This is a genomic window from Amycolatopsis sp. lyj-346 (assembly GCF_046548975.1).
Lineage (GTDB): Bacteria > Actinomycetota > Actinomycetes > Mycobacteriales > Pseudonocardiaceae > Amycolatopsis.
Genome location: NZ_JAJPWT010000014.1, coordinates 1 through 115,343 on the forward strand (window position 1 = coordinate 1; position 115,343 = coordinate 115,343).

General features: G+C 73.3%; 72 protein-coding genes and 1 pseudogene (1 of these 73 running past the window's edge). 31 read left to right on the forward strand and 42 right to left on the reverse strand.

Annotated features, from left to right (window positions below; genetic code table 11):
• The first annotated feature begins 187 nt into the window (after positions 1-187).
• Positions 188-1,423, forward strand: a complete 1,236-nt coding sequence (locus tag ACLJQE_RS32685) for a DUF222 domain-containing protein (RefSeq protein ID WP_410643384.1) — start codon at positions 188-190, stop codon at positions 1,421-1,423.
• 200 nt (positions 1,424-1,623) lie between these two features.
• Positions 1,624-2,115, forward strand: a pseudogene (locus ACLJQE_RS32690) (transposase); the annotation flags it as partial.
• Between the two features lie 137 nt (positions 2,116-2,252).
• On the opposite strand, the gene ACLJQE_RS32695 reads toward ACLJQE_RS32690, so the two are convergent.
• From ACLJQE_RS32695 to ACLJQE_RS32725, 7 genes are all read right to left on the reverse strand, one after another.
• Positions 2,253-3,962, reverse strand: a complete 1,710-nt coding sequence (locus ACLJQE_RS32695; protein WP_410643385.1) for an ABC transporter ATP-binding protein — start codon at positions 3,960-3,962, stop codon at positions 2,253-2,255.
• Complete coding sequence (locus ACLJQE_RS32700; protein WP_410643386.1) at positions 3,959-5,638, reverse strand: ABC transporter substrate-binding protein; 1,680 nt, start codon at positions 5,636-5,638, stop codon at positions 3,959-3,961. The genes ACLJQE_RS32695 and ACLJQE_RS32700 overlap by 4 nt, the downstream gene beginning before the upstream one ends.
• Positions 5,639-5,648: 10 nt before the next feature.
• Positions 5,649-6,644 (reverse strand): ABC transporter permease, encoded by a 996-nt coding sequence (locus ACLJQE_RS32705; RefSeq protein WP_410643387.1) that lies wholly within the window; start codon positions 6,642-6,644, stop codon positions 5,649-5,651.
• Positions 6,644-7,567, reverse strand: coding sequence for an ABC transporter permease (locus tag ACLJQE_RS32710; protein WP_410643388.1), 924 nt, complete (start codon positions 7,565-7,567; stop codon positions 6,644-6,646). Before ACLJQE_RS32710 ends, ACLJQE_RS32705 begins: the two co-directional genes overlap by 1 nt.
• 139 nt (positions 7,568-7,706) lie before the next feature.
• The gene (locus ACLJQE_RS32715; RefSeq protein WP_410643389.1) at positions 7,707-8,630 is read right to left on the reverse strand and encodes a TIGR03564 family F420-dependent LLM class oxidoreductase; all 924 of its coding nucleotides are present in this window, start codon (positions 8,628-8,630) and stop codon (positions 7,707-7,709) included.
• 224 nt (positions 8,631-8,854) lie between these two features.
• Positions 8,855-11,377 carry a BTAD domain-containing putative transcriptional regulator gene (locus tag ACLJQE_RS32720; RefSeq protein ID WP_410643390.1) on the reverse strand — a complete coding sequence of 841 codons (2,523 nt, stop codon included), beginning with the start codon at positions 11,375-11,377 and terminating at the stop codon, positions 8,855-8,857.
• 15 nt (positions 11,378-11,392) lie between these two features.
• Positions 11,393-12,622 (reverse strand): pyridoxal-dependent decarboxylase, exosortase A system-associated, encoded by a 1,230-nt coding sequence (locus tag ACLJQE_RS32725; protein ID WP_410643391.1) that lies wholly within the window; start codon positions 12,620-12,622, stop codon positions 11,393-11,395.
• A gap of 482 nt (positions 12,623-13,104) precedes the next feature.
• Between ACLJQE_RS32725 and ACLJQE_RS32730 the strand changes: the two genes are divergently transcribed.
• From ACLJQE_RS32730 to ACLJQE_RS32765, 8 genes are read left to right on the forward strand one after another with little or no spacing between them, the layout of a single operon-like run.
• Positions 13,105-20,991 (forward strand): SDR family NAD(P)-dependent oxidoreductase, encoded by a 7,887-nt coding sequence (locus ACLJQE_RS32730; RefSeq protein WP_410643392.1) that lies wholly within the window; start codon positions 13,105-13,107, stop codon positions 20,989-20,991.
• Positions 20,992-21,019: 28 nt separating this feature from the next.
• A complete protein-coding gene (locus ACLJQE_RS32735; protein ID WP_410643393.1) occupies positions 21,020-25,636 on the forward strand; it encodes an SDR family NAD(P)-dependent oxidoreductase in 4,617 nt (1,538 codons plus the stop codon).
• 7 nt (positions 25,637-25,643) lie between these two features.
• Positions 25,644-34,580 carry an SDR family NAD(P)-dependent oxidoreductase gene (locus tag ACLJQE_RS32740; RefSeq protein ID WP_410643394.1) on the forward strand — a complete coding sequence of 2,979 codons (8,937 nt, stop codon included), beginning with the start codon at positions 25,644-25,646 and terminating at the stop codon, positions 34,578-34,580.
• A gap of 32 nt (positions 34,581-34,612) precedes the next feature.
• Positions 34,613-35,458: a 3-hydroxyacyl-CoA dehydrogenase family protein gene (locus ACLJQE_RS32745; RefSeq protein WP_410643395.1), complete on the forward strand. Its 846-nt coding sequence runs from the start codon at positions 34,613-34,615 to the stop codon at positions 35,456-35,458.
• A gap of 32 nt (positions 35,459-35,490) precedes the next feature.
• Positions 35,491-35,742 carry an acyl carrier protein gene (locus ACLJQE_RS32750; protein ID WP_410643396.1) on the forward strand — a complete coding sequence of 84 codons (252 nt, stop codon included), beginning with the start codon at positions 35,491-35,493 and terminating at the stop codon, positions 35,740-35,742.
• 3 nt (positions 35,743-35,745) lie between these two features.
• Positions 35,746-36,885 carry an acyl-CoA dehydrogenase family protein gene (locus tag ACLJQE_RS32755; protein WP_410643397.1) on the forward strand — a complete coding sequence of 380 codons (1,140 nt, stop codon included), beginning with the start codon at positions 35,746-35,748 and terminating at the stop codon, positions 36,883-36,885.
• On the forward strand, positions 36,882-37,958 hold the full coding sequence (locus tag ACLJQE_RS32760; protein WP_410643398.1) for an HAD-IIIC family phosphatase: 1,077 nt from the start codon (positions 36,882-36,884) through the stop codon (positions 37,956-37,958). The genes ACLJQE_RS32755 and ACLJQE_RS32760 overlap by 4 nt, the downstream gene beginning before the upstream one ends.
• Positions 37,955-38,704, forward strand: coding sequence for a thioesterase II family protein (locus tag ACLJQE_RS32765; RefSeq protein WP_410643399.1), 750 nt, complete (start codon positions 37,955-37,957; stop codon positions 38,702-38,704). The genes ACLJQE_RS32760 and ACLJQE_RS32765 overlap by 4 nt, the downstream gene beginning before the upstream one ends.
• A gap of 207 nt (positions 38,705-38,911) precedes the next feature.
• Here the strand turns inward: ACLJQE_RS32765 and ACLJQE_RS32770 are convergent, their stop codons facing one another.
• The 5 genes from ACLJQE_RS32770 to ACLJQE_RS32790 all read right to left on the reverse strand — a co-directional run bounded on the left by ACLJQE_RS32770 (position 38,912) and on the right by ACLJQE_RS32790 (position 45,539).
• Positions 38,912-42,031 carry a beta-ketoacyl synthase N-terminal-like domain-containing protein gene (locus ACLJQE_RS32770; RefSeq protein ID WP_410643400.1) on the reverse strand — a complete coding sequence of 1,040 codons (3,120 nt, stop codon included), beginning with the start codon at positions 42,029-42,031 and terminating at the stop codon, positions 38,912-38,914.
• Positions 42,032-42,063: 32 nt separating this feature from the next.
• Positions 42,064-42,825, reverse strand: a complete 762-nt coding sequence (locus ACLJQE_RS32775) for an ABC transporter permease (protein WP_410643401.1) — start codon at positions 42,823-42,825, stop codon at positions 42,064-42,066.
• Complete coding sequence (locus ACLJQE_RS32780) at positions 42,809-43,648, reverse strand: ABC transporter ATP-binding protein (RefSeq protein ID WP_410643402.1); 840 nt, start codon at positions 43,646-43,648, stop codon at positions 42,809-42,811. The genes ACLJQE_RS32775 and ACLJQE_RS32780 overlap by 17 nt, the downstream gene beginning before the upstream one ends.
• An 87-nt stretch (positions 43,649-43,735) precedes the next feature.
• A complete protein-coding gene (locus ACLJQE_RS32785) occupies positions 43,736-45,274 on the reverse strand; it encodes an acyl-CoA ligase (AMP-forming), exosortase A system-associated (protein WP_410643403.1) in 1,539 nt (512 codons plus the stop codon).
• The gene (locus ACLJQE_RS32790; RefSeq protein ID WP_410643404.1) at positions 45,267-45,539 is read right to left on the reverse strand and encodes a phosphopantetheine-binding protein; all 273 of its coding nucleotides are present in this window, start codon (positions 45,537-45,539) and stop codon (positions 45,267-45,269) included. Before ACLJQE_RS32790 ends, ACLJQE_RS32785 begins: the two co-directional genes overlap by 8 nt.
• A gap of 188 nt (positions 45,540-45,727) precedes the next feature.
• Here ACLJQE_RS32790 and ACLJQE_RS32795 point away from each other — a divergent pair, with 188 nt between their 5' ends.
• On the forward strand, positions 45,728-46,723 hold the full coding sequence (locus ACLJQE_RS32795; protein WP_410643405.1) for a LuxR C-terminal-related transcriptional regulator: 996 nt from the start codon (positions 45,728-45,730) through the stop codon (positions 46,721-46,723).
• Between the two features lie 210 nt (positions 46,724-46,933).
• Here the strand turns inward: ACLJQE_RS32795 and acpS are convergent, their stop codons facing one another.
• The 11 genes from acpS to ACLJQE_RS32850 form a co-directional block, all read right to left on the reverse strand.
• A complete protein-coding gene (gene acpS, locus ACLJQE_RS32800; protein ID WP_410643406.1) occupies positions 46,934-47,593 on the reverse strand; it encodes a holo-ACP synthase in 660 nt (219 codons plus the stop codon).
• The gene (locus ACLJQE_RS32805; RefSeq protein WP_410643407.1) at positions 47,590-48,342 is read right to left on the reverse strand and encodes a hypothetical protein; all 753 of its coding nucleotides are present in this window, start codon (positions 48,340-48,342) and stop codon (positions 47,590-47,592) included. Before ACLJQE_RS32805 ends, acpS begins: the two co-directional genes overlap by 4 nt.
• Positions 48,335-49,474, reverse strand: coding sequence for an acyl-CoA dehydrogenase family protein (locus ACLJQE_RS32810; protein WP_410643408.1), 1,140 nt, complete (start codon positions 49,472-49,474; stop codon positions 48,335-48,337). The genes ACLJQE_RS32805 and ACLJQE_RS32810 overlap by 8 nt, the downstream gene beginning before the upstream one ends.
• Positions 49,471-50,079 carry an acyl-CoA dehydrogenase family protein gene (locus ACLJQE_RS32815; protein ID WP_410643409.1) on the reverse strand — a complete coding sequence of 203 codons (609 nt, stop codon included), beginning with the start codon at positions 50,077-50,079 and terminating at the stop codon, positions 49,471-49,473. Before ACLJQE_RS32815 ends, ACLJQE_RS32810 begins: the two co-directional genes overlap by 4 nt.
• Positions 50,076-51,023 (reverse strand): 3-oxoacyl-[acyl-carrier-protein] synthase III C-terminal domain-containing protein, encoded by a 948-nt coding sequence (locus ACLJQE_RS32820; protein WP_410643410.1) that lies wholly within the window; start codon positions 51,021-51,023, stop codon positions 50,076-50,078. The genes ACLJQE_RS32815 and ACLJQE_RS32820 overlap by 4 nt, the downstream gene beginning before the upstream one ends.
• Entirely contained in the window at positions 51,023-51,883 is an 861-nt protein-coding gene (locus ACLJQE_RS32825; protein ID WP_410643411.1) for a hypothetical protein, read from the reverse strand. Before ACLJQE_RS32825 ends, ACLJQE_RS32820 begins: the two co-directional genes overlap by 1 nt.
• A 66-nt stretch (positions 51,884-51,949) precedes the next feature.
• The gene (locus ACLJQE_RS32830; protein WP_086848245.1) at positions 51,950-52,216 is read right to left on the reverse strand and encodes an acyl carrier protein; all 267 of its coding nucleotides are present in this window, start codon (positions 52,214-52,216) and stop codon (positions 51,950-51,952) included.
• Positions 52,213-53,514: a type III PLP-dependent enzyme gene (locus ACLJQE_RS32835; protein WP_410643412.1), complete on the reverse strand. Its 1,302-nt coding sequence runs from the start codon at positions 53,512-53,514 to the stop codon at positions 52,213-52,215. Before ACLJQE_RS32835 ends, ACLJQE_RS32830 begins: the two co-directional genes overlap by 4 nt.
• A complete protein-coding gene (locus tag ACLJQE_RS32840; protein ID WP_410643413.1) occupies positions 53,511-54,854 on the reverse strand; it encodes an ATP-grasp domain-containing protein in 1,344 nt (447 codons plus the stop codon). The genes ACLJQE_RS32835 and ACLJQE_RS32840 overlap by 4 nt, the downstream gene beginning before the upstream one ends.
• Complete coding sequence (locus ACLJQE_RS32845; protein WP_410643414.1) at positions 54,851-55,810, reverse strand: ketoacyl-ACP synthase III family protein; 960 nt, start codon at positions 55,808-55,810, stop codon at positions 54,851-54,853. The genes ACLJQE_RS32840 and ACLJQE_RS32845 overlap by 4 nt, the downstream gene beginning before the upstream one ends.
• A gap of 26 nt (positions 55,811-55,836) precedes the next feature.
• Complete coding sequence (locus tag ACLJQE_RS32850) at positions 55,837-57,456, reverse strand: condensation domain-containing protein (protein WP_410643415.1); 1,620 nt, start codon at positions 57,454-57,456, stop codon at positions 55,837-55,839.
• A gap of 505 nt (positions 57,457-57,961) precedes the next feature.
• On the opposite strand from ACLJQE_RS32850, the gene ACLJQE_RS32855 reads away from it, so the two are divergent.
• From ACLJQE_RS32855 to ACLJQE_RS32895, 9 genes are all read left to right on the forward strand, one after another.
• The gene (locus ACLJQE_RS32855) at positions 57,962-58,483 is read left to right on the forward strand and encodes a hypothetical protein (protein WP_410643416.1); all 522 of its coding nucleotides are present in this window, start codon (positions 57,962-57,964) and stop codon (positions 58,481-58,483) included.
• Positions 58,480-58,935 (forward strand): GNAT family N-acetyltransferase, encoded by a 456-nt coding sequence (locus tag ACLJQE_RS32860; protein ID WP_410643417.1) that lies wholly within the window; start codon positions 58,480-58,482, stop codon positions 58,933-58,935. The genes ACLJQE_RS32855 and ACLJQE_RS32860 overlap by 4 nt, the downstream gene beginning before the upstream one ends.
• Complete coding sequence (locus tag ACLJQE_RS32865; protein WP_410643418.1) at positions 58,928-59,374, forward strand: hypothetical protein; 447 nt, start codon at positions 58,928-58,930, stop codon at positions 59,372-59,374. The genes ACLJQE_RS32860 and ACLJQE_RS32865 overlap by 8 nt, the downstream gene beginning before the upstream one ends.
• On the forward strand, positions 59,362-59,943 hold the full coding sequence (locus ACLJQE_RS32870; protein WP_410643419.1) for a GNAT family N-acetyltransferase: 582 nt from the start codon (positions 59,362-59,364) through the stop codon (positions 59,941-59,943). Before ACLJQE_RS32865 ends, ACLJQE_RS32870 begins: the two co-directional genes overlap by 13 nt.
• The gene (locus ACLJQE_RS32875) at positions 59,940-63,110 is read left to right on the forward strand and encodes a S41 family peptidase (RefSeq protein WP_410643420.1); all 3,171 of its coding nucleotides are present in this window, start codon (positions 59,940-59,942) and stop codon (positions 63,108-63,110) included. Before ACLJQE_RS32870 ends, ACLJQE_RS32875 begins: the two co-directional genes overlap by 4 nt.
• A complete protein-coding gene (locus ACLJQE_RS32880; RefSeq protein ID WP_410643421.1) occupies positions 63,107-64,255 on the forward strand; it encodes a 4'-phosphopantetheinyl transferase superfamily protein in 1,149 nt (382 codons plus the stop codon). Before ACLJQE_RS32875 ends, ACLJQE_RS32880 begins: the two co-directional genes overlap by 4 nt.
• A 299-nt stretch (positions 64,256-64,554) precedes the next feature.
• The gene (locus ACLJQE_RS32885; RefSeq protein WP_410643422.1) at positions 64,555-67,413 is read left to right on the forward strand and encodes a type 2 lanthipeptide synthetase LanM family protein; all 2,859 of its coding nucleotides are present in this window, start codon (positions 64,555-64,557) and stop codon (positions 67,411-67,413) included.
• Positions 67,414-67,444: 31 nt separating this feature from the next.
• The gene (locus tag ACLJQE_RS32890) at positions 67,445-67,651 is read left to right on the forward strand and encodes a hypothetical protein (protein ID WP_410643423.1); all 207 of its coding nucleotides are present in this window, start codon (positions 67,445-67,447) and stop codon (positions 67,649-67,651) included.
• Between the two features lie 111 nt (positions 67,652-67,762).
• Entirely contained in the window at positions 67,763-70,699 is a 2,937-nt protein-coding gene (locus tag ACLJQE_RS32895; RefSeq protein WP_410643424.1) for an AAA family ATPase, read from the forward strand.
• A gap of 64 nt (positions 70,700-70,763) precedes the next feature.
• Here the strand turns inward: ACLJQE_RS32895 and ACLJQE_RS32900 are convergent, their stop codons facing one another.
• From ACLJQE_RS32900 to ACLJQE_RS32950, 11 genes are all read right to left on the reverse strand, one after another.
• A complete protein-coding gene (locus tag ACLJQE_RS32900; RefSeq protein ID WP_410643425.1) occupies positions 70,764-72,707 on the reverse strand; it encodes an OmpL47-type beta-barrel domain-containing protein in 1,944 nt (647 codons plus the stop codon).
• A gap of 59 nt (positions 72,708-72,766) precedes the next feature.
• On the reverse strand, positions 72,767-76,636 hold the full coding sequence (locus tag ACLJQE_RS32905; RefSeq protein WP_410643575.1) for a ThuA domain-containing protein: 3,870 nt from the start codon (positions 76,634-76,636) through the stop codon (positions 72,767-72,769).
• Positions 76,637-76,710: 74 nt separating this feature from the next.
• Complete coding sequence (locus tag ACLJQE_RS32910; RefSeq protein WP_410643426.1) at positions 76,711-77,700, reverse strand: multicopper oxidase domain-containing protein; 990 nt, start codon at positions 77,698-77,700, stop codon at positions 76,711-76,713.
• Between the two features lie 18 nt (positions 77,701-77,718).
• The gene (locus tag ACLJQE_RS32915; RefSeq protein WP_410643427.1) at positions 77,719-78,561 is read right to left on the reverse strand and encodes a sugar phosphate isomerase/epimerase family protein; all 843 of its coding nucleotides are present in this window, start codon (positions 78,559-78,561) and stop codon (positions 77,719-77,721) included.
• Positions 78,562-78,570: 9 nt separating this feature from the next.
• A complete protein-coding gene (locus tag ACLJQE_RS32920) occupies positions 78,571-79,575 on the reverse strand; it encodes a sugar phosphate isomerase/epimerase family protein (protein WP_410643428.1) in 1,005 nt (334 codons plus the stop codon).
• A 73-nt stretch (positions 79,576-79,648) separates the two neighbouring features.
• Complete coding sequence (locus ACLJQE_RS32925) at positions 79,649-80,797, reverse strand: Gfo/Idh/MocA family protein (RefSeq protein ID WP_410643429.1); 1,149 nt, start codon at positions 80,795-80,797, stop codon at positions 79,649-79,651.
• A 29-nt stretch (positions 80,798-80,826) separates the two neighbouring features.
• Positions 80,827-81,882 carry a substrate-binding domain-containing protein gene (locus ACLJQE_RS32930; protein WP_410643430.1) on the reverse strand — a complete coding sequence of 352 codons (1,056 nt, stop codon included), beginning with the start codon at positions 81,880-81,882 and terminating at the stop codon, positions 80,827-80,829.
• A gap of 22 nt (positions 81,883-81,904) precedes the next feature.
• Positions 81,905-82,906 (reverse strand): ABC transporter permease, encoded by a 1,002-nt coding sequence (locus ACLJQE_RS32935; RefSeq protein WP_410643431.1) that lies wholly within the window; start codon positions 82,904-82,906, stop codon positions 81,905-81,907.
• Entirely contained in the window at positions 82,903-84,399 is a 1,497-nt protein-coding gene (locus ACLJQE_RS32940; protein ID WP_410643432.1) for a sugar ABC transporter ATP-binding protein, read from the reverse strand. Before ACLJQE_RS32940 ends, ACLJQE_RS32935 begins: the two co-directional genes overlap by 4 nt.
• 73 nt (positions 84,400-84,472) lie before the next feature.
• Positions 84,473-85,663 (reverse strand): ROK family protein, encoded by a 1,191-nt coding sequence (locus tag ACLJQE_RS32945; RefSeq protein ID WP_410643433.1) that lies wholly within the window; start codon positions 85,661-85,663, stop codon positions 84,473-84,475.
• A gap of 223 nt (positions 85,664-85,886) precedes the next feature.
• Positions 85,887-87,059, reverse strand: a complete 1,173-nt coding sequence (locus ACLJQE_RS32950; RefSeq protein ID WP_410643576.1) for an ROK family protein — start codon at positions 87,057-87,059, stop codon at positions 85,887-85,889.
• 201 nt (positions 87,060-87,260) lie between these two features.
• Between ACLJQE_RS32950 and ACLJQE_RS32955 the strand changes: the two genes are divergently transcribed.
• The gene (locus ACLJQE_RS32955; protein WP_410643434.1) at positions 87,261-87,458 is read left to right on the forward strand and encodes a hypothetical protein; all 198 of its coding nucleotides are present in this window, start codon (positions 87,261-87,263) and stop codon (positions 87,456-87,458) included.
• A 344-nt stretch (positions 87,459-87,802) separates the two neighbouring features.
• Positions 87,803-88,291 carry a hypothetical protein gene (locus ACLJQE_RS32960; protein WP_410643435.1) on the forward strand — a complete coding sequence of 163 codons (489 nt, stop codon included), beginning with the start codon at positions 87,803-87,805 and terminating at the stop codon, positions 88,289-88,291.
• A gap of 162 nt (positions 88,292-88,453) precedes the next feature.
• On the opposite strand, the gene ACLJQE_RS32965 is transcribed toward ACLJQE_RS32960, so the two are convergent.
• The 8 genes from ACLJQE_RS32965 to ACLJQE_RS33000 all read right to left on the reverse strand — a co-directional run bounded on the left by ACLJQE_RS32965 (position 88,454) and on the right by ACLJQE_RS33000 (position 96,760).
• Positions 88,454-89,323, reverse strand: coding sequence for an expansin EXLX1 family cellulose-binding protein (locus ACLJQE_RS32965; RefSeq protein WP_410643436.1), 870 nt, complete (start codon positions 89,321-89,323; stop codon positions 88,454-88,456).
• Between the two features lie 101 nt (positions 89,324-89,424).
• Entirely contained in the window at positions 89,425-90,900 is a 1,476-nt protein-coding gene (locus tag ACLJQE_RS32970; RefSeq protein ID WP_410643437.1) for an RICIN domain-containing protein, read from the reverse strand.
• Between the two features lie 241 nt (positions 90,901-91,141).
• Positions 91,142-92,935, reverse strand: a complete 1,794-nt coding sequence (locus tag ACLJQE_RS32975) for an ABC transporter ATP-binding protein (protein WP_410643438.1) — start codon at positions 92,933-92,935, stop codon at positions 91,142-91,144.
• Positions 92,932-93,681: a class I SAM-dependent methyltransferase gene (locus tag ACLJQE_RS32980; protein ID WP_410643439.1), complete on the reverse strand. Its 750-nt coding sequence runs from the start codon at positions 93,679-93,681 to the stop codon at positions 92,932-92,934. Before ACLJQE_RS32980 ends, ACLJQE_RS32975 begins: the two co-directional genes overlap by 4 nt.
• On the reverse strand, positions 93,678-94,217 hold the full coding sequence (locus ACLJQE_RS32985) for a lasso peptide biosynthesis protein (RefSeq protein ID WP_410643440.1): 540 nt from the start codon (positions 94,215-94,217) through the stop codon (positions 93,678-93,680). Before ACLJQE_RS32985 ends, ACLJQE_RS32980 begins: the two co-directional genes overlap by 4 nt.
• A complete protein-coding gene (locus ACLJQE_RS32990; RefSeq protein WP_410643441.1) occupies positions 94,214-94,495 on the reverse strand; it encodes a PqqD family protein in 282 nt (93 codons plus the stop codon). Before ACLJQE_RS32990 ends, ACLJQE_RS32985 begins: the two co-directional genes overlap by 4 nt.
• Positions 94,473-96,074, reverse strand: coding sequence for an asparagine synthase-related protein (locus ACLJQE_RS32995; RefSeq protein WP_410643442.1), 1,602 nt, complete (start codon positions 96,072-96,074; stop codon positions 94,473-94,475). The genes ACLJQE_RS32990 and ACLJQE_RS32995 overlap by 23 nt, the downstream gene beginning before the upstream one ends.
• A gap of 560 nt (positions 96,075-96,634) precedes the next feature.
• Positions 96,635-96,760, reverse strand: a complete 126-nt coding sequence (locus tag ACLJQE_RS33000) for a hypothetical protein (RefSeq protein ID WP_410643443.1) — start codon at positions 96,758-96,760, stop codon at positions 96,635-96,637.
• A gap of 400 nt (positions 96,761-97,160) precedes the next feature.
• Here ACLJQE_RS33000 and ACLJQE_RS33005 point away from each other — a divergent pair, with 400 nt between their 5' ends.
• From ACLJQE_RS33005 to ACLJQE_RS33045, 9 genes are all read left to right on the forward strand, one after another.
• A complete protein-coding gene (locus tag ACLJQE_RS33005) occupies positions 97,161-98,393 on the forward strand; it encodes a sensor histidine kinase (protein ID WP_410643444.1) in 1,233 nt (410 codons plus the stop codon).
• On the forward strand, positions 98,390-98,806 hold the full coding sequence (locus ACLJQE_RS33010; protein ID WP_410643445.1) for a roadblock/LC7 domain-containing protein: 417 nt from the start codon (positions 98,390-98,392) through the stop codon (positions 98,804-98,806). The genes ACLJQE_RS33005 and ACLJQE_RS33010 overlap by 4 nt, the downstream gene beginning before the upstream one ends.
• Before the next feature lies 1 nt (position 98,807).
• Complete coding sequence (locus tag ACLJQE_RS33015; protein ID WP_410643446.1) at positions 98,808-99,167, forward strand: DUF742 domain-containing protein; 360 nt, start codon at positions 98,808-98,810, stop codon at positions 99,165-99,167.
• Positions 99,168-99,219: 52 nt separating this feature from the next.
• Positions 99,220-99,753, forward strand: a complete 534-nt coding sequence (locus ACLJQE_RS33020; RefSeq protein ID WP_410643577.1) for a GTP-binding protein — start codon at positions 99,220-99,222, stop codon at positions 99,751-99,753.
• Positions 99,750-100,958: a cytochrome P450 gene (locus tag ACLJQE_RS33025; RefSeq protein ID WP_410643447.1), complete on the forward strand. Its 1,209-nt coding sequence runs from the start codon at positions 99,750-99,752 to the stop codon at positions 100,956-100,958. The genes ACLJQE_RS33020 and ACLJQE_RS33025 overlap by 4 nt, the downstream gene beginning before the upstream one ends.
• Positions 100,959-101,031: 73 nt before the next feature.
• Entirely contained in the window at positions 101,032-101,937 is a 906-nt protein-coding gene (locus tag ACLJQE_RS33030; RefSeq protein WP_410643448.1) for a sulfotransferase domain-containing protein, read from the forward strand.
• Positions 101,938-102,139: 202 nt separating this feature from the next.
• The gene (locus tag ACLJQE_RS33035; RefSeq protein ID WP_410643449.1) at positions 102,140-106,018 is read left to right on the forward strand and encodes a non-ribosomal peptide synthetase; all 3,879 of its coding nucleotides are present in this window, start codon (positions 102,140-102,142) and stop codon (positions 106,016-106,018) included.
• Positions 106,015-114,471, forward strand: coding sequence for an amino acid adenylation domain-containing protein (locus tag ACLJQE_RS33040; protein ID WP_410643450.1), 8,457 nt, complete (start codon positions 106,015-106,017; stop codon positions 114,469-114,471). The genes ACLJQE_RS33035 and ACLJQE_RS33040 overlap by 4 nt, the downstream gene beginning before the upstream one ends.
• Positions 114,472-114,493: 22 nt before the next feature.
• Positions 114,494-115,343: the 5' portion of a TauD/TfdA dioxygenase family protein gene (locus ACLJQE_RS33045; RefSeq protein ID WP_410643451.1), read on the forward strand. 23 nt of this gene lie beyond the right edge of the window; only the first 850 of its 873 coding nucleotides appear in the window; its start codon is at positions 114,494-114,496; its stop codon lies off the right edge, out of view.

The following is a 115,343-nucleotide window of genomic DNA, read 5'->3' on the forward strand; positions in this document are numbered from 1 at the left end:
GCTACGAGCGCAAGGCTGCCCACTTCCTGGGCTTCACCCAGCTGGCCTGCGCAATGATCTGCTACCGCCGGGCGATCAAGCTGGATCTTCTAGCCCACAACAACCCCAAATGAGATGTGGTCTAAGCAGCTACAGCTGCACCCTTTCGTGTGATGAACGCGTGTTCGATGACCGGTAGTTTGGAGGTATGACCAGCAGCGCAGTGCTCTCCTCCTCTTCTGATGCGGTGGCTTTGGCCGATCGCATCGGTGAGTTGGTGGCGTGTATGCGGTCTGCCGAAGCCGAACTCGGGGCTGTGCTGGTGGAGATTGAGCAGCGTGGGGTGATGGAGCTGTTCGGCTACCGCTCCGCGGCCCGGTTGCTGGAGCAGCTGGCCGATATCCCCAAGTCCGCCGCTGAACGGATCGTAAAACGGGCCCGCCTGGTGAACCCGGGCCGCACCCTCGACGGCAGCCCGATTCCCGCCTTGGCACCCGCCACCGGCATGGCTGCTTTGGCTGGGCGGTTGAGCAACCCGATGATCGATGTCATCACCGATGTCCTCACCCAGGTTCCGCCCGAGCACCACGAGAGCGCCGAGGCCGATCTGTTGACTTTCGCCGCCGGGGCCGGGCACAAGCAGGTCGCCGCGCTCGGGGCTCGCATCCTCGCCCACCTCAACCCGGACGGCGCCGAACCCGCCGTCGCCGACCCGGTTATCCCGCCGCGGGAGCTGTTCCTGCGGCGCCGACGGTCCGGCACTTGGGAGTTGAACGCCAGATTCGATGACGAGACCGGCACCCGCGCCAGCGCCCTCCTGGATGCCCTGGCCGAACGCCGCACCAGCGACGACGACCCCGACCACCGCACCCACCCCCAGCGCTACGGCGACGCCTTCTCCGACGCCATCGACCTCGCCCTCAACTCCCCAGAGCTGCCAATGCAGGCCGGAGAACGAGCCCACGTCATGGTCGCGGTGTCTCTCGAGGACCTGAAGTCAGGTGTGGGTGCGGCAACTCTTGGGGATACTGGGGAGATGTCGGCCGCCGAAGCTCGCGTGCACGCCTGCGACGCGATGGTCATCCCGGCCGTCTTGGGTGAGAAGAGCGAACCTCTCAACCTGGGTCGGCTCCGGCGGTTGATTTCCGCTGGGCTCCGCCGGGCCCTGTTCTTGCGGGACCGTGGCTGTGCGTTCCCTGGCTGCCATCGGCCACCCCGGCACTGCCAAGGCCACCACATCCGCCACTGGGCCGACGGCGGCCCCACCGATCTCGGCAATCTGGTGCTGATGTGTGCTCACCACCACCGGTTGCTGCACCGATCGGGATGGGAAGTCCGGATCGCCGCCGACGGCTTGCCCGAGTTCCTTCCACCGGTGTTTATCGACAGGCGCCGAAAACCCAGACGCAACAACCTCCACCAACCACTCCCCTTCGCAGCCTGAACACGGGAAAGGCCCGCAGCCACACGGCTACGGGCCCACACCCACGCGCTTAGAAGTCAGTTCAGATGAGTCGGCGTGCCGTCTTTGCCTGGACTGCAGGGTTTACACAATCCTGGTATGGGTTAGGAGGTTCTGACCGATCCGCTGTGGGAGCGGCTCGAGCCGCTGCTTCCGATGCATCCACGGCGTTTCCGCTACCCGGGTCGCTGGACCTGTCGGCCGTGCTGGTCGACTCGACACACCTGCGTGCCCTCAAAGGGAGACCACACCGGGCCCCGCCCGGTCGACCGCCGCAAACCCGGCTCCAAGCATCACCTGATCACCGACGCCCACGGCACCCCACTCGCCGTCACGCTGACCGGCGGCCATCGCAACGACGTCACCCAGCTGATCCCGCTGATCGACGCCATCCCGCCGATCCGCGGTGTGGTCGGCAAGCCGCGCCGCCGACCTCACCGGCTCTACGCCGACCGTGGCTACGACCACGACAAGTACCGCCGCCTGGTCCGCGCCCGCGGCATCACCCCGCTCGCCGCGGTGTCGAGCACGCTTCGGGCCTCGGAACGATCCGCTGGCCCGTGGAACGCACCTTCGCCTGGCTCAAAACCTTCCGTCTGCGCATCCGCACCGAACGGCGAGCCGACGTGCATGGCACGAGACCGGCGTCTGGCAGCAACTGCACGAGCCCTTGAGGCCACACCGGCGCGCCGAGGGTGCGGCCGGGGGTGGCTGACCGCAGCAGCCGGCCCGCACACCTGGGCCGGTGGTGCGGGCGATCGTGGGGCAGCGGCTGGCTCGGTCCGGACCGCAGCCGGCTCGGGCTGCCGGCCTAACGCAACTGCCGCCAGGCTTCGCGGCGACGGCGCTGGGCCTGCGGGTCGGCGACCGGCGCCGCCGACAGGAGCCGTTGCGTGTACGGGTGGGCCGGGGCGGTCAGGACTTCCTTGGCCGGGCCCTGCTCGACCACGTGGCCGCGGTGCATCACCGCGACGCGGTCGGCGAGCTGCTCGATCACCGCCAGGTCGTGGCTGATGAACAGGCACGCGAAGCCGAACTCGTGCCGCAGGTCGCGCAGCAGGTCGAGGATCCGGGCCTGGATCGTCACGTCCAGCGCGCTCGTCGGCTCGTCGGCCACCAGCAGGTCCGGGCGCAGGGCCAGGGCCCGGGCGATGCACGCCCGCTGGCGCTGGCCGCCCGAGAGCTCGTGCGGGTAGCGCGCGGCCAGCGACGGCGACAGCTGGACGGCTTCGAGCAGGCCCGCGACCCGGGTGTCCACTTCGGACCCGCGAGCCGCCCGGTGCAGCCGTAGCGGGGTCGCGACGCTCTCCCCCACCGTCGTGCGTGGGTTCAGCGAGGACAGCGGGTCCTGGAACACCACGCCGACCCGGCGCCTCAGCGCCTTCGCCGCCCGGCCGCGCACCCGCGTGATGTCCGCGTCCCCGACGTGCACGGATCCCGCCGTGGGCGCGATCAGGCCGGTGACCGCCCGCGCCACCGTGCTCTTGCCCGAACCGGACTCCCCGACCAGGCCGAGGACCTCCCCCGGCGCCACGTGCAGGCTCACCCCCGACGCGGCGTGCACGGCCAGCGCGCGGAACCGGCCGCGGTAGGTGACCGACAGGTCCGTCACCTGCAGCAGCGGTGCTTCGGCGGGGACGTCCGGGACCGACGCCACCGCCGGGTGCTCCCCCGCGGCGACGTGGCCGGGTCCGACCGGGACGTCCGCGGTCAGCGCGCGCTCGAGCCCGGTCGTCGCCGCGCTGCTGAGCGAGACGACCGAGCCGAGCAGCTGCCGCGTGTACTCCTCCGCCGGCGCGGTGAAGATCGTCTCGACCGCACCCTGCTCGACCACGCGGCCGTCGTGCATCACGACCACGCGATCGGCGAGGTCGGCGACCACGCCCATGTCGTGCGTGATCAGCAGGATCGCCGTGCCCAGCCGCGCACGGAGGTCCCGCAGCAGCTCGAGGATCTCCGCCTGCACGGTGACGTCGAGCGCGGTGGTCGGCTCGTCGGCGATGAGCAGCTTCGGCTCGTTCGCCACCGCCATCGCGATGACGACCCGCTGCAGCTGCCCGCCGGACAGCTCGTGCGGGTAGGCCCGGAACCGCTCGCGCGGGTCCGGCAGCCCGACCAGGCCGAACAGCTCGATCGCCCGCTCCCGCGCCGCGGCCGCGGTCAGGTCCCGGTGCGTCCGGATCGCCTCGACGAGCTGGTCGCCGATGGTGAACACCGGGTTCAGCGCGCTCATCGGCTCCTGGAACACCATGCCGACCTCGCCGCCACGCACCGCGCGCAGCTCGGCCGGGGTCATCGCGTAGAGGTCCCGCCCGGCCAGCTCCGCGCGGCCCGTCACGCGGGCCGTGGGCGGGAGCAGGCCGAGCAGGGACATCGCGGTGACCGTCTTGCCCGAGCCGGACTCCCCGACCACGGCGACGACCTCGCCCGCGCGGACTTCGTAGCCGACCCCCCGGACGGCTTCGACGTCCCCGAACGAGACCGCGACGTCGTGCAGCCGCAGGAGCCCGGCCGGCGTCACTGCAGGATCCCGAACTTGCGGTAGTCGACGTAGGCCGGGAAGCGCCCGATCTGCACGTCACCGACCTGCGACCCGTGCAGGAACGAGTTGCGGGTGTAGATCAGCGGTACCACCGGCGAGTCGGCGAGGATCTTCTTGTCCAGCGCCGCCCACTTCCTGCCGGCCTCGGCCGGGTCCACGGTGGCCTGCGCCTCGGTGATGAGCTTGTCGACCTCGGGGTTGCTGTAGCGGGACTCGTTGACACCGCCGTTGCCGATCTCGGTGGACTGGAACAGCGGCTGGATGTTCGCGTTGGCCGACGGGATGTCCGGCTGCCACGAGGTCAGCGTCAGGTCGTAGTCCGAGAGGCCCTTGGTGTCCACTTCGGACGTGTAGGTGTCCTCGTCGAGCGGCTTGATCGTGACCTTGATGTCCGCCCTGGCCAGCGAAGCCTGGATCGCCGCGGCCTTCTCCGGGTAGCCGTTCTCGTTGTGGGTGGCCAGCACGAGACCGTCGAGCCCGTTCGGGAAGCCCGCCTCGGCCAGCAGCTGCTTGGCCTTCGCCACGTCGCCGGACGGCGGCGCCGGGTACAGGTCGTACTGCTCGCGGCCCTGCAGGCCCGGGGTGATCAGCGTGGTGGCGACGTCGCCGGCCAGCTGGGCGCTGCCCGCGCTGGCGACCTGGTAGGCGGCCTTGTCGACGGCGTACTGGAAAGCCTGGCGCACCTTCGGGTTGGTCAGGTTCCCGCGCTGGGTGTTCAGCGAAAGGTAGGCCAGCGCCCCGGATTCGGACGTCACCAGCCGGGACTTCGCCGACGCGCTGCCCTGGATCTGGGCCAGCTGCGCGGGCGAGGCGAACGACGTGCCGAAGGCGTTGCGGTCGGTGCCGGTGTCGTCGATCAGGCGTTTGGAGATGACGCTGGTGTCCTGGCCGAGCTGGAACTCGACGGTGTCCGGGTTGGCCAGCCGCGTCTTGTCCTCGTCGCGGCTCCAGTTCGGGTTGCGCACCAGCTTCGCCGACTTGCCGCGCTCGTAGCTCTGCAGCTGGTACGGGCCGGACGCGACCGGGTGGTCACCGTAGTTGGCCTCGGCGCCCTTGCCCTTCGGCACCGGCGAGAACGCCGGGGTGCTGGCGACCCAGTTGAAGTCGCCGTAGGCGCGGGCGAGGTGGAAGACGATGGTCTTCGCGTCCGGCGTCTGGATCGTGTCGAGTTCCTTGCCCTCGAACGGGCCCTTGTACGCCAGGCCCGGCGAGAGCAGGTCCTTGTGGTAGGCCAGGCCACCGGAGAACGCGGGGGCGAACGACCGCTCGAGGCCCCACTTGACGTCTTCGCTCCTGATCGGCGTGCCGTCGGCGTACTTCAGGCCGTCCTTCAGGGTGAACGTCCACGTCTTGCCGCCGTCGCCGGGCCGCCCGGTGTCGGTGGCCAGATCGGGCACGATCGTGGTGTCCTTGCCCGGCGCGACGTCCCACGACGTCAGCCGCCGGTGGATCAGCCCGAGCGTGGTGACGACCAGGCTCGAGCTCTTCGCCGGGTCCCACGTGATCGAGGGCGCGTCGTTGAGCAGGACGAGGTTCCCGCCCGGCTTGACGGTGCCGCCCTGCCCGGCCGGTGTGTCGTTGGCGCCGCACGCCGTCAGCAGCGTGACGGCGGCCGTCACCCCGGCGGCGAATCGCAGCCAGTGTCCCCGTTTCATCGTGTCCCCTTCAGACAAGGCGGGCTCGCGGATCGAGCACGCCGTAGCAGAGATCGACCAGGAAGTTCAGGACCGTGACCAGCAGGGCCGAGAACAACGTCACGCCGAGCAGCACCGGCAGGTTGAGCGACGCGATGGCGTCGACGAGCAGGCGCCCGACCCCGGCCATGCCGAAGATCCGCTCGGTGATCACGGTCCCGGCCAGCAGGCCGCCGAGGTCGACGCCGAACACCGTCACCACCGGCAGCAGGACGTTGCGCAGCGCGTGCCGTCCCACGACCTTGCGCTCGGTCAGGCCCTTGGCGCGCGCGGTGCGGATGTAGTCCTCGCCGAGGGTTTCCAGCATCTGGCCGCGGGTCAGCCGCGCGTAGATCGCCGCGTGCAGGAAGGCCAGGACGAACCACGGCAGCACGAGGTGCCAGGCCCACTGCGCGGGGTCTTCGGTCAGCGGCACGTACCCGGACTTCGGCACGACGTCGAGGGCGAAGGCGAAGATCGTGATGCCGATCATCCCGGCCAGGTAGGCGGGCATGGACACGCCGGCCATGGCGGCGGCCATGGTGATCCGGTCCACGGCGGTCCCGCGGCGCAGCGCGGACAGCACGCCGAGCCCGACCCCGAGGACGATCCAGATCACCGCGGCGCCCAGCGCGACGGAGAAGCTGACCTCGATCCGGCCGCCGATCTCGGTGAGCACGTCGACGTTGTTCTGGAAGTCGTAGCCGAAGCAGGGGGCGGCGCAGTGGATGGCCGCGGCGCCCGTGCCGAACGTGCGGCCGCCGACGATCCCGCCGAGGAAGTCGAAGAACTGCCGGTACCAGGGGACGTCGTAGCCCATGAACTCCCGCGCCACCTGGAGACCTTCGGGGGTGCACGGGCGGCCGCAGGCCATCCGGGCCGGGTCGGCGGGCAGGACGTAGAACACGACGAACGTCACGAAGGCGACGACGAACAGGACCAGGAGCATCCCGGCGAACCGGGTGGCGACGAAGCGGGCGGTGCGCATCAGGCCGCACCTGCCGAACGCGGGTCGAGCGCGTCGCGGATCGCGTCGCCGACGACGTTGAAGGCCAGCGTGACCAGGAACAGCAGGAGCCCGGGGAAGACCAGGTACATCGGGTCGGTTTCGAAGAAGTCGATGGCGGTGCTGATCGTGCGTCCCCAGCTCGGCGTCGGCGGCAGGACCCCGACCCCGAGGAACGACAGCGCGGCTTCGCTGCCGATCATCGACGGGATGGACAGGCTGGCGACGACGATGATCGGCGCCCACAGGTTGGGCAGCAGCTCCTTGGTGAAGACGTGCCACGGGCCACCGCCGACGACCTTGGCCGCGGCGACGAAGTCGCGCTTGGCGAGCGTCAGGGCCTGCGCCCGGACGATCCGGGCCACGCGCGGCCAGCCGAAGAGCCCGAGGACGACGATCAGCGTGACCTGCCGCGGGAAGTCGACCGGCAGGACGGCGCCGAGGGCGATCATGAAGATCAGGTAGGGGAAGCCGAGGATGACGTCGGCGGTCCAGGTCACCAGGCGGTCCCACCAGCCGCCGAGGTAGCCGGCGCTGACGCCGATCACGACCCCGAGCGCGGTGGCGAGCACGGTGGCCCCGAGCCCGACGAGCAGCGAGGTCCGCGCTCCCTGGGCGACGAGCGCGAAGAGGTCGACGCCGGTGAGCGGCTCGACCCCGAACCAGTGCGCGCCGCTCACCCCGCCCAGCGTCCCGGCCGGGAGCCCGGTCGGGCCGAGCGTGGCGATGTCCGGGACGAGGCTTTGCCCTTCGACGAGGACGAAGAGATCGGCCCCGGCGGCGAGCAGCACGATGAGGACGATCAGGACGGCGCAGACGAACGTCCACCGCCCGGACCGGACGGCACGCCAGACCGCGGCGGGCAGGGAGCGCGCCGCAAGCGGCGGCAGGGCAGGGGCGGACACAGCACCTCAAGGGTCAGCCGATCGAGTGACGATCAGGGACCTTATGCAGTGGACCCGGTGATCGATCCACCGTCTCACGATGTGGAACGATACTTCCCGGCGGTGTCCGTTTGGTGGAATTCCGCTCCGTGGACTTTTGCTACAGCGACCCGGCCAGCTGCCAGGTGCGCACCCGGTCCCGCGCCGAGCGCATGCCGGACTGGATCAGGACGACCTCCGTCGCGCCCGCGTCGAAGTACCGGCGCAAGCCCGCCTCGACCGTGCGCTCGTCGCCGATCAGCGCGAGATCGGCCGCGTGGGTCGCGCCCTCCGCGTCGAGGATGCGGCGGTAGGACGGGATGTCGCCGTAGTAGCCCAGGTGGACCGCGGCGATCTGCCGGACCGCGTCCGCGTCGTCGGTCACCACCGCCGGGACGGCCGCGATCACCCGCGGTCCGGGACGCCCCGCGTCGGCCGCGGCCTTGGCGAGCGTGGGCACGACGTGCTCGGCGAGCGCGCGCGGGCCCGCCAGGAACGGGAGGGTGCCGTCGGCGAGTTCGCCGGCCAGCCGCAGGGCCTGCTTGCCCATCGCGGCGACGACGATCGGGACGTCGCCACCCCCGGGCACCGCCGTGGGCAGCGGCGGGCAGGCGGTGAGGGTCTCGCCGTCGAACACCGGGCGGCGGCCGTCGAAGACGTCGCGCAGCACGGTCAGTGATTCGCGCAGGGACGTGATGGGCGGCGGGTATTCGAAGCCGAACGCCGGTTCCAGCAGGCTTTGCACGCCGAAGCCCAGCCCCAGGGTGAACCGCCCGCCGGTGGCGGCCTGCGCGGTCTGCGCCTGGGCGGCGAGGTGGAGCGGGTGCCGCGGGTAGAGCGGCACGACGGCGGTCCCGACGGCGATTTCGGGCACCTCGCGCCCGGCGAGCGCGGCGAGCGTGAGGGCGTCGTGGTCGAAGAGCTGCGAGAACCAGACCGACCGCAGGCCGGCGGCCGCGGCCTCGCGGGTCTGGTCGAGCATTGCCTCGACGCTGTTGGCGACCCCGGACAGGTCCCCGGCGGGCAGAGCGGCACCGATGGTCATGACGTTCCTCCGGTTGGTGACGAATCGAGCTTCCTTCGGGCCAGGCCGGCACCGGCCCCGCCGGTCCCGAAGCCGGAACTCGCGTGATCAGAGCCGGAACTCACGTGATCCGGCCCGGAACTCGCGTGATCAGAGCCGGTACGGCTGCAATCACGCGAGTTCCGGCCTCAATCACGCGAGTTCCGGGGAACCGGCCCGGTCGGCGGGTGAAGCCGAAGCCGGAATCAGGCTTCTTCCGGGTACTCCGACTCGCGCCGCCACGAGATCGGCCTCGGGCGGGGCAAGCGGCGGTGGCCCGCGCGGCCGGTCGAGCGGGGTGTGGCGTCGGGCTGGGCGCGGTCGGCCGCCAGGTCGAACTGGTTGCGGCCCACCGCGATCCGCGGTGACGCCGTGCGGTTGCCGGTCTCCGGCAGCCGGGACACCGGGGTGAGCGGGACCGGCCGGCCGGCCACGGCCGTCCGGGCGCGGTCGACCCCGGCGAGGACCTGGCGGACCAGTTCGTCCCAGCTCACCCCGCCGGCCTGCTCGCCCGCCGTGAGCGCGCGGGTGATGCGGCCGGCCGCGTCGGCGAACCGGCTTTCGCGGACCGCGAGCTCGCCCAGTGACCGTTCGAGCGCCGCCTCGGCCCGGCGGTCGCCCGCCGCCACCACCGCGCGCAACGCCGTTTCGCCGCTTTGCCGCCAGTCCGCGTACCGGCCGCGTGCGCCCGCCAGCTCGGCCACCGCCAGCGCGAGTTCCGCGCAGTACCCCGGCTCCCCCGCGTCCGCGGCGTGGCGTACCGCGGCGAGCAGGCCGGCGGACTCGCGGTCGTACCACGTACCCGGGTCGCCGAGGTCGGCTGCCACCGACGTCCGCGGCACGCCGCCGGCCGCGGCATCCCGGACTTGGTCCGTCAGGTGCAGCCACGCGCCGAAGAGCCGCCGGGACGCCGCCGCACGCGCCGGGAGTGGTTGCGCCGCCAGGAGTTCGAGCGCGAGCAGCCGGGTCAGCGACGGCAGCCGGTAGCGGGTGCCGGCAACGTCGACGAGCCGGGCGTCGACCAGCGACTCCAGCGCGTCGGCGGCTTCGGCCGGGCCGAGGTCCGCCAGCGCCGTCGCCGCCCAGCCCGCCCAGCTGCCCGCGGGGAGCAAGGCCAGCCGCGCGAACAGATCCCGGGCCGGAGCGGACAGGTCCGCCAGGCCCCGCCCGACCGCCGCCCGGACGCCCGCGCCGAGCCTGCCGATCCGGTCGCCCCCGGCCCGCAGCCGCGCCACCTCCTGGGCCAGCGTGCGGCCCGGGCGCGCCGCGACGTGCGTGGCGGCCGCCGTCACGGCCAGCGGCAGGCCGCCGCACAGCTCGACCAGCTCGACCGCGTCGGACAGCTCGGCGGTCACCCGGTCCTCGCCGACGAGCGCGGACAGCAGCTCTACCCCCTCCGCGCCGTCCAGCACGTCGAGCTCGGCCACCGCCACGCCGGGCAGCGACGGCACGCGAGCGTGGGTGGTGACGAGCAGCCGGCAGCCGCGGGCGTCCGAGACGAACGGCGTGACGCGCGCCAGGCTCGTGGCGTCCTCCAGCACGGTCAGGACCCGGCGCCCGGCGAGCACGCTGCGGTACAGCGCGGCACGGCCGTCCAGGTCCTCGGGGACCTCCGCCGCGGACACGCCGAGTGCGTGCAGGAACCGCGCCAGTACTTCGGCGGCGTCCTCCTCGCCGAGCCGTGCGTAGAGCACTCCGCCGGGGAACGACGGCGCGGCGCGGTGGGCGGCTTCCGCGGCCACGGCGGACTTGCCCGCCCCGCCACGTCCGGTGAGGACGGTGACCACCGCGGCGCCGGGACCGTCGTCGGTGAGGCCGCGCCGCAGTCCCGCCAGCAGCCGCTCGTGCCCGGTGAAGTACGGCAGGCGCGCGGGCAGCATCCGCGGGACCGCGCGGCCGCTCGCGGGTGCCTCGCTCGAACCGGCGAGGATGTCCTGGTGCAGTTCGCGCAGCGCGGCGCCGGGCTCCAGGCCCAGTTCGTCGACGAAGCGGCGGCGCACGGCCCGGTAGGCGGCGAGGGCCTCGACCCGGCGGCCGCACCGGTGCAGCGCGGTCATCAGCTGCAGCACGAACCGCTCGCGCAGCGGGTGCTCCTCGGTCAGCACCGCGATCTCGCCGACGACCTCGCGGTGCAGCCCCAGCTCGAGCTCGGCGTCGAGGCAGTCCTCGAGCACCTCCACCCGCCGCTGCGCGATGCGGACCTGGTGGGCCCGCACGACGCCGCTGTCGATCCCGGTCAGCGGCTCGCCGCGCCACAGCGCCAGCGCCCCGCGGAACGCGGCACGCGCCTCCTCCGGCCGCCGCGCGGCCCGCCCGCGCGCCACCAGCGACTCGAACTCGTGCAGGTCCAGCTCCCCGGGCGCGAGGTCGAGGCAGTAGCCGCTGCCCCGGGCCCGGATCCGTTCCCCCAGCCCGGCTTTCGCCAGCGCCCGGCGCAGGGCCGACACGCAGGTCTGGACCTGTGCCCGGGCCGTCGCGGGCGGTTCGGCGCCCCACAGCGCGTCGAGCAGCACCTCCAGCGGCACCACGCGGTTGCCGTTGAGCAGCAGCAGCGAAAGCACGACCTGCTGGCGGCGGGCGGTCACCACGACCGGCTCGAGGCCGCGGACCTGCAACAGGCCGAGCACGCGGAAACCGGGGCCGGGCATCGGATCGGGCACGGGATCGGACAAGGGATCGGGAACGGCTCGGAGCACGGCGGCTCCGGGTGTCGGCACGGTGGTCTGCACGGTGTTCCTCCGGGGTCAGACGAGGACTTCGGGCGGCGCCGGGTGCCCGAGGAAGGCGGTGGGGCTGGCGGTCAGGCCGTACGCGCCGGCCTGAAAGATCGCGATCAGGTCGCCGATCGCCGCACCGGGCAGGGAAACCCGGTCGCCGAGGAGGTCGAGCGGGGTGCACAGGCAGCCGACCACCGTCACCGTCTCCTCCGGACCGCCGGGTGCGGACGCCAGCGCCAGCGGGTAGTTGCGGCGGATGGCCTGGCCGAAGTTGCCGGACGCGGCCAGCTGGTGGTGCAGGCCGCCGTCGACGACCAGGAACGTCGTGCCGCGCGAGACCTTCCGGTCGACCACGCGGGTGAGGTACACCCCGGCCTCCCCGACGAGGTAGCGGCCGAGCTCGATCACCACGCGCGCCTCGGGCAGCGCGGGCCGCAGCGAGACGTCCAGGAGCTTCGCCAGGTTCTCGCCGACTTCGTCGAGGTCCAGTGCCGTGTCGCGGGCGGTGTAGGGGATGCCGAAGCCGCCGCCCAGGTTCACCGACCGCACCGGGCCGGGCGCCGCCTCCGCGAGCTGCAGCACCAGGTCGACCGTGGCCCGCTGCGCCTCGCACAGGCTTTCCGCGCGCAGGTTCTGGGAGCCGGCGAAGACGTGGAAGCCCTGGAAGTCGAGTCCCGCGGCGCCGACCTCGGCCAGCACGGCGGGCACGCGCTCGGCGTCGATGCCGAACTGCTGCGGGCCACCGCCCAGGCGCATGCCGGACCCGCGCACGGCGAAGTCCGGGTTCACCCGCAACGCCACGCGCGGGGTGAGGCCGAGGCGGTCGCCGGCCTCCCGCACGCGGGTCAGCTCGGTGGTGGACTCCAGCTCGACCGTGACACCGGCGGCGACCGCGCGGGCCAGCTCGGCCGCGGTCTTGCCCGGCCCGGCGAAGCTGATCCGCTCCGGCGGCACCGTCGTGTCGAGCGCCTGCCGCAGTTCGCCGGCGGAGGCGACGTCGAGCCCGTCGACCAGGCCGCCGAGGTGGTGCAGCAGCGCGGGCATGGGGTTGGCCTTGACCGCGTAGCTCAGCTCTACGTCGCCGGGCAGCGCGGCCCGCACCCGTTCGACGCGGGCGGTGACGAGCGAGCGGTCGTAGGCGAAGAAGGGGGTGGTGCCGACCCGCGCCGCGAGCCGGTCCACGGGCACGCCGCCCACGGTGAGCACACCGCCGGCCCGGCCGAACGGCGCCGCCGCGGCTTCCGTCGTGTTCGCCATCGCGTTCCTTTTCTTCGAGCACGGGAATGAATACCGGAAACGACGCCGCGAACAGTTCCGCGGCGGCACGGGACCACTGAAGCAAGCACCCACCCACCCGGACATGGGTAGTCCTCACCCAGATTCGGGGGCAAGGTGGGGACCGCGGCACCCAGGTGTACCTGCTGTGTCCGCGCGGTCACTCCGGTGGCACCATCCACACTGGACTGGACAGTCATTTCCGCAGGTCAGGGCAATTGACCACACCGTTCGGCGCAGTCACCCACCCCCACTGCTCCAGGCGGGTGGCACGCTCCGGTGGCAGCTTCCTGCCGTCGTCTGCCTGCCACCGGCGGCACCGGAAACACCCCTTGACGAACGGGGTGCGCACCACGCACGATCGGAATCCACCGGCGCCACCCGGAAATTCCCGGGAACCGGTGCAATTCGGACAGCACCACGCATTCCCCGATTTCCGGATCCCTTCCGACGATGGGTGAACTATGTCTTCCCTGCCTGCTCCCGGTGAGCCGATCGCGGTGGTCGGCATGTCCTGCCGGCTGCCCGGCGCCCCGTCTCCGGCGCGGCTGCGCCGGCTGCTGGCCGAGGGCCGCGAGGCCGTCGGCGCGGTCCCGCCGGGCCGGTGGACGGACGGCGACAGCTCGGGGCGCGGCGGCTTCGTGTCCGATGTGGACGGATTCGACGCGCCCTTCTTCGGCGTCTCCCCGCGCGAGGCCGCGGCGATGGACCCGCAGCAGCGGCTGGCGCTGGAGCTGGCGTGGGAAGCGTGCGAAGACGCCCGGATCGCGCCCGGCACGCTGCGCGGCAGCGGCACCGCCGTCGTGGTCGGCGCGATCGCGGGCGACTACGCGCTGCTGCACGACCGCCTCGGCGCCGGACCGCACACGCTCACCGGCACCCACCGCAGCCTCATCGCCAACCGCGTCTCCTACGTGCTCGGGCTGCGGGGCCCGAGCCTGACCGTCGATTCGGGCCAGTCGTCGTCGCTGGTGGCGGTGCACCTGGCGGCCGAGCAGCTGCGCCGCGGCACCGCGGCCGTCGCACTCGCCGGCGGCGTGAACCTCAACCTGCTCGCCGCGGGTACCGAGATCGTGGACCGCTTCGGCGCGCTGTCCCCGCAGGGGCGCTGCCACACCTTCGACAGCCGCGCCGACGGGTACGTCCGCGGCGAAGGCGGCGGTCTCGTGGTCCTCAAGCCGCTGAGCGCCGCGCTCACCGACCGCGACCGCGTCCACGCGGTCCTGCTGGGCGGGGCGGTGAACAACGACGGCGGCGGCGCGGGCCTCACCGTGCCGCGGGCGGAAGCCCAGACCGAGGTGATCCGGCTGGCGTGCGCCGACGCGGGCGTCACGCCGGCCGACGTCCAGTACGTCGAGCTGCACGGCACCGGCACGCCGGTCGGCGACCCGATCGAGGCCGAAGCTCTCGGGGCCGCCTTCGCCGGGGACCGCCCGGAGCCGCTGCCGGTCGGTTCGGTGAAGACCGTCGTCGGCCACCTCGAAGGCGCCGCCGGGATCGCCGGGCTGCTGAAGGTGCTGGTGTGCCTGAAGGACCGCCGCCTCACCCCGAGCCTCAACTTCGCGACGCCGAACCCGGCCATCCCGTTCGGGACGCTCAACCTCGAAGTGGTCGGTGCGGCCCGGGACTGGCCGCGTCCGCAGGACCGGCTGGTCGCCGGCGTCAGCTCGTTCGGCGTCGGCGGCACCAACTGCCACCTCGTCGTGGCCGAGGCCCCGGTGACCGCGGCGCCCGAGGACGTCATCGTCGAGGGCGCGCCACTGGTGCTGTCCGCCCGTTCGGCCGCCGCGCTCCGCGGTCAGGCCCGCGCGCTCGCCGGCCACCTCGCCGGCCACCCGGAGCTCGCCCACCGTGACGTCGCCCGGTCGCTGCTGCGCACCCGGGACGTCTTCGAGCACCGCGCGGTCGTGTTCGACGACCTCGCGTCGCTGGCCGGCGGCACTCCCTCGGAGCACGTCGTGACCGGGCGAACCGTCGACGGTGCCGACGTGCTCGTGTTCCCCGGCCAGGGTTCGCAGTGGCCGGCGATGGCCCGCGCGCTGCTGCGCGACTCCCCCGTGTTCGCCCGCCGGCTGGCGGACTGCTCGGCCGCGCTCGCGGAATTCCTGGGCTGCGACCTCATCGACGACCTGCGCGCCGGGACCGCCGACCTCGACCGCGTCGACGTGGTCCAGCCCGCGCTCTGGGCCGTCATGGTGTCGCTGGCGGAAGTCTGGCGAGAGGCCGGGCTCACGCCGTCGATCGTGGCCGGGCACTCGCAGGGCGAGATCGCCGCCGCCACCGCGATCGGCGCGCTGTCGCTGTCCGACGGGGCCCGCGTGGTCGCCTTGCGGAGCCGCGCGATCGCCGGGATGCCGCGCGGCGGCGGGATGATGTCGGTCGGCGCGCCCGAAGACACCGTCCGGCCGCTGCTGCCCGCCGGGGTCTCGGTCGCCGCGGTGAACGGTACCCGGTCCGTGGTGCTGTCCGGGCCGTCCGAAGCACTGACGCGGCTGCACACCACCCTCACCGGCGACGGCTGCCGCGCGAAGATCCTGCCGGTCGGCTACGCGTCGCACTCGGCGGCGGTCGACCCGCTGCGGGAGGAGATCCTGCGGCTCCTCGAGCCGGTACGGCCACTGTCTGCTCCGGTCACTTTCGTCTCCGCGCTGACCGGCGAGCCGTTCGACACCGCGGGCCTCGACGCCGGGTACTGGTTCGAGAGCCTGCGGCGCCCGGTCCGGTTCGCCGACGCGACCGCCGGGGCGCTGGCCGCCGGCGGCGCACGGTTCGTCGAGTGCAGCCCGCACCCGGTGCTGCTCGGCAGCATCGAGGAGACCGCCGAAGCACACGACCGGACCGTGGCCACCGTCGGCACGCTCCGGCGTGACGACGGCGGCGGCGACCGGCTGCGGCGCAGCTTCGCCGAAGCGTTCGTCGCGGGCGCGGCGGTGCGGTGGGAGGTGCCGGGCGAGCGCCTGGTCGACCTGCCGACGTACGCCTTCCAACGGACCCGGCACTGGCTCGGCGAAGAGGCCGCCGCCGCACCGGTCGCCGTCGACCCCACGCAGGTGGCCGACCTGGTGCTCGCCACCGCCGCGGCCGTCCTGGGCCACGCCGACGCGAACGGCATCGACCCCGCGTGCACCTTCAAGGACCTGGGCTTCGACTCGGTGAGCGTGGTGGAGCTGCGCACCCGGCTGCAGGCCGCCACCGGGCGCAAACTGCCGACCACGCTGCTGTTCGACTTCCCGACACCCGGCCACCTCGTCGCGCACCTGCGCACCGGCGACGCCGTCGAGACCGCGGAGATCGAGCGGCCGCGGCACGACGACCCGATCGCGATCGTCGCCATGGGCTGCCGCTTCCCCGGCGGCATCACCTCCCCCGCCGAGCTGTGGGACCTGGTCGACGCCGGCGGCGAGGCCGTCACCGAGCTCCCCGCGAACCGCGGCTGGGACCTCGACACGCTCCTCGGCGACGCGGCCGGGCCCGGCTCGTGCGCCACCCGCTTCGGCGGCTTCCTCCACGACGCCGACCGGTTCGACCCCGCGTTCTTCGGCCTCAGCCCCCGCGAGGCCCTGGCCATGGACCCGCAGCAGCGGGTGCTCCTGGAAATCAGCCACGAGGCGATCGAGCGCGCCGGGCTCGAGCCGGACACACTGGCCGGGACCGACACCGGCGTGTTCGTCGGCGCGATGGCCATGGACTACGGCCCGCGGCTGCACGAGCCGACCGGGCTCGTCGACGGCCACCGCCTCACCGGCACCTCGCCGAGCGTCGCGTCGGGCCGGATCGCCTACACCTACGGGCTGCGCGGGCCCGCGCTCACCGTCGACACGGCGTGCTCGTCGTCGCTGGTGGCGATCCAGCTGGCCGCCGACGCGCTGCACCGCGGCGACTGCTCGCTCGCCCTCGCCGGCGGCGTCACCGTGATGGCCGCCCCCGGCAACCTCGTCGACTTCACCCGCCAGAACGGCCTTTCCGCCGACGGTCGCGCGAAGGCGTTCTCCGCGGACGCCGACGGCACCGCCTTCGCCGAAGGCGCGGGCATGCTCGTGCTGGAACGCCTGTCCGACGCCCGGCGGAACGGTCACCCGGTGCTGGCACTGCTGCGTGGCGGCGCAACCGGGTCCGACGGCGCCAGCAACGGCCTCACGGCTCCCAACGGCCAGGCCCAGCAGCAGGTCATCCGCCGCGCGCTCGGGGCCGCGGGACTGTCTGCACGGGACGTCGACGTGGTCGAGGCCCACGGCACCGGCACCGCGCTGGGCGACCCGATCGAGGCGCACGCCCTGCTGGCCACCTACGGGCAGGACCGCGAAACGCCGCTGTGGCTCGGCTCCCTCAAGTCCAACATCGGGCACACCCAGGCCGCGGCCGGGGTCGCCGGCGTGATCAAGATGGTCGAGGCACTGCGGCACGACACGATCCCGCGCACCCTGCACGCCGACGAGCCGAGCCCGCACGTGGACTGGGCGAGCGGCCGGGTCGAGGTGCTGTCGGCGGCCCGGCCGTGGCCCGGCCTCGGCCGTCCCCGCCGCGCCGCCGTGTCGAGCTTCGGCATCAGCGGGACCAACGCGCACGTGGTGCTGGAAGCCGTACCCGCCGAAAAGCCGGCACCGGCGACCGCCGGGCCGCTGGTGTGGGCCCTGCACGCCCACTCCGGCGCCGCCCTGCGCAGCCAGGCCGCTCGGCTGCGGGCCTACGCCGAAACCGCGGCCGACGACGATTTCGCCGCCACCGCCGCGGTGCTCGCCCGCCGCCGTCCCGGGACCTGCCGCGCGGTCGTCGTCGCCGACGACCGGGCCGAGCTGGTGGCGGCCCTCGCCGCCCTCGCCGAGGACGCCCCGCACCCCGCGCTCGTGACCGGCACGGCGGCCGGCGAGGCCACGCCGGTGTTCGTCTTCCCCGGCCAGGGCGCGCAGTGGCCGGGGATGGCCGCCGAGCTGCTCGCCGCGGACGCGGGCTTCGCGCGGCTGCTCACCGACGCCGCCGAGGCACTGCGCCCGCACACGGGCTGGTCGGTGCTCGACGTGCTCACCGGCGCCGAAGGCGCGCCGGACCTGGAGGGGACCGAGGTCGTGCAGCCGGTGCTGTTCGCCGTCATGGTCGCCCTCGCCGGACTGTGGCAGGCCGCCGGGGTCACCCCGGCCGCGGTGGTCGGCCACTCCCAGGGCGAGCTGGCCGCGGCCGTCGTGGCCGGGGCGCTCCCGCTCGCCGACGCCGCCCGGATCATCGCCGTGCGCAGCAGGCTCCTCACCGCCGAACTGGACGGCACCGGCGGCATCCTCGCCGTCGGCCTGCCCGTGGCGCAGGTCCGGGAGCGCCTGGAACCGTGGGCCGGTCGCCTGTGGCCCGCCGTGGACAACGGCCCGGCCGGCACCGTGGTCGGCGGCGAGCTGGCCGCGATCGAGGAGTTCGCGGCCGCCTGCGCGGACGTCCAGATCCGGCGCACCCCGGTGGCGTACGCGGCGCACACCCCGCACGTCGAGGCGGTCCGCGACGCGCTGCTCGCCGCGATCGGCGAGCCGGCGCCCGCCGACACCGCGACCACGATCTGCTCCTCCTGCACCGGCGGCTTCCTGCCGGGCTCGGAGCTGACCGCGGGCTACTGGTACCGCAACCTGGCCGAGCCGGTCCGCTTCGACGCCGCCGTGCGTGCCTTCGCCGGCTACCGGCGGCCGCTGTTCGTCGAGGTCAGCCCGCACCCCATCCTCGCGGGGGCGGTGCAGGAGATCCTGGCCGACGCGGGCATCGACGGCACCGCGGTGGGCACGCTGCGCCGCGGGGAAGGCGGACACCGGCGGTTCCTGCTTTCGCTCGCCGCCGCGCACGTGCGGGGCGCCGCCGTGGACTGGCCGCGGCTGCTCGGCCCGGTCACCCGCCACCCGGACGTGCCGACCTCCGCGTTCGACCGGCAGCGCTATTGGCTCACCGACGGCTCCGCCGGCCTGCTCGGCACCCCCACGCCGGTCGCCGACGGCGACGGCCTGGTGGCCACCGGACGGCTCTCGCTCACCTCGCTGCCGTGGCTGGCCGGGCACGCCGTCCGCGGCACGGTCCTGTTCCCGGGCACCGGGTTCGCCGAGCTGGCCCTGGAAGCGGCGGCCGCCGCCGGGTGCCCGGGCGTCGAGGACCTGACGCTCGAAGCGCCGCTGGCCCTGCCCACCTCGGGTTCCGTCGAGGTCCAGGCCGGCCTCGGCGCCGCGGACGAGACCGGGCGCCGCCCGTTGACCGTCCACACGCGACTCGGCGCCGGGCCGTGGACCCGGCACGCGACCGGCACGGTGAGCCCGGAGCACCTGCCCGCCACTCCCCTGCCGGTCTGGCCGCCCGTCGGGGCGGAGCCCGTCGACCTCGAAGGCGCCTACGCGCGGCTCGCCGAACGCGGCTACGAATACGGGCCGTCGTTCCAGGGGCTCACCGCGTTGTGGCGCGACGGCGACGACCGGTACGTCGAGGTGGACCTGCCCGTCGAGGGCGAGTACACCGCCCATCCCGCGGTGCTCGACGCGGTGCTGCACGCGCTCGTCCTCGAGGGCACCGAGCTGCTGCTCCCGTTCTCCTTCGGCGGCCTGCGGGTCACCTCGCCGCTGCCGGGTTCGGTGCGGGCCCGGCTGTCCGGCTCGGCGGCCACCGGCGTCGAAGTCACCCTCTACGACACCGCCGGCACCCCGCTCGGCGGGGTGGAGTCGCTGCTGCTGCGGCCCGCCGCCCGGACGACCGCGGCCGCCGAGCTGTACCGCGTGGAATGGCCGCCGGCCCCGGTCGGTGACGGCACGGACCGCGAGTGGACGGTGATCGGCACGGAGCTGCCGGAGGTCGTCCCGCCCGTCGTGCTCACCACCGCCCGCGAGCTGCCCGCCGTGCTGGACCTCCTGCAGCGCTGGCTGCTCGACGAGCGCTGCGACGGCTCGAAGCTGGTGTTCCTGCAGGACCCGGGCTCGCCCGAAGGCGCGCCGGTGTGGGGCCTGGTGCGGTCGGCGATCGCCGAGCACCCCGGCCGCTTCGCCCTGGCCGGCGCCCGGCCCGGCGCACCCCTCGCCGCGGCGCTCGACGCCGGTGAGCCGCAGTTCGCCGTGCGCGACGGCGTGGTGCTCGTGCCCCGGCTGGCGCGGTGCGCGGCCGAACCCTCCACTGTGGACTTCGGCGGTGGCACGGTCCTGGTGACCGGCGGCACCGGCGGGCTCGGCGCGCTGGTCGCCGAACGGCTGGTGACCACGCACGGCGTGCGTGACCTGCTGCTCGTCTCGCGGCGCGGCGGCGCCGTCCCGGCCCGGCTGGCCGGGCTCGACGCCCGCGTCCGGGTGGTGGCGGCCGACGTCGCCGACCGCGCCGCGCTCCGGACGGTGCTGGCGGGCGAGACCCTCACCGGGGTGGTCCACGCCGCCGGCCTCCTCGACGACTCGACCATCACCGGGCTCACGCGGGCGCACCTCGACACCGTCCTGCGGCCCAAGCGCGATGCCGCCTGGCTGCTGCACGAGCTCACCGAAGACCAGCCGCTCGCCGCGTTCGTGCTGTTCTCCTCGATCGCCGGCGTGCTCGGCAACCGCGGCCAGGCGAACTACGCCGCCGCGAACGCTTCCCTCGACGCGCTGGCCGGGTACCGGGCGGCACGCGGGCTGCCGGGCGTGTCGATCGCGTGGGGCCTGTGGGACACGGCCACCGGCATGACCGCCGCGATGACCGCCGCGGACCGCGCGCGGCTGACCGGCGTCCGCCCGCTCACCGAGGCGCAGGGGCTGGCCGCGTTCGACGCCGCCCTCGGGATGTCCGGCACGGTGGTGGCCTCCGGGTGGGACACCGCGGCCCTGCGGGCGGCCGGCGAAATCCCCGCCGTCCTGCGGAGTCTCGTTCCTTCGCGGCGGGCCGTCGCCGTCTCGGCCGGCCTGGCGCCCGCGACCGGCCTGGCGGGGCAGCTCGCGGGGCTGGACCGGGAGGCCGCGGCCGCGACGGTGACCGGCTTCGTCCGCACCGAGGTGGCCACGGCGCTCGGGCACCGGTCGCCCGCGTCGGTCGAGGTGGCGAAGCCGTTCAGCGAGCTGGGGATCGACTCGCTGACGTCGGTGGAGCTGCGCAACCGCATCGGGGCCGGCACCGGGCTGCGGCTGCCCGCGTCGCTGCTGTTCAACCACCCGACCGTGGAGCTGCTGGCCGCGCACCTGCTCGGCGAGCTGCTTCCGCCGCCGCCGGACCCGGCGCAGCGGCTGCGTGAGGCCCTCGGCGAAGTCCTGCCCGGCGCGGGCGCCGACGAGCGCGCGCAGCTGGCGGAGGTGCTGCGGGAGGCGCTGGCCGGGCTCGGCGCGGAGCCCGCGCTCGGCCTCGCCTCCGACGACGAGCTCTTCGCCTTCATCGACAAGCTGTGATCTTTTGCGAACGGATAGGGGTTCGGTTATGACCGGCGAAGAGAAGCTTCGCGACTACCTGAAGCGAGCGACGACCGAGCTCGCGGGCGCGCGCCGCCGGCTGGCCGAGTACGAGGCCCGTGAGAGCGAGCCCATCGCCGTGATCGGCATGTCCTGCCGGTTCCCCGGCGCCCCGGACGTCGAAGCGTACTGGCGGCTGCTTCGCGAAGGACGCGCGGCCGAAGTCGGCGACGTGCCCGCCGGCCGGTTCGACCACGCGCCCGGCACCGGCCGCCGCGGCGCCTTTCTGTCCGAAGTGGACGGTTGGGACGCCGGGTTCTTCGGCTACGCCCCGCAGGAGGCGCTGCGGATGGACCCGCAGCAGCGGCTGCTGATGGAGCTGGCGTGGGAGGCGATGGACGACGCGGGCACCCCGGCCCCGCGGCTCGCGGGCAGCCGCACCGGCGTGCTCCTCGGCTTCTCCGACGCCTTCCAGTACGGCCAGGTGGAGGCGGAGCGCGAAGGCACCGGCGTGTACGCCGACCCGTACATGGGCCAGGGCAGCCTCGCCAGTGTCGTCGCGGGACGGCTGGCGTACCACTTCGACCTGCGCGGGCCGGCGTTCTCGCTGGACACGGCGTGTTCGTCGACGCTGGTCGCGGTGCACCTCGCGGCCCGCGCGCTGCGGGCGGGCGAGTGCGACTACGCACTGGCCGGCGGCGGCTTCCTGGCGTTGCACCCGTTCCTGTACGTCTACAGCAGCCGCAACGCCCTGCTGTCGCCGACCGACCGCTGCCACACGTTCGACACGAGCGCGGACGGCTACATGATGGGCGAGGGCGGCGGGATGGTGGTGCTGGCCCGGCTGTCCGACGCCCTGCGCGACGGCCACCGCATCCGCGCGGTGATCCGGGGTTCGGCGGTGAACCAGGACGGCCGCAGCAACGGCTTGACCGCACCCAACCGCGGCGCCCAGGTCGAGGTGATCCGCCGGGCACTGGCCGACGCGAGTGCCTCCCCGGACGACGTGGACTTCCTGGAAGCGCACGGTTCGGGCACCCCGCTGGGCGACGAGATCGAGCTGGGTGCGCTGGGCGACGTGTTCGGCGGCCGTCCCGCCGGCCGCCCGCTGACGGTCGGGGCGGTGAAGACCAACATCGGCCACACCCACACCGCGGCGGGGATCGCCGGGCTGATCAAGACGGTCCTGGTGCTGGAGAACGGCGAAGTGCCGGCGAACCTGCACATGACCGACCCGGCGGAGCAGGTGCTGGCGAACGAGACGGTGCGGCCGTCCACCGCGCCGGCCCCGCTGCCGGACCGCGGGCGCCCGGCGGTGGCGGGGGTCAGCTCGTTCGGCTGGTCGGGCACGAACGCCCACCTGGTCCTCGAAGCCGCACCCCCGGCCGCGCCCCACCCGGCGGCGGCATCGCAGGTCGCCGAGCTGATCCCGGTCTCGGCCGCATCGGCCACCGCACTGGCCACCCACCTGACCCGCCTGGCCCAGCCCCTCACCCCAGCCACCCGAGTCGACCCCCCAATCACGCAAGCCGACCCTCCAAGCACGCGAGTCGACCCTCCAAGCACGCAAGCCGACCCTCCAAGCACGCGAGTCGACCCCTCAAGCACGCGAGTCGACCCTCCAGGCACGCAGGTCGACCTTCCAAGGACGCAAGCCGACCCTCCAGGCACGCGAGTCGACCCGGCAAGCACGCAAGATGCCCCGGCAAGCACGAGTGATGCCCCGGCCGCGCACGTGACCCTGGCCGATCTCGCCCACACCCTGCGCGAAGGCCGCGCGCACCTGGACCACCGCCGGGCGGTCGTCGCCACCAGCGTCGAGGATGCCGCCCGGCAGCTGGCCGCCGCGGCCAAGTCTCCCGGTGTCCACCGCAAGCCCGGCGCCCCGAAGGTCGCCTTCCTCCTGCCCGGTGTCGGGGACCAGTACCGCGGGCTCGCCCGGGAGCTCTACCGCGACGAGCCCGTCTTCGCGCGGGCCGTCGACGAATGCTGCGCCATCGCCGCCGAGCGCTGCGGGGTCGACCTGCGGGCCGCCTTCTTCGCCGACCCCGACCCCGACCCCGAACCACCAGCCACCGCAACGGCGTTCCTCGGCGCCGGGGCCGCCGATGAGCTGCTCGACCGCGCCGAGGTCGCGCACCCCCTGCTCTTCACCGTCGAGTACGCGCTCGCGCAGCTGCTCGCCGACCGGGGTGTCCGGCCCGGCCTGCTCGTCGGCTACAGCCTCGGCGAGTACGTCGCCGCCTGTCTCGCCGGGGTCTTCAGCCTGGCCGACGCGCTGTACGTCGTCACCGGGCGGGCCCGGCTCATCGGGCGGGCACCGGCCGGGCGGATGCTCGCCGTCGCCGCGTCCGCGAGCCGGATCGCCGAGGCGCTCAGCCCGATGCGCGTCGACGTCGCCGCGCTGAACGGCCCGCAGATGACCGTCCTCAGTGGAGCGCCGGAAGACGTCGAAGCCGCGGCCGCGCAGCTGAAGGAAGCCGGGCTGGCCGCACGGACCCTGCGCTCGGCCCACCCGTTCCACTCGACCCTGCTGGAGCCCGCCCGCGACGAGCTGGCCGAGCTGGTCGCCTCCGTGCCCCGGCAGGCACCGAAAGTGCCCATCGTCTCGAACGCGACCGGCACCGTGCTCACCGACGCCGAAGCCGTCGACCCGCGGTACTGGGCGGGCCACCTGTGCCGCCCGGTGCGGTTCGCCGACGGCGTCGGGCACTGCGCCGGCGAGGACGTCGACGCCTACGTCGAGATCGGCCCTGGCCAGACGCTCGGCGGCCTGGTCCGCCAGAACCTCACCGGCCCGGCTCGCCCGGCCGTGCTCGGCACCCTCCCCGCCCCCTGGCCCGTCGAGAACCGCCCCGCCGAAGGCACCGCGCTGCTGGACACCCTCGCCCGGCTGTGGGAACTGGGCGTCGCCGTCGACTTCACCACGCTGCGGCAGGGCGGCCGGATCGTTTCCCTGCCCACCTACCCCTTCCAGCGCACGAAGTTCTGGCCGGCGGCGACGCGGGAAGCCCCCGAACCGGTCGAAGCGGCCGGCCGGCTCTACACCCCGGTCTGGCGCCTCGACCCCACCCGGCCCACGGTCACTCCGCACGGTTCGCTGATCACGACGAACAGCGAACTCGCCACGCTGGCCGCGAACGCGGGGATGACCGTCGGCACCGACCCGGCCACCCTGCCCCAGCCCCTGCACGTCGTGCACGACGGCGGCTTCGACGACCTCCTCCGGACCGTCCAGGCCCTGGACGGCCACGACGTCCGGCTGCTGACCGTCACCACCGGCGCGGCCGAGATCACCGGCGGCGACCTCACCGACCCGGACGCCGCCCTCGTGCACGGGCTCGGCCGCGGCGTCCGCGCCGAGTACCCGGGCCTGCGGTGGCGGGGCGTCGACGTCGAACCCGGCACCCCGGCCACGCACCTGCTCGACGAGCTGGCCCGCCCGTGGCCCGAGGACCCCGCCGCGGAACCGGTGCTCGCGGGCCGGCGCGGCGGCCGCCGTCGCCTCCAGGAGTACTCCGAGATCACCCTCGGCGACGTCCCGCCGGACTGGGGCGGCACGCACGTGATCACCGGCGGCACCCGCGGGCTCGGCCTGATCGTGGCGAAGCACCTCGCCCGCCACGGCGCCCGCAAGCTCGCCCTGATCAGCCGCACCGGCGACGCGGACCAGAGCGACCTCGCGGACCTCGAGGCCGAGGCGGAGGTGCTCCTGCTCGCCGCCGACACGGGCATTCCCGAGCAGCTGGCCGCCGCACTGGCCGAAGCCAAGACGCGCTTCGGCGAGCTCGACTCGATCGTGCACGCCGCCGGCCTGCCGGGCGGCGGGCTGGCCCAGCGCCGGACCGCCGGGGACATGCGCCGGACCATCGCCCCGAAGGTGCAGGCGGTCGGCCCGCTCCTGGCCGCCCGGCCCCGGCGCCTGGTCCTGTTCTCCTCGATCGTCACGGTCGTCGGCGGCATCGGCGAAGCCGACTACTGCGCGGCCAACAGCGTCCTCGACGCCCACGGCGCCGCACTGTCCACAGCGGACACCCAGGTGGTGACCGTCGCGTGGGGTCACTGGCAGCACGACGCCTGGGCCGACGCGGCCACCGGCGAGGCCCGCCTCGCCTACCGCCGCCGTTACGGCTTCACCGCCGAAGCCGGCTGTGCCGTCCTCGACAAGCTCGCCGGCCACGGCGTCCGCGGCACCGTCGTGGCGCTGCGCCAGGACCTGACGGCGGCCCGCCGCGAGCTGGCCGCGCTCAACGACCTCGGCGGGCTCCTGGAGGCAACCCCGGCGCCGGCCACGCGGTACCCGCGGCCGCCGTTGCGCACCGAGTACGCCGCCCCGCGCGGCGAGCTCGAGGCGGACATCGCCGGCGTCTGGGGCGAGTTCCTGGGCATCGACGCCGTCGGCGTGCACGACCCGTTCTTCGACCTCGGCGGCAACTCGCTGGTCGGCATGGCCATGGTGGCGGCGCTGGAGAAGCGCCTCGGCCTGCCGATCGCCCCCGCCGTCCTCTTCGGCCACCCCACCGTGGCCGCGTTCGCCGCCGCACTGACCGACACCGACTCCCCCGCCCCGCGGGCGGCGACCACCGGCTCGGCGCGCGGCCAGCGCCGCCGCGCGGGCACCCGCCTGGCCGGCACCCGGAAATGAGGACACCGTGACCGACACCAGCAGCGAGCTCTCCCCCACGGACATCGCCGTGGTCGGGATGGCCGGCCGCTTCCCGGGCGCCGACGACGTCAGCGCCCTCTGGGAAACCGTGCGCGCCGGCCGCTCCGGCATCACCCGCTTCACCGACGAGGAACTCCTGGCCGCGGGCGTGCCCGCCGACCGGCTCGGCGACCCGGCCTACGTCAAGGCGGGAGCCGTCGTGCGCGGCGTCGAGGACTTCGACGCGGGCTTCTTCGGGATCAACCCGAAGGAAGCCCAGATCCTCGACCCGCAGCACCGGCTCTTCCTGGAGCACAGCCAGCACGCGCTGGAGGACGCGGCCTGCGACCCGGCGCGGTTCGACGGCGCGATCGGGGTGTTCGCGGGCTGCGCGTGGAGCACCTACCTGACCCACAACCTGACGCCGGCCGACGCGGCTCGCGAAATGGGCGAGATCGCCATCGCCCTCGGCAACGACAAGGACACCCTGGCCACCCGGGTTTCGCACACACTGGGCCTGTCCGGCCCCGCGTTCAGCGTGCAGAGCGCGTGCTCGACGTCGCTGGTCGCGGTGTGCGTCGCGGCGAGCAGCCTGGCGAACTTCGAATGCGACGTCGCGCTGGCCGGCGGCGTGTCGATCGGGGTGCCGCACCGCGTCGGCTACCTCTACCAGCAGGGCGGGATCGCCCCGCCGGACGGCGAATGCCGGGCGTTCGACGCCGCGGGACTGGGCGCCCCGCTCGGCGGCGGCGTCGGCGTGGTCGCGCTGCGCCGGTTGGAGGACGCGCTCGCCGACGGCGACCGGGTGTACGCGGTGCTGCGCGGCTGGGCGGTCAACAACGACGCCGGCCGCAAGGTCGGCTTCACCGCGCCCGGTGTCGAGGGCCAGGCCACGGTGATCGCCGAGGCGCTCGCCGCGGCCGGGCTGGCGCCCGCGGACATCGGGTACGTCGAGGCGCACGGCACGGGCACCGCGCTCGGCGACGCCGCCGAGATCGCCGCGCTGCAGCAGGTCTTCGCGGGCCGGTCGCTGCGGATCGGCTCGGTGAAGACCAACGTCGGGCACCTCGACCGCGCGGCCGGCGTGACGAACCTGATCAAGGCCGCCCTCGCGCTGCACCACGAGGAGATCCCGCCGACGCGCAACCTCGGCACGCCCAACCCGCAGCTCACCGCGGGCGGCGCCGAGCTGACCGTGGTCACCGAGCGCACGCCGTGGCCGCGCACGGACACCCCGCGCCGCGCCGGGGTCAGCGCGTTCGGCATCGGCGGCACGAACGCCCACGTCGTGCTGGAGGAGGCGCCGCTGCCGGTGCCCGCCGCGACGCCGGCCGGGCCGGAGCTGCTGGTCTGGTCGGCCCGCTCGGCCGCGGCCGCCGACGCGGCCACCGCGAACCTGGCCGCCCACCTGAAGAGCTCCGGCGACGCGCTCGCCGACGTCGCCCACACTCTCCAAAGTGGACGCACGACGTTCGGGCACCGGCGGATGCTGGTCGCCGGTTCCGCCGAAGAGGCGGCCCGGCTGCTGGCCGAGGGCGGGGTGTCGGCGTCGAGCGGCGCCGGCACCGGCCGCCGCGTCGGGTTCCTCATCGCGGGCACCGGCGAGCAGTACCCGGGCCTGGCCGCCGAGCTGTACGCGTCGGCGCCGGTGTTCCGGGCCGAGCTGGACCGCTGCCGCGCGCTCCTGGCCCCGTCCGTTCTGGACGGGATGCTCGGCGAGCGGGAAGGCTCCGGCGGGTTGGCCGCCTTGCTGGGCCGCGCGGGTGGCGGCGAGCGCGCGGGCGACCGCACCGGCGTGCTGCACCCGGCGCTGTTCGCCGTCGAGTACGCGCTGGCGCAGCTCGTGCGCTCGTGGGGTGTCGAGCCTTCGGTGCTGGCCGGTTACAGCCTCGGCGAGTACGTCGCCGCGTGCCTGGCGGGAGTGCTCTCGCTCGAGGACGCCCTCGCGCTGGTGACGCACCGCGCGGAGCTGATGGCCGCGCTGCCCGGCGGCGCGATGGCGGCCGTGCCGCTGTCCGAGGACGAGGTGCGTGCCCGGATCGCGGGAACGGACCTCGACATCGCCGCGCTGAACGGGCCGCGGCTGACCGTCGTGTCCGGCACCGCCGAGGCGGTCGACGCGCTGCGGGTGTCGCTGGCCGCCGAGGACGTGCCGTGCCGGCCACTGGCCACCACGCACGCCTTCCACTCCCGGCAGCTCACGCCGGTGCGCGACGCGCTGACCGCATGGGTCACCGCGAACGTCACGCTCTCCGCGCCCGCCATCCCCTACGTCTCCAACGTGACCGGCGAGCTGGTCACCGACGCGCAGGCGACCGACCCGGCCTACTGGGCCGAGCACATGTGCGCCCCGGTCCGGTTCGACGACGCGCTGGCCACGCTGCTGGCCGACGAGGACACGGTGCTGCTGGAGCTGGGCCCGGGCCGGTCGCTGGGCGCGATGGTGCGCGGGCACCGGGCGTGCGCGCCGAAGCGCTGGTCGTCGGTGATCCCGACGCTGCCCGGCGCCGACGACCCGGCCCCGGCCACCACGGCGCTGGCGGAGGCGGCCGGGCGGCTGTGGCTGGCCGGGGTCGACCTCGACTGGACCGGCGTCCGCGGCGGCCGCGAAGCCCGCCGGGTCGGCCTGCCCGGGTACCCGTTCCAGCGCGAGCGCTACTGGATCGACGCGCCCGGCACCGTCACCCCGGAAGTCCCCCGGCTCACCGCCGAACCCGACGGGCACGTGCAGCTGCTGACGCCGTCGTGGCGGCCGCAGCCCGCACCCTCCGACGGCACGACGGGCCGCGTCGCGATCCTGCCGGATTCCGGAGGTGTCGCTGTTGCCTTGACTGCGCTGCTCGGCGAGGTGGTGGTCACGCCGGCCGAGGCCGACACGGTGGTCGACCTGTCGGTGCTCGACCTCGACGACGACGTGGCCGCCGTGCACGCGGTGTCCCGCACCCTCGCGACGTCGGCGGGCGACGGCTCACGCGCGGTCCGCGTACTCCTCGCCACCCGCGCGGGGCAGGCCGCCGGATCCGGGCGGGTGCGCCCGGCGCAGGCAGCCGTGGCCGTGCTGCCGGTCGTCGCGAACCAGGAGTACCTGAACCTCGACGCGGGCACCGTCGACCTCGACGCGGCCCACGGCCCCGCCGAAGCCGCGGCCGTGCTCGCCGCCGAGCTGCGCTCCCCCGGCAGCCCGCTGGTCGCCTACCGCGGCGACGACCGGCTCGTCCCCGATTACCGCCCCGCCGCACCGGCGGGCGCACCGGCGATCCGCCAGGGCGGCAGCTACCTCATCACCGGCGGCCTCGGCGGCGTGGGACTCACCGTCGCCGAGCACCTCGTCACCCGCGGCGCGCGCCGGCTCGTCCTGGCCGGCCGCAGCGGGGGCACCGACGCGGCCGTGGCCCGGCTGCGTGCGCTGGGCGCCGACGTGCACACCCCTCGCGTGGACGTCGGCGACCCGGCCGCGGTGCGCGCACTGCTCGCCGAAGGCCGCTACGACGGCATCGTCCACGCCGCCGCGGATTCCGACCCGGCCGGCTTCCGTCCGCTGTCCGAAGTGGACGAGGCCGGGATCGCCCGGCACTTCGCCGCCAAGGTCGGCGGGGCCCGGGTGCTGGCCGCGGCCCTGGCCGAGCTGCCGGCCACCGACCGTCCGGAGTGGACACTGCTGTTCTCGTCCACCTCGGCGCTGCTCGGCGGCGTCACCTTCGGCAGCTACGCCGCCGCCAACGCGGCCTTGCTGGCCGAGGCCCACGGCCGTCCCGGCTGGCTCGCCGCCGCGTGGGACACCTGGCCGGGCACCCTCGAACGGCTCGACGCCCGGCTCGGCGCGTCCATGGCCGCACACGCCATGAGCCGCACGCAGGCCCTGACGGCGTTCGACCAGCTCACCGCGCACGCCGGCCCGGCCGTGATCGTCGCCGCCGGCGGCCTCGGCGAGCGGCTTCCCGGCACCGCAAAGCCCGCGAAAACGACGACCGCCGACCGCTTCCCGCGGCCCGACCTGCCCCAGCCCTACACCCCGCCGATGACCGCCACCGAACGCGGCCTCGCCGAGGTCTGGTCGGCCGTGCTGGGGGTGGAGCCGGTCGGCACCCGGGACAACTTCTTCGACCTCAACGGCAACTCGCTGCTCGCCCTGCAGATGCTCGCGCTGGTCAAGGAGCGCTTCGGCGTCGCCATCCCCACCGTCACCCTGTTCGAGCTGCCGACCGTCCAGGCGCTCGCCGCCACCCTCGCCGAGCAGGCTCCCGCGCAGGCCGTGGCCCCGGCCGCACCGGTCGTCGCCGCGGATCCGGACGACGACGAGCTGGGCCGGCACATCGCCATCGTCGGCATGGCCGGGCGGTTCCCCGGCGCGGGCACGGTGGACGAGTTCTGGCGCAACCTGTGCGACGGCGTCGAGTCGATCACCTTCTTCGGCCCCGACGAGCTCATCGCCGCCGGCGTCGACCCGGCGCAGGTCCGCGACCCGGCCTACGTGCCGGCCCGGCCGGTGCTCGACGACGTCACCGGCTTCGACGCCGCGTTCTTCGGCCTCAGCCCGCGCATGGCGGCGCTGACCGACCCGCAGCAGCGGCTGTTCCTGGAAGTCTGCTGGGAAGCGCTGGAGCAGTCCGGGTACGCGCGGCCCGGCGAGCGCGGCCGGGTCGGCGTCTTCGGCGGCTGCAACCTCTCGACCTACCTGCTCGGCATCGCCGGGCAGTTCACCTCCGACGCCGACGCCAGCATCTACGAGCTGGTGATGGGCAACGACAAGGACGCGCTCACCACCACCGTGTCCTACCTGTTCGACCTGCGCGGCCCGAGCATGGCGGTGCAGACGTTCTGCTCGACGTCACTGGTCGCGGTGCACACCGCGATGCGCAGCATCCGCGCCGGTGACTGCGAAATGGCCCTGGCGGGCGGTGTCTCGGTCCGCGTGCCCGACCGGATCGGGCACCTGCACTCCCCCGGCGGCCAGGAATCGCCGGACGGGCACGTGCGCACCTTCGACGCCCAGGCGCACGGCAGCATGTTCGGCGACGGCGCCACCGTCGTGGTGCTCAAGAAGCTCGGTGCGGCCCTGCGCGACGGCGACCACATCTGGTCGGTGATCCGCGGTTCGGCGATGAACAACGACGGCGCCCTCAAGGTCGGCTACACCGCACCGAGCGTCGGCGGGCAGTCCCGGGTGATCGCCGACGCGATGGCCGACGCGCGGGTCGCGGCCGAAGACGTCGGCTACGTCGAAGCCCACGGCACCGCGACCGAGCTGGGCGACCCGATCGAGGTCGCCGCGCTGACCCGCGCGTTCGGGGACACCGCCGAGAAGCAGTACTGCGCGCTGGGTTCGGTGAAGCCGAACGTCGGGCACCTCGACCGGGCCGCGGGCACGGCCGGGCTGATCAAGGCGTCACTGGTCGTCCGCGAGGGCCTGATCCCGCCGACGCTGCACTACACCGCGCCGAACCCGGAGATCGACTTCGAGCACAGCCCGTTCCGGGTCGCCGCCGAGCTCGCGCCGTGGCACACCGCCACCGGCCGCCCGCGGATCGCCGGGCTCAACTCGCTGGGCATGGGAGGCACCAACGTGCACGTCGTCGTCGAACAGCCGCCCGACCGGCCCGCCGCGCTTCCCGGCGACCCGGACACCGAGCGCCGCTACCAGGTGCTGCCGGTGTCGGCCCGCACCGCCGAGGCCGCCGACACCGCCGCCCGGCGGCTCGGCGAGCACCTCGCCGGCACCCCGGACGCGCGGCTGGCCGACGTCGCGTTCACGCTCCAGGAGGGCCGCAAGACCTTCGAACACCGGCGTGCCGTCGTGGCGTCCGATGTGGACGGTGCAGCCGCGGCACTGGCCGGCGCCCCCGCCGCCCGCGTCGAGCCGGTGCAGGACCGGCCGGTGGCGTTCCTCTTCGCCGGCGTCGGCGAGCAGTACCCCGGCCTGGCCGGCGAGCTGTACCGCCGCGAGCCGGTGTTCCGCGCGCACCTCGACGAGTGCCTGACGCACCTCGACGTCGACGGCGATCTCGTCACCGGGGCCCGCGGCGGCGGACCGAGCCTGGCCGCGCTGCTGGGCCGCGCCGACGGCGAAGACCCCCGCGCCGAGCGGCTGCAGCGCACCGAACTCGCGCAGCCGCTGCTGTTCGCCGTGGACTACGCGCTGGCCCGGACGCTCATGGACTGGGGGCTGCGGCCCGCCGCGATGCTCGGCTACAGCCTCGGCGAGTACGTCGCCGCCTGCCTGGCCGGGGTGCTCTCGCTCGAGGACGCCTTGGCGCTGGTCGCCAAGCGCGCGGAGCTGATCGCCGCACTGCCGGGTGGGGCGATGGCCGCGGTGCCGCTGTCCGCCGCCGAGCTGGAGGCGCGGTTCGGTCTCGCCGCGCGGGAGCTGGACGTCGCCGCGGTGAACGGGCCGGAGCTCGTCGTGGTGGCCGGGGCACCGGCCGCCGTGGAGCGGCTGGCCGAGGACCTGCGGGCCGCCGACGTCCCGTGCCGTCCGCTGCGCACCAGCCACGCCTTCCACTCGCGGATGCTGGCGCCGGCCGCGGCCGGGCTGACCGCGTGGATCGCCGCGAACGTCACGCTCAACGCACCCGAGCTGCCCTACCTGTCCAACGTGACCGGCCAACCCGCGACCGCCGAACTGGTCACCGACCCCGGGTACTGGGCCCGGCACATGAGCGAGACCGTGTGGTTCGCCGACGCCGCGACCGCGCTGCTGGCCGACGAGCACCTGGCCGTCGTCGAGATCGGCCCCGGCCCGTCGCTCGGCGCGCTGCTGCGCGGGCTGAGCCCGGCGAGCCGCTGGCCGCTGATCACCGCCACGCTGCCCGCCGCCGACGACCCGCGGCCGGCCGACGAGGTGCTCACCGACGGCCTCGCCCGGCTGTGGCTGCTCGGCGCCGACCTCGACTGGGCCGCCTACCACGGCCGCGGCACCGCGACGCCGGTCTACCGCGGCACCGCCCCGGGCCGCGTACCGCTGCCGACCTACCCGTTCCAGCGGCAGCGCTACTGGATCGAGGCGACCCCCGCCGCCGGGACCACCCGGGTGACGACGCCCGGCTCCGACGGTCCGCTGGAAGAGTTCGACCGCATCCCGCTGCTGCCGGAGGAGCAGTGGATCAACCTGCCCGTGTGGCGCCAGACCTCGGCCGCGCCCGCCGCGCCGCAGGTGGCGTCCTGGCTGGTGTTCGCCCGTCCCGGCCTGGCCGAGGACGTCCTCGACGGGATCCGCCGCACCGGCGACCCGGTGACCGTGGTCCGGCCGGGCGCGGGGTACCGGCCGGGCCCGGACGCCACCGTCCGCCCGGGCGATGTGGACGACCTGCTGAAACTGCTGCGCGACCTCAAGCGCGGCGGGACGAGGCTGGACCGCGTCGTCCACCTGTGGAACCTCGACGACGACGGCGACCCGCTGGCCCTCGGCCTGCACACGCTCGTCGCGCTGGCCCGCGCCGCCGGCGAGCTCGGGCTCGGCGGCTGGACGCTCGACCTCGCCGCCACCGGCACCCAGCGCGTCCTGCACGACGGCGAGCTCCGGCCCGACGCGGCCACGCTCACCGGCCCGAACCTGGTGATCCCGATGGAGTACCCGGGCGTGCGGACGCGGCTGATCGACGTCGACGCGGCCGCCGGTGCCGCCGCGGTGGTCGCCGAGCTCCACCGCCCCGCCCCCGGCCGCACGGTCGCGCTGCGCGGGTCACGGCGCTGGCTGCCCGGCTACGAAATCCTGGCGCCGCAGCCGATCGAGCAGGCTCGGTCGGTGCTGCGCGAGCACGGCGTCTACCTCATCACCGGCGGCCTCGGCGGGATCGGGCTGGCGATGGCTGAGCGGCTGGCCCGCGACAGCCACGCGAAACTGGTGCTGTTCGGCCGCCGCGGGCTGCCGCCGCGCGAGCGCTGGGCCGGGATCGCCGACGGCTCCGACGAGGTGCCCGGCACGATCCGCGACCGCGTCGCCCGGGTGCTGGCGATCGAGGCGCTCGGCGGCGAGGTCGCCGTCGTCGAAGGCGACGTCGCCGAAGAGGCCGACGTCCGGCGCGCGGTCGCCGTGGCCGTCAACGGGTTCGGGGCACTGCACGGCATCCTGCACACCGCGGGCGTGCCGGGCACCGGGCTGATGCAGTTCAAGGAACCCGGCGACGCCGACCAGGTCCTGGCGCCGAAGCTGCCCGGGTCACGGGCGCTCAGCGCGGCCACCGCCGGGCTCGACCTGGACTTCGTCGCGTTGTTCTCCTCGATCACGTCGGTCACCGGCGGCGGTCCGGGCCAGGTCGACTACTGCGCCGGCAACGCGTGGCTCGACGCCTACGCGGCTCACCACGGCGGCCGCACGGTGTCGATCTCGTGGGGCGAATGGACCTGGAACGCCTGGGACGACGGGCTTTCCGGGTACGAGGAGGACATCCAGACCTACTTCCGCGAGCACCGCGCCAAGTTCGGCATCGACTTCGAGCAGGGCTGGCGCACGCTGCTGCGTGCGCTGGCCTCGGGCGAACCGCACGTGGTCGTGTCCACTCAGGACCTTCCGGCGGTGACGGCCGTGGCGGCCCGGTTCAGCGTCGACGCGGTGACCTCGGCCGCGAACGGCGGCGCGTCGGCCGATCGCCACCCGCGGCCCGAGCTGGTCACGCCGTTCCAGGAACCGGAGGGCGACGCCGAACGTGCCGTGGCGCAGGCGTGGTGCGAAGCGCTGCGGCTGGACCGGGTCGGCGCTTCCGACAACTTCTTCGAACTCGGCGGCACGTCCCTGCTCGGCATCTCGCTGCTGACGACGCTGCGCAGGGCGTTCCCGGACGCGGAACTGCCGCCGCACATCATCCACGAGGCCCCCACCGTCACCGCGCTCGCGAAGATCGCCGCCGGCGGCCCGGAGCCCGCCGAACCCGCACCGGACAGCCACGCGCAGGGACAGCTGCGCCGCTCCGGCATCAAGGCCGCGGCCGCCCGACGGCGCCGGGCCTGAACCAGAAGTCCTTCCACAGAAAGGGAACAGTCATGGCAGTCACGGGAGTGGTGGGCGCCGGCGTGATGGGCATCGGCGTCGCACAGGACTTCGCCGCCGCCGGCCACGAGGTCGTGCTGGTCGACACCGACGAGCGGATCCTCGACGAAGCGCGGGCCGAGATCACGCGCAACTGCCGGCTCAGCCGGCTCATGGGCGGCCCCGCGCTCGACGCGGACGAGATCCTCGCCCGGATCACCACCGCGGTCGGCCTGGCCGCGCTGGACAAGACCGAGATCCTGGTCGAGAACGTCACCGAGAACTGGGACACCAAGGCCGCCGTGCACGCCGAGCTCGACGAGGTCTGCAGCCCGGACACGGTGATCATCGCCAACACCTCGGCCGTGCCGATCACCCGGATCGCGTCGGTCGGCAAGAACCCGGGCCGGGTCATCGGCGTGCACTTCATGAACCCGGTGCCGCAGAAGCCCGTCGTCGAGCTCATCCCCGGCTTCCACACCACGCCGGAGACGATCCTGCGCACCCGCGAGCTGCTCACCAGCATCGGCAAGCGCTGGGTCGACGTGAAGGACGCGTCGGGCTTCGTGTCCAACCGCGTGCTCATGCTGACGGTCAACGAAGCCGCCTACCTAGTGCACGAGGGCGTCGCCACGGCCGAGTCGGTCGACGAGGTGTTCCGCGGCTGCTTCGGCCACCCGATGGGCCCGCTGGAAACGGCCGACCTGATCGGCGTCGACACGATCCTCTACAGCGTCGAGGTGCTCTACGAGCACTACGCCGACTCCAAGTACCGCCCCTGCCCGCTGCTCAAGCAGATGACCGACGCCGGCCTGCACGGCCGCAAGAGCGGCCGCGGCTTCTACACCTACAGCTCCTGACCCCTTTCACCGACGCAGAAGGAGAACCTGCCATGTCCGAGACCACCGGCGACATCCTCGCCTTCATCACCGGCCGCTTCCCGCAGGCCGGGATCACCGCGACCGAGGACATCTTCTCGCTCGGCTACATCAACTCCCTGTTCGCCATGGAGCTGGTGATGCACCTGGAGAAGACGTTCGGCGTCACCATCCCCAACGAGGAGCTGCGGATCGACAACTTCCGCACCGCGGCGGCGATGACCGAGCTGGTCGGCCGCCTGCGCCCGGCCGCGACGGTGGGCTGAGCCGTGACGGAGGTACTGGCAGCGGTCCGCGCGCCCGGCCGCGAGGCCGCGCGGGCCTTCGTGGACGAGCACGTCGTGCCCTTCGCCGACGCCTGGGACCGGGCCGGGCGGATTCCCGAGGACCTGCTGGACAAGATCGCCGAAGCCGGGCTGTGGGCGCCGTTCCTGCCGCCCGCGCTCGGCGGCGCGGGCACCGACATGGTCACCCTCGGGGAGATCCACGAGGAGGCCGGCCGGGGCTGTTCGTCGGTCCGCAGCCTGCTGACCGTGCACACCATGCTCTCCTGGGCGCTGCTGCGCTTCGGCACCGAGGCGCAGCAGCGCCGGTGGGGGCCGGAGCTGGCGAGCGGGCGCGTGCTGGGCGCGTTCTGCCTGTCGGAGCCCGGCGCGGGCAGCGACACGGCCGCGATCACCACCACCGCCACCCCGGACGGCGACGGCTGGCGGCTCGACGGCCTCAAGAAGTGGACCACCAACGGGCAGCGCGCGGACCTGTTCCTCGTCTTCGCGAAGGGGCCGGCCAGCACGATCGCGCTGCTCGTGCCGCGCGCCGCGCCCGGCGTCACGGTCACCCCGATCGACGACATCCTCGGCACCCGGTCGTCGATGCTGGCCTCCGTCGCCTTCGACGGCGTCCGGCTCGGCGCCGACGCGCTGCTCGGGCCGAGCGGCTTCGCCTCCGGCATGGTCCTCACCGGCACGCTCGACCTCGGCCGCTACAGCGTGGCGGCCGGGTCGGTGGGCATCATCCAGGCGTGCGCCGACGCGTGCGCGGACTACACGACCCGGCGCACCGTCGGCGGCACCCCGCTCAGTGACCTTCCGCTGATCCAGGCGAAGCTGTCGGACATGGTCACCGACGTCCGCGCGGCCCGGCTGCTGCTGGCCGAGGCCGGCCGGCTCAAGGACCGGGGCGACTCGGCCACGATCATGGCCACCTGGGTGGCGAAGTACTTCGCCTCGACCGCGGCCGCGAAGCACGCGTCGGAGGCCGTGCAGGTGCACGGCGCCAACGGCTGCAGCGGGGACTACCCCGTCGCCCGGTTCTACCGGGATTCGAAGGTCATGGAGATCATCGAGGGCAGCACCGAAATCCAGCGGATGACCATCGCCGCCGAGGCCTACCGGAAGCAGGTACCGTGACCAGTCTCATCGAGCCGGCGGCCGTCCAGGCAGGCGCCAAGCCGGTCCAGGGCAAGATCAAGTGCGTGGTGTGGGACCTCGACAACACCGTCTGGGACGGGGTCCTGCTGGAAGACGCCGACGTCCGGCTGCGGCCGTGGGTCGTCGAGCACGTCAAGCGGCTCGACGAGATGGGCGTGCTCCACTCGGTCGCCAGCAAGAACGACCACGAGACCGCGCTGGCGAAGCTGCGCGAGTTCGGCCTGGACGAGTACTTCCTGTTCCCGCGCATCTCGTGGAACGCGAAGTCGGTGTCGATCGGCCAGATCGCTCAGAAGCTCAACCTCGGGCTCGACGCGTTCGCGTTCGTCGACGACCAGGAGTTCGAACGAGCCGAGGTTTCCTTCGCGCTGCCACAGGTGACCACTGTGGACGTCCTGGAGGCCGACGAGGTGCTGCGGCGCCCGGAGTTCGCGCCGCGGTTCGTCACCGACGAGTCGGCGCAGCGGCGCGGGATGTACTTCAGCCAGCTCGAGCGGGACGACGTCGAGGCGGACTTCGCCGGCACCGGCGAGGACTTCCTCGCCGGGCTGGGCCTGCGGTTCACCATCGCGCCGGCCCGGCGGGAGGACCTGCAGCGGGCGGAGGAGCTGACGGTCCGCACCAACCAGCTCAACTCGACCGGGCGGACGTATTCCTACGACGAGCTGGACGCCCTGCGCTCGTCTCCGGACCACGTGCTGCTCGTCGCGTCGCTGACCGACAAGTTCGGCTCCTACGGCAAGATCGGCCTGGCGCTGCTGGAGAAGGGTTCGCCGGACTGGCGGCTCAACATGATGCTGATGTCGTGCCGGGTGATGTCGCGTGGTGTCGGCACGGTGCTGCTGGGCCACGTGATGGGCCTGGCCCGCGCCGCGGGTGCGGGGCTGCGCGCGGACTTCGTCGAGACCGGCCGCAACCGGATGATGCAGATCACGTACGCGTTCAGCGGGTTCCGCGAGGTTTCGCGGGACGGCGCGCACGTGGTGCTCGCGGCGGACCTTTCCGCGGTCCAGGAGCCGCCGGCGTACGTGACGCTCGAGGTGGAGTCGTGACGACCGCGGTGGCGAGCCGCTGGCTGCCGTTCCCCGTGACCGCGGGGAACGTGCGGCTGTACTGCCTGCCGCACGCGGGCGGCTCGGCGTCGGCGTTCCGCTCGTGGATCGGCCGGCTGCCCGGGGTGACGGTGTGCCCGGTCCAGCCACCCGGCCGCGAGACGCGGCAGAAGGACACCCCGCACACGGCCATGCCCGCGCTCGTCGCGGACTTGGCGGACTTCGTGCTGTCGGCCGGCGATGCGCCTTACGCCGTCTACGGCCACAGCCTGGGGGCGCTGGTCGGGTTCGAGCTGGTGCGGGAGATCGCCCGCCGTGACGCGGTGCCGCCGGTCCACCTGCTGGTGTCGGGCTGCCCGGCCCCGCAGTGGCTGACCCCGGACGACCCGATCGTGGCGGGCATGGGCGACGCGGAGATCGTGGCCCTCCTGCGCACCCTCGGCGGAACGCCCGAGGTGTTCCTGAACGACCCCCGCGTACTGCGCCTCATCCTGCCACCGATCCGGGCGGACCTGACGGTGAAGAACACGTACGGGTACGTCGCCGGTCCGCCGCTGGAGGTTCCGGTGACGGCACTGGCGAGCACGGCCGACGTCCGCGCGAGCGTGGACTCGGTGCTGGCGTGGCGGGACCAGACGGTCCGGCCGTTCCGCGGGCACGTCCTGGAAGGCGGGCACTTCGCGGTCCTGGAGCAGGAGGACGTGACCCGCGCGCACCTGGCCGCCGCCCTCCGCCCCTGGTCCTGAGCGCCCCAATGTGGCCTTCGGTGCGTTGAACGCACCGAAGGCCGCCTTGGGTGCGTTGAACGCACCCAAGGCCACCTTGGGGCGCTGGGGACCGGGCCACCCCTGAACGTGGTGGGTCCGTCGCCAATACCCCTGGCGGCGGGCCCATCACCCATGTCGAAGGGCCCCTTCCCGGTCTGGGGAAGGGGCCCTTCGGTGTGGGCGGGGTCAGGAACGGAGCTCGGCGATGCGGGCGGCGAGCAGGCGCACGGTGGGCAGCTCGACGACCGCCGTGGCGGGCAGGTTCCAGTGCGCGGCGATGCGGACCGCGCCGGCCGAGCGGCCGCCCAGCTCGAAGAAGTTGTCGTCCGCGCCGATCTCCGGGTAGCCCAGTGCGGCGGCCCAGTGGGCCGCGACCTCCTGCTCCAGGCCCGGCTCCGGCTCGACGAACGGCGTGCCCAGTGCGGGACGCGGCCGGACCGGAGTCTCCTGCCGCACGGGTTCGCCGACCGGAACCGGCCGGGCGAGGGGAACTCCCGACAGCACGACCTCGGTCAGCTGGTCGGCGGCCGCCACCGCGGCGAGGACTTCCGGGGCAGGGTCCGAAGTGGACACCACGGTGGTCCACTGCCCGCGGCCGGCCAGCCGGGCGACCCGGGCCCGGGCGGCCAGCACCCGGCCCGCGGGTTCCGGCCGGACGAGGAGGATGCCCCGCCGCCCACCCAGATCCGGCACGTCGGCCTCCCCGCTCGGGCCCGGCACGCCGACACCGCTATGCACCACGACCTCCCCGAGAAGGCCCGGCACACCGACACCGCTATGCACCACGACCTCCCCCAGAAGGCCCGGCATGCCGGCGCCGCGGTGCACCACCGCCTCCGCGTGGTCCGCCGGGTCCCAGGGCTCGTGGTGCGGCCGCCAGGACTGGTCGCCTCGGACCGCCAGCGGCGTCTCGCCGTTCAGGATCGCCGCCAGTACCTGGTCGACCGACGCTCCCGCCCCCACGTCGACGTGCCGGGCCGTCAATGCCGTGAGTGCCGCCTGCGCCGGTGTGGTCAGGTCCGGCCCGAGCACGCCCACCGCGCCGGAGGTCAGGGTCACCATGCCGGGCCACTGCGCGGCCGCCACCTCGACGTCCCCGGGTGAACCACCCAGGGCGAAGCCGTGCACGACCGTGCGGGGGACCACCACGAGCGAACGCAGCAGCTCGGGCAGGTCACCCGGGCCCACGACGAAGTCACCGGTGTCCAGTGCGGCGAACCCGGGCCCCGGCCGCACGGTGATCACTTCGGAGCCGGCCAGGGTGATCCGTCCGGCCAGCTCCTCGCCGACGGGCTCGGCCGCGAACAGCAGCCACGGCCCCGCCGCCCGCACCCGGCGCTCCAAGCCGGCCGACGGCTGCGGATCGAGCCGCCACGAAGGGACGTGACCGGCCACCGGCGGCGTGGCCGCCGGATCGACCCAGAACCGCTTGCGCTGGAACGGGTACGGCGGCAGTTCGACCCGCCGGGCCGAGCCGCGGTGCAGGGCCGGCCAGTCCGGCGTGCAGCCCGCGAGCCACAGCCGGGCCAAAGTTTCGAGGACCCACGAATCAGCCGAACCGCCCTCGACGACGATCGTGTCCGTGGCGCTCTCGTCCAGGCGGATGCCCAGCCGGGTCAGCCCGGCCGCCAACGCCGACAGCGCGCCGTCGCGCGTAGGGGCGGGCGCGGGCACGTCGTCGCCGGCCAGCAGGCGGTGGGCGGCCGCGGCCGTCGACGCCCAGTCCGAGCCGCTGCCCGCGACCAGGCGGAACCGCGGGTCACGGCGGCGGGTTTCGCCGTCGATCCACCGGCCGGGGCCGGCCAGCGCCGCCACGGCGTCGGCGGAGTCCCGGCACACCACGGCCCGGCGCAGCGCGAAGTGGCCGCGCGAGACCTGGAGCGTGAAAGCGACGTCGGCGAGGTTCAGGTCCGGATGCGAGGCCAGGTGGGCGCGCAGCCGCGCAGTCACCTCGTCGAGCGCATGAGCGTCACCGGCGGAAAACGTCAGCAAGAACGGACCGCTCGACGGCCGGGGCTCCCGGGCAGGCGGCGCTTCGAGGACGACGTGCGCGTTCGTCCCGCCGACCCCGAACGAGCTGACGCCGGCGCGCCGCGGCGTGCCGTCCGCGGGCCAGGGAACGTCGGCGGGCAGCACGGTGAACCGGTCGCCGAGCGCAGGATTGGGCGTGCGGAACCCCGCGGTGCCCGGCAGGACGCCGTCACGCAGGTTCAGCGCCGCCCGGATGAGCGACGTGACGCCGGACGCGCGGTCGAGGTGCCCGATGCTCGGCTTGACCGAGCTGAGCACGCACGGCGCCGCGCGTCCGGGCCCGAACACCCGGTTCAGCGCGGCCAGCTCGATCGAGTCGCCCAGCGGCGTGCCGACGGCGTGGCATTCGACGTACCCGACCGTCTCGGGCTTCACCCCGGCCACGGCGAGTGCGGTGTCGACCACCGCGGCCTGCCCGGCGACGCCGGGAGCGGGGTACCCGGCCCGGTCGCGGCCGTCGTTGTTGACCGCGGAGCCGAGGATCACCGCGTGCACGACGTCGCCGTCGGCCAGGGCGTCTTCCAGGCGTTTCAGCGCGACGACGGCGGCGCCGGAGCCCATCACGGTGCCGTTCGCGGCGGCGTCGAGGGCCCGCACCCGGCCGTCGGGCGAGAGGATGTCGCCGTCGGCGTGAACGTGGCCGCCGGTCTGCGGCAGGGGCAGCGCGGCGCCCCCGGCCAGTGCCAGGTCGCACTCGTAGGTCAGCAGGCTCTGGCACGCCAGGTGCACCGCGACCAGCGAGGTCGAGCAGTACGTCTGCACGGTGATCGCCGGGCCGCGCAGGCCCAGCTTGTACGACACGAGCGAGGTGAGCGAGTCGCGCTCCACGCCCGCGGACAGCAGCGGCTTGCCACCCGGTTCCGCGGCGAGGCCGGGCAGGTTGCGGGTCAGGTAGTCGGGGAACGCGCAGCCGGCGAACAGCCCCACGGGCACGCCGGGATCGGCCGGCCGGTAGCCGGCCCGTTCCAGTGCTTCCCACGAACATTCGAGCAGCAGCCGGTGGTGTGGTTCCAGGGTCTCCGCCTCCCGCGGGGCGAGCCCGAAGGCGGCGGCGTCGAAGGTCTCGACGCCGCCGGCCACGGGCCCGCCGACGCGGACGTGGCCCGGGGTGGCCGGGTCCACGCCCGCGTCGGCGAGTTCGGCGTCGGTCAGTTCCCGCAGGCCGGGGATCCCGGCCGCGAGGTTGCGGCGCAGCTGCTCGACGTCGGCGGCGCCGGGGAAGCGCCCCGCCATCCCGACGAGCGCCACGGCCGATTCGGGTGCCGGTTCCGTCATGGCCGGTCCTTTCTCCGGGCGAGCCGCCGGGGTCAGAGCAAGTGGCTGCGGCCCCAGCCGTGGGCGAGCCGGTAGGTGGCGAACGCCCCGGTGACGAGGCCGATCCCGAGCACGATCAACGCCGGGTGCAGCATGGCCTCGGCGTTGCCCGCCACGGCCGAGCGGATCAGCGACAACCCCCAGTAGCCCGGGGAGAACGGCGCGAGTGCCTGCGCCCACGGCGGCATCAGCGACACCGGCAGCAGCGCACCGCCGAGCGAGCTGATGGTGATCGCGCCGAGGTCGACGGCGACGATCAGGTCGCCGCGGCTGCGGACCACAGTGGACAGTGCGGCGCCCATGGCCAGCAGCATGAAGCCCCACAGGCACATCGCGCCGAACACCAGGCCGGGCGACACCGGGAACGGCATGCCGACCACGAGCCAGCCGTACACGATGAGCACGCCCTGCTGGATCAGCAGCACGACGAACACCGGGACCGCCTTGCCGATCAGCAGTTCCGCGCGGGCGGCGCGGCTGGCGCGCAACCGGTCCCACGTGCGCCACTCGCGTTCGACGAAGATCGCGTTGCCCACGATGGCCATGGCGAACACCGAGAACATCACCAGCTGCCCGGTCACGGCCTCGGCGGCGCCGGCGCCCAGCGCCTTCACGTACAGCGGCTGGAACAGCACCATGAAGATCATCGGGGTGATCAGGTAGCTGATCAGCTGCGAGGGGTCGCGCAGGCGCAGGGTCGCGTTGTAGCGGACCAGGGCGCCGGCCCGGTAGAGGGAGTCAGTGCGCGTCGACATCGGTCACCGCCAGGGAGTGGTAGAGGTCGTCCAGGCTGGGGTTGCGCAGCTCGACGGACTCGACCGGCCGCGTCACCGTGGGCAGCAGCTCCAGCAGCGTGCCCGTCGGGTCGGTGGTCGAGACGCTCAGCTGCTCGTCGGCGGTGCGCACGCGGACCTCGCCCGGCAGGCCGGCGAGCAGCTCGTCCGCGCCGCCGCGCGCGATCACCCGGCCTTCGGCGGCCACCGCGATCGTGGCCTGCAGGTCGGTCAGTTCGGTCAGGTAGTGGGTGGTGTAGACCACTGCGGCTCCCTCGCCTGCTCGTTGCTTGACCACGTCGAGCAGCGCCTGACGGGTCTCGGGGTCGGCACCGGCGGTCGGCTCGTCGAGCAGCAGCAGCGCCGGCCGGTGCACCAGCGCGGTCGCGGCCTGCGCCCGCCGCTGCTGGCCACCCGAGAGCAGGCCGCAGGTGCGGTTCAGGAAGCCCTCGAGCCGCAACGCGGCCGTGAGGTCGTCGATCGCCGAACGCAGCGCGGCCCGGCGCAGGCCGGCCAGGCGGCCGTACAGCTCCAGGTGCTCGCGCACGGTCAGCGGGCGGTAGAGCGCGATGTGCTGCGGGGAGATGCCGATGCGGTCACGGGCGCGCGTCGGCGATTCGCCGTCGATGAGCACTGTTCCGCTGTCCGGGCGCAGCAGCCCGGACACCATCTCGACGAAGGTGGTCTTGCCGGCGCCGTTGTGGCCGACCAGCCCGACGATCTCGCCGGGGGCGACCTCGAGGCTGAAGCCGTCGAGGGCCTGCACTTCGTCGTAGCGTTTCCGGAGGTCGATTGCTTGCAACATGGGATCGCTCCTTGCGATTCGCGACAAGCGGACTGTCGCACGGGATCAGCGGGAACGGCGGGCTCCCGCGGTGGCAGGAAACTGCCGTCATTCGGGGACGGCGGACACCGCGCCCACCGTCTCGCGCAGCGCGACGCGGTCGAACTTGCCGTTGACCGACCGGGGCAGCTTCGGCAGCACCTCGATCCGCCGCGGCAGCATGTACGCGGGCAGTTCCTTCGCCAGCGCCCGGGAAACGGCCTCGGCGTCCGCCTCGGGCGCGACCGCCAGCACGATCCGGTGACCCAGCACCGGATCGGGCACGCCGAACGCGGCCGCCTCCCCCACCAGGCCCGTGGCGTAGGCGGCCTCTTCGACCTCGGCGGGGCTGACGCGGTAGCCGGAGGTCTTGATCATCTCGTCGGTCCGGCCGACGAAGTAGAGGAACCCGTCCTCGTCGCGGTAGACGGTGTCGCCCGACCACACGGCGATCTCCGGCCGCACCAGGCCCTCCGGCCCCGGCACCGGGCGGAAGCGCTCGGCCGTGCGTCCGGGGTCGTTCCAGTAGCCGAGCGCCACGAGCGCGCCGCGGTGCACCAGCTCGCCGTGCTCGCCGGGCAGGCAGGGCGAGCCGTCGGGGCGCAGCACGAGGACTTCGGCGTTCGGGATCGCCTTCCCGATCGAGCCGGGACGGCGGTCCGCCTCGGCCGGGTCGAGGTAGGTGGAGCGGAACGCCTCGGTGAGGCCGTACATCAGGAACGGCTGTGCCGCCGGGAAGAGCTCGCGCAGCCGCGTCAGCGTCGCGCGCGGCATGCGGCCGCCGGTGTTGGCGAAGTACCGCAGCCGCGCGGTCGCCTCGGCGGGCCACGCCTGGGTCACCAGCTGCAGCCACAGCGGCGGCACGCAGGTGAGCCCGGTGACGCCGTGGCGGGCGCACAGCCGGACGATCTCCTTGGGCAGCAGGTAGTTCACGAGGACCACGTGCGCGCCGGCGGCGAACGCGGTGGTGAGCTGGCTGAACCCCGCGTCGAAACTCAGCGGCAGCGCGGCGAGCACGACGTCGTCGCGCGTGTGGCCGAGGTATTCCGCGACGCTCGCGGCGCCGGCCAGCAGGTTGCGGTGGGACAGCACGACGCCCTTGGGACCGCCGGTGCTGCCGGAGGTGTACATGATGGCGGCCGGGTCGTGGTCGATCACCGCGCCGGCGCCGGGCACCGCGACCGGCGCGGCCGCGGTCAGCGCGTCCCACGCGGGCTCGCCGAACACCACGACCGGGGTCGGTCCGGGCACCGCCTCGCGGACCGTCGCCAGCCGTTCGGCGGTCGTGAGCACCACCTTGGGGGTGCAGTCGGCGGCCACGTGGGCGAGGTGCCGGCTCTTGAACAGCGGGTTCAGCGGCACCAGGACCGCGCCGGCGGCCGCGGCGGCGAACAACGCGACGACCGTCTCGAGCCGCTTCTCCGCATACACCGCCACCCGGTCGCCGCGGCGCACGCCGAGGCGGTGCAGGCCGTGGGCCACGCGCGCCACCTGGTCGGCGAGCTCGCCGTAGGTCAGCGTCCGGTCCTTGTGGGTCAGCGCCGGATCGCCGTCCGCGCCGCGGGCGAGCAGCCGGTCGAGCCGCACCGGCGCGGCTGCCTCAGACATCGGCGGGCTCCGGGACGACGAACTCCGCGACGGCGGTCCACAGGCTGCCCGCGGTGGCGAAGGTGTCCTCGGTGAGCAGCTCGTCGGGCAGCTCGAAGGCGAAGGTCTCCTCCAGGTCGGTGACGAGCTGCACGACGCCCATCGAGTCGAGCCCGAGCGCGGCGAGGTCGTCGTCCTCGGCGATCCGGTCCCCGAGCGCGTAGGGCAGGTGCGCGAGCAGGATCTCGAGGAACCTTGGCGGGATGGGGAGTGTGGGGTCAGGCATTTCGTCACCCTGTTTCGCGTTCGGCGGTCAACCGTGTCCTCCCGAGGACACCACCGGCCGGAATCACCGGGCTCTCACGCCGCTCTCGTCCCGCCACTGCCGGGTGAGAGCGGCGTGAGAGCGCCCCGAGAAGGCGGGCTGCGACGGTGATGACCGCAGCAGCCCGAAGGATCCGCGTTGGAGGCACGATGTCGACGGCCACTCTCCCGCCGCCCGGGGCGTTCTCCGTGCCCGAGCCCGACCCCGAAGCCGAGCTGTACCGCTACGCGGCGCGCTGCGGCCGGATCCCGTCCGTGGCCACCGCCGCGGCCCACCTCGGCCTGCCCGCCGACACCGTGCAGGCGGCGGCGGCGCGGCTGGTGGAGCTGCACCTGCTGCGGACCGACCCCGGCGGTGGCCTGGTGCCGCGGGAGCCGTCGGCCGCCGCGGAACTGGTCGTCACCCCGCTGGAACGCGCGATGTACGAACGCCGGGAGCAGGCCGACCGGCTGCGCGAGCGCATCGACGGCATCACCCGCGCCCCGGCCGGCGTCACCGGCCACGCGGGCGCACTCGACCGCCTGGAGGGCATCGCCGAGATCCGCGGCCTGGTCAAGCTGGCGGCCGAGGTCTGCCGCGACGAGCTGGTCGTGCTGCACACCGGCGAGGCGGCCGACGACCTGGTCGACGAGCTGCTGGACGCCTGCTACGCGGTACTGGGCGACGGCGTCGGCGTCCGGGTGGTGTGCCCGCACCGCAGCCGCGCGGGGTACGCGTCCCGCGCCCGGTTGACGCAGCTCGCCGGCCGCGGCGCCCGGATCCGCACGCTGAGCCGGGTACCGCAGGCGGCGGTGGTCTTCGACCGTTCGCTGGCGGTGACGGTCGACGCCGCCGAGCTGTCCGCCCGCCGGGTGCGCGACCAGGGCATGGTGCGGTTCCTGCTGGGCCTGTTCGACCAGCTGTGGGATGGCGCAACGCCGTTCGCGCCCGAGGACCAGGGCTACAGCGGCGAGATCGCCCACGACCTGCAGCAGACGATCGCCCGGCTGATGGCCCAGGGCCTGACCGACGAGGTCGTGGCCCGGCGGCTGGGCATGTCCGTCCGCACGTGCCGCCGGCACATCGCCGCGATGCTGCAGAACCTCGACGCGGTCTCGCGCTTCCAGGCCGGAGTCCAAGCGGCGTCCCGTTTCACCCTCGCCTGACCGCCCGCGCCGCATGCGCCCCAAGGTGGCCTTCGGTGCGTTCAACGCACCCAAGGCGGCCTTCGGTGCGTTCAACGCAACCAAGGCCACCTTGGGGCGCTCGGGTCGGGGCTCGCCGGTGCCGGGCGGGTGAACCGGCCGGTGGGCCAAATTCCGTACACGAGAAGGGGCCTTCCGCACACTGCGGAAGGCCCCTTCTCTCTGCCCGCCCTACCACCCGGCGGCCTCGGCCACGACGCCGTAGGTGCGCTGCAGATCGGTCATCCGGTAGACGCCGGCCTCCGGGATGCGGAGGCCGTACCGGTGCTCGATCCGGGCGAGCAGCTCGATCACGACCACCGAGGTGACCCCCAGATCGCCCGCGAACGACGCCGCGGTGGCCACCTCGCCGGCCGGGACCGAGAACAGGTCGGCGGCCAGGGCCGCCAGTTCGTCGAAGCGGGCCGGGACGACGGGCACCGCGGGCGTGGCCGCGCGGCGGAACGGGCGGGGCGGCCGGGCACAGCCCGCCGCCGCGACCGCGACCACCAGGTCGGCCTGGTGGCTCAACGTCACCACGATCTCCTCCAGGCCCGCCTCGTCCGCGATCTCCGCCGCGCCGCCGGCCAGCGTGACCAGCGGCGCTCCCCAGTCGTCGTTGGTCACCTCGATGTCACGCCAGCGCAGGCCCTGGCCGAAGCCACGGCCCAGCATCTTGCACGTGGCCTCCTTGACGGAAAACCGCCCGGCCAGCCGTTCCAGGGACCGTTCGGCACCCATCCGGGCGGCCTGCTCGAGCTCCACCGGGGTGAAGACCAGCGTCCGGTAGCGGTGGTGCGCCGCGACCTCCGCGAACCGCGGGATCGACATCAGGTCCACGCCGATTCTCATCCACTCCGCCCCCCGAGCAAAGTCGCCGTGGCCGCGGGCACCAGCCGCACCGCGGAGACGTCCAGGGCGAGCAGTGAAAGCCAGCCCTCGCGCAGCGGCCCGCGCGTGTGCAGCAGGACGCGTTCGCCGTCGGCGACCACGCCTTCGGCCAGCGCCGCGCAGAACGCCAGCCACGCGTCGCACGGGCCGCGGCCGGTGAACCGGTGGTCGCCCGCCAGCGCGGGTTTCCCTTCGCCGCAGCCGGAAACGGCCAGCGGGGCACCGGCACCGCGCCGCAGCCGGACGCCGACCGCGGCGAACCGCGGGTGGCCGCCCGCCGAGTCGGCGAACAGCGGCTCGTCGCAGACGACCGCCGTCGCTTCCGTCTCGACCGCCCACTCCAGCAGCCCGAAGACCGCCGTGCCGCCGAGCTCGTCGAGGTGTGTGAGGCCGACGTCCTCGCCCGCCCAGCCACTGCGCTGCACCAGCCCGGCCAGCGCGGCGACGTTCGGGTCGCGCAGCGGGCCCGACCGCACGAAGTACAGCGGCTGCGGCACGGCGGGCGGCCCCAGCGCGGCCAGCACCTGCGCCGTGACGTCGACGTCGTCGTCCTCGGGGATCCGGACCATCAAGCGGGACAACGGGATCCCGGCGGCGGCCAGCCGCTCCGGCGGCACCAGGTCGGCGGCACCGGGCAGCGCCGAGAGCGGCACGTACTCCTCGCGGCGGGCGGCGGCGAACGCGATCGTGTCGATCCCGAGGTCAGGCATCGGCGTCTCCCGCCTGGTACCCGCGCGCCACGTGGAGGCGGTGGATGTTGCTCGTGCCCTCCATGAACTCGAACGCGTGCACGTCCCGCGTCCACTTCTCCAGCAGCGGGTGCTCGATCAGGCCGGCCGGGCCGAGCGCGGCCGACGCCCAGTGCGCCGTGCTCACCGCCAGGCCGACCGCGCCGAGCTTGGCGGCGCTGGAGAGGTAGCCGCGCTCGGGGTCGCGGTCGATCCGCGCCGCCGCCTCGTACACCAGCTCCCGGCCCGCTTCGGCACGGGCGAGGGCGAGCTGGCCGCCGGGGGCGTTCTTGCGGTGCTCCAGCACGTACTCGACCATCGCCAGCGCGGTGCCCACGGCGGACGCCGCGATCCGCACCCGCATGTGGTTGAACGTCGTGATGGCGGCGAAGATCCCCCGCCGCGTCGCCGGCAGGTGGTCACCCAGCATCCGGCCGGCGGGGATGGCGACGTCCGAAAAGGACAGCCGGCTGATGTAGGCACCGCGGAGGCCGATCATGTCGAGCTTCTCGCCGTGCCAGCCGGGTGCCGGGACCTCGACCAGCGCCGCGCGGATCGACAGCGCGCCGCGGCCGGTGCGGCCGAACACCACGCCGACGCTGCCGCGGGCGGCGTTGCCGACGTAGCACTTGCCGCCGTCGAGCCGCCAGCCGTCGCCGTCGCGCTCGAACCGGGTCTCCATCGCGGTCGCGTCGTTGCCGCGGCCCTCCTCGGTCATCGCGAAGAACGACCAGCGGCGGCCGCCGTGCATCCGCGTGAAGAACCACTCCTGCTGCTCGGGGGTGCCGAGCAGCTCCACGAACACCCCGGCCAGGCCGGGTGACGGGCAGGCCAGGATCGCGCCGACGTCGCCGCGGGCCAGTTCGATCAGCCCGGCCACGTTCTCCAGGCACGAGCCGCGTTCCATCGCCCGCAGCAGCGGCGTCGACGGCAGCGACTCGCGGTACTGCGGTGGCGTGTCGGCCTGCCGCACCATCTCGAACACGGGTGAGCCGTAGTGCTCCTCCATCGCGTCCGGGTCGGTGTCGATGGCCAGGGCCCGCGACCGCAGGTCCACGGCCGCCTCCCGGCTCAGGTCGCGGACCGCGCGGACGCGCTCGCTCAGTTCGATCATGCCGGTTCTCCTTCCGGTTCCCGGTCCACCCAGGTGCCGGCCACCAGTGCCGAGACGTAGAGCGACCGCGCGGGTGAGGTGGCCAGGAAGCCCGAGGCGCCGAGGTGCTGGGCCACCCGCCAGCCCAGCTCGTCCAGCTCGCGGTGCACGTCGGCCACCGCGACCGGGTGCCGCTGCGAGCGCACCTGGGCGCGCAGCCGTTCCACCGCGGCCATCACGTCGCCGAGCGCGCCGACGACCAGCTGCTTGCGGATCAGGGGTTCGTCGCCCGACGTGCGGTGCGACAGGTGCTCGACGACGTGGTCGAGCACCGAGCGCAGCACTCCCAGCCGGACCGCGGCCAGGTGCCGGCCGAAGTCGGCCAGCTCGTGGGCGTCCCGCTCTTCGCGGGGACGGCCCGGGCAGGCGAGGAAGACGATGTCCTCCCGGTCGGCCAGGCTGTGCGTGCGCACTTCGGCGCCTTCGGGCACGGCGGCGGCGGGCACGGCCGCGTACCGGCCGGGGGCCAGCCGGTCGGCCGGGGTGGCGGGCAGGGCCCGCGCGAGGCCGGCCGCGAGGCCGTCACGGCGCGCGGTCCGCTCGCATTCGAGCAGGCTGGTGGTCACTTCTCCTCCACGACCTCGATGATCACCGACTGGAAGTAGGCGCCCTGGCCCACGGAGACCAGGGCGCAGCGCTGCCCGGGACGCAGCCGTCCGGCCGCGTCGGCGTGCTGCAGGGCGAGCAGGGAGTCGACCCCGAAGTTGTGCCCGCGCTCGGCGACCAGGTCCAGGGGGATCCGGTCGAACGGGAACCCGGACAGGCCGCTGAAGGTGCGCCAGAACATCCGGTTGGACAGGTCCGGCAGCACCCAGTCCACATCGGACAGGGTGAGCCCGGCGTTGCGGGCCGCGGCGCCGACGACGGCCACCGCCTGCTCGCAGCACACCTTGCCGAAGAGCGCGAACTCCTCCTTGGTCATCCGCAGGCTGCGGTGGAACCGCGTGTCACGGGCGCTCGCTCCACCGAGGTAGCGGTAGCGCGCCGGGCCACGGGACACCGTCAACGCCGCCGCGGTGTCGCCCGCGATGGTCGTGCCCGGGATGTAGCGGCCGCGGTCGCTCGCGCTGCCCTGGTCGCCGCCGAGCACGAGCACGCGGTCGTCCGGCCCGGCACCGGGCCGGGCGAGGTAGCGCCGGGCCAGTTCGACCGAGCGCAGCACCGACGTGCAGTTCACGTGCGACACCCCGAAGAACGGGACGCCCGGCAGGCCGAGCGCGTCGCGCAGCCGGTCCGGGAACGTGCCGCACAGGTCCAGCTCGGCGATGAGCAGCGTGTGGCCGTAGAGCACCAGGCTCGCCCGCCCGCCGCCGAGCGCGGCCCGCCCGGCCTCGGCCAGGTGGTCCGCCATCCGCTCGCCCGGCGCGAGCACCGGGCTGTCGCGCAGGCCGTAGATGCGGCCGAACATCCGCCGCTCCAGCGGTTTGGCGCCCGACCGCACGAGCACGTCGTCGACGGCCTCGACGCGGCCGGGCAGCCGCACGGCGACCCGGGACAGCCCCGTGTCCATCAGTTCTCCCTCCCGGGGACGAGCAGGCAGCTGCAGAAGGTGCCGCTCGCGGGTTCGAAATCGGCCAGCAGCACCGGTTCGGGCAGCGGCCACAAGCGGGCGAGGCCCGCCCACACGCCGGTGCACCACAGGTCCGGCACCGCTTCGACGCGGCCGGCGTACGGGGTGCCCGCGAGCCGCTTGGCGAGGCCCGCGCCGGCCAGCACCCGGACGCCCGGGTGCCGGTAGAGCACGTCCGCCAGCGCGAGGGTGGCGGTGTGCGGCCCGGTCCCGCCGAGCCGCACCTCGTCCAGTTCGGTCACGGCGACGTCGCCGGTCGCACCGGCCTGCAGCAGGACCGCGGCGTCGGGCCGGTGCGTGGCCGGGTGGCCGCTGTCCCACAGCACGGCGTTCTGGTCGAACACCAGCAGCGCCGCCGAGGTCGCCTCGCCGAGCCGGCACATGCCGTCCAGCAGGCGCAGTGCGGTGAACGCCGCACCCGGCCCCGGTCCGGCGACCGAGCACGGTTCCGGGTTGCCGGGCAGGCGGCCGGCGAGGTAGCAGCCGGCGACCTCCGAGTGGTACAGGTCGGGCGAGTGGTAGGCGAGCACCACCGCGTCCAGTGGCGGCAGCGGGCCGCCCGCGTCCGCCAGCAGCGCCTCGGTCATCTCGATGAACCCGTTGCCGGTGCGGGCCAGGAAGTCCTCCTGGTCGGCCGCGGCGCCGAAGGTCTCGACCATGAGCCGGGCCAGTTCCGGGCGCATCCCGAACACCGGCTTGGCGCGCTCGGTGAACACCCGGTGCGTGATGCCGGTCAGGTGCACCCCGGCCGGGCGCGGCGGGCCCGCGGCCCGCCCCGGGGGCGCAAGGGTCTGTGACATCCGGGGCTTCGCCCCGGGCCGGGGGCTCCGCCACCCGGACCCCCGAATGAGCTGCAGGGACATGGCTTAGACCGCCGCGGCGGACCTGGCGAAGGCCGACTCGATGTAGTCGGTCAGGCTGCCGACCGTGCGGAAGACCTCCGGGCCCAGCTCGTCCGGGTCGATCTCGAGACCGATGGTGTCCTCGAGGCTCATCAGCAGCTCGATGACGCTGGTGGAGTCGAGCGCCAGGTCCTCGAACAGGCGCAGCTCCGGCGTGACACCGCCGATCTCCTTGTTGAGCACGGCGGACAGGGCGATCTCCAGGTGGGCGACGATCTCGGTGCGGTTCATCTCGGCTCACTTCCCGTGGTTTCGGTGGTCGGGGGCTGGTGCAGGTGCTGCTTGCGCAGCAGGTCCGCGGGCTCGTCGCGGTCGCGGACCAGGAAGGCCGCACCTCCGCGCACGAGCACCTCGGCGGGGAACCCGTGGCTGAGGAACAACCCGGGCGAAGCCGACGGCCCGTAGGCGCCGGAGTTCAGGACGCCGACCAGGTCGCCGGCGCGCAGGTCGGGCAGTTTCACCTGCCTGAGCAGGGTGTCGTTGGGGGTGCACAGCGGGCCGGTGACGGTCCACGGGCCGGGCTCGACGGTGTCGTCGGTGTCCTCGCCGGCGGCGCGCGGGGTGAGCAGCACGGCCGGGAAGTTGCGCTTGACGAACGAGCCGATGCCGACGGCCGCCATGTGGTGGTGGGTGCCGCCGTCCGCGATCGCGAACCGCTCCCCCATGGATTCCTTGACGTAGCGGACGCCGAGCACGTAGACCCCGGCGCGCCCGGCCAGGAACCGGCCGGACTCCATGATCAGCCGCGTGGCCGGGTGCGCCCGGTGGAACGCCTCCAGCATCGGGTTGATCTCGGCGGCGACGTCGGCGGCTTCGAGGTCGTCCTCGCCCTCGAAGTAGGCCACGCCGAGGCCGCCGCCGATGTCGACGGCTTCCAGCCGGATGCCGGTCTCCGCGGCCACCCGCTCGGCCAGATCGAGGGCGTAGCGGGTGTTCTTGCCGATGACCTCGGCGTCGAGGATGCGCGTGCCCATGTAGACCTGGATGCCGGCCACGTCGGCGTGGCGGTACTCCGCGAGCCGCGGGCCGGCGGCGAGGACCTGGGCCTCGTCGATGCCGAACTGGCGGGGCTTGCCGCCCATGGTCAGCCGGGACCCGCTGATCGCGCAGGTCGGGTTGATCCGCAGCAGCACCCGCTGGCGCTTGCCGAGCTCGGCGCCGAGCCGTTCGATGTCGTCGAGCTCGGCGAAGGACTCGCAGACGATCGCGTAGACGTCCGTTTCCAGGCACGCCCGCAGTTCCTGCTCGCTCTTGCCGGGGCCGAGGAAGATGATGTCGCCGGGCCGCGCACCGGCCTTGAGCACGGTCTGGAGCTCCACGATGGACGAAACCTCGGCCCGCGCGCCGCCGCCGTGCAGGGCGGCGAAGACACTGATGTTCGGGTTGGCCTTGAGGGAGTAGAAGACCTCGATCGCCGGGTGCAGCACCGCGCGCAGGCCGGTGATCGTGGCGTGGAGGACATCGCCGTCGTAGACGTACAGCGGTGTGCCGAAGCGCTCGGCCAGGTCCTGGTAGTCGATGTCGGTCATGCCTCGTTCCCTGCCATTTCCGCGAGGCGGCGCTCGGCTTCGGTCCGGACGGCGAGGGCCTCCTCGGCCGAGTCCCCGACGCAGATCGCGTAGAGACGGCCGTGGAAGGAGCCCTCGCCGGTGGCCGCGGCGTTGAGCGTCGCGAAGTTGTTGACCAGCACGCCGGTGTCGCCGGCGCCGGTGAAGAACAGGTCGCCGAGTGCGCGTTCGACCTCGGCGAAGGTGTGTTCCCGCCGCAGTTTCAGCGAGAAGGTCGCCGCGATGGCGTGCCGGCCAGCGGGGATGAACTTCTCGGCGATCCGGCTCTGGTAGGTCGACATGTTGAACCGGGCGTTGATCTCCAGGCACGGGTAGAGCGTGCCGTCGGCGGAGAGCATCGCGTCGACGCCGACCATGCCGAAGAAGCCTTCGTCGTGCAGGGCGCGCCCGATCTTCTCGACGGCTTCGGCCAGCTCGCGCGCCGCGACGGGCGGCAGCTCCACCGGGAAGCGGTGGCCCTGGTGGACGCCGTTCTTCAGCACGGCGGCCTTGACCGTCTCGAAGCGGACGCCACCGGTGCGGGAGACGACGAACTGGTAGTTGAGGTCCTGGGCGTGCTCGATCCAGGACTCGACGACGAGGTTCGCCGGCGCGTCGGCACCGCGGCGCTCGATCAGGCGCAGCAGGCGGTTCGCGCCGCGCTCGTCCTCGACGACGACCATGCCGCGCCCGGACACACCGAGCGACTCCTTGACCACCACCCGGCCGCCGAGCGCCAGCTGCGCGGTGAGGGCGGCACGCAGCTCGCCGACCGTGTGCACCACCCGGCCGGGCACCTGGCGCAGGCCGAGCGCGTCGACGAGGCCGCGGCTGAACACCTTGCCGTTGACCGCCTTGCAGATCTGTGCGGTCGAGCCGGCCAGCGGCAGCCCGGACTCCTTCGCCAAGGCCTCTTCCGACGCCGAGATGCCCAGCGGCATCAGGTACGTGTTGCCGTCGGCCAGCTCCCGCAGCTTGCCCAGCAGCTCCGGCGAGTCGAGCGCGTCCTCGGTCACCATCGCGTCCGGGTCGTTGTGCTCGGCGATCAGCGTCGAGCCGTCGGCGGCGCCGATCCGCGCGAGGTAGGCGGCGAACGCCGGGTCCATGGGCGCCTTCAGCACCACCAGGTCGCCCTCGCCGGCGAGCAGCGCGCCCATCTCCTCCATGCGGTTGACCGTGGCCCCCGCGAACGAGATGCCGGCGCCGGGCAGTTTCGGCTCGCCGACCGCCCAGCTGCGTTCCACCTCGAAGTTGTTGACGAAGACGAACCGCGCCCCGGCGTCGCCGGTGAGGTCCTTTTTCAGCCGTGCCACGAAATTCATCCCTGGTTCCCTTCTCCGATCTCGACGACGGCCGCCGCGAAGGTCGCCCCGAGGCCGGCCGAAGCCAGCAGCACGAGGTCCCCCGGATCGACCCGCCCGTCCGCGCGCGCCGCCGCCAGGTTGATGAACGGGTCGGAGCTGTAGCAGTGGGCGTACTTCCCGACGTTGTCGAGGAAAACGCGGTCCCGCGGCACGCCGAGGGCGGCCGTGATGCGTTTCCAGGACAGCTTGTTGACGTTGTGCGGCAGGATGGCGGCGATGTCCGCGGCGGCGACCCTGGCGTCGTCGAGGGCGTCCTGCATGACTTGGGCGAGCGCGTCCGGGTAGACGTGCTTGTACTGCAGCTGCAGGGCTTCGTCGCAGTCGATGCCGCGGTAGAACTCGCCCAGCACGGTCAGCGCGCGCCCGAGGACGCGGTCGCCGCGCGGGTCCGGGCCGAGCAGCACCGCGGCGGCGCCGTCGCCCTGGATCGTCGTGTCGCGGATGAGGCGGGCTTCGTGCATCAGCACCTTGTCGCCGGTCAGCACGAGCACGCGGTCGCCCGGGGCCGCGGTCGCCAGCAGCGACCGAGCCACGTGCAGGGCGTGGATGCCGACCACGCAGTTGAGGTGCGACAGGCTGAACACGGTCGCGCGGGGCAGCCTCAGCCGCGTGCGGACCGCTTCCAGGAGGCCGGGTGTGGCGACGGCGACGTGCTGCATGGTGTGCGCGTGGACCAGGAACCGGATCGAATCGCGGTCGGTGCCGGACAGCACGCGCTCCCCCGCACCCACCAGCAGGTCGGCCAGGTCGAGGCCGTCCGCGACGGCGACGCGGTCGAGGCCCAGGAAGCGGGTGAAGAAGCGCAGCTGCGTCGCGTCGAGGCCGAGCGGGCCGGCCAGGTCGGCGACCGGCAGGCTCGTCTCCGGCACGAACGACGCCACCCGTTCCAGGCGGGGTGCTTCGAGCAAGGACATGGTTTCCTCCGATCTTCCGGACTGGCTCAGCCGCGGGCCGGCACGAGCTCGTGCGCGAGCGCGGACAGGGGGCGGGCGGTGGTGAACGGGACGAGCCCGGCGCTCCAGCCGCGTTCGTGCAGGGCGGCCACCACGCGGGGCAGGCGCAGCACGCGCCCGCCCGCGCCGGTGTAACTGCACGCCGGGTCGACGTCGCCGAGGCCGTTGACCTCGGCCACGACCTCGATGAGCACGCGTTCGGCGGGCGCAGGAGCCAGGCCGGCGGGGCCGGGGTCGATCCGCACGGTCCGCCGCGGCGGCGCCGGGGTGAAACCGATGAGCGCGGCGGCCTCGCTGACGCGCAGGTCGGTGCCGGGTTCGCGGTGGGCCTCGACGAGCCGGGCGTAGCCGCGCAGGAACCGTTCGACGGCGTCGGCGTCCATCACCGCGTCCAGTGCCTGCAGGGCCAGGGTGATGCCGTCGGCCCATTCGTACACGCGCAGGTAGCTGTCCGAGCCGGCGTGCGCCCAGTCGGCGGGGGCCGCGTTGACCACGTACCGGTCCCGCTTGGCCCGGCACGAGCGCGGCGCGTTGTCGAGGAAGTTCAGTTCCGCCACCACGCGCACCGGCATCCCGCGCCTCGCGCTCTCCTCGGCGACGAGCTCGTACACGCGGTCGTAGGGCACGTGCGCGTGCGCCATCGCCTGGCTCACGCGGGCGGCGGACTCCTTGACCACCGACGAGAACCGCGGATCGCCGCCGAGGTCGGCGAGCACCGGCGTCGGGTAGGACAGGCACGTGACGGCCCCGCCGAACCCGCTGGCGTCCCGCTGGCTGGTGTACATCCGGTGCGCGACCAGCGTTTCCCCGGTGTAGGCGGCGAGCGTGACGGCATAGGCGGCGAGGTGCACCGCCGAAGGCCACACGTGCTCGCGCGCCGCGATCGCCCGGGCGGCGGACAACAGCGCCGGCACGGTGTAGGAGGCGCTGTGCGCGGCCTCGGACGCCGTGCGGCGCGCGGCGAAGACGTCCGCGGGGAGCTGCCGGACGATTCCGCGCCAGTGGCTCAGGGCGGGCTCGACGTCGGTCTCGGTACGGCTCTCCTCGAAGCGCGCGAGGTCCACCGGCTGGTGCTCGACCGGGGCCAGCACGGCGGGCCGGCCTTCGGTGCGCGCGGCCAGCAGCTCGTCGAGTTCGGCGGCCAGGCGGTCAAGGGCGACGTCGTCGAAGGCCAGGTGGTTGAAGACCAGGTGCAGCCGCACCAGCCGGCCGCCGGTGGTGACCACGCAGGCCCGCATCGGCCAGTCGCGGGCCAGGTCGAACGGGGTGCGGGTGAGCCGCGCGACGACGTCCACGGGCGACGGCGTGCCGTCGTCCTCCGTGGTCGCCTCGGTCACCGGCTGCGGCGACGGCGGCTGCACCAGCTGGCGCGGCCAGGTGCGCCCGTCCGCCGCGGTGCCGGTCAGGTCGTAGACCGTGCGCAGCACTTCGTGGCGGCGCACCAGGTGCGTCAGTGCGGTGCGGACGGCCGCGACCGTGCAGCCCGCGGGTAGCGGGTAGCTGGTGCCGATGTGCGCCTCGTGCCGGGACGGCGCCGGCACCCGCAGGTACCGCAGCAGGTGGTGGTGCTGTCCCCAGCAGAGGTTCGCGCTCTTCGCCTCGGGCATCCGGGGCCTCCAACCGTGAATCGTCGTACGCCGATGGTGGGCGGCCGCGGCGGAAATGGTTAGCCCCCGGCGGTGGCACGTTCTCCGTGGCACGAACATGACACCGGCGGCGAAGGAGTTTCCCTTGACCCGCAACGGTTCGTCGGTGAATCTGGGTTGGCCCCACCGGAAACGCGTTCCGGATCTGCGGGGGAAATCCCACCAAAGGAATGAGGTAGCACCATGTCGAAGGAAGCTTCGAAGGTCGCCAGCAAGGTCGCGTCGAAGGTCGCCGCCAAGGAGGCCGCCAAGGAGGCGTCCAAGGAAGCCTCGAAGGTCGCCGCCAAGGAGGCGTGACGCCGCGGCGGGACGGCGGCGCACCGCACCGGACGCGCCGCCGTGCCGCCGGACCCGGCACTTTCGGCGTGAAAGTGCCGGTCTCGTGGCCACCGCGGGCACGGCACTTTCCCGTGAAAGTGCCGTTCCCGCGGCTTTACCCGCCATTTCCACCAGCCCGGGAGGGGCCATGACCTCGATCGCGCCCGCCGCACCGGCGGCGGACCTCGCGTTGCCGCGCTGGTCGGCCCGCGCCTGCGCGGCCGCCGACCGGGCGGACGTGCTCGCGCTGTTCGCCGACCCCGGCTTCTTCTTCCGCACCGACCGGCCCGACACGCGGCCGGAGTGCGAGATCGACCGGCTCCTCGGCGACGACACGCGCGTGCTCTGCGCCGACGGCGAGCCCGCCGGCCTGTACGCACTGGAGCACGAGGGCAGCGAGCACGGCTGTCACTACGTCCTGCACCTGCGCCTGCGCTCCGACGCTCCCCCGCACTGGTGGCGCGACGCCTACCACGAGATCGTGCGCGCGCTGCGGTGGCGGCACGAGCTGGTGCGGCTGTCGGTCCGCTTCCCCGAGTTCGACCCGGCCGGCCTCGCCTTCGCGCGCTCGGCCGGGCTCACCGAAGAAGGCACGCTCGCCGGCGTGACCACCTACGAAGGCCGTCGCCGCGGCACGGTCTTCTTCTCCCAGGTCTGGGCGGAGTCATGAAACTACGCGGCTACCGCGGCACCGACCGCGATCTGCTGACCGGGCCTTGGCTGCCCGGCGAGCTCCTGGGGCTGCCACTGGCGGACTGGCCGGCACTCGCCGACCCGACGGAGGTTCCCCCGCCCACCGGCCACGACGAGGAACTGTGCGTCACCGACGGCGCCTTCGTCCGCTACACGGCCATCGACTGGGTGCACCGGCGGGCCCGCGTCGAAATCGGCGTCCACCCCGGATCATCCGATGTGGACGAATTGCTGACCGCCGTCGTGGCGCACGGGTTCACCGGCCTCAACCTGCGGCGCCTGCACGGCTGGGTCACCCCGGCCGCCCGGCCCGGCTCGGCCGCGCTGGCCGCGGCCGGGTTCCGGCGCGAGGCGGTCGTCCCGGCCGCCACCTGGTTCGACGGCGCACCCGCCGCACGGGAGATCTGGGGGACGATCCGCCATGACTGACCTGAGGCCGCTTTCGCCTGCCGAGGCCGCGCGGGGACTGCGCCGCGCGGGTGACGCCGCGCGCGGGTTCCTCGGCACCGACCCGGTGACCCAGAACGACGCCCTGCTCGTGCGTGAGCTCACCCGCCGCGAGGCCCAGGTGTACGCCGCGGGCGGCGCGCTGGTCGGCTGCGTGCCGAACCGGGCGCAGCCGCGCCAGGCGTACGTCTCGAGCACGTCCGCCGGCCCCGAGCCGGTGCGCGCGCTGCTCGGCCACCTCGCCACCTACCAGCGCCGGACGTCGTTCGTCGCGCTGGTCCCCGCCGGCAGCACCGACGGCGCCGCCGCCTTTCTCGGGGCCGGGTTCGCCCGCAGCGGCGTGCTGCCCGGCCACCACTACGCCGGCCACGCGTTCCACGACGTGCTGGTCCTGGTGAAGGAGGAGCCATGCCGATCGTGACCGTCCGGCACTTCACCGATGAGGACGTCCCGCTGCGCACGGAACTGCTGCGCGAGGAGCGGTTCACGGCCAACCTCACCGACTTCGCCGTCGGCGCGGGGGACGACGGCCTGACGGCCCGCCAGCACCGCACCATCACCGAGGAGCAGCGCACCAAGCGGATCTTCACCGTGTGCGGCGCGCACGGCCGCGTCATGGGGTTCGCGTGGATCACCTCGATCGACTGGCGCGCGCAGCGCTGCGAGCTGTCCTTCGGCGTGCTGCCGCGCGACCGCGGGCTCGGCGCGTTCGCCGTCTACGCGGTGCACAAGTACCTGCGCGACGAGCTCAACATGCGCGTGATCGTCAACCAGGTCCTCACGCACAACACCATGTTCCTGTCGGCCGAAGCCCTCGAAGCCCAGCACCAGGTCCGGTGCGAACGGGACTCCTACACCGTCGGCGAATGGCGGACCGCGTGCTACTGGACACTGTCCGATGAGGACGTCCGAAAGCACCAGGCCTCCGCCGAAGGACGCCGGCGGGAGCTGGCCGAGCGGATCCGCGCGCGCATCGAGGCCCGGTCGTGACCGGGCGGGCCGGCTACCTGCGGACCCCGGCGATCTCCGGCGGCACCGTCTACTTCGCGTGCGAGGACGACCTGTGGTCCGTGTCGTCCGGCGGCGGCCGCGCGCACCGCCTGACCGCGGGCCCCGGCGAAGCGCGGCGGCCGCGGATTTCCCCGGACGGCACGGAAATCGCGTTCGTCGGCACCTACGACGGCCCCGCCGAGGTGTACGTCATGCCCGCCGAAGGCGGCCGCCCCCGGCGGCTGACCTACCAGGCCGGCCGCTGCGTCACCGTCGGCTGGCACCCGCAGTCCGGTGAGGTCCTCTACGCGACCGACGCCGAGCAGCCGTCCGGCTTCGGGGCCCGCCTGTTCTCGGTCGCGTCGGGCGGCGGTCCCGCGCGGCCGCTGCGGCTCGGCCCGGCCGACACGATCGCCTTCGGCGACGCACGCGTCGTCGTCGGCCGCAACACCGCGGATCCCGCGCGGTGGAAGCGCTACCGCGGCGGCGGCACCGGCGAACTGTGGTACGCCGAGCAGGAGGCCGGGCCGTTCACCCCGCTCGTCGCGCTGCCCGGGAACGTCGCCGACCCCTGCTGGGCCGGCGGCCGCGTCCACTTCATCAGCGACCACGAAGGCATCGGCAACGTCTACTCGTGCCTGCCCGACGGCACCGACCTGCGCTGCCACACCGACCACCACGACCACTACGCGCGCGGGCTCACCACCGACGGCACCCGGCTGGTCTACACCGCGGGCGCCCGGCTGCACCTGCTCGACGCCCACGGTGCCCGGCCGGTCGAGGTGGACCTGGGCGGCGCGGCGGCGCAGCGCGGGCGCCGGTTCGCCCCCGCGGGCGAGTACCTCGACGGCGCGCGGCTCAGCCCCGACGGCACCCGGCTCGCGGTGACCGCCCGCGGCAAGGCGTTCACCTTCGCGCACTGGTCGGGGCCGGTCCGCGGCCACGGCAGCGCCGACGGCGTGCGCTACCGGCTGCTGCGCTGGCTGGCCGGCGGGCGGCAGCTGGTCGCCGTGGCCGCCGACGAGAGCCCGGACGAGCGGATCGTGCTGATGGACGCCGAGGGCGGCGAGGACACTTCGGTGCTCGTGGCCGGCGGCGTCGGGCACATCACCGAGCTGACCGCCTCCCCCGCGTCCGGGCTCGTCGCCTTCGCGACCAGCCGCCAGCGCGTGTGGATCGTGGACACCGCCGACGTGCTGCCGCGGCCCCGGCTGCTCGACGCGAGCCGGCACGAGCGCATCGAGGACCTCGCCTGGTCGCCCGACGGCCGGTGGCTGGCCTACACGTTCCCGGAGTCGCCGCGGACGTCGTCGATCAAGCTCGCCGACACCGCGTCCGGGCGGACCCACCGGGTCACCGAGCCGGTCGTGCGGGACGCGCGCCCGGCGTTCGACCCGTCCGGGCGCTACCTCTACTTCCTCGGCCAGCGCGACCTCACGCCCGAGCTGGACCAGGTGCAGTTCGACGTCGGGTTCCCGTTCGGCTCGCGGCCGTACCTGGTCACCCTGCGGGCGGGCGACCCTTCGCCGTTCGAGACGACGGCCGCCGTGCCCGGCCAGGCGCCGCCCGCCCCGCGTGGCGACGGCCGGGTCGAGGTCGACCTCGACGGCATTTCCCGGCGCGTCGCGGCGTTCCCCGTGGCCGAAGGCCGGTACAGCGACATCGCGGCCCTGCCCGGCCGGGTGCTGCTGCTGTCGGTGCCGCTCGCGGCGCCCGACCCGGCGCACCCGGACTCCGGCGGCGACGGCACGGTCTCGCTGGTCGACCTCGGCACCGGCCGCGTCGCCGCCGGCTGCCTCGGCGCGGTCGACGAGCTGGACGTGCGGGGCGACGTCGTGCTGCACCGCACCGACAGCCGGTTGCGGGTGCTGCGCGCCGACGTCGTGGGCGACCCGCCCGACGGCGAAGAGCCGGGCCCCGCCACCGGCTGGGTCGACCTCGGGCGCGTGAAGGTCCCGTTCGACCCGTCCGCGGAGTGGCGGCAGATGTTCCGCGAGGCCTGGCGGCTGCAGCGCGAAGGGTACTGGGACGCGCGGATGTCCGGCCTCGACTGGGACGCGGTGTACGACCGGTACGCGCCGCTCGCGGAGCTGGTGTCCTGCCGCGCCGAGCTGTCGGACCTGATCTGGGAGTTGCACGGCGAGCTCGGCACCTCGCACGCGTTCGAGCGCGGCGGCGAGTACCGCGCCGGGCCGGACGAAGCGCAGGGCTTCCTCGGCGTCGACTGGGACACCCCGGCCGACGGCTCGCAGTGGCGGATCGCGCGGATCCTGCGTGGCGACGCGTGGAACCCGAAGGCGGGCTCACCGTGCGCCCGGCTCGGCGCCGACATCCGCGCGGGCGACGCCGTCGTCGCGGTCAACGGCCGCCGGGTCGGCCCGTCGGGTCCCGGCGAGCTCCTGATCGGGCAGGCCGGCCGGGAGGTGGAGCTGACCGTGCGGCGGGGCGGCGCGGCCGAGCACCGGGTGGTCGTCCGGGCGTGCGCCGGCGAGGCGCGGGCGCGGTACCTGGACTGGTCCGAGGGCAACCGCGCCTACGTGCGGGCGGTGTCGGGCGGGCGGCTGGGGTACCTGCACGTGCCCGACATGACACGCGCCGGGTACGCCGACTTCGTCCGCGGGTTCCTCACCGAGCTCGACCGCGACGGCCTGATCGTGGACGTCCGGTTCAACACCGGCGGCCACGTGTCGCCGCTGCTGCTCGACCGGCTCGCCCGCCGCCGCACCGGCACCGAGCACGGCCGGTGGAGCGGGACGGCGCCGTATCCCACGGAGTCCCCGCGCGGGCCGATGGCGACGCTGCTCAACGAGCACACCGGCTCCGACGGCGAGATCTTCGCCCACGTCTTCCGCGCGCTCGGCCTGGGCCCGCTGATCGGCAGGCGCAGCTGGGGTGGGGTGATCGCGACCTGGCCGCGGCACCGGCTCGTGGACGGCACGGTCACCACGCAACCGGAGTTCCGCTACCGGTTCGGCGACGCGGGTGGTTCGCTGGAGAACCACGGCGTGGAGCCGGACCTGGCGGTGGTCCCCGCCCCGGACCGGCTCCAGCCGGGCGAAGACGACCAGCTCGCCGCGGCCGTCGCGCACCTGCTGGCCGAGCTGGGCGAGGAGGCGGACGAGCTGCCCGCACCCCGGGCGGCGCTGCTGCTGCCGCAGGCGCCATGACCGGCGGGCACGGGCCGGGCGTGGAACACCGGCTGGGACGCCGCTTCGCGCAGGGTGGCGAGGCCGCCCGGGGCGGCGAGGCCGCCCGAGGCTGCGAGGTCGCCCAGGGTTGCGAGGCCACCCAGAGCGGCGAGGCCACCCGGGGTCGCGAAGCCACCCAGGTTGGCGAGGCCGCCCGGGGCCGCGAAGCCACCCTGGGTCGCGAAGCCACCCAGAGCGGCGAGGTCGCCCAGAGCGGCGAAGCCACCCAGGGGCGCGAAGCCACCCAGGGGCGCGAAGCCGCTCAAGGCCGCAAGGTCGCCCAGAGCGGCGAGGCCGCCCGGGGTTGCGAGGCCGCTCAAGGCCGCGAAGCCACCCAGAGCGGCGAGATCGCCCGGGGTTGCGAGGCCGCTCAAGGCCGCGAGGCCACCCAGAGCGGCGAGGCCGCCCAGAGTGGGGTCGAGCCGGTTCGCGTCGACGTCTGGCTGGTGCCGGTCCGTCCCCGGCCGGAGTGGCGGCGGCTGCTCACCGGTGCCGAACGGGCGCGCGCCGACCGGCTGGCCGACGGCCCGGCGGGCGAGGTGTTCACGGCTTCCCGTGCGCTGCAGCGCCTTTGGGGTGCTTCGGCCGTCGGCGTCCCCCCGTGGGAGGTGGCGATCGACCGCTCCTGCGAGCACTGCGGCGACCCCGGCCACGGCCGGCCGCGGGTGGCCGGTGCCCCGGCGTATTCGGTGTCCCACACCGGACGCTGGCTGCTGCTGGCGGTGGCGGAGACGGGGCGGATCGGAGCCGACATCGAAGACCCGGCCGCGGCGGCCGACCCGGCCGGGCTGGCGGGTGTGGTTTTGTCGGCTTCGGAGCACCGGGAGTTCTCGGCGGCGGACCCGGCCGACCGGGCCGCCCGGCTGCTGACCGCGTGGACCCGCAAGGAGGCGGCGATGAAACTGGCCGGGCTGGGCCTGGCCGCCGCTCCCGCGCGGGTGGACGTGCGGGGACCGCTCGCCCGTTCGGACGTACCCGGCTGGCCGCGGGAACCCGTGCACCTGCGCTCGCTCGCCGTGCCGGGTGGGCAGGTGGCCGCCCTCGCCACGACCGTGCCCGTGCGCGCGGTGCGCCGGCGTGACCTGGCCGAGCTCGACGCGCCGATGAAGGCGAGGCTGCCGTGACCGCGGTGGTGGGGCTGGTCGCGGGAACCCACCAGCGCACCCAGCCGGTCATGCGAAGCCGCGCACCCGCCGAACCCGCACCCGCCGGACCCACCCGGTCGGCCGCGCACCCGCGTTCCTGCCGCCGCAACCGTGCCGCGCGCGCCGGCCACCGCCCCTGACCTGGCCGGACTCGACGCGCCGATGACCGCGGGGAGGCCGTAGGCCGGGGCTGCCCTTCCCTACCCGGAGCAGGGGCCGCCAATCTGGGTAGCGAGTACCCATGTACGCGCAACTCCCCGAGTGCGAATCTCTTCGGCGTGAGCCAGACAGTAGAGCGCCCCGAGCAGGCCCCCCACGAGGCACCGGCCTGGTGGACCCCCGCTCGCCTCCCCGGCGAGGACGGCAGCGACCGGCCCGCCTGGGCGCTGCTCGCCGACGAGGTGCTCGCTTCGCTGCCGGTCGAAGGCGACTGGCCCGCTCCCGTCGCCGCGGACGGCGATCGCGTCTTCCGGCACGCCGTGCTTCCGTTCCTGGCCGCCACCCGCGAGCTGCTGCTCGAGCGCGAGCCCGCCGCGGAGCGCGTCTGGGCGGGGGTCGAGACCTGGCTCTGCGGGCAGCTCACCGCCCTCGCGGCCCGCACCTTCGTGCTGGAACTGCACTCGGCGAAGAAACACGGCCTGCTGCGCGGTGCCACCGGACGTGATCGCTTCGTCGACTTCCTGCGCCTGCTCGGCAGCCGCGGTCACCTCACCGAGGTGCTGGGCCGCCACCCCGTGCTGGCCCGGCTGCTCGCCCAGACCTGCCTGCGCACCGCCGACGCCGTCGCCGAGCTGCTCACGCGGTTCGCCGCGGACCGGGCCGCCCTGTGCGCCGGGCTGCTGGCCGGCAGCCCGGCCGAGCTGAGCGAGCTGACCCTCGGCGCGGGGGACGTGCACTCCGGCGGCCGCGCGGTGGCCGTGCTCGGCTTCGCCGACGGACGCCGGCTCGTCTACAAGCCGCGCCCGCTCGGGCTGCTCGCCCGCTGGGGCGATCTGCTGCGGTGGTTCGCGCAAGCGCGGCCCGGGCTCGCCCCGCGCCCGGTGGACGTGCTCGCCCGCGACGGCTACGGCTGGGCCGAGTACGTGCCCGCGCGGCCGTGCACTGACCACGCCGGCGTCGAGCTGTTCTACCGCCGCCAAGGCGCGCTGCTGGCCCTCCTCTACGCCCTCGACGCCACCGACATGCACTGCGAGAACCTGATCGCCTGCGGCGACCAGCCGATGCTGGTCGACGTCGAGACGCTGTTCCACCCCGCCTTCACCTCGTTGACCCGCAACGGGCCCGACCCGGCCGCCGCCGCGCTGCACCGCTCGGTGGCGCGCACCGCCCTGCTGCCCACGCTGATGCTCGGCGAGCACGGCGCGCTCGACGTGTCGGCGTTCGGCGGCGGCAACGGCGAGCAGAGCCCCGGGGAAGTGCCGCACTGGACCGGCGCCGGGACCGACGACATGCGCCTGGCCCGCGGCCCCCGCCCCTACGCCGGCGGCGCGAACCGCCCGGTGCTCGCCGGGGCCGAGGTCGACGCCGGGATGTACCGGCAGAGCCTGCTGAGCGGGTTCCGCGCCGCCTACGAGTCCCTGGTGGACCGCCGCGCCGAGCTGCTCGGTGACGCGCTGGCCGGGTTCGCCGGCGAGGAAATCCGCCTGGTCATGCGGCCGACGCAGGTCTACGCCACGCTGCTGACCGGCTCCACGCACCCGGCGCACCTCACCGCGGGCGCCGCCCGGCCCGCGGCGTTCGCCTCGCTCGCCGAGGACCAGGGGAAGGCCCACCTGCCCGCGCTCGTGCCGCACGAGATCACCGAGCTGTGCGACGGCGACGTGCCGGTGTTCACCGCCGCCGCGGGCTCGGTCGACGTCACCACCGGCACCGGCGCGGTGCTGCCCGGCCTGCTGGCCGTGAGCGGCCTCGACCAGGCCCGCGCGAAGATCGCGCAGCTGTGCGCGGAGGACCTGCGCGAGCAGGAGTGGTTCGTCGAGGCCACGCTCGCCACCCGCCGCCCGGAGGTCCGCCACGGCGCGGGTGCGCCGCTGCCCGGCGCGGTCGCCGCCGTCGTGCCCGACAGCCAGCACCTGCTCGCGCTGGCCTCCGCGATCGGCGACGACCTCGTCGCCCGCGCCGCCCACGACGACGTGCGGGCCAACTGGGTCGGCCTGGAACTCCTGGACGGACGGCACTGGCTGGTCCTGCCGATGGGCGCCGGCCTCGCCGAGGGCTACTGCGGCACCGCGCTGTTCCTGGCCCAGCTGGGCGCACTGACCGGCACCGCCCGGTACTCCGAGCTGGCCGCGAAGGCCGTGCGCACGCTGCCGGTGCTCGTCGAGGTCCTGGCCGAACACCCCGAACTGGCGCGCGAAGTCGGCTCCGGCGGGTTCTTCGGCCTCGGCGGGATCTGTTACGCACTGGCCCGGTTGGCCTCCCTTCTCGGCGACAGCACCCTCGCCGCCTGCCTGCCCGCGGCGATCTCCGCGACCGCCGCCGCCGACGCGGCCGCACCCGCGGGCGTCGGCGAAGGCACCGCGGGTGCCCTCGCGGCCATGCACGCCGTGCACGCGGAAAGCGGGCTGCCCGAAGCGGCCGCGCTGGCCGCCACCCTCTCCCGGCGGCTCGCCGTCGCCCCGCGTCCTGCCGCCCCCGGCTTCCTCTGGGGCGCGGCGGGTGCCGACTGGGCGCTCGGCCGGGGCGACCGGACCGTGACGGAACCGGTGACCGGCGACCTGGGCTGGTGCTCGGGCCTGGCCGGCCGGGTCCTCGCCGCGGCCGCCGCACCGGGACCCGCCGGGCCGTGGCCCGGCACCGCCGCCCGGGCGGCGGACGCGTTCTCGGCCGCGGTGGCCGCCCGGCCGCCGTCGACCGACCAATCGCTCTGCCACGGCGAACTCGGCACCCTGGAAGCACTCGTGGTGCTGGCCGGACAGGGCCACGAGCCGTCGGTCTCCGCGTTGCGGAGGGCGACCTCGCGCCTCGTGGGCGCCATCGAAGGACACGGGCTCCAGTGCGGTACTCCGCACGGAGTAGCGAGCCCAGGCCTGCTGACCGGAACCGGGGGTATCGGTTTCGGGTTGTTGCGGGTCGGTTTTGCCGAACAGGTTCCGTCGGTTCTCCTGCTCGAACCTTCGGACATCTCCGGGAAATAACCGCGAAACACACCTCATCACAGGAGTGAAGATGCGCAACGACACCAACACGGGCGAATTCGACGCGACCCCCGCCGGCTCGGAGCCGGACAGCCCGCTCGGCGACGCCACGCCTGGTGCCGGCAAGAAGATCGGTGTCCGCGCGGGAATTCTCGCCGGGCTGACCCTCGGCGTGGCCAGTGCCGCGGTGGTCACGATGGACATCAGCACGGTCGTGAGCAACCACACGCACGCGTAACGTGCCCACTGCGGCACCATGCGTGACTTCGAACGGAAAATATCCGTCCGAACAGCGGAATCTGCAGCGGGCGCGCACCGAAAACACGAGTCCGCTATCTAAGGTTGGCGCATGCGCACCCGTGCCCCTGCTCTCGTCGGCCGAGGAACGGAGATCGAAGAGATCGGGCGGGTGTTGCACGACGCTCGCCGCTCTTCGGGATCGGCCGTGTTCGTCACCGGCGAACCCGGCATCGGCAAGACCCGGCTCGCCGCCGAGGCGGTCGGCCACGCCCTGGACGCGGGATTGGTGGTGCTGCGGGGACGCGGCAGCACCACCGGACCCGCCGTGCCGTTCCGGGCCCTCACCGAAGCACTCCTCTCCCTCGCCCGCACCGGCGGCCGCGAGCTGGTCGAACAGCTCGGGCCGTACCGGTCGGTGCTGGGCAGGCTGATCCCGGACTGGGCCGCCGGCGCCGACACCGCGGGCGACTCCTCGCTGGTGATGCTCGCCGAGGCGACGCTGCGGCTCACCGGCCTGGCCGGCGCGGGCCGCGGCTGCCTCTTCGTCGTCGACGACCTCCAGGACGCCGACGTGGAAACCCTCGCCGTGGTGGAGTACCTGGCCGCCAACATCCGCACGCAGCCGGTGGTCGTGCTGGCCACGCTGCGCGCCGAACCCTCGCCCGCGCTGGAGGCCGCCCACGCCGCCGCCCGGCGCGGCGAGGGTTTCCTCATGCCCCTGGACAGCCTCGGGCCCGCCGAGGTGCGGGACGTGGTGGCGTCCTCGCTCGGCGCCGAGCCGGGGCAGGTGTCCGCCGACGTGGCCGAGCGCCTGTTCGCCGACAGCGCGGGCAACCCGCTGGTCGTCGAGGAACTGCTGCACAGCATGGTCGCGGCGGGTGAACTGGTGAACGGCGCGGCGGGCTGGCGGTTCACCGGCCACGGCCGCAGCGCCGTGCCCTCGACACTCGTCACGATCATCACCCGCCGCGCCGACCGCCTCGGCGAACGCGGCAAGCAGCTGCTCGCCATCGCCGCGGTGCTCGGCCGCCGGTTCCCCCTGTCGGTGGTGCAGCGGGTGAGCGAGCTCGACGACCACAGCCTGTTCGGCCACCTGCAGTCCGCCGTCGCCGCCCAGCTCCTCATCGCCGACGAGCGCGGCGAAGACTGGTACGCCTTCCGCCACCCGCTCACCGCCGAGGCACTGCTGACCCTGCTCAACCCGGCCGAACGCGTGGCTCTGTCGGCGAAGGCGGCCGACGCCGTGGTCCAGCTGCACCCCGACCTGCCGGGCGAGCTGTGCAGCCTGGCCGCCTCGCTGCGGCTGGGCGCCGGTGACCGCTGGGCCGCCGCCGACCTGTACCGCGAGGCCGCCCAGCGCGCGCTGGCCGGGGGCGCACCGGGGTCGGCGATCGCCGTGCTGGAGCACGCCGTGAACCTGCTCGGCGACGACGCCGATCGCGGCGGCGAACAGTCCTGCCGCTACCGGGATCTGCTGGAGCTGCTGCTGTTCGCGCTCGCGGAGGCGGGGCAGTTCGACCGGGCGGTGAAGGTCGCGCGCTCGCTGCGGCCCGCCGACGGCCGCGATCCCGCCCGCCAGATCCGCGTCCACGTCCGCCTGGCGTGGGCGGCGCAGGTCGCCGGCCGCTGGGCGGAGGGCTTCGAGCAGGTCGCCGCGGCCCGGGCGCTGCTGCCGGGGACGGAGCCGGGCGAAGAGTCCGTCGCGGTGGACGCCGTGGACGCGTACCTGTCGATGTCCGGCCCGGCCCCCGACCGGGTGCGCCGCAGCGAAGAACTGGGCCGCCGGGCGGTCGCCGGGGCCGAGCGGATCGGTTCGGCGTCGACGGCGTGCCAGGCGCTCTACGCGGTCGGGTTCGTGGTGCGCGAGCGGGACATGGCCGAGTCCGGCGAATGCTTCCGGCGGATGCTCGACAGCGCCGCCGAGCACCGGCTGACGAACTGGCGCAACTACGCGCTGGTCGGCCTCGGCGGCAACGCCTGGCTGACCGAAGCGGACCCGTCCGGGCTGGAAACGGCGCGGGCCGAGGCGCTGCGCACCGGCGGGATCAGCCTGGCCTACAACGCCGAAGCCGTGCTGGGCCTGCATTCCGTGCTGTGCGGCCGGTTCGCCGAGGCCGAGCAGCGGCTCGACGCGTGCTACGCGGAGGCGTCCCGGATCAAGTTGTACGCCGTCAGCCGGTACGTGCAGATGACGCGGGCGGTGCTGGCCGGGCACCGCGGCGACCGCCGGGCGATGGAGAGCGCGCTCGGCGACTTCCGGCGCGGCGGCGGCGACGCCGGCCCCGAGGCACCGCTCGCGCGCGGCCTGGCGCAGGTCTTCTGCTCGCTGCTGGAGGAGGACCGCGACACCGCCCGCGCCGAGCTGGACACCCTTGCCGCCGATCAGGCGCGGCAGCAGAGCACGTTCCACCTCGCCGGCACCCACGGCCTGAAGCTGCTGCTCGACGTCATCGCCGGGGACGCGGCCTGGGACGACCACCGCCGCATCGCCGCCGGGGCCGCCGGCGGGATGCGCTGGAACCGCCAGTTCGTGCTGCTGGCCGAGGCGGTGCTGCACGGCCGCGACGGCGCGCCCGAGGCCGCCGCCGCGGCGATGCGGCGCGCGGCGCAGGCGGCCGCGCCGTTCGGCGTGGCCCGCCCGCTGGGCTTGCGCCTGACCGCGGAACCCGCCGTCGACGACGGCTGGGGCGAGCCCGCCGAATGGCTGCGCGAAGCCGAGAGCCATTTCCACGGCGCGGACGTGATCCCGGTGGCCAGCGCGTGCCGCGCGCTGCTGCGCCGGGCCGGCGCGTCGGTGCAGCAGCGCCGGACCGGAACCGAGCGGGTGCCCGAGAGCCTGCGCGCGATCGGCGTCACCCTGCGCGAGTACGAGGTCTTCGAGCTGCTGGCGTTCCGGCTCAGCAACAAGGCACTGGCCGCGCGCCTGCACATCTCCCCGCGCACGGTGGAAAAGCACGTGGCGGCCCTGCTGATGAAGACCTCGGTCCGCGACCGAGCCGAGCTGGCCCGCTTCGCGGCCGAGCACTCGTCGGCCTCGGAGGTCTGACGGCCACGAGCGGACGATTCGGACGAACATGTCGGTGACGGGATGAACAACAAGACGATCTCGGTCAAGGTGTTCTGAGCCAGTGGCCGGCTGCATTTCGGTCATGGTGGCGGCCTCCTGTTCCGATCGCCTCCGACGCTACGGACGGCGGCTCTGCCCCGCATTGCGGAAATCCGCAAGTTCCGTTGCGGTTTTCCGCACCCTGGAATTGCGGATTTCCGCGATGCGGAGGACCGCCGACGCCGGACTCGATCGCCGCCGTCACAATGCGGTTGCGGTCGCCAGGGGACAGCACGCCGTTGGCCACCAGCTCCTGCGTCACCGCCTTCACGTGCTTCACGAACCGGTCGTGGGAGGCGTACTCCGCGTTCTCGGCGATGACGTCGTTGATCGTGCAGCCGTTGCCCGTGTCGGTGTTCCCGACCTGGCTGTCGATCCCGCCTATCACCACCGTCTCCCGGGTGTCCGAGAACGGGCAGGCGTCCGGTGGCGGCGGGGCCGCGACCACCGTGAACGTGCCCGCTACTTCGGCCGAGACGTTCCCGGCGACGTCCGTGGCCCGGGCCCGCACGGTGTGCGTCCCCAGCGCGGACACCACCACCGGCGCCGCGTACCGGGCCCACGCCGCAGCGTCCACTTTGTACTCGACGAAGTCCACACCGGACTCGGCGTCGGCCGCGGTCAGCGTCACGGTCGCCTGGCCGACGTAGTTCCAGCCGCCGTCCTGGTTGCCGCGTACCTGCAGCGACACGGCCGGCGCCGAGGTGTCCCCGCCGGCAACCACCGTGAACGCCACCGAGCCGGTCAGGGACGTGTTCCCGGCGACGTCGGAGGCGCGGAACTCCACCGTGTGCGCGCCCACCGCGGTAACGGGAACCGGTGCGGCGTAGGCAGTCCACGCGCCACCGTCCACCCGGTACTCGACCGAGGCGACCCCGGAACCCGCGTCCGAAGCCGTCACCGTGACCGTCGCCCTGCCGACGTAGCCGCCGTCGGCATCCTGCGTGCCGGCCACCGAAGCCGACACGGCCGGGGCGGTCGTGTCGCTCCGGACCACCGTGAAGTGGGCCATGCCCTCCGGCGACACGTTCCCCGCAACGTCGGTGGCCCGGTAGTGCAGCATGTGCGCGCCCTCCGCGGTCACCGCGACCGGAGCGGTGTAGGCCGTCCAGGCGCCGCCGTCGAGCCGGTACTCCACCGAAGCCACGCCGGAATCCGCGTCCGTGGCCGTGATCCGCGCCGTCGCGACGTCGAGGTAGCTGCCCGACGCATCCTGCGTGCCGGTGATCGCGGCACCGACCGCCGGCGCGGTGGTGTCCCCCGGCCGTGAGACGACCGTGAAGTGCGCCATCCCTTCGGCGGATTCGTTGCCGGCGACGTCGCGAGCCCGGTAGTGCAGCATGTGCGCGCCCACCGCGGACACCACCACCGGGGCCGCGTAAGCCGTCCACGTGCCGCCGTCGAGCTGGTATTCGACCGCGGCCACGCCGGATCCCGGGTCGGTCGCGGTCAGCGAAACCGTGGCGGACCCGAGGTAGCTGCCGGCCGGATCCTTGTCCCCCGTCACCGCCGCGCTCACGGTCGGCGGCGTCGTGTCGCCGGTGCCGTCGGAGACGGTGAACTCCCCCGCCATCGCCGTGTGGCCGGGAATGGTGCAGTAGTAACGGTACTTGCCCGGCGTCAGCGTCACGACGGCCTCGTGGCGGCCGTCCTGCGGGTCGAACGGGTTGGCCAGGATGTTCAGGTCGACGTCGTGGTTGTAGCCCGGCGTCGTCGTGTCGAACGTCAGGGTGTGCGTCATCCCGGTCGTGTTGCCGGTGGCTTCGCTGTTCTCGAAGACGATCCTGGTCTCGCCGGGCAGGGCGCCCGTCGGTGCGGACCCGTATTCGGTGGTGCTGTTGTTCCCGGTCCAGGTCAGCGTCTGGACCGGGGCCGCCGCCGCGGGCGTCGCCAGGCCGAGCACCGCCAGGAACACCGTCAGCAGCAGGGCGATCAGTCGTGGGGACATCGCGGGAGAACACCTTCCTGGGAAGGATGGGGGCCGGGCGAAACCCGGCCCCCATCGCGCTACAGCTGCCGCACCCGGATGTTGCGGAACTCGATCAGGTCGTTGTCGCTGTGGTTCTGCAGCCCGATGAACCCGCTGACGAACTGCCGCAGCTCCGTCGGCGGGTCACCCGCCCGCGACGACTGCTGCCCCGGCGTGTTGTCGAACTCGTTGATCACCACGCCGTTGCGGGTCATCGTGTAGTGCTGCCCGACGACCTTGATTTCGTACTCGTTCCACGTCCCCTTCGGCCGCGCCCCCGCCTGGTCGATCGGGCGCGGGTCGAAGTTGTAGACCGACCCGGTCTTCTGCGGTTCCCCGGTGTCGCCGTCGTAGAGCTGGATCTCGTGGCCGCAGTAGATGGCCACCCACGCCTGTGACGTCCGGGCCGAGCCGACCGTCCCGCAGCTGCCCGGCGGCCGCTGGTCCACGGGCGTCCGCGGATCCGGGAACCGCACGAACACGCCGCTGTTGGCGCGGCCGGGGTCCGGGGCGATGTCCTTGAACTGCAGTTTCACCGAGAAGTCACCGAACTGCCGCTGCGCGTACCACAGCATGCCCAGCCCGCCACCGGCCCGGATGGACCCGTCGGGCTGCAACGTGAACTGGCCGGACGGCGCTTGTGCCCACGCCCGCAGCGACTCCGCCGTGCCGTCGAACAGCGCGTCGTAGCCCGTCGTCCCCGGCTTCCCGATCGGCGACGCCGCGGCCGCCGCGTTCAGCTCGGCCACCTCGGCGTCGTTCAGGACCCCGAGACCGGACAGCGTTTCGGTGGCCTGCTCGACGTGGTTGACGAACGCCGCGTGCGTGCTCCACGTGCTTTCGTCGTCGAGGAAGTCGTCGACCGTGCAGCCGCCGCCGGCGTTGCGGTTGACCACCTTCGTGAGACTGTCGCCCAAGGTCACCACCGGGCTCGGGTCGGCCACCGCGCAGCCGACGTTCACCGAGGCCCGGGTCGTCACGGCTTCGCCGTCCGCATAGGTCACGGTCAGCTTGGCGGTGAAGATCCCGGTGCGCGGGTAGGTGTGCCGCGGGTCGGCCTGGGTGGACACCGAGCCGTCGCCGAACTCCCACCGGTAGGACACGCCGCCGGACTTCGACCCGGTGAACGCCGCCGTCAGCGCCTTGTTCTGCACCATGGTCGACGAGGCCGCCGGTGCGGGCGTCGGCGCGCCGCCGGTGTAGCTGATCTTCAGCAGCTTCTGGTTCGCGTCCAGGGAGAAGAAACCGTTGCCGTAGTCGAGCACGTACAGCGCGCCGTCCGGCCCGAACTTGGCGTCCATCCAGCTCTGCACCCGGGTGTCGCCCGCGCCGCCGGGGATGATCTGCCGGAACGTCTCGGCGAACACCGGCGGCTGGTGCGTCGGCACGCCCTCCGGGTCGACGGTCACCGCGACGCGGTTCTGCGCGTTGGCCTCGTCGCCGATGAACCACTTGTTGTCCCAGTACTCCGGCCACGCGACACCGCTGCCGGTGTTGACCAGCGAGCGGTGGTACGTCGGCCCGGACATGACGGCCTGGCCGCCGCCCCGCAGGTACGGCTGGGTGTAGGTGGCGTCCGCCGCGTTGTACGTCGGAATCGACGAGCCGGGCCGCTTCGGGAAGACCGGGCCGCCGCCGTCCGGCGAGTACCAGATCATGTTGTCCTTGATCGGCGGCAGCGTCACCAGGCCGGTGTTGCGCGGCGAGGTGTTCACCGGGTGGTCGCAGTCGTACCAGCCGGTCAGCTCCGCGGCGTTCGTGCTGCTGCGGTCGCGGTAGGGCTGCCGGTTGCCCATGCAGTACGGCCAGCCGTGGTTGCCCGCTTCGGTGATGATCGTCGCCGTCTCGTACTTCGCCGGCCCGAGCTCGGGGCTGGGCGACGGCGCGTCCGGCCCGACCCAGGCCGCGGTCATCCAGTTGTGCACCGGGTCGATCTGCAGCCGCGAGATGTTGCGGACGCCCATCACGTAGATCTCCGGGCGCGTCTTGTCCGACGGCCCGTTCGGGAACAGGTTGCCCGGCGGGATCGTGTACGTGCCGTTCGCCTCCGGGTGGATCCGCAGGATCTTGCCGCCGAAGTCGTTCGTGCTGCCCGCCGTGCGACGCGCGTCCTGGAACGAAAGGCCCTTGTAGTCGAGCGTCCAGTTGTTGCCCGAGTAGCCGTTCGAGCCACCCGAGGAGTTGTTGTCCCCGGACCCGATGTAGAGGTTGCCGTCCTTGTCGAACGCCATGCCGCCGCCGGCGTGGCAGCAGCTGTGGATCTGCACGTCCCAGGACAGCAGGTCCTTGCGGGTCGCCTGGTCGATGCTCTGGGCCGTGGCGTTGTAGGTGAACCGCGAGACCGTGCGCTTGCCGATCCGCTGGTCGCGATCGATCGACTCGTGCGGCATCCAGTAGGCGTACAGCCAGCCGTTTTCGGCGAACTTCGGGTCCAGCGCCAGCCCGAGCAGGCCCTCTTCGTTCTTGACGAGCTCGTCGCCGCTGCCGCGGTTGCCCATCACGCGCAACGTGGTGAGCAGCTTGACCTTCTTGGTGGCGGGGTCCCACTGGTGGACCGTGCCGCAGCCGAGGCCGACGTTCGGGTCGTCCCAGCTGACCACGGGCCCGGTCGGGCAGGCCGCCTTGCCGATGTAGAAGATCTTGCCGTCCGGGGCGATGGTCAGCCCGTGCGGCTCGCCGATCTGGTCGAGCTGCCCGGCCGCGTTCTTGCCGGTGAGCCGCTCGACCTTGTAGTTGGCGGCGATCCCGGCCTGGCAGTCCCCGCGGACCATCCCGGTGGTCCAGCGCAGCGCGCCGAGCAGGTGGTCGCGGAACTGCCCTTCGCCGTAGGACGCTTCGGTGCGGCCCATGCCGGTGTAGAAGGAGCGGCCGCCGTCGTAGTCGCGGCACCACGAGATCGGGTGGAACGCGCCGTGCGCGCCGACGCCCGGCTGGTAGCCCTTCTCCTCGACCTGCGCGACGGTGTGGACGGTGCCGATCGGGTTGGTCTCCCAGTTGAGCCAGCGATCGGTCCGCGTCCAGTTCTGCGGCAGCCCCTCGGTGGCCGGGTGGTGGGCGTCGAGGACGTCGACGACGGCCTGCTGCGGCGCCGGCTCGGGCGGCGGCGGGGTCGTCGAGGTGTCCTTGAACAGCTTGAGGTCCGCGAGCTGGATGATCGGCTCACCGGCGTTCGCGGTGATGTTCAGCCGGTAGTTCGGGTACCCGGTGGTGTTGGCGAAGGTGAACGTCCGGGTCTGGAACGGCTCGGTGAACGTCTCGTTCGCGCGCGTGTCCAGGTCGGTCCAGGTGGTGCCGTCCGCGGAACCCTGCAAGGTCCAGTTCTTCGGGTTCCGGCCCGGGAAGTCGTTCGCCGACACCAGCGCATAGCTGCTGACCGCGGCCGGGGTCGCCATCTTGTAGGCGACCCAGCCGGTCGTCGCGAACGTCAGCCACTTCGTGTTTTCGTTGTTGTCGGCCAGTTTCTCCTTGGTCTCGTTCGGCGGGTTCTCCCCGCTCGCGGTCACCGCCGCGACCGCTTCCGGCGTGGGCCGGGCACCGACCGGGCGGGCCCCGATCAGGCCGGTGAACCACTGCGACGAGTCCTGCGCGCGGGCGGCGTCGGAAATGCCCAGGAACCCGCCGCCGGCCTTCATGTACGCCTGCAGCGCGCCTTCCTGCTCCCGGCTGAGCGTCACGCCCTGCGCGGACAGGAACACCACCCCGCGGTAGCGGGCCAGGTTGGCGGTGCTGAACACCGAAGGATCCTGCGATGCCGTGACCGTGATGCCGTTGTCCGCGCCCAGCCGCGCGATCGCGTCGGACGCGCGGAGAACCGGATCCTTCTGGCCGGCCGCGGCGCCGTGGAAGACCAGCACGTTCACCGGCACGTTCACCGCGGCGGGTGCGGCCTGTGCCACGGGCATCGCCATCAGCGGGGCCCCGGCCGCGAAGACCGAACCGATGGCGAGCACGACCGCGGCACGTTTTCCGAACCAGCGTCTGTTCATAGCTCCCCTCCTGCATGCGTACGGGAATCCGGGTTCACGTCGTGCCCGGTGTGGCCGTGCTCCTTGAACCGGTCGATCGCGTCCTGCGCGCCGTCGGGCAGCCCGCCGTCGGCGTTGCGAACCAGGAAGAGGCCCACCATCCCGTCGTCGGAGTGGGTCTGGACGTGGCAGTGGTACATCCACGCCCCGGGCCCGGCGCCTTCGCCGGCGATCACCTGGAAGCCGAACGAGCTGCCGGGGTCGAGGTTCTTGTTGTCGAGGATGACAGCGTTGTCAGCGGCGCTGCCGAGCATCCCGGTGCGGGTGTCGGCCCAGCGGTGCCCGTGCAGGTGGAACGTGTGCGGCAGGCTGCCGTACCCGATGCAGATCCACTCGACGCGCTCGCCGAGACGGGCTTCGAAGATCGGTGTGTCGGGTGCCATCGCGTGGTTGATCATCATCTCGTTGAAGACGACGGTGTACTGCCTGCTCGGCAGCAGGTCGCCGCGCTTGCGGACGATCAGCCCGCCGTAGAGCCCGCGGGCGAGGCCGGCGGTGCCGTGGTCGGTGCCCATGGCGTGGTCGTGGTAGTGCCAGTACCCGGCGCTGCCGGGCATCCAGAACCCGCCGCCGGCGTCGTACCGGGTCCGCGTGCGCCAGGTGTAGGTGCGTGTTTCGCCCGGCTTGTTGAAGGACGCGTTGAGCGGCGCGCCGTCCGACGCGGTGTCGTAGGTGACGCCGTGCGGGTGGATCGAAAGGCGTTTGTCGGTCCGGTTGACCAGTTCGATCTCGAGGGTGTCACCCTCGTAGACCTCCAGCAGCGGCCCCGGGATCGTGGCCTTGCCCGGCTCCAGGCCGTAGCCGTAGAGGCCGCCGGGCAGGGCTTCGGCGTAGATGGTGATCTGACGGGTCAGGCCCGCGGCCGACGCCGTCCCGGCGAGCCCGGCGGCGGGCGCGAGCACGCCCGCCGCGGTCCCGGCCAGCATCGATCGACGTGACACTCGCATGTCGATTCCCCCGGGCTCTCAGAAACGCACGGTGCGGAGGTATTCGAAGCCGGCCTTCGCGGTGTTCAGCGGGTCGGCGGGCTGGTCGTGCTCGACGATGAATTCGCGGACGGTGTGGCAGGACGCGGCGAAGATGCGCCGGAAGTCGATCACCCCGGTGCCGGGGTCGGTCATCTGCCCGTCCGCCGTCATGTCCTTGACGTGGTACTGCGTCACGCGCGGGAAGTGCTGCCGGAACAACCCGACGGGATCGGCGCCGCCGGTCACCGCCCAGAACAGGTCGACCTCCAGGTGCACGGTCCGCTTGTCCGTCTTCGCGGTGAGGACGTCGTAGGGCCGCACGCCCCCGATCGGGGCGAACTCGTGGGCGTGGTTGTGGTAGCCGAGGGCGATCCCGGCCTTGCGGAAGGCGGCCGCGGCGGTGGTGAGCCGGCCCGCGAAGGCCTCCCACTCCGCGATGGTGGCGAACTGCGCGTACGGCACGTTGGCCAGGCTGTTCCCGAGGATCTTCGCGTCGGCGATGGTCCGGTTCAGGTCGCCGTCGATGCCGACGTGCGTCGAGGACGCCTTGAGGTGGCAGCGGTCGAGGATGGCGCGGAACTCGGTCGCGCTGCGGCCGTACGTCCCGGCCAGTTCGACCTTCCGGTAGCCGATGTCGGCCAGTGCCGACAGCGTGCCTTCCGGGTCGTTCTGCAGCAGCGACCGCAGGGAGTAGAGCTGGATGCTGATCCGGTCGAGCGGGATCCGGCGCCGGGCCGTGGCGGCGTCCGCGACGCCGGGGAGGGCGACCGTCGCGAGCGCGGCCGTGGCCACGCCCAAGATGGTCCGTCGGGAGTACTGCTCAGTTGCATGGCCGCACATGGAACTCCCTCATCTCTTGGTGCTGAAAGCCGCGTCGAAAGCCGCCGACGGCTGGTCGAACAGGTGCTCGCGCAGGTACTTCACCGCCTCCGCCGCGCCGCGGAGCCGGTCCATCCCGGCGTCCTCCCACTCCACCGAAATCGGGCCGGAGTAGCCGATCGAGTTGAGCGCCCGGAAGCAGTCCTCCCACGGGACGTCGCCGTGGCCGACGGACACGAAGTCCCAGCCACGCCGCGGATCGGCCCAGGCCAGGTGCGAGCCGAGCCGTCCGTTGCGGCCGTCGAAGCGCTTGCGGGTGTCCTTGCAGTCGACGTGGTAGATCCGGTCGGCGAAGTCGAGGATGAACCCGACCGGGTCCAGGTCCTGCCAGACGAAGTGCGACGGGTCCCAGTTCAGCCCGAACGCCGGCCGGTGGCCGACGGCTTCGAGGGCGCGCTTGGTCGTCCAGTAGTCGTAGGCGATTTCCGAGGGGTGGACCTCGTGCGCGAACCGGACGCCGACCTCGTCGAAGACGTCCAGGATCGGGTTCCACCGGCGCGCGAAGTCCGCGTAGCCGTCATCGATGTCATCACGCGGCACCGGCGGAAACATCGCGACGTACTTCCAGATCTTCGACCCGGTGAACCCGATCACCGTGTCCACGCCGAGCTTCGCCGCCGCCCGTGCGGTGTCGGCCATCTCGGCCGCCGCCCGCTGCCGGACGCCCTCGGGTTCGCCGTCGCCCCAGATCCGGGACGGCAGGATCGCCTGGTGCCGGTGGTCGATGGGGTCGTCGCAGACGGCCTGCCCGACGAGGTGGTTCGAGATCGCCCACACCTTGAGGCCGTGCTCGGCGAGCAGCCGCAGCCGCCCCGGCACGTAGTCCTCTTCGGACAGTGCGCGGTCGACCTCGAAGTGGTCGCCCGAGCAGGCGATCTCGAGCCCGTCGTAGCCCCACTCCGCGGCGAGCTTGCAGACCTCGGTGAACGGCAGATCCGCCCACTGGCCGGTGAACAAGGTAACCGGACGGCTCATGCGCGCACCTCGCTGACGCTCGGTGCGGCGTGAGCCGAACGCGCAGTGTTGAATGATTCGTTCGCAGGCTCTCTCATTGCTGTTCCTCCACCGATGTCCATTGCGCTTCCGCGGACGCGCTCTTTTCGACGGCGTCCAGCACCCGCTGGACGCGCAAGCCGTCGTCGAAGCCCGGCTCGGGGTCGGTGCCCGCGCCGATGGCTTCCAGGAGGTCGGCGACCTCGTGGGTGAACGTGTGCTCGTAGCCGAGGAGGTGCCCCGGCGGCCACCACGCGCCGACGTACGGGTGCTGCGGCTCGGTGACGAGGATCCGGCGGAACCCGGCCTCGGTGCCGGTGCCCTCGTACCACTGGAGTTCGTTCATCGACTCGAAGTCGAACGCCAGGCTCGCCTTCGACCCGTTGACCTCCAGCCGCATCGCGTTCTTGCGACCCAGCGCGAACCGGGTCGCCTCGAAGGTCGCCACCGCGCCCCCCGACAGCCGCGCCAGGAACAACGCGGTGTCGTCGACCGTCACCTCGTCCGTCCCGCCGCTTTCCGACGGCCGCTGCTTGACGAAGGTGTTCGTCAGCGCCGAGACGCCGGTGATCACGTCCCCGGTGACGAACTGGGCGGCGTCGACGATGTGCGCACCGAGGTCGCCGAGCGCGCCCGAACCGGCGGATTCCTTCCGGAGCCGCCAGGTCATCGGCGCTTCCGGGTCGGCCAGCCAGTCCTGCAGGTACACCGACCGCACGTGCCGGATCTCGCCGAGCGCCCCGCCCGCCACCAGTTTCCTGGCGTGGGCGAGCGCGGGCACCCGGCGGTAGTTGAACGCGACCATGGCCCGTACCCCGCGTTCACGGGCCCGCCGCGCCGCCTCGGCCATCGCCTCGGCCTCCGCCACCGAGTTGGCCAAGGGCTTCTCGCACAGCACGTGCTTCCCGGCCTCCAGCGCGGCGATCGCGATCTCCGCGTGGCTGTCGCCCGGCGTGCAGACGTCGACCAGGCCGACGTCGTCCCGGGCGACCAGCTTCCGCCAGTCGGTCTCGACGTCCTCCCAGCCGAACTTTTCCGCAGCCGCCTTGGCCCGGGTCTCGTCGCGGCCGCCGAGCACGGCCAGCCGCGGCACCAGCGGCGGGTCGAAGAACCGGTGGACGCTGCGCCAGGCGTGCGAATGCACCGCACCCATGAACGCGTGGCCCACCATGCCGATCCCGATCGTTTCCCGTCCCGGGCTCATACCCCTCCTTCTTCTTGCTGGAAAACCGGTCAGGAGTCGAAGCCGACGTCGAGGTAGTGGTCGACGTTCTCCTTGGTCACCACGGCCGAGTACGTGGTGATCTCGGCCGGGACGTCGTGCTCGGCCAGGTCGCCGATCCCCTTGGCCTGCCCGAGCAGCCGGGCGAGCGCGACCGCCGTGGAGGCCATCGACGGGCTGTAGAGCACGGTCGCCTTGATCGGCGCGGAGTCGGCCTTGATCAGGTTCATCATGTTCTTGGAACCGGCGCCGCCGACCATGATGAACTCCTTGCGGCCCGCGGTGTCGATCGCCGCGTTGACGCCGATGCCCTGGTCGTCGTCGTGGTTCCACAGTGCGTCCAGCTTGGGCGCCCCTTGGAGCAGGTTCGCGGTCTGCTGCTCCCCCGACTCCGACGTGAACTGCGCCGAGACGCGGGGGCCGACCTGGAACCCGGCCCGCCCGAGCGCGTCCTTGAAGCCCTTGCTGCGCTCCTGGGTCAGCGGCAGCGAGTCGATCCCGGCGACCTCGCCGATGACCGGGTTCGCGACGTTCTTCTTCTTGAGTTCCGCGGCGATGTAGTTGCCGGCGTTGACGCCCATCCGGTAGTTGTCGCCGCCGATCCACGTTCTGTACGCCAGCGGCGTGTCGAACACGCGGTCCAGGTTGATCACCGGGATGCCGGCGTCCATCGCCTGCTGGCCGACCGCGGTCAGCGCCTTGCCGTCGAAGGGCAGGATCACCAGCACGTCGACCTTGGCGTTGATCAGCGTCTCCACCTGGGAGATCTGCTGGTTGACGTCGTTGGTGCCCTCCGTGGCGGTGAACTTCACCTCGCTGAACTTCTGCGCCTGGGCCTTGGCGTTCTTGGTGATCGCCGCGATCCAGCCGTGGTCGGCGGCCGGTGCGGAGAAGCCGATGGTGATCGGCTTGCCCGGCTGGGCGTTGTTGCCCGCGTTGGCGACCGGCGCGTTCGACTCCTGGTTCGCCGGCGTGTTCCCCGTGCACCCGGCCAGCAGCGCGCCGGCGCCGACCGCGGCGCCGCCCAGCAGGAATCCCCGGCGGCCGAGGAAGGGTTGTTCGGTCATGGCGGCCTCCATCGGTGGTGAACTAACTACCGGTCCTGGCTTTCCTGGCCCGGAACTGCAAGAGCACGGCGAGCACGATGATCACGCCCTTGGCGATGTTCTGGACGTCGGTGTCCAGGTTGTTCAGCGTGAAGATGTTCGACAGCACCGTGAAGATCAGCACGCCGACGAGGGTGCCGATGAGCGAGCCGCGGCCGCCGGTCAGCAGCGTGCCGCCGATGACCACCGCCGCGATCGCGTCGAGCTCGTAGAACATGCCGTTGGTCGACGCACCCGCCGTGGTGCGCGCGACGACCATGAGCGCCGCGATCCCGCAGCAGAGCCCGGCCACGCCGTAGACCAGCGCAAGGTGCCGCTTGACGTTGATGCCGGCCAGCCGCGACGCTTCGGCGTTGCCGCCGACCGCGTACGTCCGGCGGCCGAAGGTGGTGCGGTTGAGCACGACCCAGCCGACTGCGAAAACCAGCGCGAACAGCCAGATCAGCGTCGGGATGCCGAGGAAGCCGCCCCGGAAGAAGGCCAGGAAGTCCTGGTCGGCGACGACCTGCGTGCGGCGGCCGCTGATCCGCTCGGCGAGCCCGCGTGCCGAGACGTACATCGCCAGGGTGGCGATGAACGGCACGACCTTGCCGTAGGCGACGAGCACGCCGTTGACCAGCCCGCAGCCGAGGCCGACCGCCAGTCCGCAGAGGACCATCACCCACGGGCCGTAGGACTGCGTCGCCAGCGTCGTCAGCCAGACGCCGGCCAGGCCCACCATCGAGCCGACCGACAGGTCGATGCCGCCGCTGATGATCACGAACGTCATCCCGACGCTGACCACGCCGATCGCCGCGGCCAGCCGCAGGATCGTCGAGATGTTGCTTTCGGTGAAGAACAGCTCGGGCCGGGTGACCTGGCCGACCAGGCACAGCACGACGAGCACGCCCACCAGGCCGAGCAGCCGCGGGTCGGCGGAGAAGGCGAACCGCCGCTTCCGTTCGGCGGGCAGCGCTTCCTGGGGTGGTACCTGGGTCTCGGTCATGCCGCGCTCCCCTCGAGAATCACGTCGAGCACCTCGGCCTCGGTCAGCCCGGCGGAGCGCCGGTCGGCGAGGACGCGGCCCTCGCGCAGCACCAGCACCCGGTCGGACAGCCCGAGCACCTCGGGGATCTCGCTGGACACCAGCACGATCGCCACGCCGGTCGCGGCCAGCTCGTCGATCAGCCGGTACAGCTCGGCGCGGGCCCCGACGTCGACGCCGCGCGTCGGCTCGTCGAGCAGCAGCACCCGGCACCCGCGGACCAGCCACCGCGCGAGCACGGCCTTCTGCTGGTTGCCGCCGGACAGCGTGCGGACGATCCGCCGCGGATCGGCGGGCCGCAGGTCGAGGCGCCGCAGGCTCGCGCCGGCGTCGTCGAGTTCCCTGGCGCGGTCGGTGAAGCCGAGCTTCGCGTACCGGCCGAGGCTGGCCAGCGTCACGTTGTGCACCACCGGCAGGTCGAGCAGCAGCCCCTGGCTCTTGCGTTCCTCCGGCGCGAGGCCGATGCCCGCCCTGACCGCCGCCTGCACGCCCGGGCCGAGCGGCTTTCCTTGCACCGTAACGGTTCCGCGGTCGGCCCGGCGGGCACCGAAGATCGTCTCCAGCAGCTCGCTGCGTCCGGACCCGACCAGGCCGGCGATGCCGACGACTTCGCCGGCGTGGACGGTGAAGCTCACGTCCTCGAACTCGCCGGCGCGGGAGAGGTGGGCGACTTCGAGCACGGAGGTGGGCTTGGCGTGGCCCTCGTGACGCGGGCCGAAGACCGTCTCCACCCTGCGCCCGGCCATCAGCGCGACCAGGTCGGCGGTCGGCGTGGTGCGGGCGTCCAGGCCGGTGCCGACGGTCCGGCCGTCCTTGAGCACGGTCACCCGGTGCCCGATGCGGCGCAGTTCCTCGAGCCGGTGCGAGATGTAGACGACCGCGACGCCGTCGGCGGTCAGCTCGCCGACGATGCGGAAGAGGTTGTCGACCTCCTCGCCGGCCAGCGCGGCGGTGGGCTCGTCCATCACCAGCAACCGGGCGTCGTGGGCGAGCGCGCGGGCCATCGACACCAGCTGCTGCGCGGCGGCGGAAAGCCTGCCGACCTCGGTCGACGGCCGGATGTCCGGGTGCCCCAGCCGCGCCATCAGGCGGGCGGCCTCGGCACGGGCCTGGGAGATCCGCGTGAACCCGAAGCGGGCGCGTTCGTGGCCGAGGAAGATGTTGTCCGCCACCGAAAGCCCGGGCACCAGGTCGAGCTCCTGGTACATGGTCGCGATGCCCAGGCGCAGGGCGTCGACCGGAGACCCGAGGTCGACGCGCTCGCCGGCCCAGGTGAGCTCTCCTTCGTCCGGCCGGTGCGCGCCGGAGAGGACCTTGATCAGCGTCGACTTCCCGGCACCGTTCTGGCCGAGCAGGCAGTGCACCTCGCCGGGTTCGACGTCGAGGTCGACGCCGTCGAGCGCACGCACTCCCGGGAAGTTCTTCACGATCCCGCGGACGGAAAGCAGGCTCATGCGCACACCTCGCTAGCGCTCGGTGCCGCCTGAGCCGGAAGCGCAGTGTTGAATGATTCGCTCGCAAGCTCGTTCATACCGTGGCCTCCTCGGCGAGCGTCGGGTTCGCGAACAGCCGCTCGGCCGCCAGGTGCGCGGCGCCCCGCAGCGGAGCCTGCAGGCCGAGCCCGGACGCCACGACCCGTGCCTGCCCGAGCGGCCGGGCGGCGAGCTCGACGCGGACCGGTTCGACGAGCCACTCGCCCAGTTCCGCGAAGTAGCCGCCGAGCACGACGACGTCCGGGTCGAGCACGTCGACCACGGTGGACAGCGCGATGCCGAGCGCGACGCCGAGTTCGTGGACCGCCGTCAGCGCACGCTGGTCGCCGCGCCGGACGCGGTCCTTGAGCAGGGCGACGCGGCCTTCGACGCCGGGGGCGGGATCGTGCAGCGGGTCGCCGGGGGCCGCGGCCGCGCGCAGGACGGCGGCCAGGTTCGCCTTCGTTTCCAGGCAGCCCGTCCGGCCGCAGGAACACCGCTCGCCGGAGGGATCGACGGCGATGTGCCCGACCTCGCCCGCGAAACCGCGGGCGCCACGCAGGATCGTGCCGCCGGAGACGAACCCGCCGCCGACGGCCGTCCCGCCGCCGCCGAGGTAGCACAGCTCGGTCCCGGTACCGGCGATCGATTCGGCGAGTGCACCGAGGTTGGCGTCGTTGTCGACGGCGATGGCCTCGACCGGGACGCCCAGGCGGGCCGCCATGAGGCCGGCGATTTCCGCGTCCCGCCAGCGCAGCGCCGGCGCGAACCGCAGCACGGCGGCGGCCGAGTCGACCAGCCCGGGGACGGAGATCGCGACCCCGACGGGTGGACCGGGCAGAACGGCACGGGCCAGGCGGGCGAGTTCGTCCATCCCGGCGGGCAGCCCGAGCGCGGCGACGTCGGCGGCCTCGGACCGCTCGGCCAGTACACGGCCGGACAGGTCGGTGACCTGCGCCGACAGCCGGTCGGCTTCGATGCCCAGAGCCAGCGCGTACGCGTCTTCGCCGTGCAGTTCGACCAGCCGGCTCGGCCGTCCGTTCCCCGGGCGGACCCCGGCGGGCCGGACCAGGCCGCGTTCGGCGAGTTCGGTGAGCAGGCCGGGCACCGCGGACTTCGTGATCCCGCAGCGGGCCGCCAGCTGCGTGCGCGAGAGCGGGCCGGTGCGCAGTGCCCGCAGGACCGCGGCCAGGCTCGCCGTACGCGGGCTCGCCGAGCCGGCTCGCCTCGGTTCGGTGACGGCCACGGTGCCCCCATCTTGCGCTGGCTGCTGAACGCACTTTGTCGCTCAGGCAGCGAAAGTAGGGTGACTCGCATCACTCGTCAAGGTGATACCCGTACGTAAAGGTGGGTTTTCACCCGGATAGACGTGCGAAACCGGACAGACTTTCGATCAGTCGATGCAAAAGTCTGTCCGGTTTCGACGTTACACTGTGGACGCGTTCAACAACGCTGCGTAATAATTGGGGTCAGCTGCTGAGCGTGAAAGCCCGGTCCGTGGCCGACCACGCGGCCCCGATCACACCCGCCGTCTCGCCCAGCTCGGACAGCACGATCGGCAGGTTCCCGGTGGCCAGCGGCAGCGAGCGCCGGTACACCGCACTGCGCACTTCGGCGAGCAGCTGGTGCCCGAGCTGGGCCACCCCGCCGCCGATCACCACCATGCCCGGGTTGATGAAGCAGACCAGCGAGGCGATGACCTGGCCGAGCCGCCGTCCGCCGTCGCGGATGAGGTTGACCGCACCGGAGTCGCCCGCCGCGGCGGCCCGGCCGACGTCGCGGGCGGTGACCGCCCCGCGTTCGGCCGCGGCCTCGGCCAGGTACGCCGAACGGCCACTGCGTGCCAGCGCCAGCCCGTCGCGGGCCAGCGCGGCCCCGCCGAAGTAGGCCTCCAGGCAGCCGACCTCGCCGCACGCGCAGGTCGGGCCGAATTCGTCGAGCCGGATGTGCCCGATGTCGCCCGCCGTTCCCGCGACCCCGCGGTAGACCTTGCCGCCGAGCACGATCCCGCAGCCGATCCCGGTGCCGATCTTGACGAACATCAGGTCGTCGGTCGAACGCGCGACCCCGGCGTGCCGTTCACCGAGGGCCATCGCGTTGACGTCGTTGTCCACCGCGACCGGGCAACCCCAGAGCCCGCCGAGGTGGTCGCGCACGTTGAACCGGTCCCAGCCGGGCATGATCGGTGGCGCGACCGCCATCCCCTGGGCGAAGCTGACCGGCCCGGGCAGCCCGACGCCGGCCGCGACCAGCCGGCCGGGTGCCTCGTCGCGGACCTTCGCCGCGAGTTCGGCGACCCGCCGCAGCACCGGGTGCGGCCCCTGCCGCACATCGCAGTCCTCGACGGTGTGCGCGAGCACCTCGCACGAGGCGTCGGTGACCGCGACGCCGACCGACGTCGCACCGACGTCCACCGCGAGCACCCGCAGTTCGCCGGCGAGCCGGACCAGCGTCGACCGCCGTCCGCCGCGGCTGGCCGACGGCCCCGCCGCTTCGACGAGCCCGACCTCGGCGAGCCGGGCCACCTCGGCGCCCACCCGGGCGCGCGGCAGCTCGAGCCGCTCCCCCAGCTCGACCCGCGACATCGGGCCGTCGTCCCGGAGCAGGGTGAGCAACCGGGTCTGGTGCCGGGTCTCGACCATCGACTGCTCCGGGGTGGTTACCGTGCTCATTCGCCTCAGCGTACTGGTGCTCCGCCGGACGACCGTGCACCCGGCTGTGGCGGATGAGGTGGGGGTGGGGGTCACCCGGACCGGTGCCATCGGCCGCGAACCCGTTCACCCGCCCCGGTTCCGGGGCAGCCTCCCGCCATCGGAAACCGGCTCTACGACAGGAGGATCGCCATGCGACGGATCACGGCCGCGCTGGGTGCGTTGGCGTTGACGACCGGAGTCCTCATCGGCACGACGGGCACCGCCTCGGCCCAGGCGGAAAGCGTGCCGGCGGAGAGGTGTGTGGGCAGTTCGCTGGCCATGTTCGCCACGACGGCCTTGTGCGTCGTCGAACGGAACTACCCGGTCATCACGAACCCGGCCACCTGACCCTGCGCCGCGGGCCGCCCGGGAAGCGCCGCCCCACCACCGTCCGCCGCGGAGCACCCGGGCACCCGGGCACCCGCCGATGGCCGTGCCCGCCACGGTCGGAGTGGTCACCGGCCTGGCGGGCCCTGCCCGCCTGCGGCGGCCCCGCTCCCGCCGGCAACAAGCGCCCCAAGGTGGCCTTCGGTGCGTTGAACGCACCCAATGTGGCCTTCGGTGCGCTCAACGCACCCAAGGTGGCCTTCGGTGCGCCCAACGCACCCAATGTGGCCTTGGGGCGCTGTGCCGGCGACCGCGCACCCGGCCCCGCAGAGGTGGGTGGCGGGTGGGTGCGGCATTCTGCGCGGGTGCCGATCACGACCGAGTTCTGGGCCACCACCGCCCAGGTCATTCCCGCGCTCCTGCTCGCCGTGGTGCTGGCGGAGCGGTCCGATCGGCCGAAGCCGGCGGAGCCGGCGGAACCGGCGTCCGAACCGCCGTCCGAACCGGCGCCGCCCAAGGCGCTGCGGGTGGTGTTCAGCCTGGCGATGCTCGTGTCGATCGCCTTGGGCGTGTCGGCCGAGTTCCTGGCGCTGGACGGCCTGCTCGGCGGGGGCAGCCGGGGGACGGCCCGGGTGGTGATCCTCGCGATCGGCGTGCTCGCGTTCTGGGTGGTCGCCGTCGGGGCGATGCGGCGAGGCGGGCGGTTCTTCCCGGCGGACGACGACGCGCTGGACCGCGTCTCCGCCGGTCGCGCCGTCGCCGTGACCACCGTTGCCGTGGGGCACTTCCTGTTCGCGTTCGCCGTGGCCGTCCTGCCGCTGGCGGCGGCGATCTGGCTGGCGATCCGGCTCTGAGACGCCTCGGCGCACCGGCACCGGTAAGTCCGTCAGGGTGAGCGCCGAGTGCTCGAACGACGGCGGCTCGTGCGCGGCCTGGCCGACCCCGACGACCTCGCGGCCTTCCTGTCGGCGACCGGCGAACCGGAGTGACCGGTGCCGGCGCGGTTCTTCCCGTGGTCAGTGCTGGGCGAACTGCCGGTTCGTCGGCTGGCTGACGCCGGGCTTGACCGGCAGCGGGTCGATGACCAGCCGCTCGCCGTGGATGTCGGTGACCGCGACCGCGCCGCCGCACCCGGCGCCGTTCTCCGACAGGAAGTAGTTGTAGTCGGTGCGCTGCAGCCGTTTCCAGCTGCCACCCGCACGGACTTCCAGCCGGGCCACCGGATTGCGGTGGTCGATCACCTGGATCCCGCACCAGTACTGGGACGAGCCGTCCTTGTAGCGCAGGGAAATCTTCTTCGCCGACGGCGGGCTCACCAGCTTCCAGGTGACCGGGATCTCGCCGAGGTTGCGCGCCCCGAGGCGGTCGAACGCCTTCGGGTTCAGGTCCAGCTGCCCGACCCGGCAGGGCGCCGGGCACAGGTTGGTGATCCGCACCGTCACGCTCGCGCCGTTGGCCGCCCGGACCAGCACGAAGGCCCCGCACGCCTGGGAGCCCTCGTAGTCGGCGACGTTCATCGCGGCGTTCAACGGGTCCGTGGTCGCGTCGTACCCGCACGCACCGGTGCCGTCGGTGTCGTAGAAGGTCGCCACGCCGGAGTGGGTCGCCCCCGGCTCGATCCGGCCGGCGAGCGGCGCCGCCGCCGACGTCGAAGACGTGACGCTGGAGGACGTGGCGGTCGTCGGCGTCGTCGGCGTCGTGGTCGGCGGCGGGGTCGACTCAGGCGGCGTGGTGACGGCGGCCGTCCCGATCGCGGGGGCAGCGTCCGATTTGTTCGCCGCTTCGGCCGGGACCGGACCGCCGGTCCGCGTCGCCACCAGGACGACGACCGTCGCGGCCACCACGAGCAACGCCACGATCGCCACGAGCACCGTGCGCCTGGGCACCGCACCTCCCGAACCGCCGGTAGTCCACATCAGACAGCACCCGAAGGTGCGCCGACGACGATCCGCCGGGCGGTGTGAACGCTAACACAACCGCGGCCGGCTCAGGAGACCGTCCACACCTGGTTCGCGGCCCCCGTCCCGCCGAGCTGGGCGACCGGCGCCCCGCTCGCGGTCGAAGACCCGGACACCCCGATCGCGTGACCGCTGTTGATGTTCTGCAGGACGTACTGACTGCCGGTGAGGCTGCCCACCAGGTCCGCGGCCCATTGCTGGTTCGCCCCGCCGGTGCAGGTCCACTGCTGCAGCTGGATCCCGCTCGCCGTGGACCCGTCCGGCACGTCGAGGCAGAGCCCGCTGTTCACGTTGACCACCGTGAAGACGTTGTCGGCGAGCTTCGTCAACCGCCATTGCTGGTTGGCGCCGCCGTGCGCGGGCCATTGGATGATCTTGCCGCCGGTCGCGGTGGACGCTCCCGAAGCGTCCATCACCTGCGAGCTCCCGGCGTTCCTCAGCACGTGGGTGCCGTCGCTGGGCAGCCCCGAATTCGCCGACCACGTCCCCGCTTCGGTGTCGAGGGTCCAGCTCGGGTACTGGCCGAGGTTGACCGTCGTGCCGCGGATGGTGAGCGGGAGCCAGATCAGCGGCGAATCGCCCATGGCGTTGAACGTCCAGCGGTCCCCCGCGTAGATGTGGGTGGTCGCCGAGCTGCCCTGGACCGTGATGATGTTCGCGGTCTGGCTGTTGTAGGTCTTGGTGCCCGGCGCCGCGAAATTGCGGAACGGCGACCAGGGTCCGGCGAGCGACGTCGCGGTTGCGTACACGTTGTCGTTGGTGGCCCACCCGGTCAGGTGCGAGGCCAGCAGGTAGTAGATCCCGGCGACCTTGATCACGGCCGGGGACTCGAGGTTCGGCAACGTGGCCACCGCGCTCGCCACCGACGTGTAGTCGTCGGACAGCCGGTAGATGCGGAGGCTTCGACTGGCGTTCTCGCTCAGCAGGTACGCGGTGCCGTCGGTGTCCTGGAACAGGCCGATGTCACGGCTCTGGTTGCCCAGCGGCTGGAAGCTGCCCCGGTAGCTGTACGGGCCGCAGGGCGTGGGGCTGGTCGCTACTCCGACCCGCTGGTCGGAGTAGCTCGTGTTGTCGATGTGCAGGTACATCACGTACATCCGGGTGGTGGCGTTGTAGATGACCTTGGGCCGTTCGACGATGCGGTTCGGGCCGAGGTCGCCACTGCCCTGTCTCGTCAGCGCCATCCCCTGGTGGGTCCAGTTCGCCAGGTCGGTCGAGGTGTAGCACGGGATGTTCTGGAACGCGGTGTTCGCCGTGGTCTGGCCGGTCTTGTCCTCGCCGAACCCGTACCAGGTGGGACCGACCTTGACGATGCCGAGGCCGTGCAGCTGCAGCGCGCGGCCGGCGGTGTCGGTGCGGGTGACGCCGAGGGTGAACGTGCTCGTCGCCGCGTGCGCGCGTTGCGCGGGCACCAGAACGCCGGCCAGGACGGCGAGCAGAACGACGAGCAGGGTGAGCGGCGCGCTCGCCGGTCGCCTCGGGATCTGGTGCGGTGAGCCGGACATCGGGGCTCCTCGGATTTCGTCGGCGGTCGCACGGCTCGCCGGGCGTCGAACCGGTTCGCCGATAGGGTTTCCGGAATGGTAGGAGCCGACCGAGAGCAGGTCAACAAGGTCAGGGTTCGGCCTGCGGAAACGTCGTGTAACACCGGAAAATTACACCGCCACCTAGGTCATCGAACCGGTTCGAGCCATGTCGATCACCGCTGGCGCTGATCGTGCGGTGAAGACTGGTCTCATCACCACCTCAAGCGTGGAGCCGCCCGGCGGTGAGGTTGCGGTAGACGGGGCTGGTGCGTCGCAGTTCGTCATGGGTGCCGGCGGCGGTGAGCCGTCCGTGGTGGAGCACCAGGATGTGGTCGGCCATGCGGACGGTCGAGAGGCGGTGCGCGATGATCAGCAGCGTGCATTCGGTGGTCAGTTGGTCGATCGCCCGCTGGAAGGCGGCTTCGTTGGTGGCGTCCAGGTTCGAGGTCGGTTCGTCGAGCAGGAGCAGGCTGGGCCGGGGCAGCAGGGCTCTGGCGATGGCGATGCGCTGACGTTGGCCGCCGGACAGCCGGGTGCCGTGTTCTCCGACCGGGCTGTCCAGGCCGTGGGGTAGCCGGTGCACCAGGTCGTCGAGGTTGGCCAGCTCCAGCACCCGGCGGATGTCGTCTTCGCCGGCGTCGGGTGCGGCGTAGGTGAGGTTGTCGCGCAGTGAGCCGTGCAGGACCGGCGCGTGTTGCTCCACCAGCCCGATGCGGCCGCGGGTTTCGGCGAGGGTCAGCTGGGTGCGGCAGTCGTACCCGTCGATCAGGATCGAGCCGCGCTCGGGGTCGTAGAACCGTTCGATGAGGGCGATCATGGTGGACTTGCCGGCCCCGGACAGACCGACGAGGGCGGTTCGGGTGTGCCGGGGCAGCTGGAAGGAGACGCCTTGGAGAACGGGACGTCGGTCGTAGCGAAACCACACGTCGCGGAACTCCAGGGCCGCGTCGGTCGCGGGTGGGGTGGCTTCGGCGGGCGGGCTGTCGTGGTGTTGTTCGATGGGCAGGGCCATGGCGTCGTTGATGCGCGGGAGTGCGCCTTGACCGCGTTGGACCGTGCCGGCGGCGCTGAAGAGGGCGGCCAGCGGAGAGATCAAGTAAGTCATGTAGAGCAGGAACCCGACCAGGTCGCCGAGGGGAATGCTGCCGTTGGCGACGCGGATGCCGCCGATGATGAACACCAGGATCAGTGCGCCGTTGACGGTCAGCTGGGTGATCGGGCTGATGACGGCGCTGAGCTTGGCCGCCCGCACACCTTGGGTGCAGGCGGCTCGGGCGCTGCCGCCGATGCGGGTGGCTTCGCGGTCTTCCGCGCGGCTGGCGCGGACCGTGCACGTCACGGTCATGGCGCGTTCCAGGTCGGCGATCATGGCGCCGACGTCGTCCTGCGCGTGTTCACTCGCGCTGCGGATGCCGCGGAGGACGGTGGTGACGAGCGTGGTGCCCACCGCGATGGTGATCACGACGAGGCTGAAGAGCATCCAGTCGAGCCAGATCAGGAACGCGATGGCGCCGCCGACGGCGAAACCGCCGGTCACCATGGTGACCAGGCCGTAGGTCACCACATCGCGCAGCAGGGTGGTGTCGGTGCCCGCCCGGGAAATCAGATCGCCGATCCGCTGTGCGCGGTGCGTCCGGAGGCGCAGCCGGAGCAGGCGGTTGATGAGCCCGAGCCGCAGGCCGAGCACGATGCCCTCACTGGTGCGCTCCAGCAGGTACCGGCCGAGGCCTTCGGTGGCCGCCTGCGCGACGAAGACGGCGACCAGCCCGCCCAGCAGCCGGCCCAGGTCGCGCCCGTCGGCCGCGGCGTTGATCATCGCCATGGCCAGGACCGGCTGGAGCAACCGCAGGCCCGTCCCGAGCAAGGACAGCAGAATCGCCGCCGTCACCGGCCGTCCGTGGCCACGCGCGGTACGCAGCAGGTCCCGAAGCCGTACTCGCGGCGGCGGATCCGGCGTGCCGGGATCCGTGGTGCTGCCGGCCCGCTCGCCGTGGTGGCGGAGGGTCGCGGTCATGTCGTGGTGGCCTTCGCCCGGAACAGTTCGGAGTCCTGGTGGACGACGAGGTCGCCGTCGGCGTGCATCCGCCGGGCATGGGCGAGGAACCGCTCGCGGAACTCGGTGGCACGTTCGGCGGGCAGCCGATTGCTCGCGGAGAGCGCCGACATCAGCCGGTTCCACAGCGCCTCGGGGTCACCGAACCGTCTCGGGTGTTCGACGAGCCGACGTTCGACGGCGCCGAACCCGGCCTCGGCGAGCAACGCGGGGACATCGATGGGCGGGCGCGGGGTGTATTCCCGTGGACCAAGCTCGTCGACCATGTCGCGGAACCAATACCAGCGTTGTTCGAGCGGGCATTTCACCGAGGCGGCGAACGTTCCGCCGGGGGCCAGCACGCGGTGGATCTCGGTCACCGCGGCCGCCGGATCGTCGAGGATGTCGAGGACCCAGCCGGCGAGCACCACATCGAAGGAGCCGTCGGGGAGGCCAAGCCGGGTGACGTCCATGCGGCGGACGGTGATCTCCGGCAGGTCCGTCTGCAGCTTGCGCAGCATGTTGGGGGCCATGTCGATGGCGGTGATCCGGCAGCCCTTGGTCAGTGCGGGGCGGGCGACCGCGCCGGTGCCGCTGCCGACGTCGAGCAGCCGCAGGCCCGGAGCCAGACCCGCGAAGTCCGCCAAAGCCCGGCCAAGGCCTTCGACGACGGGAAGGTTCTCCTCGTAGCTGTCGGCGTCCCGGTCGAACCATTCCCAGTCCTTCATCGGGATTCTCCAGGGGCGCCGGCTGTGTCCGCGGTCGGTTGTGGTTGCCCGCGAGTGGGAACCCGCTGCAGCACGGTGTAGCCGAGCAGGACGTCGGCGAAGTCGTTGAGCACCGAGCCGTGCAGCTGGGTCCAGGCATGGAACTCGTGCGTGGGCAGGGCCGCGGTCTTTCCCCTGGCCACGATCACCTGGGCCGGCGAGCCGATGGCGTTGAGGTAGGTCGCCAAGGCGAACGAACGGGGCAGGCACAGGCCGTTGGGCAGGAGAACGCGGGCGACCAGCTGCGCGAAGAAGATCTCCCGGCGGGCGAGGCGGATCGCGGTGCCGTGATCGACTGCGGTCAGCGCCGCGGCGCCAGGCCCGGGACACAGCCGCTGCAGGTACGGGTACGCGCGCGGCCAACCGTGTTTGCGGTACGTCCACAATGCCCTGGCGGTGCGGGCCATCGCATACCGGCGCAGCCGCCACGGCACCGGCGGCGGCTGGGTGGCCGGGTCCGGGTCGGTGAGGAAGAACTCCCAGTCCGGTGTGCTCATCGGGACTCCCGCCGGGTTGCCGTGGCCAGGAGGGCACGACGGCCGAGTTCGGCGGTGAGGCTGTCCAGCCCGGCCCGCAACGTCTCGTCGGTGGCCGCGAACCGGTCCCGGAGCCGCGCGATCACCTCGTCGGCGGTGTCGTGGCGCAACGCGACCTGAAGGATGCAGGTGGCCGTCACGTTGAGGCTCAAGTAGACACTCTGGCGGGTGTCGAGGATGACACCGGCCTCATCGGTGTCATCGAAGACGGCGTGCTCAGCCAGTTGCAGCAAGGACACCGCGTTCTCCTTTCCCGGTGCGGTAGGTCTTGTTCTCGTGGCTGCGCAGGAACAGCTCCGTCATCGCCGAGGCGATCAAGCTCTGGGTGTTGCGCCGCAGCAGTGCCGGCTCGGACAGCACCCTGGCCAGCCGATCGGGATCGACCACTCCCCTGCGCACCAGCTCCGAATCCGGACGGCCGATCAGGCGGGCGAACACCTCGGGGTGGTTGAGCGCGTACGTCTTGTGCGGTGACTGCAGGTACAGCCGTCCGCACTTGCGCCAGACCTCTCCGGGCACCCGGCCGGACAGCGCGAGCCGCAGCACCGGCTTGGTGATCAACGCACCCTGGTGGGGCAACAGCCGGTACGCCTGCGGCAGCCGCGCGGAAAGCCGCCGGAGGTTCCGGTCGCCCAGCGGGTTCGCCAGCACCGTTCCCCGGGGACGCCACGAGGTGAGGTCCATCGTGTGTTCCCTGGTGGCGTACTCGAAGTCGAACCGGTCATCGGGCACGGTCAACGGCGTCAGGAAGTCCGTCCGCGGCGTGGTGTCCCCACTGGGCGCGGGCAGCCGGTTCAGCGCGCCCGACGGGGTGATGCTTTTAAGCAGGCGGGAAAGCTCCCACCGCGAGCTCACCAGCCCTTGGCACACGGCGAGCTTCTCCGGCAGGCTCACGTCGTCTCGCAGCAGGTTGTACAGGCCGTAGCCGGTACCGGGGCCGAAGATCATGTCCCCCTCGCGGCCCCAGGTCATCAGCCTGATGCCGTCGGAGTGAGCGCGTTCGGCGAGTTGCTCCAGCCAACGGAAGGCGTAGGCGGTGAAGGGATGCGGCAACACCCACTCTTCGGACAGGTAGCCGTCCCCGGTATCCACCTCGACCGGCACGAACGGCACTCCGAGACGCGCACAGACGGATCGGGCATTGCCGGACTCGTCGGCGAGCGGATCATCGCCGGCGTAGTGGTAGGCGACCACGTCGGCGCCGAGGTCGGCCAACGCGCACAGCACCGAGGCGGAATCCACGCCGCCGCTGAGCATGATCCCCACCCGGCCACTGGCCGCGTACGGCCGGACCGCGTCCAGGATCAGCTCGTACGTCAGCTCGGCGTACTCGGCCAGCGAAGTGCGCCGAGGCACGTCCAACGGGATGACGGGGTCGAAATCGACCTTGCTGATCCCGTGCCGGTCGGCGATCACGACTTCGCCCGGACGCACCGGGGTCACGTTGCGGTAGATGAAGTGCTGGTCGCTGCGGCAACAGCGCCAGATGGCCGCCAGGTCGAACTCCTCGCACCCCTCGTCCAGCAGATCGGTCGGATCTGTCGACCACCGGAACGACGCACCGCTCCGCCGGTACATCAGCCCTTCGACGCTGCTCATGTTGCGGAACAGGTACACCCTTTCCGGCGTCACCAGTACACCGGCCAGATCTCCCGGCACCCGCCGCAAATCGGCGTAACGGCCATCCCGCAACGCGACGGCGATATCCCGCACCCACTCCGGTGAAACCGGCCCCGTCACCACGCCGGACAGGAGAAGGAATTCTTGGTCGCCCGGCTGCGCCGGCACCGTGTTCGCGGCCGGGTGCAACCATTGCACCGCCTGACCGCCGGTGGCCGGCGCCGGACGATTCCCGAACGGGACCGCCGCATAGCCGACCCGGGCCGGGCCGGCACCAAAGTCAACACGGCCATAACAGCCGAGGTAATCCGCGACAGCGACCGGAACACCATTCACCTGCGACCCCTGTTCCGTTCACGTCCTCGAAACGAGGATCGGTTGCGCCGGAAGCCTTCCTCCCCAGGGAACACCCGGGGAGGAAGGGGTGGACATCCTTAGATCAGCGCGTTCTGGTGGGGAGAGTCGGGCAGCAGGAGATCGCCGTGCGCAGTAAGCTCCTCAACCGCACCCAACTCCGTGATCGTCGGCTCTTCGAACGGCCGTTTCTCGTCCACGATGTATTCCTTCCCTGGGTTTTATCGTTCGATGCGCTCAAATAGCGCACCGGGTCGCCAATTCTAGGTAGCCCCCACCAGTGCGGCGACCGATAACAGAGTGAAGCAACAGCTGAACTGACGACATGAAAGAGTCGTTCAGGTCGTCGGATGTGGTGAATGGGTCATTCACCACACCGCCGCGCCGTCCATTCGGCGCACGTATCAGCCGGCTTCGTGCAGTTCGGCGTCCAGGATGGTCCGTTTGGCCACCACGTGGCCGCGGTGCATCTTGACAAGGAGGTCGACGGCGCCCACAGCCGCGGCTTTCCTGACGACCTCCGCTTTCAAGCAGAAGTACTACGTGGCCGACTCGGTCCAGCGCGTGCACAGCGCTCGTGGAACTCGGCGCGGACCCAGCCGGGGCGCAGTGCCGTCACTCCGCCGATCGTGTTTGTCCATCAACAGGAGGAAACACCGTTGGTGATTGGCTGTCCGGAAATATCGATGGCAGGCGAAGTTGTGCCATCGCGATTGACCCTTACGGACGGGAAAGATGGACGCTAAGGTCTCGCCGCGTGGTGCGATCCGGCTCCGCACCCCTGAAGTCCCTGTCTCCGACCGCCCCACGAGGACCTGATCGATGCCAGTGCACTTACCCGCTCACAGTCAGGCGGAACGCCTGCCGGGGGGTCGAGCCCTCTTCGTCCTGCCGGCCGCGATCGTCATCACCGGCGGAGTGTGGTGGTGGATGACAGCCGGCGTGTCCGCGGCGGACCGGACGTTCGTGGCCTGGTACGGCGGAGTGGCTGCCGCCGTGGTCTGTGCGGCGGTCACGCTCGCCGCGTACGGCACGCAGGCCGCCCGCCACTACCGGGGCCGGATCGCGGCGCTGGACGCGGAGGTCGCCCGCCTGGCCGACGACACGCTGCCCGCCGTGGTCCGGCGGGTGCGTGACGGGGCGTCGGCGGAGACCGCCCTCGCCGAACTGCCGAGCTCGACCGGCGACGCGCACCGGCGGCTGCTGGAGACGATCGCGCAGGAGATCAGCCGCGGTGAGCGGAGACGCGCGGCCACGACGGCGGCCTGCGCCAACGCCGCCGGGCGCGTCCAGGCACTGGCCACCAGCATGCTGGCCGACCTGCGGGAGATGGAAGGCCGCCACGACGAGAAGGTCCTCGGCGACCTGCTCGCCCTCGACCACAGCACCGCGCAGGCCGGCCGCCTGGCGGACAGCATCGCGGTGCTGACCGGAGCGCGGTCCGGCCGTCGCTGGACCAAGCCGATCGTGATGGAAAGCATCCTGCGCGGAGCGATGGGGCGCATCAGCGCCTACCAGCGCGTGCGGACGCACTCGACCAGCACCGTCGCGGTCGCCGGGTACGCCGCCGAAGGGGTCATGCACGCCCTGGCGGAACTGATGGACAACGCCACCAGCTTCTCCCCTCCGTCGGAGGACGTGCACGTGTACGTCGAGGAGGTGCACGCGGGTGTCGTCGTCACGATCGAAGACAGCGGTCTCGTCATGGGTCCCGCGGCACTCGAGCGGGCGGTGCGGGCGGTGTCCGCCGAGCCGCTGGACCTGACCACGCTGTCCGGTACCCGGCTGGGCCTGGCGGTGGTGGGGTGCCTGGCGCGCAAGCACGGGTTGACCGTGCACTTCCGGCCGTCCGCGCGGGGCGGCACCGGAGTGGTGGTCATGATCCCCCGGCTCCTGATCACCCAGCCCGAACCGGCAGCTCCGCCGGTCACGCCGAGCCCGGCGAAGGGGGACACGCCACCCGCCGTCGTGTCCACAGTGGAGAGTGCATCGTCCGGGCTGCCGCAGCGCCGTCGCGGGCAGACGCTGGCGGCCGCGCCCAAGCCGGTACCGCCGCCGGCGAGTCCCGCCCCGGCTCGCGCCGACGCCGGGGCGAAGTTCAAAGCGTTCCACGCGGCCGGCCGGGGAACCCGCCCTTCCGCTCCTTCGGAGGACAGCCGATGAACACCACGGAGCACGATCTCGACTGGCTGCTGGAGAACCTCCGGAGCAGGACGCCAGGCACCCGGCACGCCCTGGTGCTGTCCAAGGACGGCCTCAAGCTCTGCCACACCCGCGAGCTCACGATCGACCAGGCCGACCAGCTGGCCGCCATCGCCTCGGGCATCCAAAGCCTGGCGTACGGGACGTCCATCGAGTTCGGCGACGGTACCGGCGGTGTGCGCCAGTCGATGACGGAGTTCCACGGCGGGATGCTGTTCATCGTGGAAGCCGGCGCCGGCGCCCACCTCGCCGTGATCGCCGCCGACGACGCGGACGTGGGCCTCATCGGCCACAACATGAACGAGCTCGTCGAGCAGCTCGGCGAGTACCTGACCGCCCCGCCCCGTCCCCAGCAGCACACCGCGGCCGGGTGACATGACCCGGGAACACCTCCACCGCGAGGACCCGGACCGGTTGTACACCGTCACCGGCGGGCGCAGCCGCGCGGACGAGAGCGCGCTGGACCTGGTGACGCTGATCGTGAGCGAAGGCGATCCGGTCCCGGGCATGCAGTCCGAGCACGTCAAGATCCTGCGCCTGTGCCGCCACCCGACGGCGATGGTGGAGATCTCCTCGGAACTGGGCCTCCCGGTGAGCGTCGTGAAGATCCTCTTGTGCGACCTGCTCGACACCGGCCGGATCACCGCCCGCCACCCGTCCTCGGCTCCCGCCGACGCCGAGCTGCCCGATCTCGAAACCCTGAAGCAGGTACTCGTTGGACTGCAGAAGCTCTGACCAGGACGTCCGCACCCCGCTGCCGAGCACCGCCAGGGACGGGCTGAAGATCGTGATCGTCGGCGGGTTCGGGGTCGGCAAGACGACCATGGTCGGTTCGGTCAGCGAAATCCGGCCGCTGAGCACCGAGGAAACCATGACGCAGGCGGGCGTCGGGATCGACGACGGCGCCTCGCCCGGCAAGACCACCACCACGGTCGCGTTCGACTTCGGGCGGATCAGCCTGAACGAGCACCTGGTGCTGTACCTGTTCGGCGCACCGGGCCAGGAGCGGTTCTGGTTCCTCTGGGATCGCCTGTTCGCCGGGACGCTGGGCGCCGTCGTGCTGGTGGACACCCACCGGCTGGCCGACTCCTGGTACGCCATCGACCGCCTCGAACACCACGGGACGCCGTTCATCGTCGCCCGCAACAACTTCGGCGAACCGGAACACAGCCTGGACCAGGTGCGCCACGCGCTCGACCTGCCCGACGGCGTGCCGCTGATCGACTGCGACGCCCGGCGGCGCGACTCCAGCAAGGCCGTCCTACTTTCCCTCGTCCACCACCTCTTCGCCCTGTCCTCGGCACGGGAGACCACGCCATGAGCACCCTCCGATCCGCAGCCGCCACGCCGTTGTCCGGGCCGCGGTTCCAGCAGACGTCCGCGGATCTCTACACGGAGATGCGGCGCACGCACGGGCCGGTCGCCCCGGTCCTGCTCGACGGGGACGTGCCGGCGTGGCTGGTGCTGGGCTACCGCGAAGTGCAGTACGTCGTGAGCAATCCGGAGGTCTTCGGGCGCGACTCGCGGCGCTGGAACGCCTGGGACCGCGTCCCGCCCGACTGGCCGCTGCTCCCGCTGCTGGCCCACCAGCCCACGATGATGTTCGCCGAGGGCGCCGAACACCGGCGACGGGCCGAGGCGCTCGACGAGGCACTCGGCGCCGTCGACCAGTTGGAGCTGGGTGCGCGGGCCCAGCAGGTGGCCGATCAGCTCATCGACGCCTTCGCCGGCAGCGGTGAGGCCGACCTGATCACCCGGTACGCCGACGGGATACCGCTGCCCGTCGTCGCCCGGATGATCGGCGTGCCGGACGCGGAAACCGCCGACCTGGTGCGGGACGTCTACCGGACGCACGCCGCCGGCGAGGGCGCGAACGAGGCCTACGCGCGCGTCCGGGAAAAGGTGCGGCGCCTGGTCGGCTCCAAGCGGAGCCACCCCGGGCCGGACCTCACGTCGCGGCTGCTGACCCACCCGGCCGCGCTCGCCGACGAGGAGATCACCGAGGATCTGCTCCACCTGATGAACGCGGGCCAGCTGCCCACCGCCTACTGGATCGGCAACACCCTGCGGCTGATGCTCACCGACGACCGCTTCGCGATGACGCTGTCCGGCGGACGCCGGAGCGTCGGCCAGGCGCTGAACGAGGTGCTCTGGGAGGACACGCCGACCCAGAACTTCCCGGGCCGGTTCGCCGTGCACGACCTCCGGCTGGGCGGCAGGCAGATCCGCACGGGCGACCTGCTCATCCTCGGGCTCGCCGCGGCCAACCAGGACCCGCTCGTCCGGCCGGTCCCGCAGGCCTCGACCGGCAACCAGGCGTACCTGTCGTTCAGCCACGGCGAACACCGGTGCCCGTACGCCGCACAGGAGATCGCCAAGGTCATCGCCGAGGCGGCGATCGAGGTCCTGCTCGACCGGCTCCCGGACGTCGAACTGGCGGTGCCGGCCGGCACGCTGGCCTGGCGGCCGTCGCCGCTGTTCCGCGGCCTGGCGGCGCTGCCGGTGAAGTTCACGCCGGCCTGGTGATTCCCCCGGCTCGCGGATAGCCCGCGCGCCGGGACCGTGGGATTCTGGCGACTCACCAGGCGGGGAGCCGGAAATGGGCGGATTGCGGCGGTATCGCACAGTGGTGTCCGACAGCGCGTTGTGGGACCGCTTCCGCTTCCGCGCCGGGGACATCGTGCTCAGCACGCCACCGAAGTGCGGCACGACGTGGCTGCAGATGCTGTGCGCGCTGCTGGTCTTCGACACCACCGAACTTCCCCGGCCGCTCACCGAGCTCTCCCCGTGGCTGGACGCGACCACGTACGACACCGCGGCGATCCTGGCCGACCTCGAGAGCCGGTCACACCGGCGGTTCGTCAAGACGCACACCCCGCTCGACGGCCTGCCGTTCGAGGAAGGGGCGACCTACGTCTGCGTCGGGCGTGACCCGCGGGACGCCATGCTGTCGTTCGACCACGCGGTGGCCAACATCCACCCCGACGCCATCACCGCGGGCGGCCTCCAGGTCGTCGCGCCGCCCCCGGCCGATCCGCTCGAACGGTTCCGGCTGTGGGCGGACGCGGAACCCGCGCCCGAGTCGGCCTCGTTCGGCGTGAGCTTGGCGAACCTGGTCCACCACGTGCGGACGTTCTGGGACCGCCGCGACGAGCCGCAGGTGGCGCTGTTCCACTACGCGGACCTCAACGCGGACCTGCCCGGCCAGCTGCGACGCCTGGCGACCGCGCTCGCGATCGACACCACTCCGCAGCGGCTCGAGCAGCTCGCCGCCGCGGCGACGTTCGACCGCATGCGGAGCCGGGCCGACGAGCTGGCCCCCGGTGTCGACGCGAAGCTGTGGCGCAGCAACAAAGCGTTCTTCCGGTCGGGGACCAGCGGCCAGTGGCGCGAGCTGCTCGATTCCGCCGCCGTCGACCACTACCACCGGCGCGTGGCCGAGCTGGCCCCGCCCGACCTCGCTTCGTGGCTTCATGCGGGCTGGTCGAATCGCGCTGACGCTTGACGGCCGCTTTACCCACGACCGCTTTAGCCACGGCCGCTTTACCCACGGCACCGGGACTTCCGGGCAAACATCGATCTCCTCTCGTCATCACCCGACGGTGTGGTGTTAACTGACGCGGCAAACAGAGAGCGTTTCCCCCACTCGGCTGCGACGGCACAAAGCAGTACCGGTTCGCCCGCCTCGTCCCGGAAGGCCGTTTTCGATGCGAGTGTCCGCCCCGCTGTCGTCCGGTCAGCAGCGCCTCTGGACCGTTTCCCAGCTGGACGGGGCGGGAGCGGCCTACAACGAGACCATGGCGTTCACGCTGCGCGGGCCGCTGGACCGCGCGGCGCTGCAGCGGGCGTTCGACGCGCTCGCCGACCGGCACGAAGCGCTGCGGACCCGGATCGTCGTCGAAGACGGCAGGCCGGTGCAGGTGGTCGAACCACCCGGCCACGGGTTTCCGTGCGTCGTCACCGACCTCGCCGGGCGGCCGGGTGAAGCGGCCGATCTCCGGCGTGCCGAGGCGTTCGAGCCGTTCGATCTCGCGCGGGCGCCGCTGGCACGGGCACGGCTGCTGGCCGGGGCCGGGGTTGAGGCTGGGGCGCCGCCCCCCGATCTCCACGCTACCGGGGAGCACCGACAGTTTCGGGGCGACGACCGGGGCCGAGGCGGCGGCGAGGACCACGTTCTGCTGATCACCGTGCACCACGTCGTCTTCGACGGGTGGTCCCGCAGCCTGCTGCTGCGCGAACTCGGCGTCCTCTACGCCGCTCAGCTGAGCGGTGCGGAAGCCGATCTGGCGCCCGCTCGGCCGTACCGCGAACACGCCCTGGCGCAGCAGGACTGGCTGGCCGGCGCCGGTCCGGCGCCGCACGAGGCCTACTGGCGGGAGCGGCTCGACGGCGTGCCGCCGGTGCTGGAGCTGCCCGCCGACCGGCCGCGGCCGGCCCGGCAGGACTTCCGCGGCGCGCGGGTGCCCGTTTCGCTCGGGCCGGACCTCACCGCGAGGCTGAAGGCGGTGGCGCGCGAGCACGGCGGCACGCTCTACTCCACCATCCTGACCTGCTGGTCCCTGCTGCTATCCCGACTTTCCACGCAAACTGACATCGTTGTCGGCGTCCCCACGGCCAACCGCGGCGCCGCCGGCGAGTACCCCGGCACGCTCGGGTTCTTCGTCAACACCCTGGCCGTGCGTGCCGAGCTGTCCGGTTCCCGCACCGGAGCCGTCCTGCTCAAGGAGGTCCGCGCCGCCCTGCGGGGTGCGATCGAGCACGCCGAGCTGCCGTTCGAACGGGTCGTCGAGCTGGTGAACCCGCCGCGCAGCCCGGCGCACACCCCGCTGTTCCAGACGATGTTCGCCTGGGTGCCGACCCAGCACGACCTCCTGGAGCTGCCGGGCGTGACCGTCGAACCCCTCGACGTCGAGCACGCCCCCGCGAAGTTCGACCTCGCTCTCGGCCTCGCCGACGAGAACGGCGACGTGCTCGGGCACCTCGACTACGCCGTCGCCCTCTTCGACCACCCGACCGCCGAGCGGTACGCGCGCTACCTCGTCCGGCTGCTGGAGCAGCTGGCCACGCGGCCCGGCGCCGACATCGCGAGTTACGAGCTGCTCGACGACGCCGAACGCCACGAGATCCTCACCGCCTGGAGCACCGGTCCGCGGCCGCGACGGCGTCCCGGCGGGCTCGTCGACCGGTTCACCGGCCACGCCGACGCCACCCCGGACGGCCCCGCGCTCGTCTGCGACGGCCGGACGCGCACCTACGGCGAGCTGGACCGCCGCAGCACGAAACTGGCGAACGCCCTGCGGGCGCGCGGGGCGGGCCGCGGCCGGGTCGTCGGCGTCCTCAGTGGACGGTCGGCGGACCTGGTCACCGCCGTGCTGGCCGTGCTGAAGACCGGGGCCGCCTACCTCCCGCTCGACCCGGCCCAGCCGGCCGCCCGGCGGGCGGCGATGGTCGAGGACGCGGGCCCGGTGCTGGTCCTCGGCGACGACGCCGGCGACCTCGAAGCCGAAGGCGACGAGATCCGGCGACCGGTCACGACCGAGCCCGGCGACCCGGCCTACGTGATCTACACCTCCGGCTCGACCGGGCGCCCGAAGGGGGTCGCCGTCACCCACCACAGCGTCCTCGCCCTCTTCGACCAGTGGCTCGACCGCTTCGGGGCGACGCCCGGTGAAGCCACGTCGGCGTGGTCGAGCATCGGTTTCGACGCCTCGGTGCACGAACTACTGCTGCCCCTGACCACCGGTGCCGTGCTGCACGTCGTGCCCGAGGACGTCCGGCCCGACCCGGCCGCGCTGATGGCGTGGCTCCGGGAGCACCAAGTGGTCCAGGCCTTCCTGCCACCCGCGTACGTCCGGTGGATCGACGAAGACCCCGCCCGCGTCCACGGGCTCGCGCTGCGGCAGCTGCTGACCGGCGTCGAACCCCTGCCGGAGGCGGCGCTCGCCCGGCTCGCCGCCGCCTTGCCGGGCCTGCGGATCTGCTTCGGCTACGGGCCGACCGAAGCCACGCTCTACGCGACCGCGCACTTCGACCCGCGGCCACGGGACCGCCCGGCGCCGATCGGACGGCCGCTGCCCGGCTCGCGGCTGTACCTGCTGGACGAGCGGCTGCGTCCGGTGCCGCCGGGCGTCGTGGGCGAGGTCTTCCTGGCCGGCGACTGCCTGGCCCGCGGGTACCTGCACCGGCCGGGGCCGACCGCCGAGCGGTTCGTCGCGGACCCCTTCGTGCCCGGCGAACGCATGTACCGCACCGGAGACCTGGCCCGGTGGCTTCCCGACGGGGACGCCGAGTACGCCGGTCGTCGCGACGACCAGATCAAGCTGCGCGGGTTCCGCATCGAACCCGGCGAGGTCACGGCCGCGCTGCTGGCCGTGCCCGGCGTCCGGGAGGCCGCCGTGCTGGTGGACCGCGAAGGCGAACCGCGGCTCGTCGCCGGGGTCGCCGGCGGCAGCCGGACCCCGCACGAGTGGCGGGCCGCGCTGGCCGGCCGGCTGCCGGACTACATGATCCCGTCGGTGTTCGCCGAGTTCGACCGGCTCCCCTTGAGCCGCAGCGGCAAGCTCGACCGCGACGCCGTCCTGGCGCACGCCCGCACGAGCGCGCCCGGCAACCCGGTCAACACCGCCGCCCCGCGCGACCACGTCGAGCTGGCCCTGCTGCGGATCTGGCGTGACCTGCTGCTGCACCCCGCGATCGGCGTCTCGGACGGATTCTTCGACGTCGGCGGCACGTCGATCTCGGCGATCAAGCTGGCCCACGCCATCGGTGCGGAGTTCGGCCGCGAGCTGCCGATCCGGGACGTCATCCTGCACCCGACCATCGAGGCGCAGGCCGCGCTGCTGCGCGCGGACCACCCGTCCGGCGGCGGCAGCCTGATCGAACTCCGCCGCGGCGACGGGCAGGCCCGCGTCGTCTGCGTGCACCCGGCGGGCGGCACGGCGTTCTGCTACCTGCCGCTCAGCGCCGCCCTGCCCGAGGACGCCGGGGTTCTCGGGATCCAGTCCCCCGGGCTCAACGCCGGCGAAGAGCCACTGCCGAGCGTCGAAGCGATGGCCGAGGAGTACCTGCGGCTCGTCGACCCGCGGCCGTCGGAGACTCTCGTCCTCTGTGGACTGTCCTACGGCGGTCTGGTCGCCTACGAGATGGGCCGCCGGCTCGCCGGGCACCACCCGCGCGTCAGCGTGGTCCTGCTCGACACCACCGCCACCGACGACCCGGCCGCGCGGGCGGCGATCGAGCCGGTGCCCGCGGCCGAGTTCCGCGAAAAACTGGTCCGCTTCAACGGGATGTACCCCGGGATCGAGGACGCGCAGATCGAGCGCTACCACCGCACGTACAACCACAACCGGCTGACCGCGCGCGAGCACGACCCCGGTGAGACGGCGGCACGGGTGATCTTCGTGCAGGCCGTCGGCGAGGACACCGTTCCCGGCACCGCCGAGTTCTGGCGCCGCCGCGTCCGCGGCGAGTTCGAGGTCGTCCCCGCGGACTGCGGGCACTGGGACATGCTGGAGAGCGACGCGCTGCCGCTGGTCGCCAAGGTCATCACCCAAGAGATCAGCACGGCCGAGCTGGCGGCCCGATGACCTCGATCGCCCGCCGCGTCCACGACCGGGCCCTGCGGCACCCGGACGCCCTCGCCGTGTCCGACGGCGCCCGCCGCCTCACCTACGCCGAGCTGAACGCGGGAGCCGCCGCCGTCGCGGAATCGTTGCGCCGCCGGGGCATCCGCCCGGGTGACGCGGTCGCCGTCGGCCTGCCGCGCTCGGCGGAGCTGATCCAGGTCATGCTGGGCGTGCTGCGGCTCGGCGGCCAGGTCGTGCCGCTGGACCGGCAGAGCCCGCCCGCGCGCCGCGACGGCATCCTCGCCGACGCGGGCGCGGCCGCCGTCGTCCACGACGGGCTGCCGGGCCTGCCGCCGCTGTCCCCCGCCGAACTCCTGGCGCCGGCCGCGGAAGCCGGTGTGCCCGAAGCGCCCGGGCCGGCGTCGTTCCTCTTCTCGACCTCCGGCACGACCGGGCGGCCGAAGGGCGTCGAGGTCCGCGACGCCGGGGTCCTGCGGCTGGCCGAACCCGGCTGGCTCGACATCGGCACGCGGTTCGCCTGCCTGGCCAACCCCGCGTTCGACGCCATCAGCTTCGAGGTGTGGGTGCCGCTGCTGACCGGCGGCACGTGCGTGATCCTCGACGACGACACCGTCCGCGACCCGCAGGCGTTCGCCGACGCGCTGGTCCGGGAACGCATCGACACGATGTTCGTGACCGCGACGCTGTTCAACGCGGTCGCCGAGACCGTGCCGGGCAGTTTCGCCACCGTCCGCCGGGTCGTCATCGGCGGCGAGCAGCTCAACGCCCCGCTGATCCGCCGCTGGTACCGGGCCAACCCGGACTCGCCGACGCGGCTGCAGAACGGCTACGGCCCGACCGAAACGACGACGTTCGCGCTCAGCTACGCCATCCCCCGCGGCTTCGACGGCGATGTCGTGCCGATCGGCCGTCCGCTGCCCGGCACCGGCGCGGTCGCGGTGACACCGGACGAGCGCGTGGCCGCCGAAGGCGAGGTCGCCGAGCTGTACCTCTCCGGAGCGGGCGTCGCCCTCGGCTACCGCGGCCTGCCCGCGGAGACCGGGCGGCGGTTCGTCCGGCTGCCGTGGCTGGACGAGGGCCGCGCGCGGTTCTACCGCACCGGCGACCTGGTGCGCGTGCTGCCGGGCGGGCGGTATGCCTACGTCGGACGCACCGACCGGCAGGTCAAGGTCCGCGGGTTCCGGATCGAGCCGGGTGAGCTGGAGCAGCGGCTGCTCGCCCACCCAGAGGTCCGGCAGGTCCACGTGGCCGTGCGCCGCGCGGCCACCGCCGAGCTGCTCGCCTTCGTCGTGGCGGGTGAGCTGTCCTTCACCGCGTTCGAAGCGCACTTGGCCGAGACGGTGCCGGCCTACATGCGCCCGCACCACGTGTTCCGCGTCGGCGAGCTGCCCCGGAACGCGAACGGGAAGGTCGACGAAGCCGCGTTGCTGGCGGGCGGGTTCCCGCCGTGGCGGCCGGACACCGGTGGCGACGCGACGCCGTGGGAGCGCGAAGTCCTCGATGTCGTCACGGAGACCCTCGACGTCCCGGATCTTCATCCCGGCGACACGTGGCTGCGGTCCGGCGGCGACTCGCTCAAGGCGTTGCGGCTGCGGTTCGCCATCCGCGAGCGCTGGGGTGCGGACCTGGCGCCGTCGGTGGTGCAGCGCGGGACCTTCGCCGAGCTCGCCGCGGCGATCTTGGGGGCGGGGCGCGCGGCCTACCCGGAGCCGGGCGCACCGACCACCGCGGCCACCGCACCCGCCACCAGTGAGCAGCAGCGGCTTTGGCTGGTGCAGCAACGAAATCCCACATCCACGGCGTACCACGTGCCGCTCGCCTTCCGGCTCACCGGCGCCCCTGACCTCGAGGCCCTGCGCCGGGACGTGCGCGGCCTGGTGGCGCGGCACCCGGCGCTGCGCACCGCGTTCGAGGCCACGACCGACGGCCTGCGGCAGGTGACGAAACCGGCGTACGACCCGTGGACCGAGCCGTCCGGCGGCTTCTTCACCGCGCCCTTCGACCTCGCCTCGGGCCGGCTGCTGCGCGCGGCCTGGCGTCCCGATGGCACGTTCCTGCTGTGCCTGCACCACATCGCGGTCGACGGCTGGTCGCTCAACGTCCTCTTCCGCGAGCTGTCCGGCGCGGCACCACGACCGGACGCGCCCACACCACTCGACTTCGCCGCCTGGCAGGCCCGCTGGTTCGCCTCCCCCGGCTACCGCGCCCAGCTGACCGGGCGCTCCGACGACGCCGAGCCGCTCGCCGAAGCATCCCTGGCCGGGCGGCTGCACACGACTCGCCTCGACCGCGAGCGCGTCGACGAGTGGGCTGCCGAGCTGGGCCTGACGCGGTTCCAGCTGCTGCTCGGCGTGTTCGCGTGGAGTCTCTACGCGGTGACCGGACGGACCCGGCCGCGGATTGCCGCGCCGGTGGCGAACCGGCCGGTACGAGCCTTCGAAGACAGTGTCGGGATGTTCGCCAACACCGTGCGGGTCCCGCTTTCCGTGGACCCGGACGAGGATCTGGACACCCAGCTCCGGCGGCTCGGCGCAGCGTCGGGAGCGGCCCTGGACCAGCAGGACGTCGCCTTCGCCGATCTGGACCCCGGCTACGCGGCCTTCGACTACCTGTTCGTCCTGGAGAACACCGACTTCGGCGCACTGAGCCTGCCCGGCTGCTCGGTCAGTCCACAGTGGATCGAGGCGGCCGAGGCGAAGTGCGCGCTCACGCTGTCGGTCGTCGAACGCCCCGACGGCTTCGACTGCCTGTGGGAATACGGCGAAGGTCACTTCACCGAAGCCGAGGCGGCGGCGCTCGGCGAAGTCTTCGACCGCGCCTTGCACGGCGACGCCCGGACTCCGGGCCGCCACGACCACGGCCGTGGCGCCGACGCCGAGCTGACGTGGGAGACCGTGGCCGAAGGCTTCGCGCGTCAGGTCGCGCGGACGCCCGACGCCCCGGCGCTGACCGGCGACACGACGCTGACCTACGCCGAACTGGACGCGCACGCCGCCCGGCTCGCCGCCACCCTGCCCACGGACGCCACGGACATCGCGCTGTACTTCCGGCCGTCCGCCGAACACGTCGTCGCGCTGCTCGCCCTCGCGCGGCTGAACATCACCGCCGTGCCGCTGGATCCCGCGTACCCGCCGGAACTGCTGCACGCCATGCTCGAGCGGGTCCGGCCGCGCTGCGTGCTGCTCGCGCCGGGGGAACCGTTCGAGACCGACGTCGAGCGGCGGTACGTCACGCTCACCGGCGGGCCGGTGCCGGACGTGCCGGCCCGCCGCGCCGGACGGCCGCTCTACACGCTGTTCACCTCGGGCTCGACCGGCGTGCCGAAGGGCGTGCGCGTCCCGGACCGCACGCTGGCCAACCTGCTGCAGTGGCAGGACGCACCGCCGGCGGCAACGCAGCAGTTCTCGATGCTGTCGTTCGACGTGTCCTTCCAGGAGATCTTCACGACGCTGTGCGGCGGTGGCCGGCTGCACCTGATCCGCCCGGAGTGGCGGCACGACGTCCCGGCCCTGCTGGCGCAGCTGGACACCGCCGGCATCGAGCGGATCTTCCTGCCGTACGTCGCCCTGCAGCTGCTCGCCGAGCACGGCGTCCGGCTCGGCCGGTACCCGGCGCGGCTGCGGGACGTGGTCACCGCGGGCGAGCAGCTGGTGTGCACGCCGTCGATCCGCCGGTGGTTCGCCGGGCTGCCCGGCGCGCGCCTGCACAACCACTACGGGCCGACCGAAACGCACGTCGTCAGCGCGCTGACCCTCGACGGCGATCCCGCGGGCTGGCCCGACCGGCCCGCCATCGGCCGTCCGGTGGCGAACGCGGTCCTGCGGGTCGCCGACGCCGCGGGCGCGCCCCTGCCGCCGGGGCAGGCCGGCGAGCTGCTCATCGGCGGTCTTCCGGCGAACCGCTGCTACCTCGGCGAAGCGGCTTCGGAGAAGTTCGCCGAACTGCCGGAGCTGCACTACCGCACCGGCGACCTCGCGCACTTCGACCGCGCCGGGCTGCTGCACTTCGACGGCCGCGCCGACCGGCAGGTCAAGCTCAGCGGGCACCGCCTGGAACTCGGGCAGGTCGAGGCCGCGCTGCTGCGGCACCCGGACGTCGTCAACGCGGTCGTCGCGGTCGAGGACGGCAGGCTGACCGCGGTCCTGGAGTGCCGCCGGACGCCGCCGGCTGCCGAGCTGACGGATTTCCTGCGGCCGCTGCTGCCGCCGCACGCGCGGGTGGACCGCTTCCGCGTCGTCGGCGCCCTGCCGCGCACGCCGAGCGGGAAGCTGGACCGGGACGCCGCTTCCCGGGTGCCGGGGACGGACCTCCACCGGACGGCGGCCCGGCCGGCGGGCGAGCTCGCGGCGTTGTTCGAGGAGGTGACCGGTTCACCGATCGGTCCCGACGAGACGTTCTTCGCCGCCGGCGCCGGCTCGCTGGCGCTGATGCGGTTTCACCTGCGCTGCGCCGAAGCCGGGTACCGGTTCACCGTGGCGGACCTCTTCGAGCACGTCACCCTGCGGGACCTGACGCGGCACCTCGAGCGCGGCCCGGCCGCGGCCACCACGGCTGCCCGGCCCGCGGCCGGCGAGCCGGTGGCCGTCGTCGGCATGGCGGTGCGGCTGCCCGGCGCACGGGACCTGGCCGCGTTCTGGGACCTGGTCGTTTCGGGTCGCCGGGGCATCGAGGAGTTCCCGGCCGCCGAGGGCCTGGTCGGCGCGCGCAGCCTCCTGGCCGATCCACTGGCGTTCGACCCCGGGTACTTCGGGATCAGCCACCGCGACGCGGCGCTGATGGACCCGCAGCAGCGGCAGCTGCTGATGGCGTGCGTGGAGGCGTTGTCGCACGCCGGGCTCAGTTCGGGGGCCGGCGTGGGGCTGATCGCGGGCTGCGGCGAGAACACCTACTTCCAGCAGATGCTGCGCGAGGCCGACCCGGCGGCGCTGCCCGACGGCTTCCAGCTGGCCCTGCACCACGAGAAGGACTTCCTGGCGACGAAGGTGGCGTACCACCTCGACCTGACGGGCCCGGTGCTGACGACCCAGACGGCGTGTTCGAGTTCGCTGGTCGCGGTCCACCAGGCGGCGGCGATGCTGCGCGGCGGCGAGGCGGAGGTGATGCTGGCGGGCGGGGTGCTCGTCGACGTCACCCTGGCCGAGGGGTACCGGTACCGGCCGCAGCACATCTTTTCGGCGGACGGGCACTGCCGTCCGTTCAGCGACGACGCGGACGGCACGGTGGGCGGCAGCGGCGTCGGCGTGGTGGTGCTGAAGCCGCTTTCGGCAGCTCGTCGCGACGGCGACACGGTGTATTCGGTGATCACCGGCTCCGCACTGACGAACGACGGCGCGGTGAAGCAGGGCTACAGCGCACCGTCCCCGGCGGGCCAGCGCGCGGCCATCCGGACCGCACTGCGGCGGGCCGGCCGCTCGGGCGCCGACGTCGGCTACGTGGAGACGCACGGGACCGGAACCCGCCTCGGCGACCCGATCGAGGTCGCGGCCCTGCGCGAGGCGATGCCCGACGCGGCGGGCTGCGCGTTGTCGTCGGTGAAGAGCCAGCTCGGCCACCTGGGCGCGGCGGCCGGGGTGGTGGGCTTGATCCGCGCGACGCTGGCGGTGTTCCACGGCGTGCTCCCGCCGACGGTGGACTTCCGCGCGCCCAACCCGGCACTGGACCTGGGGCCGTTCCGGGTGCCGACGCGGGCGGAGCCGTGGCCGGCCGGACCGCGGGTGGCCGGGGTGAGCAGCTTCGGCATCGGCGGGACGAACGCCCACGTGGTCCTGGAGCCGGTCCGCCCGGTGCCACCCGCACGCCCGGACCCGGCGCGGTGCCTGGTGCTGTCGGCCCGCAGCGCAGCGGCCCTGCGGCTCGACGCGGCCCGCGTGGCGGCGTACCTGACGGCCCACCCGGCGTCCTATGTGGACGTACTCCGGCACCTGCAGTCAGGCCGCCCGCACGCCCGCTGGCGCATGGCGGCACCCTGCGAGGACGCGGCCGCAGCAGTCGAGTGGCTGCGCACGGCCGAGCCCCAGGAGGCCGAGCTTTCACGTGAAAGTGCCGCTTGGGGCGCCGAGCGGTCCGGCGCCGAGGTGGCTACTGCCTGGGTGGGCGGGGCTTTCGTTGACTGGGGCCCGTCCCCCGCCGCCGCACCGTGGGACTTTCCGCCGCCCGCTTTTGCCGTGCGGGACTTCGACTTCGCGCGGAAGGCCGCCGTCGTGCGGGTGCCCGAACGGGCGTGGCTGCACCAGCCCACCTGGGTCCGGCTCCGGCGGGCGGCAGCCTCCGGCCGCCGAGCCGATCGCGTGCTCGTCATCTCCGGGGAGGGTCCGCTGACCGCGCCCGCCCTCGACGCCGCCTACCCGCGCGTCGTGCGGGTGCACGCGGCCGGCCACTTCACCCGCCGGGGCCCCGACGCCTTCGAGGCCGACCCCGGCAACGCCGCCCACCTCCGGCAGGTCCTCGACGCCCTGCCGGACCGCGAAATCGACTGGCTCCACACCCTCCCCCTCGGCGTCACCGGCCCCGTCGGCGAGCCGTCGCTGAACCAGGCACGCCGGGCCTGCCTCGACACCCCGGCCGCCCTGCTCCGCGCCGGCCACGACCGTCTGCTCAGGACGTGGTGGGTCTCCGCCGGTGCCGTGCCCGCGAACACCGCCGTCACCCGCCCCGAAGCCGGGCTGCTCGCCGGGATCACCGCCGTCGGCCCGCAGGAAAGCGGGGTACCGGGCCACTGGGTCGACCTCCCCGGCCCGGCCCTCGACCCCCTCGCCGACCTGCTCACCGGGCCGGCCCCACCGGCACGCGTCGCGCTGCGCGCCGGTTTCTGGTGGACGCAGGACAGCGCCCCCGTCGAGGCCGGCGAGCCCGTCCCGGCGGACGGCACCCACCTCGTCCTGGGCGGCACCGGCGGCATCGGCACCGCGGTCGCCGAAGAGCTGCTGACCCGCACCGGCGGCCGCGTCGTCCTGCTCGCCCGCCGCCCCTTCCTGCCCGAGGCGCTCAAACCGTGGGCCGGCCGCGTCGACCTGCTCGCCGCCGACCTCACCACCGTCACCGCCGACGCGATCCCCGGGCCCCTCACCGGGATCGTGCACGCGGCCGGGGTCCCCGACGGCGGCCTGATCGTCACCCGCGGCGAAGGCACGCAATCCGTGAAGCTCGCCGGTGCCCTGCTCACGGAACAGCTCATCGAACGCGACCGGCCCGCCTTCGCCGTCTACTGCTCGTCGCTGTCCGCGCAGTTCGGCGGCACCGGTCAGCTCGACTACGCCGCCGCCAACGGGTTCCTCGACGCCCTCGCCCACCGCGACGGCCCGACCGCCCGGCTCGCCATCGGCTGGGACGTCTGGCGCGACAGCGGCATGGCCGTCACGGCGCTGGAGACCGACGCCCGGCACCAGGCGCACCTCGCCGTCGGCCTGAGCGACGACGAGGGCAGGCGCACCTTCGCCCGCGCGCTGGGGTCCGGGCTGCCGCAGCTGCTCGTCGCGACGACCGGCCTCGACGCCGCACGGGCGTTCCACGAGCGGGACACCACCCCGGCGGCCAAGCCGGCCGAAGCGGACCTGACCGAGGAAGTCCGCGCCCTGCTGGGGGTCGCCGAGCTCGACCCCGACGTCCCGCTCTACGACCTCGGCGCCGACTCCCTGACCCTGCTGGACGTCGTCGACTCGGTGAAACGCCTCTACGGCGTCGACCTCGACCTCGCCTGGCTCGGCCCGGAGGTCACGATGTCGGCGTTGCTGGCCCGGCTGGAGACCGCCGCCGACACCGGCGAAGTGGTCGTGCAGGTCTGGCGCGAAGGGACCGGCGACGACGTCGTGTGCCTCGTGCACCCGATCGGCGGGGACGTCCACGCCTACCGCCCGCTCGTCGAGGCGCTGGATCCGGCACTCGGCGTCTGCGTGATCGCCGACCCCGCGCTGAGCCGTCCGGAACCACCCGGGTGGTCCATAGCAGACCGGGCCCGGCGCTACCACACCGCGCTGCGAACGCAGTTCCCCGGCCGCACCTGGCAGCTGGCCGGGTGGTCGTTCGGCGCCTGGGTCGCGGCCGGCGTGGCCGCCGAGGCCGAGGCGGCCGGGCAGCCGGTGCGGGCACTGCACCTCATCGACCCGCCGCCGCCCGGGGCGAGCGCCGCGGACTACAGCGGCGCGCAGCTGGAGACCGTCTTCGAGCGCGAGCTGGGTGCCTCCGGCGGCACCGCGGGCGAGCACGCCCGGCGGCTCGCCCGCGCCTGCCGGGCCAACCTGCGCAGCATGGCCGGGCACGCGCTGCCCCGGCTGGCCGCGACGCCCAGCCACGTCTGGCTCGCCGCCGAACCCGAGCCCGGCCTGCCGGTGGCCGACCGCGCCGGCTGGCGCGCCCTGCTGCCCGAGCCCAGCCACTGGCACGAACTGCCGGCCACCCACTACGGCGTCGTGCGCACCCCGCACGTCGGCGCGGTGGCCGCGGCCATCGCACGGTGAGACCCACGGAGGAACGGAAACCATGGAGCAGTACGAACTCGACGCCGTCAAGCGGATCACGACGCGGCCGCCGCGCGGCTACCGGACCCTGGCGGTGCGGGGCCTGACGCCGGTGATCGGCGCCGAGGTCACCGGCCTCGACCTGACGCGGGAACTGACCGAGGACCAGCTCACCGAGCTGAAGACCGCGTTCCTGGACCACCACGTGCTGGTGTTCCGCGATCAGGACATCTCGGTGGAGGACCACAAGCGCCTCGCCGCGAGCTTCGGGGAGCTGCGCCCGGTCAACCCGCCGCCCGAGCACGGCGACCCGTACATCCTCGAAGTCGCGACCGCGCCGGAGTCGGCCACCGTGTTCGGCAACGGCTGGCACGCCGACGGCACCGCCGACGCCGAGCCGTCGCTGGGCTCGATGCTCCACATCACGCGGATGCCCGAACCGGGCAGCGGCGGTGACACGCTCTTCGCGAACATGCACCTCGCGTACGACATGCTGTCGCCGAAGCTGAAGGAACTGCTGGCCGGGCTGACCGCGATCCACGACGGCGCGCACGCCTTCCGCGGCCACAAGATCCCGGACGGGTACGAGCCGCCGGTCACCGAGCACCCGGTGGTCGTGCGGCACCCGGAAACCGACCGGCCGCTGCTGTACGTCAACCCGGCCTACACCTCGCGCATCCCGCAGCTGTCGGCCGACGAAAGCCAGGCGGTGCTCGACCTGCTGTTCTCGGTCGTGCCGAACCGGCCGATGCTCGCGTGCCGCGTGCGGTGGGAGCCGGACACGCTGGTGTTCTGGGACAACCGCTGCGTCCAGCACCACGCGACGTACGACTACTACCCGCACACCCGCTTCGGCCACCGCGTCGCGATCA

Excerpts from the sequence above, each read along its gene's own strand:
- ACLJQE_RS32820 (WP_410643410.1), bottom strand. The coding sequence starts at position 51,023 with ATGGACACGGGGCTGTCCCGGGTCGCCGTGCGGCTGCCCGGCCGCGTC.
- ACLJQE_RS33025 (WP_410643447.1), top strand. The coding sequence starts at position 99,750 with ATGAGCACCCTCCGATCCGCAGCCGCCACGCCGTTGTCCGGGCCGCGG.
- ACLJQE_RS33010 (WP_410643445.1), top strand. The coding sequence starts at position 98,390 with ATGAACACCACGGAGCACGATCTCGACTGGCTGCTGGAGAACCTCCGG.
- ACLJQE_RS33035 (WP_410643449.1), top strand. The coding sequence starts at position 102,140 with ATGCGAGTGTCCGCCCCGCTGTCGTCCGGTCAGCAGCGCCTCTGGACC.
- ACLJQE_RS32685 (WP_410643384.1), top strand. The coding sequence starts at position 188 with ATGACCAGCAGCGCAGTGCTCTCCTCCTCTTCTGATGCGGTGGCTTTG.
- ACLJQE_RS32750 (WP_410643396.1), top strand. The coding sequence starts at position 35,491 with ATGTCCGAGACCACCGGCGACATCCTCGCCTTCATCACCGGCCGCTTC.
- ACLJQE_RS32770 (WP_410643400.1), bottom strand. The coding sequence starts at position 42,031 with ATGACGGAACCGGCACCCGAATCGGCCGTGGCGCTCGTCGGGATGGCG.
- acpS (WP_410643406.1), bottom strand. The coding sequence starts at position 47,593 with ATGAGAATCGGCGTGGACCTGATGTCGATCCCGCGGTTCGCGGAGGTC.
- ACLJQE_RS32865 (WP_410643418.1), top strand. The coding sequence starts at position 58,928 with ATGACTGACCTGAGGCCGCTTTCGCCTGCCGAGGCCGCGCGGGGACTG.
- ACLJQE_RS32930 (WP_410643430.1), bottom strand. The coding sequence starts at position 81,882 with ATGACCGAACAACCCTTCCTCGGCCGCCGGGGATTCCTGCTGGGCGGC.
- ACLJQE_RS33015 (WP_410643446.1), top strand. The coding sequence starts at position 98,808 with ATGACCCGGGAACACCTCCACCGCGAGGACCCGGACCGGTTGTACACC.
- ACLJQE_RS32795 (WP_410643405.1), top strand. The coding sequence starts at position 45,728 with ATGTCGACGGCCACTCTCCCGCCGCCCGGGGCGTTCTCCGTGCCCGAG.
- ACLJQE_RS32955 (WP_410643434.1), top strand. The coding sequence starts at position 87,261 with ATGCGACGGATCACGGCCGCGCTGGGTGCGTTGGCGTTGACGACCGGA.
- ACLJQE_RS32835 (WP_410643412.1), bottom strand. The coding sequence starts at position 53,514 with ATGACCGACATCGACTACCAGGACCTGGCCGAGCGCTTCGGCACACCG.
- ACLJQE_RS32890 (WP_410643423.1), top strand. The coding sequence starts at position 67,445 with ATGCGCAACGACACCAACACGGGCGAATTCGACGCGACCCCCGCCGGC.
- ACLJQE_RS32900 (WP_410643425.1), bottom strand. The coding sequence starts at position 72,707 with ATGTCCCCACGACTGATCGCCCTGCTGCTGACGGTGTTCCTGGCGGTG.
- ACLJQE_RS32935 (WP_410643431.1), bottom strand. The coding sequence starts at position 82,906 with ATGACCGAGACCCAGGTACCACCCCAGGAAGCGCTGCCCGCCGAACGG.
- ACLJQE_RS32715 (WP_410643389.1), bottom strand. The coding sequence starts at position 8,630 with ATGACCATCGGTGCCGCTCTGCCCGCCGGGGACCTGTCCGGGGTCGCC.
- ACLJQE_RS32925 (WP_410643429.1), bottom strand. The coding sequence starts at position 80,797 with ATGAGCCCGGGACGGGAAACGATCGGGATCGGCATGGTGGGCCACGCG.
- ACLJQE_RS32845 (WP_410643414.1), bottom strand. The coding sequence starts at position 55,810 with ATGTCCTTGCTCGAAGCACCCCGCCTGGAACGGGTGGCGTCGTTCGTG.
- ACLJQE_RS32735 (WP_410643393.1), top strand. The coding sequence starts at position 21,020 with ATGACCGGCGAAGAGAAGCTTCGCGACTACCTGAAGCGAGCGACGACC.
- ACLJQE_RS32805 (WP_410643407.1), bottom strand. The coding sequence starts at position 48,342 with ATGCCTGACCTCGGGATCGACACGATCGCGTTCGCCGCCGCCCGCCGC.
- ACLJQE_RS32860 (WP_410643417.1), top strand. The coding sequence starts at position 58,480 with ATGAAACTACGCGGCTACCGCGGCACCGACCGCGATCTGCTGACCGGG.
- ACLJQE_RS32940 (WP_410643432.1), bottom strand. The coding sequence starts at position 84,399 with ATGAGCCTGCTTTCCGTCCGCGGGATCGTGAAGAACTTCCCGGGAGTG.
- ACLJQE_RS32810 (WP_410643408.1), bottom strand. The coding sequence starts at position 49,474 with ATGATCGAACTGAGCGAGCGCGTCCGCGCGGTCCGCGACCTGAGCCGG.
- ACLJQE_RS32785 (WP_410643403.1), bottom strand. The coding sequence starts at position 45,274 with ATGTCTGAGGCAGCCGCGCCGGTGCGGCTCGACCGGCTGCTCGCCCGC.
- ACLJQE_RS32980 (WP_410643439.1), bottom strand. The coding sequence starts at position 93,681 with ATGAAGGACTGGGAATGGTTCGACCGGGACGCCGACAGCTACGAGGAG.
- ACLJQE_RS32855 (WP_410643416.1), top strand. The coding sequence starts at position 57,962 with ATGACCTCGATCGCGCCCGCCGCACCGGCGGCGGACCTCGCGTTGCCG.
- ACLJQE_RS32780 (WP_410643402.1), bottom strand. The coding sequence starts at position 43,648 with ATGTTGCAAGCAATCGACCTCCGGAAACGCTACGACGAAGTGCAGGCC.
- ACLJQE_RS32840 (WP_410643413.1), bottom strand. The coding sequence starts at position 54,854 with ATGAATTTCGTGGCACGGCTGAAAAAGGACCTCACCGGCGACGCCGGG.
- ACLJQE_RS32985 (WP_410643440.1), bottom strand. The coding sequence starts at position 94,217 with ATGAGCACACCGGACTGGGAGTTCTTCCTCACCGACCCGGACCCGGCC.
- ACLJQE_RS32970 (WP_410643437.1), bottom strand. The coding sequence starts at position 90,900 with ATGTCCGGCTCACCGCACCAGATCCCGAGGCGACCGGCGAGCGCGCCG.
- ACLJQE_RS32830 (WP_086848245.1), bottom strand. The coding sequence starts at position 52,216 with ATGAACCGCACCGAGATCGTCGCCCACCTGGAGATCGCCCTGTCCGCC.
- ACLJQE_RS33030 (WP_410643448.1), top strand. The coding sequence starts at position 101,032 with ATGGGCGGATTGCGGCGGTATCGCACAGTGGTGTCCGACAGCGCGTTG.
- ACLJQE_RS33040 (WP_410643450.1), top strand. The coding sequence starts at position 106,015 with ATGACCTCGATCGCCCGCCGCGTCCACGACCGGGCCCTGCGGCACCCG.
- ACLJQE_RS32910 (WP_410643426.1), bottom strand. The coding sequence starts at position 77,700 with ATGCGAGTGTCACGTCGATCGATGCTGGCCGGGACCGCGGCGGGCGTG.
- ACLJQE_RS32790 (WP_410643404.1), bottom strand. The coding sequence starts at position 45,539 with ATGCCTGACCCCACACTCCCCATCCCGCCAAGGTTCCTCGAGATCCTG.
- ACLJQE_RS32880 (WP_410643421.1), top strand. The coding sequence starts at position 63,107 with ATGACCGGCGGGCACGGGCCGGGCGTGGAACACCGGCTGGGACGCCGC.
- ACLJQE_RS32850 (WP_410643415.1), bottom strand. The coding sequence starts at position 57,456 with ATGCCCGAGGCGAAGAGCGCGAACCTCTGCTGGGGACAGCACCACCAC.
- ACLJQE_RS32725 (WP_410643391.1), bottom strand. The coding sequence starts at position 12,622 with ATGGCGAACACGACGGAAGCCGCGGCGGCGCCGTTCGGCCGGGCCGGC.
- ACLJQE_RS32730 (WP_410643392.1), top strand. The coding sequence starts at position 13,105 with ATGTCTTCCCTGCCTGCTCCCGGTGAGCCGATCGCGGTGGTCGGCATG.
- ACLJQE_RS32975 (WP_410643438.1), bottom strand. The coding sequence starts at position 92,935 with ATGACCGCGACCCTCCGCCACCACGGCGAGCGGGCCGGCAGCACCACG.
- ACLJQE_RS32920 (WP_410643428.1), bottom strand. The coding sequence starts at position 79,575 with ATGAGCCGTCCGGTTACCTTGTTCACCGGCCAGTGGGCGGATCTGCCG.
- ACLJQE_RS32870 (WP_410643419.1), top strand. The coding sequence starts at position 59,362 with ATGCCGATCGTGACCGTCCGGCACTTCACCGATGAGGACGTCCCGCTG.
- ACLJQE_RS32700 (WP_410643386.1), bottom strand. The coding sequence starts at position 5,638 with ATGAAACGGGGACACTGGCTGCGATTCGCCGCCGGGGTGACGGCCGCC.
- ACLJQE_RS32705 (WP_410643387.1), bottom strand. The coding sequence starts at position 6,644 with ATGCGCACCGCCCGCTTCGTCGCCACCCGGTTCGCCGGGATGCTCCTG.
- ACLJQE_RS32905 (WP_410643575.1), bottom strand. The coding sequence starts at position 76,636 with ATGGCGATGCCCGTGGCACAGGCCGCACCCGCCGCGGTGAACGTGCCG.
- ACLJQE_RS32950 (WP_410643576.1), bottom strand. The coding sequence starts at position 87,059 with ATGGTCGAGACCCGGCACCAGACCCGGTTGCTCACCCTGCTCCGGGAC.
- ACLJQE_RS32895 (WP_410643424.1), top strand. The coding sequence starts at position 67,763 with ATGCGCACCCGTGCCCCTGCTCTCGTCGGCCGAGGAACGGAGATCGAA.
- ACLJQE_RS32775 (WP_410643401.1), bottom strand. The coding sequence starts at position 42,825 with ATGTCGACGCGCACTGACTCCCTCTACCGGGCCGGCGCCCTGGTCCGC.
- ACLJQE_RS32745 (WP_410643395.1), top strand. The coding sequence starts at position 34,613 with ATGGCAGTCACGGGAGTGGTGGGCGCCGGCGTGATGGGCATCGGCGTC.
- ACLJQE_RS32825 (WP_410643411.1), bottom strand. The coding sequence starts at position 51,883 with ATGTCACAGACCCTTGCGCCCCCGGGGCGGGCCGCGGGCCCGCCGCGC.
- ACLJQE_RS33005 (WP_410643444.1), top strand. The coding sequence starts at position 97,161 with ATGACAGCCGGCGTGTCCGCGGCGGACCGGACGTTCGTGGCCTGGTAC.
- ACLJQE_RS32915 (WP_410643427.1), bottom strand. The coding sequence starts at position 78,561 with ATGTGCGGCCATGCAACTGAGCAGTACTCCCGACGGACCATCTTGGGC.